Origin of the sequence: Stenotrophomonas sp. (genome assembly GCF_032066555.1) — a bacterium.
In the GTDB taxonomy this organism is placed as follows: domain Bacteria; phylum Pseudomonadota; class Gammaproteobacteria; order Xanthomonadales; family Xanthomonadaceae; genus Stenotrophomonas.
The window spans coordinates 115,344-213,938 of record NZ_DAMBKV010000005.1; the positions used below are offsets into that span (position 1 = coordinate 115,344).

Sequence of the window (98,595 nt, forward strand, 5' to 3'; positions counted from 1 at the left end):
TTCTCGAAATCGCCGCGGTATTTGGTGCCGGCCACCAGTGCGCCAAGATCCAGTGAATAGATCACCGCATCGGCGAGCACGTCCGGCACCTCGCCATCGACGATGCGCTTGGCCAGGCCTTCAGCGATGGCGGTCTTGCCCACGCCGGCTTCACCGACATACAGCGGATTGTTCTTGCGACGACGGCACAGTACCTGGATGGTGCGCTCGATCTCATCGCGACGCCCCACCAGCGGATCAATCTTGCCGGCCTTGGCCTGCTCGTTGAGGTTGCTGGCGAACTCGGTCAGCGAATCGCCCTTGCCCTCGCCGTCGCCGCCCTCGACGCGACCCTCACCTTCAAGTGGGGAGGACATCTCCGGATCGTCGCCACCCTTGCCCACGCCATGCGACAGGTAATTGACCACATCCAGGCGGGTGACATCCTGCTGGTTGAGGTAATAGACCGCATGCGACTCCTTTTCGCCGAAGATCGCCACCAGTACGTTGGCACCGGTAACCTCCTTCTTGCCGGAGGACTGCACGTGGTACACCGCCCGCTGCAGCACGCGCTGGAAGCCAAGGGTCGGCTGGGTGTCACGCCCATCGTCTTCGGCCAGCAGCGAGACCGAGGCATTGATTGCCTTTTCAAGCTCGCGCCCCAGTCGCTCCAGATCCGCGCCACACGCCTTCAGTACCGCTTGTGCCGAGGCATTCTCCAACAACGCCAACAATAGATGTTCAACCGTCATGTACTCATGACGGGCTTCTCGGGCGCGCTTGTAGCACTGACCAATGGTCTGCTCGAGGTCTTTACTGAACATAAGGCACTCCGGTTGCGGTTGGAGACAATATGCGGCCTGGCAACGATTTTTCCAGCACCCTAGCGACGAAGATGTAGACGCCGTGTCAGCAAGCCCGGCAAATCGCCCCTGGCCATGAATCCTGCATTCAGTTTCAACGTAAGAACAGTGCCGACGCTGCTGCCGTAGCTATCAGGGCGCAACGCACCGTTCCGCTTTTCGCAGACCGTGCAGCTTTCCACTACCGGGGTTTTACACTGCCTGCACCGTTCGTGCGGCGCTGGCGCTGATAACCATGTCGCATGGTCAGCAGGGCGCGCGCAGACGCCCTGGCGCTGGCTCAGGCCCGCTCCATCGTGCACAGCAACGGGTGCTGGTTCATCCGCGAGAACTCGTTGACCTGGGCCACCTTGGTTTCGGCAACCTCACGGGTATACACCCCGCAGATGCCGCGGCCGCGCGTATGTACATGCAGCATCACCTGGGTTGCCTTGTCCATGTCCATGGAAAAGAAACTCTGCAGGACGGTCACCACGAAATCCATCGGGGTGTAATCGTCGTTCAGCAGCATCACCTGGTACTGCGGCGGGGGCGCAACCTCGGGTTTGCCGGGGGCAACCAGCAGGCCGTGTTCGCTGTCATGTTGGGTCTTTTGGGACATGTGTCGATTATAGCCGTTCCAGGTGGCCGTCTTTTGACCATTGGACGGCGGGCCCCCTGCCCCCGCACAATTTACAGGCTAACCATCCATTCCTTGGGGAAAACATGAAGAAATCCGTACTCAGCATCGCCTTGCTGGCCCTGGCTGGCGCCACCGCCGGGAGCGCGTTCGCCGGTGAACCCGACCGTGCGGTCGGCCGCCTGCTCGACACCTTGAAGTACAAGTACGAGGTGGACGCCGATGGTGACTACCAGCTGGTCTTCGAAATGGACGACGACCGCACCCAGCTTGTATTCGTGCGTTCCAATGTCGAGACCTATGGCAGCCATCATGTCCGTGAAATCTGGTCGCCGGGTTACAAGTCCTCCGGCCCGCAGTTCCCGGCGCTGGTTGCCAACCGTCTGCTGGAGGATTCCAACGACTCCAAGCTGGGCGGCTGGGTAAAGCAGGGTGAGGTTGCCATGTTCGTGGTCAAGATCGATGCCGATGCCAGCTCCGAGGTGTTGTCCGACGCCATCGACGCTGCCGCCAAGAGCGCCGATGCGATCGAACTGGAAATGACGTCCAAGGACGAGTACTGAGCGTGAATGCATTGCAGTCCCAGCGATGGGCGCCACATGTAACCGTGGCCACCGTGGTCTCCCGCGCAGGGCAACTGCTGCTGGTAGAGGAAGAAAAGAACGGCCGGCGGGTATTGAACCAGCCGGCTGGCCACCTCGAGCCGGGTGAGAGCCTGCTCGAGGCGGCTGTACGCGAAACCCGCGAGGAGACCGGCTGGGACGTGCGCCTGACCGGTTTCATTGGCAGTTACCAATGGACGGCGGCTGACGGCACGCCGTTCCTGCGCTTTGCCTTTGCCGCCGAGCCACAGCAGCACCACCCGCTGCAGGCGCTGGACACCGGCATCGTGCAGGCACTGTGGATGAGCCCGGTGGCCCTGCAGGCCGAGATGGCAAGGCTGCGCAGCCCGCTGGTCTGGCATACGATTTCCGATTGGCTGGCTGGCCAGCGCTACCCGCTTTCGATCGTGCGACAGGTGGCACCGTGACTACTCCAAAGATCGTGGTCGGCGTTTCCGGCGGCGTGGATTCGTCGGTGGCCGCGCTCACCCTGGTCCAGCAAGGCCTGGATGTGGCCGGTCTGTTCATGCAGAACTGGGCCGACGATGGCAGCGGCCATTGCCGTGCCGAGGATGATCGCCGTGATGCGGTCGCGGTCTGCGGCAGGCTGGACATTCCGTTCCATTTCCGCGATTTCTCCAGCGAATACTGGCAAGGGGTGTTCGAGCACTTCCTCGCCGAATATGCTGCCGGCCGCACACCCAACCCGGACGTGCTGTGCAACCGCGAAGTGAAGTTCAAGCACTTCCTGGACGCGGCCCGTGAGCTGGGCGCCGAGCGTATCGCTACCGGCCACTATGCCCAGGTCGACCACTCCGGCGGCCGCTGGCGGCTGCTGCGCGGCGCCGACCGCGGCAAGGACCAGAGCTACTTCCTGCACCAGCTGGGCCAGACCCAGCTGGCAGCGACATTGTTCCCGATCGGGCACATGGAAAAGAGCGAGCTGCGGCATATTGCCCGCGAGGCGGGACTGCCCACGCATGCCAAGAAGGATTCCACTGGCATCTGCTTCATTGGTGAGCGTGACTTCCGTGAGTTCCTGGGCCAGTACCTGCCCGCCCGCGAGGGCGAAATCCACGACCCCGATGGGCAGGTCATCGCCCGCCATCCCGGCGTGTTCTATTTCACCCTGGGCCAGCGCGAGGGCCTGAACATCGGCGGCGTACGTGGGCGCCCGGCCGCGCCGTGGTTCGTGGTTGGCAAGGACGTGGCACGCAACATCCTGTACGTTGACCAGGGGCATGACAGCCCCTGGTTGCAGTCCAACTGGCTGCGCAGCGAGACCATGCACTGGATCGCCGGTACCCCGCCCGCCCGGGAATTCGCCTGCACCGCGCAGACCCGCTACCGCCAACCGGACGAAGCCTGCACCGTAAAGGTGCGCGATGACGGCACGTTGGATGTGCATTTCGCGCGCCCGCAACGCGCCGTCACCCCCGGCCAATCGCTGGTGCTTTACGACGGCATGGAGTGCCTGGGTGGTGCAGTGATCGCTGCGACCGATGCACCTTTGGAGCGCCGCCTGGGCGCCCCTGTTTCCCCTTGAGAGATGACCATGACCTTTTCCATCGATGACCGTGTACTTGCCCTGGCTGGCATCGCCCAGGCCTTGCAGCAGGTACGCCGCATCGCAGAAACCGGCCATTCGGAGAGCGCCGTGGTGCGCACCGCGATGGACAGCGTAATGCGTATTGATGCCAGCTCGCCTGCCGCGGTCTATGGCAGTGCAACCCAGGTCGAGCCCGGCCTGCGCCTGCTGCGTGACTACTTCCGCAACCAGGGCAAGGACGACCTGCTGCCGCGGCTTGCCCTGTCGGTGATGCAGCTGGAACGCCGTTTCGTGCGCGAAGGCGCGACGATCGACAAGGTGGAGGCCGGCATCGAGCGTGCTGCCGGCATCGCCCGTGAGCGCGGCGACAGCTGCCACCCGGACGTGCTCAATGCGATGGGCGCGCTGTATGCGGAGACCATCAGCCAGCTCAAGCCCAAGATCATGGTGCAGGGCAACCCGCACTACCTGGGCCAGGCGATGGTGGTGTCGGAGATCCGTGCGCTGCTGCTGGCAGCGGTGCGTTCGGCGGTGCTGTGGCGGCAGCTGGGTGGCGCGTACTGGGATTTCCTGTTCTCACGCAAGGCCATGCTCGAAGCCATCGAGCGCCGCCTGCGCTGAATGGCGACGCCCGCAGCCGCCGTGGTTGCGGGCTACGTCGCAAAACCTCCGGGGATTCGCGCCAGCAGGGCTAAAGACCCCCTGCCCACTGCCGATACTGCATTCGTGACTCTCCCGAGAACGTCCATGTATTCACGTATTGCAATCCGTTTGGCAGCCCCACTGGTCCTCACCCTTCTGGTCGTGGTTGCTGCTGCCCTGTCCTGGCCCTCGGCGGCCCTGTGGGCGATCCTGACCACCATGGTGTTGAGCTGGCTGGTGTTTGCCTGGTGGAGCGTGCATTCGCAAGCCCAGCGCTCGCCCGAGCATGCCAAGGTGCTGAAAGAGCAGGACCAGTTGCTCAACGAGCTGCGCAACTTCGTCAGCAACGAGATCGACGGCTCGCGCAGCGAGATCGAGCGCGCCCGCGAGCTGATCCGGCAGGCGGTCGGCGGCCTGGGCGGCAGCTTTGATGCGATGAGCCGCAAGTCGCGCCAGCAGAGCCAGGCGCTGGCCCGCATCGTTGACCGTGCCGGCGATGAAGGTGGCGGCGGTGTCGATGTTGCCCGCTTCGCCCAGAACGCCAGCCACCAGATGGAACAGCTGGTGGAAGCACTTGAGCAGGTCAGCGGCCAGAGCAGCAATACCGTGCAGCACATCGACCAGATGGCACAGCACCTGGACGGCATTTTTGCCCTGCTCGAAGACGTCAAGTCGATTGCCGACCAGACCAACCTGCTGGCCCTGAATGCGGCCATCGAAGCGGCGCGTGCCGGTGAGGCCGGTCGTGGCTTTGCGGTGGTGGCCGACGAGGTGCGCAACCTCTCCGAACGTTCCACCACCTTCAACGAGCAGATCCGCAAGCTGGCCCACAGTTCCAAGGACGCGATCGCCAAGGTGCGTGAAACCGTCACCCATATGGCGTCGCGCGACATGGACCGCTCCCGTGAGGCGCGCCTGGAAGCCGCCTCGATGCTGGACAGCGTGGCCGCCATCAATGCCTCGCTGGGCGATGGCATGCGTGAGATCTCCGAGTGCGGCCGCGCCATCGACGGCAGTGTCGCCGAAGCCGTGCGCGCCCTGCAGTTCGAAGACATCGCCACCCAGGCGCTGGGCGGCGTGCATACCCACCTGGACCGCCTGGGCGCGATCAACCGTGAAGCGGTCGCCCTGCAGGAGCTGCTGCACCGCAATGGCGGCGTGTTCGACGGCGAGATGGTCAGTGCGCTGCAGCGTACCGGCAGCCGTCTGCGCGAGATGCGCGTGGAATGGGAGCGTCCGCCGCACAAGCCGGTTTCCCAGCAGAGCATGGGCGCAGGCACGGTGGAATTGTTCTGATTCCAGCCTGCTCCCGTTTTGCATGCAAGCCCCGGTCTTCGACCGGGGCTTTGCTGTTGCCTCGTCCACATTGATAGATGCTCAACCAGCGCCCCCCTGCCGACACGAATCCGGAGCCAGCATCGCAGCTGGCCGCCACCATGCCGCCAGTCGCCCCGGTCAGCGGCCCGGCGCTGAACCGCCGCGCGCAACTCGCTCAGCTCGAGGACAGCGCGCAGCAGGAAATAGTGGCCTTGCGTGCACGCCGCGATGGCGAGGGAAATCCTGCGGGTGCAGAAACAGCCGACTGGCTGACATCCAGCATCGATTGGGACCTGTCTGTCCCCTGAAACACCCCCCCCAGCCGGTCAACATGCGTGCAAGCACAATGCCTTTCTTGTGGGAGCGGCGTAAGCCGCGAAGCACGCACATCATCAGATCAAGGCCTCCCAGCAACACCAGTTTCGCGGCTTACGCCGCTCCCACATCCAATGAGCAACCTGGCTCGGTGAGGGCAGAAGCAGCCGAGAGTTGATGTTGTGCAGCCGCTATTGGGTCACATGTCCTCGCACAGCGCAGCTGTTTTGCAGGAGCAGCGAAAACAGCGACGCACGGACATCACCAGAACAAGGTCTGTGAGAACACCAGCGTCGCGGCTTGCGCCGCGCCCCCAGGACGAAAAAAGCCCGGCTGCGGATCAGGCAGCCGGGCTTGTATTCGTTCTTGCCGTCGGTCAGTGGGTTGCGCTGATCGTCGTCATCGCGGTGATGTTCGGCAGTTCAAGCAGTTCGGTGGGGCCGCTGCGCAGCCATTGCACCATTTCACGCGGCCGCAACGGCCGCGAGAACAGATAGCCTTGCAGCTCATCACAGCCCTGCTGGATCAGCATGGCCGCCTCTGCCGGGGTCTCGACACCTTCAGCAACCACACGCATGCCCAAGGCATGGCCCAGATGCACGATGGCCTGGGTAACCTCGGCAGTGCCTGCGTCGTGCAGCATGCCTTGCACGAAGCTGCGGTCGATCTTCAGCCGCTGCACCGGAAACCGATTGAGGTAATGAAGGTTGGAGAAGCCCGTGCCGAAGTCATCCACCGCGAGCGGGATGCCATGTTGCTCGAAAACATCGAAGCACTGCCTCAGCGCATCGGTGTCGCGGATCAGCGCCGACTCGGTCAGCTCCAGTTCGAGGCGCTGCGCTGGCCAGCCTGATTGCTGGCAGATACTGACCACACGTTCGGCGAAACCACGGTCCCGCAGCTGCAATGCCGAGACATTGACCGCGATACGCTCGAACTTCAGCCCTGCCTGCTGCCATACCGCAGCCTGCCGGCAGACTTCCTGCAGCACCCAGTCGCCGATATGGATGATTTCGCCACATTTCTCGGCAATTGGAATGAACTCGGCCGGGCTGCAGGAACCGATCTTGCCACTGTTCCAGCGCAACAAGGCCTCGATCGAAGGCGTGGCATCGCCATTGGCATGCACCAGTGGCTGATAGACCAGGCTGAACTCGTCGCGCTCGACCGCACCATGCAGGGCATGTTCAATTTCAACCCGACGCTGGGTACGGGCCAGTGCGTCCTGGCTGTAGTACTGGTAGGTGTTGCGCCCCGCCTCCTTGGCGGCATGCATGGCGGCATCGGCAGCACGCAGCAGGCTGTCGAAGTCGTTGCGACCCTCATCGAGCAGGGCGATACCCACGCTGGCACCGACCTTCAAGGTGACGTCCTCGCGGTATAGCGGCTCGGCCAGCGAGGCAATCAGCTTGCGGGCCACATGCCCTGCATCGTCCGGTTCCACCAGGTTGCGCAGGATCACGATGAACTCGTCGCCATTGAAGCGGGCGAACAGGTCCGCTGTGCGCAGATTCTGGTGCAGGCGTGCCGCAGCGGCCTTCAGCAACATATCGCCGGTAGCGTGACCGAAGGTGTCGTTGATGCTCTTGAAACCATCCAGGTCGATGAACAGCATTGCCAGGACGGCACCGCGCTCACGCGCCTCGATGATCGCCTCGGAACCTTGCTCACGCAGCAACATGCGATTGGGCAGGCCCGTCAGCAGGTCGTAGTGTGCAAGCAGTTCCAGGCGTTCATCGGCCTCGCGTTCGCGGGTGATGTCGCGGAACAACACCACGTAGCGTTCCGGCAGGCCGTCGCGCTGATCCAATTCGATCAGGACCTGCACCCACACCCGTTGCCCGGAGGGGCGGTAAAAGCACAGGTCCAGCTGTTCCGGAAGCCCACCCTCGGCGATGCGCGACAACGCGGCTTCAAAGCTGTCACGCGAATCTGGAATGTACAGATCCAGCGCCTGGTCCAGGGTTACCGGCTCCTTGCGCAGGCCATGGATGCGGTAACACTCCTCGGTCCATTGCATGGCACGGGTGCTGACCTCGATCTCGCAGCCGCCGATGCGGCCCAGCGCCGACACCCGGTTCAACAACTCGGTGCGCCAGCGGATCAGCGCGTCTGTACGACGCTGATTGCTGATGTTCTGCACCTGACCCAGCACCCTGTGCAGGGCGCCGGTAGCGTCGTAATCCAGCTCCACCCAGATGCGCAGCTGTTGCTGGGTGACCGGGTCACGGCCCCAGGTGATGTCAAAGCTGCCGCCCTTGGCCTCATCCAGCAGGCGCCGCCAACTGCAGAACAGATGCGTGCGGGCATCGCTGGACAGGTTGCGCAACCATTGCCGCCCGCTCGGCAACGTGGTGTTGCTCCAGCCGATGGCGGCGGCGAATTCCTCGGACCACTGCACGCGATTGCGCTGCGGCTCCCACACCCAACTGCCCATGCCGGCGACGCGTTGTGCCCGTCGCAGCAGGGCCTGCTGCGAGCGCAGTTCGTCCTCCAGCGATTTCTGCTGCTGGATGTCGGTATAGGTGCCGACCATCCGCAACGGTTGGCCGTCGGCCGCGCGTGCAATCACCTGCCCCCGATCCAGTACCCAATGCCAACTGCCATCGGTCTGGCGCAGGCGGAACTGACACGCAAACGGGGTCTGTGGATCGTGCAGATGTGCGGCAATCGCCTGGCGCAGCTGCAGCTGATCTTCCGGATGAACTTCGTCCAATAGTCCGATGTCGGGCGGATCTACGTTGCCACCCGGGGTGGCACTGGTACGGATGACGGCATCGCTGACGATGTCCCAGTCCCATAAACTGTGACCTGCCGATTCCATCGCCATCGCCCAACGTGCATTGCGCGCCTCGGTGTCACTGGCCACCGAATACAGATAGCCCAGGGGAGCCGCCGAAGGCGATTGCACCGCGCTGAGCCAGCCCTCGAGTCGATGGCCGTCCCCGGGCAGCGGGCAGGCGACCGCGTCCTGTTCGGCCAGTCGCTGGCGGATGCCAGCCAACTGCGGGCAGTAACGTGACAGACGTTCGGGCAGGCCCAGCTCCCTGGCCATGCCATTGGCGGCCAAGGGTTGCCCGTCCGTGTCCAACAGCACGACGGCCGCATTCAACGGATGACGAAGCAGGCTAGCTATGACGCCGCGATCCACGCGTTCTATCTCCAAGCCCGACAAACCGGGTACCCATTCGATAACGGCACCAACTCGGCAGAATTGAGCACTTCGTCGCCCGCCATGTGCACAAGCCGTTAAACTTGGGCGACGCTTGTCCGAAACCTTCTCCCAGCATGCGAGCCGATCCGGCAACTTCCGTTCCCTCCGTGTCCGTCGCATCCCTGCGGCGACGCGCTGGCACGTTCTGGTTGCAGGCACTGGCGGGTTTGCTGGCGATAGCCCTGCTGGCCTTGCTTGTAATTGCGGGTGATTTTTCCAGTTGGCAGGGAAAAAGTGTGATGGCCATCGCTATCGCGCTTTGCGGGACGCTTGCTCTGCTGTGCTGGCACCTTCGCGCGACGCGATCATTGACAGAGGCCCGGCAGCGGCTGCCTGACGGTTTACAGCAACTGGCGGAACTACTCCCGGATGGGGTGATGATTGCCGAAGACAACACCGTTCTATATGCCAATGCCGCAGCAAGCAGCATCCTGGGCATCGCTGATGGCCGCAGCGACACGGCGGCACAACTGCTGATCAGTCTGCGCACGCACGCACCGCCTACGCACAATGGCGAGTTGCCGGTCCAGCTGCGTCGATCGGGGGGCGAGCCCTTCCATGCCATGGTGATCACCCAGCAGCTGCGGCACGCCGGCAAGACATGTCAACTTTTCGTCATCCGCGACCTGAGCGAGCTGGAGCATGGCCGGGCTGCGCTGGCCGCAAGCAACAGCGAGTTGCAGGCCATGGCAGGCCGCCTGTTCTCCTTGCAGGAAGATGAGCGGCGCTCGATCTCGCGTGATCTGCACGATGATATCGGCCAGGCCATCACCGCGATGAAACTGGCGGCCTGTGCCGCACGCGACGAAGACAGCAAGCCACGGCGGCAGGACGATATCGACCAGATCATCGAACTGGCGGACAGTACGGTGATCAAGCTGCGCAACCTCTCGATGCTGCTGCGCCCCCCACAACTGGACGCGCTGGGCCTGGAGGCTGCCTTGCGCTGGCAGGCCGGCCTGCTGTTCCGCTCCACCGAGGTCGAGCTGTTGCTGGATGTGGACGCCCTCCCCCGCCGGCCCAGCAACGAAGTGGAACAGGCCTGCTTCCGGATTGCCCAGGAAAGCCTGACCAACGCGCTGCGCCACGCCAGTGCCAGCCAGGTGTCACTGTCGCTGCGCGACGGCAGCAACGGCGACCTTCACCTGCAGGTGGTGGACGATGGCGAGGGCTTTGATCCCGCCGGCCCGCGTGGACTGGGCATGATCGTGATGCGCGAACGTGCACAGAGTGCCGGCGGCAGCCTGCACATCGAGACCGCGCCGGGAGCAGGCACCCGTATTGACCTGCGTCTACCCTACGCAATGGCCGCACAGTGACCCCGCAAGGACCCCGCCCGATGTGGAATGCCACTCCCTCTTCGCTTGGTGATCGCGGCGACGCGCGCCCAGCCCGCCTGGGTGCCGGCAACCCGGAACTGGCCACCCTGGTGGATGCCGCCAATCGCACCGGCACCTCGCTGATGCTGTTGCATCTGGATATCGACCACTTTGCCTCGGTCAACGAGAACATGAGCGCCGAGGTCGGTGACCAGGCATTGGTACTGATTGCCGAACGCCTGCGGGGCTTCCTCGGCGATCGCGGCAGGCTATGGCGGCACGGCAGCGACGAGTTCCTGATCGCGGTGCCCCGCAGCACCCAGACGCCTTCGCCCGAAGACCTGGCAGAACAGATCCGCCAGCAGATCGAGCTTCCGCTCTCGGTACTGCCCTACACCCTGTTCCTGACTGCCAAGATCGGCGTCAGCCTTTGCCCGGAACACGCCAACACGGCCACCGGTGTGCTGGATCTTGCCGAGGACGCACTGCACCAGGCCGGCCGCGAAGGGGGAAACTCGGTGCATGTGCATGTGCTGCACAAGCCCAGCAGCGCCCACAGCGAAAGCATCATCTCGCGCCAGTTGGTGGATGCCATCGACAACGGCGAGCTGCGCCTGCGCTACCAGCCGCTGGTCAGCGCCCGCGATGGCCACGTGATGGGCATGGAGGCGCTGTTGCGCTGGCAATCGCCCACCCTGGGCATGCTGGTGCCGGAACGCTTCATGCGCACCGCCGAGCGCCTGGGCATCATCGTGCAGATTGGCGCCTGGGTGCTGGAAATGACCTTGCGCCAGGCCAAGGTGTGGCGCGACCAGGGATTCGAGGACTTCAACGTCGCGGTCAATGTATCGACCCTGCAGCTGTTGCGCCCGAACTTCTTCACCGAAGTGATGGCCATGCTGCAGTCGATTGGCGTCCCTGCGCGGATGTTGACGCTGGAAATCAACGAAAGCGCCCTGACCAACAACGTCAACTTCGTCCATGAGACGTTGGCCAACCTGCGTAACGAAGGCATCAGCCTGTGCCTGGACAACTTCGGCACCGGTGACTCCAGCCTCAGCGCATTGGTTCGCTACCCGGTGGACAAGCTCAAGATCGACCGCAGCTTCATCAAGAGCGCGCCGGCCGCCAACCGCGAGGCGGCCATCAGCCGCGCCATCATCGCCATGGGCCATCAGCTGGGCATGACGGTGATCGCCAATGGCGTGGAATCGCAGGCACAGCTGGGCTTCCTGCGGCGCAATGACTGCGATGTCTTCCAGGGGTATCTGTTCGGCGAGCCGATGTCGGCCGATGCTGCCGGCATGACCTTGCGCCGGCGCTACCTGCGCCCGGAGGCGTTTGCCGAAACCCGTCCGGATCGCACCTTGTTGCTGCTCGACGACGAGGAGAACGTGCTGCGCTCGCTGGTGCGCCTGTTCCGTCGCGACGGCTATCGGATCCTGGCCGCCGGCAATGTGCGTGATGCCTTCGATCTGCTGGCGATCAATGACGTGCAGGTGATCCTGTCCGACCAGCGCATGAGCGACATGAGCGGCACTGAATTCCTGGGCCGGGTGAAGATGTTGTACCCGGATACGATCCGCTTGGTGCTGTCCGGCTATACCGACCTGAACACGGTCACCGACGCGATCAACCGTGGCGCGATCTATCGCTTCCTGACCAAACCCTGGAACGACGACGACCTGCGTGAACACATCCGTCAGGCCTTCCGCACCCATGATGAGAAACAGGGTGTGGGCGCTTCGTAGGGTTGAGCCAGGTCGTTGCAGCTTTTGTGGGAGCGGCGTAAGCCGCGAGGCCGCTGATGGCCAAACCCCTATGCACTGGTTGCAACTGCACGATGCACTTCTGCGTTCGCAGATAGGCGAGGACTGACACGGCATCAGCTTCGCGGCTTACGTCGCTCCCACAATCCTGCAATCCAACACTTCGGCGGCGCCCATCCGCCTATTTCGGCTGGCGGATCGGCAGCACGATGCGGAAGCAGGAACCCTCGCCTACGGTGCTGTCCAGGTCGATGCGACCGTGATGCTTGTTGATGATGCCGTAGGAGATCGACAGGCCCAGCCCGGTGCCGCTGCCCACCGGCTTGGTGGTAAAGAACGGATCGAAGATGCGCTGGCGCAGTTCCGGCGAGATGCCTGCACCGTTGTCCTTGAACTCGACCCAGACCTCGTCGCCACTGACGCCGGTGCTGACCACGATGTTGCCGCGTTCGGCGATGGCATGGCCGGCGTTGAGCAGCAGGTTCATATAGACCTGGTTGAGCTCGGAGGGCAGGCATTCGATCATCGGCAGTTCGCCATAACGGCGTTCCAGCGTGACCTTGTACTTGAGCTCGTTCCAGATGATGTTGATGGTCGATTCGAGGCCGGCGTGCAGATCGACCAGCTTCCACGATTCATCGCGGCCGGAGTACGAGAAGTCCTTGAGGTCGCGCACGATGCGGGTGACCCGCTCGATACCCTCGCGTGATTCGGCCATCAGCTGCGGCAGGTCGCGGCTGATGAAATCGATATCCAGACGATCACGGATGTCGTCGATCTCAGGGATCAATGCCTTCGGGTCGGGCGCGCGCAAGGCACGCTCGTAAGCCTCGATCACGGTGAACAGGCTGCGCAGGTACTCCTGCAGGCTGCCCAGGTTGGAGTGGACGTAGCCGATCGGGTTGTTGATCTCGTGCGCGACGCCCGCAGCGAGCTGGCCGATGGAGGCCATCTTTTCCGACTGCAGCAGTTTTTCCTGGGTGCCATTCAGCCGCAGATAGGCCTGGCGCAGCTCGGCGTGGCGCTGCTGCAATTCACGCTCGTAGTCTTCCGGGCCGTCGATATGCTGGAACAACGCCAGGAAGGCTTCGCCAGCGGCATCGCTGTGATGATGCAGATGCAGGGTGATGACGCGCTCGCCGATCGGCAGGCTGCCGATCCAGCTACCCGAATCGCGGGCCTGCGACAGCGCGAACGGCGGCAACAAGGCCTCGAGCTGGCGGCCAAGGTCGGCACTGCCTGCTCCATCCACGCCAAACAATTCACGTACCAGGCCGTTGGCGATGCTGACTTCAAACTTGCCGCTGAACACCAGCATCCCGTGCTGGACGCGTTCGCCCAGGGCTCGCAAGGTGGACGCCGAGGGCGGTGGCGTGAGGAGGCTGCTATCGGTCTGGGTCACGGCGGTCGGTGCAAACGAGGACAGACCGCCACTATAGCCGGATGTGGGTATCCCATCGCGCCCCCAAGGCGCGATACCTGCTGGGTCAGGCGACGGCGAGTGGCCGCCGTGCGTGTACGGTCTGCGCCTGCCCCTTGGCGTCGTAAGCGGGCGCGCTCTCGCTGCGGCCCAGCTGTCGCAGGGCCCAGTTGACCTCGCGCCGGCGTCGCGCCAGCAATACCCCGTTGGCGTGGTTGCGTTCGGCCAGCTCCTTGAGCTTTTCGGCCTCATGCAGCGGCGGCTGCCGCTCCAGTTCGCGCAGGGCGTCCAGCTTCCTGCCGGTGGCGGCAACCAGGGCCGCCACATCGTGCTCGGCCAAGGCGCGCTGTTCGCGGTCCAGCGCTTCGCTCAAACGCTGCAACGGGTCGCCCATGGTGAGGTTCATCCCTGCAACTGCCGGTCCAGGCCCAGCATGCGCGTCGCGATGGCGTCGGGGTTGATCTTGTAACTGCCGTTCTCCAGCGCCTCGCGCACGGCTTGTACGCGTGCCTGGTCAATGGCCGGAGCGGCGCTCAGCTCGCGCTGTACCGCCTGCAGCTGGGTGGCCTCTCCGGTCAGGCGCACGCTGTCGGCTGCCTCAACCGGCTTGGGCTTGGCATCGCCTGCTGCGGCCACTTTGGTGTTGACGGCCACACTGCGCAGTTGCGCTGCGGCTGCAATACCACCGTCGATTTTCTGGCTCATGTGATGGAGTCCTGATTCGGTTCAAAAACGATAACGGCCGCTTCGGGCAGTTCTTTAGCAATTTATCGGCTTACCAGCACATCGCCGCCGGGGGTGGCGACACCTTGCATTACCCGGCGTGAAGACAGGTTCTCGACGGAGACCCGCTCGCCTTCACCGGCGTCCCCCAGCGCCTTGCCGGCCATCCGCACCTCGACCCCGCCGCGACGGGACACCAGGGCGACATTGTCGCCACGACGCACCGTGCGCGGTGCCACCAGATCAGTCGCCGACAGCAGGCTGCCCGCGCTCAATGCGCGTCGGGCCACCCTGCCCACTGCTGCCTCCGGCTTCAACAGTACCGCACCGGCCAAGCGCGCCGTATCGCGTTTGACCGTACTTATATCGGCAGCCGCCAGCGTTTCTCCAGCGGCCACGCCACGGGCCAGCACCAGCACCTGCTGTTCACGCCGCACCTTCACCGGTACGAACAGGCGCCAGCCACCGGCTTGCGGACAGGCCACTTCCACCGTGGTGTTGGCGGTGACCCTGGCCTGCAGCGCCTGCGTGCAGGCGGGCAGGCGCAGGTTCGCGTCGAGATTGGCCTCGCCACTCTCCCCTTCCCCCAAGGTAGCCAGGGCAGCTGCACGGATGGACTCCACCGACTGGAAAGTGGTGGCTCCGGCCAGTGACGGCAACAACAGGCAGATATAAAGGAGTAAGCGCATCGGCAGCGGCCGCCCGGTCCAGGATTGATTCGACAGGCTTCGGTGCAAGTGCCGTGCCAACTCCCGTCAAGACCGGCGCTCAAGTTGTCATACCTTGCCGCCGATACAGCACACATGTCACAAGACCTGCTCAACCGAATTGACCAGCGCACCCGGCTGGCCGGCCACAACCGCCTCGCACTGCTGCTGTTCCGCCTCGGCGGCCGTCAGCTTTTTGGCGTGAATGTCTTCAAGGTGCAGGAGGTGCTGCGGCGCCCGGCATTGTTCCAGGTGCCAGGCTTGCCAACCCAGTTTGCCGGTGTCGCCGACGTCCGTGGCCGCTCGGTGCCGGTGCTGGACCTTGGCCTGGCCATTGGCCACCCCGAACGCGAGCCTGAGGCAGACACCTCGCCAGGCTATCTGGTGGTAACCGAGTTCAACCGTTCGGTGCAGGGATTTCTGGTCAGCGGGGTTGAGCGCATCGTTAACATTGCGGTGGAAGATATCCACCCACCGCCGGAGTTGGGCGCCGAATCGACGTATTTGACCGCCGTTACGCGCTTCCAGGGTGAGCTGATCCAGGTCATCGACGTGGAAAGCGTACTGGCCGATATTGCCCAGGTACGCAGCGAGGCGGTGCTGGATCCGTCGATGGCGCTGCCTGCCGATGCCCCGGCGATGCAGGTCCTGGTGGTCGATGACTCGCGGGTGGCGCGGCAGCAGATCCGCAGCGTACTGGACCAGTTGGGCGTCAGCGCCACCCTGCTCTCCGACGGCAAGCAGGCATTGGAACACCTGCTGCAGATCCATGCCTCGGGTGAGAACCCGGCTGAGCGCTATGCCATGGTCATTTCCGACATCGAGATGCCGGCGATGGATGGCTACACCTTGACGACGGAAATCCGCCGCCATGCAGGGTTGGCGGGCCTGTATGTGCTGCTGCATACGTCCTTGTCGGGCGTGTTCAACAACGCCATGGTGGAACGCGTGGGCGCCAATGCCTTCGTGGCCAAGTACAGCCCGCATGAATTGGCGGATTTCGTCCTGCAGCGCCTGCGCCATGTGGCTCAGACCCAATACGCGTATAACTGAGCCGGCTCCACGGTAGTGCCGATCCATGCTCGGCAGGGGCTTTACCGGTAGAGCCCCTGCCGAGCATGGCTCGGCACTACCGCCCCCCTCTCTCTGGCATAGCCAAAAGGAGGGCTGGGGAGGGGTAGCTCTTTGCGCGCTGCCGCAGCAATGACTTCGCGGCTTGCGCCGCTCCTGCGGCTTTGCCGGTAACGCCCCCGCCAGGCATGGCGCGGCATCGCATGTCCTTTGGCACAGGTTTTGCAGCTTCCCCGGCAACGTTCCGTGGGAGGTTCCACATGGCCAACCTGATTTCCAACTATCTCGGCATCCACGCCCAGGCGATGCCTTTGCGCGAACAGCGCATGAAGCTGATCGCCAGCAACCTGAGCAATGCCGACACGCCCGGCTACAAGGCCCGCGATCTCGATTTCGACGCTGCCCTGCGCAATGCCCAGGGCGCAAGCAGCGGCAACGGCTTGTTGAACACCACCGCCGAGCAGCACTACGCCATTGGCGGCACCGGTGGACTCAACCCGTTCCAGATCCTGCGCGAAGGCGTGCAGCCCAGCCTGGACGGCAACACCGTTGATCCGGATACCGAGCGTGCCGCCTACGGCCGCGCCGCACTGGAATATCGCGCCTCGCTGAGCTTCGTCGAGTCCAAGGTGAAGACCATGCTTACCGCCATCACTGGCCAATAAGGAAGCGCGCCATGAGCAACCTGCCCATCTTTGATATTGCCGGCTCCGCCTTGCAGGCGCAGTCGGTGCGCATGAGCACCATCGCCTCCAACCTGTCCAATGCCGACTCGATCGCCGGCTCGCCACAGGCGGTGTACAAGCCGCTGGAGCCTGTTTTCCAGGCTGTCACCAGCCGCAACGATCCCAACCTGACCGGCGTGCAGGTCAAGGAAATCGCACAGAGCGACGCGGCGCCGATCAAGCGCTACGAACCCAATCATCCACTGGCCGATGGCGAGGGCTACGTGTACTCGCCCGACGTCGATCCGGTCGCGCAGATGGTCAACCTCATCTCCACCTCGCGCAACTACCAGGCCGGCGTGGAAATGCTCAGCACCGCCAAGGAACTTGCCTTGGCCACACTGACGATGGGCCGCTGAGCCCCCCTCCCCCAGGAACCTGCCGACATGAGCACCAGCGTCAACTCCGATCTTTACAGCTCGCTCGGGCTTACCGCACCAAACAAAACAGCCACCACCAAGAACAAAAGCACGCTCGACCAGGCGGATTTCCTGAAGCTGATGACGACCCAGCTGCAGCACCAGGACCCCACCAAGCCGATGGACAACAGCCAGATGGTTGCGCAGATGGCGCAGCTGTCCACCGTGCAGGGCATCACCGACCTGAACACCTCGGTGAAGGGCTTCCAGCAATCGATGGCCAGTGACCAGGTGCTGCGCGGCGCAGCGTTGGTAGGCCATGAGGTGATGGTGCCTTCAACCAAGGTCGCACTCGAGGCCGAGGGCGGCGCCAGTGGCACGGTAGCCGCGCCGTCGGCCGGTTCGGTAACCGTCGATATCACCGATGCCAATGGCCTGAAGGTCAATCAATTGACCGTGCCCGCCAACGCCGCCGGCGAGGTCGCCTTCCAGTGGGATGGCACCAACGCCGATGGCAAGCGCATGCCGGCCGGCAGCTACACGATCACCGCAAGCCATACCGACAGCGCAGGCGCGCAGAGCAAGCTCAACACCTATGTGCAGGCAGCAGTGGAAAGCGTGACGGTGGGTTCCGACGGCCTGTACCTGAACCTCAAGGGGCTGGGCACTGCCCCGCTCGACTACGTGCTCCGCGTCAGCTGAGCCCCCTCTTCGATTTCCCAGGAGTATCGCCATGGGTTTCAACGTTTCCCTGTCGGGCATCAACGCGGCCAACGCGGACCTGAATGTCACCGCCAACAATATCGCCAACGTCAACACCACCGGCTTCAAGGAGTCACGCGCCGAGTTTGCCGATCTGTTCAATGCCACCAGTTATGGGCTGTCGCGCAACGCCATCGGTTCCGGCGTGCGACTGAGCAACGTGGCGCAGCAGTTCTCCCAGGGCAATATCAACCAGACCGGGCGCAGCCTGGACCTGGCCGTGGCCGGCGAAGGTTTCTTCACCATGAACATGAACGGCGCACGTGTGTATTCGCGCGCCGGCAATTTCCAGACCGACAACAATGGCTATGTGGTGAACCCGCAAGGTGCGCGCCTGCAGGTGTTTGCTCCCAGTGCCGACGGCACGCGCTTCGATGGCCAGCTGACCGACCTGCAGCTGCTCACCACCGATAGCCCGCCCAAGCAGAGCACCCTGGTCAACATGGCCTTTACCCTGCCCGGCAATGCCCCGCAGCCGACCGTGGCCACATTTGATCCGGCCGACTCCAATACCTACAACCACTCCACCGGCGGCATCACCGTCTACGACTCGCTGGGTGTCAGCCATACCCAGACCTCGTACTTCGTGAAGACGGGTAATGCCAATGAGTGGCAGGTGCACAACTATATCGACGGCCAGCCCGCCGGTGCACCGTCGCTGCTGCAGTTCTCCAATGCCGGTGCCCTGACCAACCCTGCCAATGGCGACATCACCCTGGCGCCGTTTACGCCTGCGACCGGCGCAGGCGTGGTCAACCTGACCCTGAACGTTTCCGGCGCCACCCAGTACGGCGAAAAGTTCGCCATGCGCGACACGCGCCAGGACGGTTACGCGGCAGGCAAGCTCAATGAGATCAGCATCTCCGAGGAAGGCGTGGTGTATGCACGTTATTCCAACGGTGACGACAAGGCCCTGGGCCAGGTCGCGCTGACCACCTTCAACAATCCGCAGGGCCTGCAGAACCAGGGCAACAACCTGTGGGTGGAGACCTTCGCCTCGGGCAACCCGCGTACCGGCGCACCTGACACCTCCGACCTGGGCCAGATCCAGGCCGGATCGCTGGAGGCCTCGACGGTGGATCTCACCGAACAGCTGGTCAACATGATCGTCGCCCAGCGCAACTTCCAGGCCAATGCGCAGATGGTGTCCACCCAGGACCAGATCACCCAGACCATCATCAATATCCGCTGACAGCGGTACTGGGGAATCGGGATAGGACATGGACCAGCATCTGGTCGACCCCTGACCCGATTCCGTTGTCGCACTTCAATTGTCCTGCTGTTTGATGCGAGCGGCAGAGGCGCTGCACGTCACCTGTTCCCGCACCGCCGCTGCTTTCGCTCCCGCGTTCCTCTCCCCGATCCCAACTGCCGAATCCCCGCCTTATGGACAAAGCCCTCTACGTTGCCATGACCGGTGCCCGCGCCTCGCTGCAGGCACAGGCCACCGTGTCGCACAACCTGGCCAACTCGGATACACCGGGCTTCAAGGAAGCACTGGCCAATACCGAGGCATTCCGCATCCAGGGGCCCGGGTTTCCGTCGCGGGTGGATGCCGTGCACGTGGATGCCGGTTTCAACCGTCGCGTTGGCGCGCAACAGATCACTGGCAATTCACTGGATCTGTCCTTGCAGCCAGGCAGCTGGCTGGCGGTGCAATCCAGCGACGGCACTGAGGCCTATACCCGCAGCGGTGCCCTGTCATTGACCCCGAACGGACAGTTGGTGACGGCCGAAGGCAACGCGGTTCTCGATGACAACGGCAATCCGATTGCCGTGCCACCCCATCAGGCCATGGAGATCGGCCACGACGGCACCTTGTCCATCATTCCGTTGGGCGAAGGCCCGCAGACGATGGCGATGATTGGCAGGTTGCGCGTCGTCGATGCACCCAACGAACGCCTGGAACGACGCCTCGATGGCTTGATGCGCAATACCGACCCCCAGCAACCCTTCGTGCAGCGCCAGGGCAAGGCACTGGATAGCGGCATGTTGGAATCGAGCAATGTGGATGCCGCCGGTGCACTGGTGCAGATGATCCAATTGCAGCGGCAGTTCGAGATGCAGGTGAAGGTCATCAAGCACGGCGATGAGAACGCCCGCAGTGCCAACAGCCTGTTGCGGCTGAACGGCTGATAGCAGGCACCCGCGCGTACGCAAGGTACGCGCCCTCACCTGCATCGACGAACGGCGGTGAGCTTCCCGCCCCTCCCCGACGCAGGATCCAACCCCTGCCTGCTCCTGTCGGTGCCCGCTGAGCGGGTCCCGGCGCACACCCATTTTCGCGATTGCAGTCGCGGCTACATCGCCGGCAGCAACCGCAACTCACCACCAACCGCACCGCGCCGACATTCCGTCGTCGCTTTTTGGCACAGCCCATGCATTGACACAGGCAAGGGCCAATCGGCCGGTAACAGTCACCAAGGAATCGCACCATGAATCAGGCATTGTGGGTCGCCAAGACCGGTTTGGATGCGCAACAGACACGCATGTCGGTTGTCTCCAACAACCTGGCCAACACCAATACCACCGGATTCAAACGTGATCGCGCCAGCTTCGAGGACCTGTTGTACCAACAGGTCCGTCAGCCCGGCGGCTCCTCCTCGGCACAGACGCAGCTTCCTACCGGTCTGCAGCTGGGTACCGGCGTACGCGTTGTCGCCACCTCGAAACACTTCGAACAAGGTAGTCAGCAGCAGACCGGTCGCGCGTTGGACGTGATGGCCAATGGCCGTGGCTTCTTCGAAGTGATGATGCCCGATGGCACCTCGGCCTATACCCGCGACGGCAGCTTCCAGATCAACGCCCAGGGTGAACTGGTAACCAACAGCGGCTACCCGGTGCAGCCCGGCATCCAGATTCCAGAGGGCGCGCAATCGTTGACCATCGGCACCGACGGCACCATCAGCGTGAAGATGGCTGGTGAAGCCGCCTCGGTGGAAATCGGCTCGTTGACGCTCACCGATTTCATCAACCCGGCAGGCCTGCAGGCCAAGGGCGAGAACCTGTACCTGGAAACCACCGCTTCGGGTCCCGCACAGAACGGCACGCCCGGCCTCAACGGTCTGGGCACGGTCGTGCAGGGCGCATTGGAAGGCAGCAACGTCAACGTGGTCGAAGAGCTGGTGTCGATGATCGAAACCCAGCGCGCCTACGAAATGAACGCCAAGGCCATCTCCACCACCGACTCGATGCTCGGCTACCTCAACAACAACGTCTGATTGGTCGCCAAGGGATACCGTCATGAGCAGCACCCTACTCCTGCGCCAACTTTCCATCGCCTTGTGCGCTGCCTTGATCGGCGGCTGCACGCTGGCCGGCGACGTGCGCCCCTATGCACCGATGGCGCCAATCCAGCCCATCGTCGTGCAGGCCGCCGCGCCAACCGCTGGTGCGATCTACGCCGCCGGCCCGGGCTTGAACCTATATGGCGACAGGCGCGCACGCGACGTCGGTGACCTGCTGACCATCACCCTGGTCGAGAACACCATGGCCACCACCACCGCCAGTACTGCGATCAGCAAGAAATCCAGCGTTGATGTCGGAACGCCAACCCTGTTTGGCGCACCGGTCACGCTGGGTGGGAAAGACATTCTTGGCGCCTCGGCATCGGCCGACCGTGATTTCGGCGGCAAGGGCAACAGCGCGCAGAGCAACCGCCTGCAGGGCAGCGTCACGGTCACCGTCATCCAGCGTCTGCCCAATGGCAACCTGGTGGTGCAGGGACAGAAAAACCTGCGCCTGAACCAGGGCGATGAGCTGGTACAGATCCAGGGTGTGGTGCGCGCAGCGGATATCGCGCCGGACAACACCATCGCCTCCAGCAAGGTCGCTGATGCGCGTATCGCCTATGGCGGTCGTGGCGCGGTAGCGCAGTCCAACGCGATGGGCTGGCTGGGCCGCTTCTTCAATTCAGCATTCGCGCTGTTCTGAGCACCGTGATGAAGACTTTCTCTTTCATGCGTCCTGTTGTGCTGGCAGCACTGCTGCTTGCCGCCGCCCTGCCCGCCCAGGCCGAGCGTATCAAGGACCTGGCGCAGGTGGGTGGTGTCCGCGGCAACGCCTTGGTGGGTTATGGCCTGGTTGTCGGTCTGGATGGCAGCGGTGACCGTACCAGCCAAGCCCCGTTCACCGTGCAGAGCCTGAAGAACCTGTTGGGCGAGTTGGGCGTCAATGTTCCGGCCAACGTCAACCCACAGTTGAAGAACGTTGCGGCGGTGGCGATCCACGCCGAGCTGCCGCCGTTCGCCAAGCCGGGCCAGACCATCGACATCACCGTGTCCTCGATCGGCAACGCCGTCTCCTTGCGCGGCGGCTCCTTGCTGATGGCCCCGTTGAAAGGCATCGACGGCCAGGTCTATGCCATCGCCCAGGGCAATCTGATCGTTGGCGGCTTTGGTGCCCAGGGCAAGGACGGCTCACGCGTCTCGGTGAACATTCCCAGCGCTGGCCGCATTCCCAACGGCGCCACGGTTGAACGTGCCCTGCCTGACGTCTTCGCTGGTGGTGGTGACATCACCTTGAACCTGCACCAGAACGACTTCACCACGGTCTCGCGAATGGTCAATGCGCTCAATGCCACCTTCGGCGAAGGTGCAGCGCGTGCAGTCGATGGTGGCACGGTTTCCGTACAGACACCGACTGATCCGGGCGCACGCATCGGCATGCTGGCACGCATCGAGAACGTCGAGTTGTCGCCAGGCGCGGCACCGGCGCGCATCGTGGTCAACTCGCGTACCGGCACCGTCGTCATCGGCGCGCAGGTGCGGGTCAGCCCGGCGGCGATCTCGCACGGTTCCTTGACGGTGACCGTCAGCGAATCGACCCAGGTCAGCCAACCCAATGCCTTCGGCGGCGGACAGACCGTCGCTACCCCACAGTCCACCATCACGGCCAGCAATGAAGGCAGCCGCATGTTCCGCTTCGACGGCGGTGCCACCCTGGATGAGATCGTGCGCGCGGTGAACGAAGTTGGCGCCGCGCCTGGTGATCTGATCGCCATCCTCGAGGCCCTCAAGCAGGCCGGCGCATTGACCGCCGACCTCGAGGTGATCTGACATGCGTATCGCCGCGCCCGCGCTGGAACTCAATCCCGTCATCGCCAATGACCCGGCGAAGATCGACAAGGTTGCACGCCAGCTGGAAGGCCAGTTCGCGCAGATGCTGGTCAAGAGCATGCGCGATGCCAGCTTTGGCGACTCGCTGTTTCCCGGCGAGAACCAGATGTTCCGCGAAATGTACGACCAGCGCATTGCCGAAGCGATGACGCGTGGCCGCGGACTGGGTTTGTCGGCAATGATCGCGCGGCAACTGGGAGGCACCGAGGGTACGACAGCGCCAACGGTTGATCCCAGCATCAAACCAGCGGCGGCCGTGCGCGCCTACCAGTTGGCCACTCCTGCTGCCAGCGGCCTGCCGCTTGGCGAGGATCCGTTGTCATCGCTGGATCTGCGTGATCAGTCCACCTATATGGCGCCACAGACGCAGGCACTGGATCTGATCGCCGGGCGCGACAGCAGCAGCTTCCACGCCTCCTTGAACAGCGCCAACCCCTATCAGGATGCCGCATCCGTCGAACCGTCCGCGGATTGGGCAATGGCCAATGACCGCTGGAGCAAGGTGTCGGCGGCGGAACGCGGCGATGCGATCAACACCGCCAGTGCCAATGTCGCCGCCGACAAGCTGGGCAAGCACACGCCGGAAGGTTTCGTCGCCAGCATCTGGCCCCACGCCGAGCGCGCCGCGCGCGAACTGGGCGTGGATCCGCGTGCATTGGTCGCCCAGGCGGCGCTGGAGACCGGCTGGGGCAAGCGTCACATCAAGCGCGACAACGGTGACAGCAGCCACAACCTGTTCGGCATCAAGGCCAATGGCTGGAGTGGCGAGCGCGCCACCACCGGCACCCACGAGTACGTCAATGGCCAGCGTCGCAACGAGGTCGCCAGCTTCCGTGCCTATGGGTCGATGGCGGAGAGCTTTGGCGATTACGTGCGCATGTTGAAGACCAGCCCTCGCTACCAGGCCGCGCTCAGCGCCGGCAGCGATGTGCGCAGTTTCGCCCAAGGCCTGCAGCGCGCCGGTTATGCCACCGATCCCTCGTATGCGGCCAAGATCGCCGCTATCGCCGCCGGCCCGACCATCCAACGCGCTGTCGCCGCCATCGGCAGCGCCAGCGCCGGTCTGAGCCAGACCTTTGCCAGCAACGCCGGTACCACCGGCATCACCCGACGTTGAGATAGCCGTCCATGTCTAATGTTCTTTCCACCGGCACCAGCGCGCTGATCGCCTTCCAACGGGCGCTGGCGACTGTCAGCCACAACGTCGCCAACATCAAGACTGACGGCTATAGCCGGCAGAAGGTGGACTTCGCCACGCGTGAACCCAGCGACGTGGGTTACGGCGATGTTGGCAACGGCACCAAGATCACCGACATCCGCCGCGTTGCCGACCAGTTGGCCATCTCACGGCTGCTCGACAGCAACGGCGAGCTGGCACGGCTGCAGCAGCTGTCCGGCATGGCCGACCGTGTAGATGCCCTGTTCTCGGACGCCGCCACCAACGTCACCGGCGTGTGGTCCAACTTCTTCGACGCGGTCAATGGCCTTGCGTCCAATGCGTCCGGTACCGCGGACCGCCGCGACGTGCTCGATAACGCCAGCACCCTGGTAAACCGCTTCAAGCAACTCAATGCCAACCTCGACGGCTTGAACAGCGAGGTCAACAACGGCTTGATCTCCGCCGCCACCGAAGTAAACCGGCTTGCGTCGGAGATCGCGCAGATCAATGGCGCCATCGGCAGCAACGCCGCTGCGGCCGCGCCGGACCTGCTGGATCGCCGTGACCAGCTGATCTCCAAGCTGGTTGCCTACACCGGCGGTACTGCGGTGATCCAGGACGGCGGGGTGATGAACGTCTATTCGGCGGGCGGCCAGGCCTTGGTCGTCGGCACCACGGCCTCGCAGATCACCACCGCCGCCGACCCGTATCAGCCCGAACGTCTGCGCCTCGCCATCAAGACCCAGGGCATGACCGTCAGCCTGGACAGCAAGGCGCTTGGCGGGCAGATCGGGGGCCTGCTGGAGTTCCGTGAGACCGTGCTGACCCCGGCACAAGCCGAACTCGGCCGCATCGCGGTCGGCATGGCGCAGTCCTTCAACCAGGCCCATGCCGAAGGCATGGATCTGTATGGCGACATGGGGGGCAACTTCTTCAATCTCGGAGCTCCGAAGATTTCCGCGCACAGCGGCAATACCGGCGGCGCCACCCTCACTGCAAGTTATGGTGACCTGGCGGCGCTGGACGGACAGAACCTGCTGCTGAAGTTCGACGGTACCAACTGGCAGGCCAGCCGCGCCGATACCGGCGTATCCGTGCCCATGACCGGTACCGGCACCGCCGCCGACCCGTTCGTGGTCAATGGCGTTCAGTTCGTCGTGGGCGGCACACCCGCGACCAATGACCGCTTCCTGCTGCAACCCACCGCAGGTGCCACCAATGACCTGTCGGTGGCGATCACCGATCCTTCGCGCATTGCCGCTGCCAACCCGGTCAAGGGCACCGCCGTGCTCGCCAACACCGGTACCGGCGTGCTCGGCAAATTGGATGTTCTGGATGCAGGCAACCCTGCCCTGCTCAATCCGGCGGCGATCGAGTTCATCGACGCCAACAACTACACCATCGATGGCGCCGGCCCGTTTGCCTATACGCCCGGCCAGACCATCAGCGCCAACGGCTGGAGTGTCGTGCTCGATGGCAAGCCGGCCGCCGGCGACCGCTTCGATATCGGCAAGACCGCTGCCGGCTCCAGTGACAACGGCAACGCCTCGCGGCTCGCCAATGTCGAAGAAGCCAAGGCTTTCAACGGTGGCACCGTCACCTTGAACGGCGCGCTGGGTGGGCTGACCACGCAGATCGGCTCCGCAGCCCGTGCCGCCGACTACTCGCTGCAGGCACAGCAGGTGATCAACGACAACGCCAAGGCCTCACGCGACTCGATCTCGGGCGTGAACCTTGATGAGGAAGCGGCGGACATGCTCCGGCTGCAGCAGGCCTATCAGGCCGCGTCGCAGCTGATATCCACCGCCGACACCATGTTCCAGACGATTTTGAAGGCGGTGGGCTGATGAGCAACCGAATTTCCAGCAACATGATGTACGACCAATCGGTCGCGCTGATGCTGTCCAAGCAGAGCAAGATGAATCATCTTGAGCAGCAGCTGGCCACCGGCAAGAAGATCGTCACCGCCAAGGATGATCCCGTTGCTTCCGGTACGGCCGTGGGCCTGGATCGCGTTCTTGCCGAGCTCGAACAGCTCGGCAAGAACGCCAACGGCGCGCAGAACCGGCTGGGCCTGCAGGAAAACACCTTGGCGCAGGCCAACGAGCTGCTGGCACGGGTATCGGAATTGACCGTGCAGGCCAACAATGCCGCGCTGTCGGCGGAGGACCGCAAGACGGTTTCGGCCGAACTGCAATCGATCAAGGACCAGATGCTGGCCTTGGCCAATACCACCGACGGCAACGGTCGCTATCTGTTTGGCGGCGCTGCCGACGGCGCCGCGCCGTTCACCCTGGCCAATGGCACGGTCACCTATAACGGCGATCAGATCCAGCGCCAGGTCGAAGTTGCGCCAGGCATGTTCGTCAAGGACGCCCTGCCTGGCAGCGAGGTGTTCCTGCGCATCCGCACCGGTGATGGCACGGTCGACGCGGCGGCGGTCGCCGGCAATACCGGCAAGGCAGTCCTGACCGACATCAGCCGCGATGGTTCCGGCAGCTGGAACGGGGACAGCTACACGTTGCGCTTCACCGCCGCAGACACCTATGAAGTGGTGGATGCCAGCAACACCGTGGTCGGCACCGGCACCTACAAGACCGGCGAGGACATCGTCTTCCAGGGGCTGCGGGTGCGCATTGAAGGCACCCCCGCCGCCGGTGACGCGTTCAGCGCCGGACAGGCCGGCACCCGCGATGTCTTCAGCACGATCGACCAACTGGTGCAGACGCTGCAGATGGACACCTCCACCGAAGCCGGCCGAACCGCGCAACAGAACGCCCTGCAGGCCAGCATGCGTGATGTTGCACGCGCATCGGGCAGCCTGATCGACGCGCGTGCAGCCGGTGGTGCACAACTGAAATCCATCGACGATGCGGCATCGCTGCGCGAGGCCAGCAGCATCACCCTGGAAAGCTCACTGTCGCATTTACGCGACCTCAACTATGCCGAAGCCATCGGGCAGTACCAGCTCGAAGGCGCGGCTTTGCAGGCGGCACAGACCATCTTCACCCAGATGCAGTCCATGTCGTTGTTCAACATGATCCGCTGATTCCGCAACCCGCACCGCTTCCGCCTCCTCACACGCAGTACGTCACCGAACACAACGGAGAAGTCCCATGGCACAAGTCATCAACACCAACATCATGTCGCTGAACGCTCAGCGCAACTTGAACACCAGCGGCAGCAGCCTGGCGACATCCATCCAGCGCCTGTCTTCGGGCCTGCGCATCAACAGCGCCAAGGACGATGCCGCCGGCCTGGCCATTTCCGAGCGTTTCAGCACCCAGATCCGTGGCCTGGACGTCGCCGTCCGCAACGCCAACGACGGCATCTCGCTGGCCCAGACCGCCGAAGGCGCAATGGTCGAGATCGGCAACAACCTGCAGCGCATCCGCGAACTGGCCGTGCAATCGTCCAACGCCACCAACTCGCCCAGCGACCGTGAAGCGCTGAACGCCGAAGTCGACCAGCTGCTGTCGGAGATCGACCGCGTCGCCAACCAGACCGGCTTCAACGGCACCAAGCTGCTCGACGGCAGCTTCACCGGCGCCCTGTTCCAGGTCGGTGCCAACTCGGGCCAGACCATCGGCATCAACGCCATCGTCGATGCCAACATCGACACCCTGGGCAAGGCAGGCTTCGCCGACAACGTGAGCGGCGCCGGCATTGGCGGCACCGCGGCGACCGCCTCCGGCTCGATCAGCGGCATCACCGTCAGTGTCACCCCGGCCGGTGCCGCCGCCGCAAGCCAGATCAAGCTGGATGACATCAAGATCGAAGTCGGCGACGACGCTGCCGCCGTGCAGAAGAAGGTTGCCCAGGCATTCAACAACAAGCTGGACCAGACCGGCGTGTACGCCACCATCGAAGCCGGTGAACTGAAGCTCACCTCGGTGAAGGCTGGCCAGGACTTCGGCGGCGTCACCAACGGCACCCTGACGGGCGGCACCGGCATCACCGTCTCGCTGGCAGCGGATCTGGGCGCGACCACGGCCGCGGCAGGCGTGGCAGCCAACGGCGGCGGCACCCGTCACATGGAAGACCTGGACATCTCCGATTTCGCTGGTTCGCAGCGGGCAATTGAAATCGTCGACAAGGCACTGACGGCCGTCAGCAGCTCGCGTGCGGAGATGGGTGCCATCCAGAACCGCTTCACCTCCACCATCGCCAACCTGGCCACCACCTCGGAAAACCTGTCGGCTTCCCGCAGCCGTATCCGTGATGCGGACTACGCCAAGGAAACCGCCGAGATGACCCGTACCCAGATCCTGCAGCAGGCCGGTACGGCCATGCTGGCCCAGGCCAACCAGGTGCCGCAGAACGTGCTCAGCCTGCTGAAGTAAGCCAGCGCCACGTGGTCAAACAAAAACCCCGGCTTGCCGGGGTTTTTTATTCCTGATTTTTGTGGGAGCGGCGTAAGCCACGATCCCCGAACATCATCGGTTCGCAAATCCCGCCGGCCTTCGATACCACCTGCTCCGCTACTCCCGCCGTTCCCATAAACGGGTTCTGACTGCCTCCAGCGTTGGAGAGCGATATTTGTCAATCAGATCTTACGGAAGCCCTAAAGCGCAGGAGGGTGCTGCCGTTATTGATATCAGCAGCGGTACTGCGGCCCCTACGGCACTTCCCACTGCACCCAGTACCGGTCAGGTTGAGCTGCCGGATCAAACGACAAAAAGGAATCCGAAATCATGGCACAAGTCATCAACACCAACATCATGTCGCTCAATGCTCAGCGCAACCTGAACACGAGCGGCAGCAGCCTGGCCACCTCGATCCAGCGCCTGTCTTCGGGCCTGCGCATCAACAGCGCCAAGGACGATGCCGCAGGTCTGGCCATTTCCGAGCGCTTCACCACCCAGATCCGCGGTCTGGACGTTGCCACCCGCAACGCCAACGACGGTATCTCGCTGGCCCAGACCGCCGAAGGCGCGATGGTCGAAATCGGCAACAACCTGCAGCGTATCCGCGAGCTGGCCGTGCAGTCGTCCAACGCCACCAACTCCCCGACCGACCGTGAAGCGCTGAACTCGGAAGTCAACCAGCTGCTGAAGGAAATCGACCGCGTTTCCAACCAGACCAACTTCAACGGCACCAAGCTGCTGGACGGCAGCTTCTCCGGCGCCCTGTTCCAGGTCGGCGCTGATTCGGGCCAGACCATCGGCATCAACAGCATCGTCGATGCCAAGACCACCAGCCTGGGCACGATGAACTTCGCTGTCGACACCACGGCCGTCAACGTTGTTGCTTCCGGCGCCGCTGCGACCGCTGCCGGCAATGTCAGCGGTATCACCATCTCGGTGACCGGCACCGGCGCAGGCGCCTCTGCCAAGACCGTCAACATTGACACCGTCAAGTACGAATCCGGTGATTCGACCCTGTCGATCAACAAGAAGATCGCCTCGGCCATCAACGACAAGATGGACCAGACCGGTGTTTACGCCAAGATCGACGACACCAACGGTGCGATCACGCTGCAGTCGGTCAAGGGCAACCAGTTCACCTCGGCCATGAGCCTGGGCACCATCAGCGGTGGCGGCCTGACTGCCGGCACGGCGTTCACTGCCCAAACCGCAGCCAACGTCAATGACGCCAAGAACGCCAGCAAGCTGGATATCTCGAGCTTCGCCGGTTCGCAGAAGGCCCTGGAAATCGTCGACAAGGCACTGACCGCGGTCAACAGCTCGCGTGCCGACATGGGTGCGATCCAGAACCGCTTCAGCTCCACCATCTCCAACCTGTCGACCACCTCGGAAAACCTGTCCGCCTCGCGCAGCCGCATCCGTGATGCCGACTACGCCAAGGAAACCGCCGAGCTGACCCGCAACCAGATCCTGCAGCAGGCCGGTACCGCCATGCTGTCGCAGGCCAACAGCTCCACCCAGAACGTGCTGAGCCTGCTGGGCTAAGCAACCTGCAGGGCCGGTGGACCGGCTCCAGAGGTGACGTTTCCAGAACCCCCGCTCTCAGGCGGGGGTTCTGCGTTTGCTGTAATTGCCGGCCGCGACCGGGCAGTTTCGGCACACCGCTTGCATGGTCAGCACGGCAACCATCGCCGACTGCCTAAAGTTGCTGGGCAGGCGTGCCGATACAAGGGATAGCTGCACAGGCGTCCCACAGCCTAGACCAAGGAAACACATGGCCACCTCCTCTCTCGCTGCTGTTGGCTCCGGCCTCGACATCCCCACCATCGTCGCCAAGCTGGTGGCTGCCGAGCGCAAACCTGCCGACAACCGCATCAACTCCCAGGGTACGGCGGCCACCGCCAAGCTGTCGGCGTTGGGCAACATCAAGAGCTCGTTGAGCGGCTTGCAGTCCTCACTGGAGGCCATGGTCAAGAGTGCCGATATCCGCGCCTACAAGGCCACGGTACCGGAGGGTGCAGGCTTCAGCACCAACATCATCACCGATCCAAGCACCGGCAAGACCCTGGCGACAGCGGGCACCTACAATGTCGAAGTACTCAGCCTGGCAACCACCCAGAAGCTGAGCTCCGGCGCGTTTGCTGCCGATGCGCCGGTGGGCGACGGAAAGCTGACGTTTGCGTGGGACGACCAGACCCTCGACGTGGATATTGCCGAGGGGGCGACGCTGACCGAGATCGCCGCCGCCATCAACTCGGCCGCAAACGGCAAGGGCGTCAACGCCACCATCATTACCGCAAGCGATGGCCAGCATCTGGTGATGAATGCGGTCAATGCCGGCACCGAGGGTGCGCTGAAGGTCAGCGCCAGCGGCGGCAATGGCGGTCTGTCGGCGTTGACCTGGGATGGCAGTGCCGGTGGCATGGCCCAGACCACCGCCGCCACCAATGCCAAGGTCCGCGTGGATGGCTTCGAGCGGGAATCCAGCAGCAATTCCATTACCGACATCATTCCCGGCGTCACCCTCAACCTGAGCAAGGCTGAGGTCGGCACCACCCGCACGCTGACTGTGGCGCAGGACAACTCGCCGCTGAAGATCAACCTGCAGGCGTTCATCAGCGCCTACAACGCAACCACCAGCCTGCTGAAAAGCTCGACCAGTTACGACGCCACCAACAACAAGGCGTCCACGCTGACCGGCGATTCCATGATCCGCGGACTGCAGCAGCAGATGCGCAGCCAACTCAGCGCAAATGTTGTTGATCTGAAGGCACTTGGGGTGGCGATCAACAAGGACGGCACGCTCAGCTTCAGCAGCACCACCTTCGACAAGACCGTGGCGGAGAATCCGGGCGCCGCGCAGGCCCTGCTGGGCAGCAAGGGCAGCCTGTCCAGCGGCGTGACCAGCATGCTCAAGAGCAATCTGGACAGCCAGGGCACCCTTACCCTGCGTACCGACTCGCTGAACAAGCAGATCAAGAAGCTTGAATCGGACCTGGATGCGCTCGATGCGCGCATGGAGAAGGTAGCTGAGCGTTACACCAAGCAGTTCACTGCAATGGACACCCTGGTTGCACAGATGCAGAGCACCAGCAACTACCTTGCGCAGCAGCTGGCAGCCAAGTCCAAGTAATCGCGATACCGCGACAATCACCCACCCCGGCCGCCATGCCCAACGCACATGGCGACCGACAACAAGGAGTCCCATCCACATGTACGGTGCCAACCGCCACTATGCCGAGCAATACCGCAAGGTCGGCGTTTCCAGCCGTGTCGTCGATGCGGACCCCCATCGCCTGGTCGCCCTGCTGCTCGAGGGCGCCGGTGAGCGCATCCGCCGCGCGGAGGCCTGCCTGGCCAGCGGTGACCAGGCCTTGAAGGGCAAGGCCATCGGCGAAGCCTGTGCCATCATTGGTCACCTCAACGGCTCCCTGGACCATGAGGCCGGTGGCGATGTCGCCAGCAATCTGTCGGCACTGTACGAGTACGTATTGCACCGCTTGACCGAAGGCAATCTGAACAATGACGCCAACGCCCTGCAGGAGTCCTTGGCACTCATGAGTGAGATCGAATCCGCCTGGAACGCGATCCCGTCCGAACAACGCGCCATGCCGGCGGCCACGGGAGCGCGCTGATGACCGATACCGCCAGCCAGATGCTTCAGGCCCTGCATGCGGATCTGGACGCACTGAAGAACGCCATCAACGCCGAGGATCATGCTGCCGCCGAACAGATCGTCGCCACCCACGATCAGCGCCTGCGCAGTTACATCCAGGACAACGGTGCAGCCGGCAGTGCCGATGCGCTGCAGGCGCTGCTGGCACAACAGCATGCAGTGGCTGACAGGATGCGCGAGCTGCGTGACGAGGCTGCCCTGCACCTGCGCGCCGAACGTCAATCCACGCGTGCCGCCAGCGCGTATCTCCAGGCCGGAACGCTGGCATGAACACCCCCGGCATCACTCATCCTGCAGAAACCGAGCTGTTCGACGACACGCTCAGTTGTGAGCTGTCGCTGCCAGTGATGTTTGAAGCCAATGCCCGGATCACCCGCCCGGGCAGCGCCGAGATGCTCCTGCGCAGCGTCGCGCTGGTGGAAGATGCGCGAAATCTGGATGACAGCGACGAGCGTGGCGACAACAGCCAGCAACTGCAGCGGCTGGAGGCACGCCTGGACCTGACCCTGGTTCTGTTGGGGCGCCTGCTGCAACGCGAACTGCCGTCCGTGACCGCCAGCCAGCTGCGCTGGTCACGCCTGGGCCTGCGGCTGCAGCGTGACCAACTGGGCGGCTTCGCCCCGGGTACCGAGGGCGTGGTCAGCCTGCAGCCTGCTGAATGGCTGCCCGACACCATCGAACTACCGGTTCTTGTCGTGGCCGAGGCACAGACGGCGCAAGGTGTGCAGTTGTGGCTGCGCCTGCATACGCAGAATGATGCGTTGCTGGCAGCGGTTGAACGTCACCTGTTCCGCCTGCATCGCAAGCAGATTGCAGATAGTCGCCGCAACCGATGACCTCGTTGCGACTTTGTGCTCTGGCGCCAGGGTCGCCGCTCCGCTAAGGTGCAGCCTTCTGATATGACCCGGGGTCCTGTGCGCCTTCTTATTGTCGACGACCACACCCTGGTCCGTGCCGGGCTCACCCGCCTGCTGCAGACATTCGACGGGATCCAGGTGGTGGCCGAGGCCAGCAATGCCGAGCAGGCGCTGGAAATGGCATTGTTCCACGTTCCGGACCTGATCCTGCTGGACCTGTCCCTGCCCGGTCGTTCGGGTCTCGAAGCGCTGAGCGATATCCGCCAGCGGCTGCCGCACGCGCGCGCGGTGATGATGTCCATGCACGACGATGCGGCACATGTGCGCGATGCGCTGGACCGTGGTGCGGTTGGCTTTCTGGTCAAGGATGCTGCGCCGGCTGAACTGGAACTGGCGCTGCGCGCGGCCCACGCCGGCCAGGTTTTCCTGAGCCCGCAGATTTCGGCGAAGATGCTTGCGCCCTTGATGGGCAAGGAGCGCGCGACCGGCATCGGCAGCTTGTCGCCACGGCAGAAGCAGATCCTGCGCCGTCTTGGCACCGGCCAGACCACCAAGGAAATCGCGGCCGATCTTGGCATCAGCATCAAGACGGTGGAAACCCATCGGGCACGAATGATGGAATCGCTGGGCTGTCGGCGCGCCAACGACCTGCTCCTGCTCGCATTGCGCCACGAAAATGACCTTACCTGACGCCACAGCCGCGCTAAAAGCCCGACTGCGTCACGAAATCGGAAATCCGTCGCCTTACGCACGGATTCAATTAAAATCAATGGCTTACATAATTCTCGTGCAAAAGGCGCGTCAATAAATCGGCACAATGTAGGGGTATCACCTACAGCACGTAGGGCGGCCATCGACAGCTATAGGGTCAGCACCTATTACCGCCCCGACATGAAGCACGCAAGATGCGTTCCACAACGCGCCCATCGACCGGGGCGCACCGGGGAAACGCATGAAAGCCGCACTGTCTGCCCAGCTGGGCCAGCAACTCCATCTCACGCCCGCACTGCTGCAATCGATTCGACTGCTGCAGCTCAACGGCATGCAGTTGGAACAAGAAGTCCGCCAGGCCCTGGAGAGCAACCCACTGCTGGAGCTGCAGGAGCAGGCGGAAGACGCGCCGGTAGCGACCGACACCGACGCTGCGCAGACCGAGATCGCGGCGTTTGACGAACTCCCCGAAAGTACGCTTTGGGATGTGCCGGGCGCCAGCTGGAATGCCGATGACGAAGACCGCATGGCCCGCGTTGCCGCCGGCGAGTCCAGCGATCCGCAGCTGCGTATCCTCAATGCCCTCGCCTACGAGTTGAACGATGCCGATCTGGCCGTTGTCAGCTTCTGGCTGGAGCATTGCGATGAAGCCGGCTACCTGCAGGCACCACTGGCCCAGTTGACGCAGCTGGCCAGTGCCCGCCTGGACCGTACGAGCACCGATGTTGAACGCCTGCGCCAGCGCTTGCTGCAGGGCGAACCGGCCGGCATGGCAGCGGTGGACCTGCGCGAATGCCTGCAGGCCCAGCTCTCCGCCCTGCCCGGCCGGGTTGCGGCCCGCCATCTGGCGCAGCGCCTGCTCGACGCCGATATGCAGCTGCTGGCAAGTCACGACTACCCTGCCCTGGCCCGCGCCCTGGATGTCGATGTTGCCGACGTCCATGAAGCGTTCCGCCTGGTGTTGTCGCTGCAGCCCCGTCCCGGCGACTGCCTGCTGCCGCAGCAGGAGCTGGCGGTGATCCCGGATGTGGTCGCCTGGCACGCCGATGGCCAATGGCGCGTCGCGTTGAACCCTGCAACCACGCCGCGGTTGGCGATCAACAGCAGCTACGAACGCGTGGTCGCCGACAGCAATGGCGAGGCAGCCCAGCCGCTGCGCGAAATGCTGCAGGAAGCACGCTGGCTGACCCGCGGCCTGTCGATGCGCTATGACACCCTGCTGCGCACCGCACGGGTCATCATCGAGCGCCAGGCCGCGTTCCTGGTCAACGGCGACGAGTCGATGGCGCCACTGACCCTGAAGGAAGTGGCCGACCTGATCGGCATGCACGAATCCACCGTTTCGCGCATCACCTCGGGCAAGTACCTGCAGACACCGCGCGGCACGTTTGAACTGAAGCATTTCTTCGCGGTGCGCCTGGAAGGCGCCAGCGTCTCCGGCCAGGCGGTCAAGGCCATGGTCAAGCGCCTGATCGACGCCGAACCGGCCGCCCGCCCGCTTGCCGACGAGGCCATTGCCGGCCTGTTGTCGCGACAAGGAGTGAACATCGCACGCCGGACCGTCGCAAAATACCGCGAACAGCTTGATATCGCCCCCGCCCGCGAACGTCGCCGGCAGAGCAGCAAGCCCCAGCTGGCCCGTGTGGGCTGAGACCAAGGATCCCCATGAACAAGCTCACCGTAGTGCTGGTCGACGACCACGAAGGCTTCATCAACGCCGCCATGCGTCACTTCCGCAAGATCGACTGGCTGGAAGTGGTAGGCAGCGCCGCCAACGGCCTGGAAGCCATTGAACGTTCCGAGACACTGCGCCCACAAGTGGTGCTGATGGATCTGGCGATGCCGGAAATGGGCGGCCTGCAGGCCACGCGACTGATCAAGACCCAGGACCAGCCGCCCTACATCGTGATCGCCAGTCACTTCGACGACGCCGAACACCGTGAACATGCACTGCGCGCCGGTGCCGATAACTTTGTCAGCAAACTGTCCTACATCCAGGAAGTCATGCCGATCCTGGAAGGGCTGAAGGTACAAGAAGATGAGTGAGTCCCGCATCCTGGTGATCGATGCCGACGGCATGCGCGCCGAGCGCACCTTGGCCCTGCTGGAGTTCATGGACTTCAACCCGCGCTGGGTCAGCGAGGCACAGGACATCGACGTCAGCCGGCACCGCAGCAATGACTGGATGGCCGTGGTGGTTGGCACGCTTGAAGATGCCGACCGCGCCGCCGGCTTCTTCACCTGGCTGGCCGGCACATCGCTGCCACCGCCGATCCTGCTGGCCGAAGGCGATCCGTTGGCGTTCTCCCGTCACTACGGCCTGCACGAAGCCAACGTCTGGCCGCTGGAACAGCCGATGCGCCATGCGCAGATGGAAGCGCTGCTGCGCCGCGCCAGCCTGAAGCGACTGGATGCCGAACACCAGGCCGACAATGCCGGCGACAACGGTCCGACCGGGCACAGCCCGGCCGTCACCGAGCTGCGCCAGCTGATCGAGCAGGTCTCCAATTTCGATACCACCGTACTGGTGCTGGGCGAATCCGGCACCGGCAAGGAAGTCGTGTCACGTGCCATCCACCAGCGCTCGCCGCGCCGCGACGGTCCGTTCATTGCCATCAACTGTGGTGCGATTCCACCGGATCTGCTCGAGAGCGAATTGTTCGGCCATGAGAAGGGTGCCTTCACCGGTGCGCTGAGCGCACGCAAGGGGCGCTTTGAAATGGCCGAAGGCGGCACGCTGCTGCTGGACGAAATAGGCGACATGAGCCTGCCTATGCAGGTAAAGCTGCTGCGCGTGCTGCAGGAACGCAGCTTCGAGCGCGTCGGCGGCAACCAGACCATCCGCTGCAACGTCCGCGTCATTGCCGCGACCCATCGTGATCTCGAGTCCCGTATCACCGATGGCAAGTTCCGCGAGGATCTGTTCTACCGCCTCAACGTGTTCCCGATCGAAGTCCCCGCGCTGCGGGAGCGCGCCAGCGATCTGCCGATGCTGGTGGAAACCATCGCCACCCAGCTCGCCCGCACCGGCCGTGGCGAGGTTCGCTTCGCTCAGGAGGCCTTGCAGGCGCTTGCCAGCTACAACTGGCCGGGCAACGTGCGTGAGCTGACCAACCTGGTTGAACGCCTGGCTGTACTGCATCCGGGTGGAATCGTTCGCGTGCAGGACCTGCCCAGTCGCTATCGCGGCGACCAGGCCAATCTTGCAACGGCTGCGAACCATGATGACGAACGTCCGATGCTGCTTGGAAAGGCAGCGGCAGCCCCCGCACAACCGGCCAATGCGGCCACCGGCCTCATCAACAAGATCGCCGCGGCCGACAACGGCAACCAGTTGCCCAGCGAAGGCCTGGACCTGCGCGACCATATGGCCAGCATCGAGCTGACCCTGATCAACGAAGCGCTTGAGCGCACCCAGGGCGTGGTTGCCCATGCCGCCCAACTGCTTGGCCTGCGCCGGACCACGCTGGTGGAAAAGCTGCGCAAGTACGGTATCGAGCGTGATTCGGTCGAAGCCACCGGCCACTAGGTAAACGCAGCCGGCGAAGCCCTCGCCGGCCCACCACTCCGCCGCGCGAAGCGATGCACTCTTACGTGCGTCGGTGATGCTGGCTGCCTCTTCCACGGCACGAATCTTGCACCTTCCGCCCTGTCACTCATCGCCGCGCCCGCACATGAAGCCTGCCGTTACTGGAATGAAAGCCGTCATCCTTGCCGGAGGCCTGGGTACCCGCATCAGCGAGGAATCCCACCTGCGTCCCAAGCCGATGATCGAGATCGGTGGCAAGCCGATCATCTGGCACATCATGAAGCTCTACACCCACTTCGGCATCACCGATTTCGTGGTGTGCCTTGGCTACAAGGGCTATGTGATCAAGGAGTACTTCGCCAACTACTTCCTGCACATGTCCGATGTCACCTTCGACATGGCCGAGAACCGCATGCAGATCCACAACCGCCACGCCGAGCCCTGGCGGGTGACGCTGGTCGATACCGGTGACAGTACCGCTACCGGCGGACGTTTGAAGCGCGCACGCGACTACCTTGGCGACGACACGTTCTGCCTTACCTACGGCGACGGCGTCGCCGACATCGATCTTGCCGCTCTGGTCGATTTCCATCGCGGTCACGGCCGCCTGGCAACGGTGACCGCGGTACAGCCTCCCGGTCGCTTTGGTGCCTTGGCCATCAACGGTACGCAGGTCGGCGGCTTCAAGGAAAAGCCATTGGGCGATGGCGCCTGGATCAATGGGGGCTTCTTCGTGCTGGAGCCGGGTGTGTTCGACTATATCCAGGGCGATGCGACCACATGGGAACAGGAGCCGATGCGGCAGTTGGCCGAGGACAGCCAGCTGATGTCTTTCCTGCATCATGGTTTCTGGCAGCCGATGGATACCTTGCGTGACAAGACCCTGCTGGAGGAGCGCTGGTCGCAGGGCAAGGCGGAGTGGAAGCTGTGGCAGTAACCCCGGAGTTCTGGCGCGGCCGCCGCGTACTGCTCACCGGTCACACCGGCTTCAAGGGTGGCTGGCTGGCACTGTGGCTGCAGCATATGGGGGCGCAGGTGCAGGGCTATGCCCTGCCCGCCCCGCGCGGTGATTCATTGTGGCAAGCAGCCCGCCTTGACCAACTGATCACTGGCGAGCTGGCTGACATCCGTGATCCGCAGCGCCTGGCTGCAGCACTGCACGCACAGCAGCCGGAGCTGATCCTGCACCTTGCCGCGCAGCCTCTGGTGCGCGAATCCTACCGCGCGCCGGTGGATACCTGGTCGACCAATGTCACCGGCACGCTCAATCTGCTGGAAGCCGTGCGTCAATGCGACAGCGTCCGCGCCGTCGTGGTGGTCACCACCGACAAGTGCTATGACAACCGCGAATGGGTCTGGCCCTACCGTGAGCAGGATCCGCTGGGCGGCCACGACCCCTACAGCAGCAGCAAGGCGGCCGTCGAGCTGCTGTGTGCTTCCTGGCGCGCGTCCTATCTGAAGGCCCAAGGGGTCGCGTTGGCCACCGCCCGCGCTGGAAACGTCATCGGCGGCGGCGACTGGTCGCCAGAACGCCTGTTGCCCGATGTCCTGCGCCAATGGCAGCAACAGCAACCTGTCACCCTGCGCTACCCCGGTGCAACCCGTCCCTGGCAGCACGTGCTTGAACCCCTGCACGGCTATCTGTTGTTGGCCCAGGCCTTGCTGCAGCACCGGGAAGGTGCGGATTCGGCGTGGAACTTCGGCCCGGATGCGGCGGATGTCGCCAGTGTCGGCACGGTCGTGGAGCAACTGGCCCAGCTCTGGCCCGGCGAAGCGCGCTGGCAGCTTGAGGCCGCGGCACAACCGCACGAAGCCGGCTTGCTGGCGCTGGATTCGGCCAAGGCACGGCACTTGCTTGCATGGAAGCCAACCTGGTCGTTGTCGCAGGCCCTGGCGCAGACCGTGCGCTGGCATCAGGCATGGCAGGCCGGCGAAGGCATGCAGCGCCATACCCTCACCCAGATCGAAGATTTCCAGAACAGCACGCGATGAACCACGACGAACTCCAGCTACGCCATCAGATTGCCGAACTGGTCGGGCAATACGCCGACCGCTACCTTGCGCCTTCGCCGTTTGTCCCCGGCAGCAGCACGGTTGCACCGTCGGGCAAGGTGATCGGTGGTACCGAGCTGAAGTCGATGATGGAGGCGGTGCTGGATGGCTGGTTGACCACCGGCCGCTTCAACGACGCTTTCGAGAAGAAGCTGGCGCGCTACCTCGGCATGCGCAATGTGCTGACCACCAACTCGGGTTCCTCGGCCAACCTGCTGGCATTCTCGACATTGACATCACCGCGCCTGGGCGAGCGCGCCATTGGCAAGGGCGATGAAGTCATCGGCGTTGCCGCCGGCTTCCCGACCACGGTAAACCCGATCCTCCAGTGCGGCGCGGTGCCGGTGTTCGTGGACGTCGAGCTGGGCACCTACAACGTCAATGCCGAGCTGATCGAAGCGGCGATCACCCCGCGTACCCGCGCGATCATGCTTGCCCACACCCTGGGCAATCCGTTCAACCTGGGCGTGGTGCGCGAGCTGTGCGACCGCCATGGTCTGTGGTTGATCGAAGACTGCTGCGACGCGCTCGGCTCCACCTACAACGGCAAACTGGTTGGCAGCTTTGGCGACATCGGCACGCTGAGCTTCTACCCGGCCCACCACATCACCATGGGCGAGGGTGGCGCAGTGTTCACCAGCTCGCCGCGGCTGAAGCGCATCATCGAATCATTCCGCGACTGGGGCCGCGACTGCTACTGCGCGCCGGGCACCGACAACACCTGCGGGCAGCGCTTTGACTGGCAGCTAGGCGGGCTGCCTGAAGGCTACGACCACAAGTACACCTACTCACACCTCGGCTACAACCTGAAGATCACCGATATGCAGGCCGCCTGTGCGTTGGCACAGATGGACCGCCTGGAAGGCTTCATCGCCGCGCGCAGGCGCAACTTCGGCTGGCTGCATCAGCGCCTGTCCGGCAGCACCGAGCAGCTGATTCTTCCGCACGCTACGCCCGGCAGCGACCCATCGTGGTTCGGCTTCCCGATCACCCTGCGTGATGGCAGCGGCGTAGTGCGCGAAGACCTGTTGCGTCACCTGGACAGCCACAAGATCGGCACCCGCCTGCTGTTTGCCGGCAACCTGACCCGCCAGCCTTACATGCAGGGCCAGAACTACCGGGTCAGCGGCGAGCTGCCGGTGACCGACAAGGTGATGAAGGACACCTTCTGGATCGGCCTGTGGCCGGGGCTGAGCGAAGACCAGCTTGAGCACGCCGCCAGCTGCATCGAGAGCGGTCTGGCCGGCGCGGCCATCCCGACGCGTGCCAGGGTATCGGCGTGAGCTGCGTCGCCCCTATCCCCGCGAGCAGCATTCCGCGCGAACAGATCCGCCAAGCGGGCACCGTCGTGGTCATGGGTGCAGGCAACATGCTGCAGATGGTCGAGCCCTGGCTTGTTGCCAATTTCGCGCCTGCCCATATCACCGACAACCGTCCCGAAGCCGCGCAGCGATACCCCCGCTACCAGTACGTGGCGCCGCATCTGCTGCGCACGCTGGATCGCCCCTTCGTCATTGTCACCACCTCTCGTACCTTCTATCCGGAGATAAGCGCGCAACTGACCGCACTTGGCGTTGCGCATTGCCTGCTGGACGACATCCGTGGCGTGCACGCGGATATCTACCCGGTCATCGATGTGGCCTCGTTGGCAGCGCCCTACTCGGACGCGTATGGCAACAGCATCACCTGGGACGGCGAGATTCCGCCCAGGCTGAGCGTCCGCTTCGGACGCGATGGCAAGGATGGACGGCAGCCATTGATGGCACGCGACAACAGCCTGCGAATCGGCGCAGGCTGCCATTTCAACGGCAGCAACAAGATCACCTTCCTGGGTGATGGCTCCCGCGTTGCCTTGGGGGCGGGAACCTGGATGGCCGGCGGCTTCAGCTTGACCGCCAGCAACAACGCGCGCTTCCAGAGCGGTGCGCGCTGCACCTTCGAAGCCCTGAACGCCGATGTCCATGAAGGCGAAATCACGCTGGGCGACGACTGCATGGTCTCGGTACAGGTGCACCTCCAGCAGACTGACTCGCACCCGATCTTTGACGCCCGCAACGGCGAACGCATCAATCGAGGCAAGCACATCCGGATCGGCAATCACGTCTGGATTGGCTACCAGGCCTTCCTGCTCGGCGGCTGCCAGATCGGCGACGACTGCATCGTTGGCGCACGCGCGGTGAGCGCGGGCAAGTTCAGCCGGGGCACGGTTCTTGCTGGCAATCCCGCAAGGGTGATCCGTGACAACGTCACCTGGCGCAAAGACGAGTTGACCTGCTCTCCGGCCCTGCACCACCTGTCGGACTGCAGACCAGGCCCGACACCCGAGAACCAGTCATCCGCAGGAATATCCATGGACATCGTTGGAGCAGCCCCCACCTCACTTCACGTCGACATCAGCAACACGCTGGTCAACGCGCACGCCCAGCTGGACGTGCAGCCATGAATGGTGCGCAGAAGCCCACGGTGTCCATGCAGGTTGCCGACTGGTTGGCAGATCAGGGCGTGGAGCAGGTGTTCGCTGTCACCGGCGGTGGTGCCATGTTCCTGAACCAGGCACTGGGAACAAATCCGCGGCTGCGCTGCGCATACATGCACCATGAACAGGCCTGTGCGATGGCAGCCGAGGGCTATGCACGCGTTGCGGGCAAGCCCGCCGTGGTCAACGTGACCACCGGGCCTGGCGGCATCAATGCACTGAATGGCGTGTTTGGCGCGTTCACCGATTCCATTCCCATGCTGGTCCTGTCTGGCCAGGTAAAGCGCGAAACGGCCTTGGATCACCGGCCGATCGCAGGCCTGCGCCAGCTGGGCGACCAGGAGGCGCCGATCGTGGCGATGGCCTCGCCTGTCTGCAAACGCGCCGTGGCCATCGGCGACCTCGCCGAGCTCGAGACGGAACTGCCGCATGCATTCGCGCTCGCCAGCCAGGGTCGGCCTGGCCCGGTCTGGCTGGACATCCCGCTGGACCTGCAAGGTACGGTCGCTGACCTGACCTTCCCGGCAATCGCCAATGACGGTGCAGCACTGCCGTCCGCCCAGCTACGCGACGACTGCAGGCACATTGCCGAACGCCTGCTCGCCGCGCACCGCCCGCTCATTCTGGCGGGCACCGGCGTAAGGCTCGGTGCCGCCGAAGCCGCGTTGCTTGCCTTCGCCGAACGCCATGGCATCCCCGTGGCCACCGCATGGACCCACGACCTTATTGCCAGCGACCACCCCTTGTTCGCCGGACGGCCCGGCACCATCGGCACCCGTCCCGGCAACTTCGCGGTGCAGAACGCAGACCTGGTGATCACCATCGGCTCACGTTTGAACATCCGCCAGACCAGCTACAACTGGGAGGCGTTCGCTGCTCGCGCCTATACCGTGCATGTCGACATCGACCAGGCCGAACTGGACAAGCCCAGCCTGCGCACGGACCTGCGCGTCAAAACCGACGCAGGCACCTTCCTGTCCACCCTGCAGGCCGAACTTGAAGCCACCGTATTGCCGGACTATGCACCGTGGGCCAGCTGGCTGCGCGGCCTGCGCTCGCGCTTCCCTGCAATCACCCCTGCCCAGCAGCAGTCGCCTTCGATCAATCCCTACGCCTTGGTCGAGCGCATCTTCCAGCAGCTACGTGCCGACGACATCGTGGTCTGTGGCAACGCCTCGGCCTGCATCCTGCCCTTCCAGGTAGGCAAGCTGCAGGCGCAGCAACGCATGTTCAGCAATTCCGGCTCGGCTTCGATGGGCTATGACCTACCGGCCGCAATCGGCGCCGCACTGGCGGCACCCGAGCGCCGGGTGATCTGCTTCGCTGGCGACGGTAGCCTGCAGATGAACGTGCAGGAACTGCAGACCCTGCGCACGCTGGGCCTGAATGTGGTGATCGTCGTGCTCGACAACCAGGGCTATCTGTCGATCCGTCAGACCCACGAGAACTTCTTCGGCACCGTGGTGGGCGCCACCGCGCAGAGCGGCGTCGAGTTTCCCGACTACACACGCCTCGCTGCCGCCTACGGCATCCGTACGATGGCAGTACATGAACCCGAGCAACTGCCGGTACTGGATTCCGCGCTCGTCGACGACGGCCCCATGCTCCTGCACGTGCATGTTGACCCAAGGCAGGAGTTCGAACCGCGGATCAAATCGCGTCGCGACGCCAGCGGCGCTTTCCACACACCGGAGCTTGACGACATGTTCCCGTTCCTGGACGTGGAGCAACTGCAGGAGATCCGTGCACAAGCCGCCGCAATCCGCCAGGCAGCGCAACCATGAACCCGCAGGCTTCAACGCTCCCGCCCGCGGACCAGGCCGCGCTCGCACACGCGCAGCGCGACGGCATCGTCATCATGGGCACCGGCGGCATGGCCAGCCAGCTCCATGAGGCGTGCCAGCAACTGGGTGTAAGCGTACATGCGTTCATCAGCAGCAACGTTGCAGCGAGCCAGCACCGCGGACTGCCCGTGCATGTACTTGCGCAACTCCCGCAAGCGTTGCTGGCTCACGAGGTCTGGATTGGCATTTTCAACCACGGCGACGATTCGGATCTCGTCAAGTTGCGTCGTCAATGCATGTCCGCCGGCTTCAGTCGCGTCCTGGTTCCGCAGCAGTACTACGCCCTGGTAGAAGCGCAGATGGGTTGGCGCTACTGGCTTGCGCCGTTGCACGCCTATGCGGCGCAGCAAGACGCCATTGCGCACGGACGCAAACTGTTGGCCGATACCGAAAGCACCATGGTATTCGATGCCATCCTGGATTTCAGGCGCGCCAATGAGCTGGATCAGGCGCTTCCACGTTCCGCCGGCCCGCAATACTTCCCTGCCGACCTGCAGCTCGTGCTGCCGCAGAATACCGGCATCTATCTCGACGGCGGCGCGTTTGATGGCGATACCGTCAGCCTGGCGGTGCAGCATCTTTCGCCGCGGCAGGTTCTTGCGTTCGAGCCGGACCCTGAAAACTTCCAGAAGCTCGCCGCGCGTGTTGCTGCCATCGACGTCGCCGCAACACTGTTTCCTCTGGGAATCTCCGATGCGGTTCGCTTCCTGCGTTTCCGTTCCGACAACGGCGCGGGCTGCGCAGTGGATGGCAGCGGTGACAGCCAGATACAGGTAGTGGCTATCGACAGCATCCTTTCCAGGCAGCAGGTGGATTTCATCAAGCTGGATATCGAAGGATGCGAGATAGAAGCCTTGCACGGTGCCCGCGAGCTTGTCGCCACCTGCAAACCCTTTCTCGCAATTGCCGGCTACCACCGCTGGGACGATCTGTGGCGCATCCCAACGCTGATTCACGCAATCAATCCCGACTATACGATCAAGCTCAGACTGCATTGCGCCAACAGCTTCGATGCGGTTTTCTACGCCTACAACGCCTGAGCCCGGCAACCACCTCTCCCCTATCAGAACCTGCATCATGCAAACCACCAATAAATTCTTCGAAGATCTGTTTGTCCTGGAACTGGCAAACAACCATTGGGGCAATCTTGCGCGTGGACTTGAGATTGTCAGGCAGTTTTCCGAGGTAGTCCGTGCAGGCAATGTGCGCGCGGCAATCAAACTGCAGTTCCGCGACGTCGATGCCTTTGTGCACAAGGACTACAAAACACGCAGCGACATCCGCTACGTGAAAAAGACCATGGACACCAAGCTCTCCATACCGGAGTTCGAGATCCTGGTGGAAGCCATCAAGGCCAGCGGTTGCATCGCAATGGCCACTCCGTTTGACGAGCGTTCGGTTGAATTGTGTGAAGCACTCGATTTTCCGATCATCAAGGTCGCCAGTTCAGATCTTGGCGACCATTCGCTGATCGAACGCATCGTCAAGACCGGCCGCCCGACCATCATCTCCACCGGGGGCGCCAACGAGCAGACGATTGATCGGGTGGTGCGCCAGTTCAGCGAGCGCGGAATTCCGCTGGCCATCAATCATTGCGTATCGCTGTATCCGTCCGAGGATGGCGAACTGGAGCTTAACCAGATCGACTACCTCCGCAACCGCTACCCGGCCCATGTGATTGGCCTGTCCACCCATGAGTACCATGACTGGAGCAGCTCGATGCTCATGTCCTATGCCAAGGGCGCACGCACCTGGGAACGTCATATCGACATCGAAGCCGATGGCATTCCAGTTTCCTCCTACTGCACGCTGCCCCATCAAGCCGCCGAGTGGTTCGCGGCTTACCACAAGGCGCGTGAGATGTGCGGTGGCTCCACCGCACAGCGACGCAAGCTGCCAAACCGCGAGATCAGCTATCTCGACAATCTGGTCCGCGGCGTCTATGCCAAGCGCGAGCTTCCTGCAGGCTACGTGGTGGAACCTTCGACGTTCGACAATGACTTCTACATGGCGGTGCCGCTATTGAAAGGCCAGCTTTCGTGCAGAGAAATACTGTCCGGCCTGACCCTGGCAAAACCACTGGATGGCGATGCGGCATTGACCCTGGCAACCGTAGCGACAAGCGCGTTCAGCCGCGAGCAACACAGCCTGATTCTCGACCGCGGGCTGTAAGCGCATCCGGGTGCCGAGCCACGCTCACCCCTCCCCGCATCGGCGCAATCACCAACCATCCAGACGTTCAGATGACAGCTGCTTCGCCAATGGCTGCTTGTGCAACCGACAGTTTCGACCGCCTCCCGGTCGCGCTGTGGCCACGCCTGCATGCAGTGCTGGACGGCCAGCATCTTCTGCTTACCGGCGGAACCGGTTTCTTCGGGAAATGGCTGCTCGCTCTGCTGCGCCGTCTCAATGCTTCCGGCACCCAGGTACACGTCAGCGTGGTATCGCGCGACCCGGGACGATTCCTGGCCGCACACCCTGAGCATCTTGATCAGCCCTGGCTGCACTGGATTGCCAGCGACATCCGCGAGCTGGACGGCCAACACGACCGCCACGTGGACATGGTTCTGCATGCCGCAACGGACACATCCAGCCAGGCCCACGAGAAGCCGCTGGAGATATTCACCAGCATCGTCGATGGCACGCGGCGGGTCCTGGAGTATGCGGAAAGGAACGGCGCCCGGCGACTCCTGCTTACCGGCTCCGGTGCACAGTACGGCGCAATCCCGGAGGGGCAACCGGTCGCGGAAACCTCGCCGCTGGCATGCGAAAGCCATCTTGCACGGAACATCTACGGCGAATCAAAGCGCATGCAGGAAGCGCTGGCGGCTGTCTACATGCAACAGAGTGCGATTGACGTTGTCATGACGCGCTGCTTCGCCTTTTCCGGGCCCGGCATTGCGCTCGACGGCCATTTCGCGATCGGGAACTTCGTCCGCGACGCCCTGCGCGGTAACGGCATTACCCTCAATTCATCCGGACACGCGGTGCGCAGCTATCTGCACGGTGCTGATCTTGCCGTCTGGTTGCTGGTACTGCTCGGCGAAGGTCATGCCGGGCAGGTCTACAATGTTGGATCCGACCTTTCGCTGAGTATTGCCGAGCTCGCCGAGCTGGTACGCCGTCGGCTGGCTCCCGGCACGCCACTGCATATTCTCGGCCGCAACGATGGTCCCCGTTCCTACTATGTCCCCGCCATCGATGCGGCACGTGCGCTTGAGCTGGCGCCATGGACCCGCCTGCAAGACTCGATCGACGCGATGGCGGCCTGGGCCAGGGCGGAGGACCATCGCTTCAGTTCCGGTCCGCAAATGCCCTCGATCGCATATCGATGACAATTCCCCTTACCGTCGCCCTGCTTACCTATAACCGTCCGCACTACCTGCAGTTGGCGCTGCGCGCGATCATCGAACAGACCTACACGGACTTCGAACTGCTGGTCATGGACAATGGCAGCACGGACAACACGCCCGAGGTCGTACTCGGGTTCAAGGATGATCGATTGCGTTATGTGCGCAATGCGCCCGGACACCCTGCGAGCTTCAATGGCACCAGTGCCGTGCTCATTGCCCGTGGCAAGCGCTTGCTGATCACGCATGACGACGACATCATGGAAGCGGACATGCTGCAACGGCAAATGGCCATGTTCGATCGCAATCCTGAACTTGCCGCCATCTGGACCAACCAGAGCACGATGGACGAGAACGGCCAGCGTCTACTGGATCACCTCGCCCCACCCGGTCCGGACCGGATCTATGCGCGTGGCGAATACATCGCCAAAGCCGCCGAAGAGCGCCATTGGCACCCGCCCAGCAGTCTGATATTCACCCCCGGGCTGCTACCGCTGGCATCACTGCACAAGGTATATCGTGGGCTGCCCCTCGGCACAGGCAAGCGTGCGCCTACCGAAGGCAGTGGCGATTACATCATTCCGGCGCAGATGAACCTCAAGGCGCCGGTAGCGTTCCTCAACGCACCGCTGCTGCGTTATCGCCAGCACGGGGGTCAGGAAACCAATCATGCCGATCTGACCGGCGCCGTGTTGCATGGCTACGTCTCACTTCGCCGCTTTGTCGTACGTACCGACTACAAGCAACAGTATGTGCCCGTGTATGACGCATTGATCGCCCGCTACAAGGCACAGAGGCGGGTAACCGAGATCGCTGGCAGCACGCTGCCCATGTCAGCCCTTCGCCAGTTGCAGCGGATGTTCCGGCAAGGCAGCACAGACCTGGCCGCCAATCCACGCGCCGGTTTCCAGTTGCTGCCGCTTGCCCTTCTGCTGCACCAGCATGCCGCGGCTGGAACGGAGAGTGAGCTTGAGCAGCTGCTTCGGGTCATGCCCGCTGCCGAGCCTGCGTTGCAGACATCCATCCACCGGCTCTACCGCTGGGCGGGTATACGCCATCAAGGTGGAAACCTGTTCCGGAACTTCGCGCCGGGCTCGCGCATCGTCATTCTTGGCAGCGTCCTGTTGTCAGCCTTGCTGGTACAGGAGGCACGCCAGGCCGGTGTCCACGTCGTCTGCTGCCTCGACTCCAGTGTTACACGACAGGGCTGCAATTGGCTGGGCACCACCATCGTCCCACCCAGCTGGCTGGCCGAGAACGACGTGCCGCTCGCGGCAATCGTGCTGAGCTCCGAACGCGACCACGAGGATGAACTCATCCACATGTTGCGTCGCCACGATGCCGAGACGCTGATCGTGTCATGGAAGCAACTGGTGGAACAGTACGTGCAAGGCAGCGTCGCTGCAGTGTTGGAGATGACTCTTGATTGATTGGACAACCCTACCCGGAGGACGCGTCAGTGGCGCCCCATTGCAGGTCACCCTGCTGGGCTACTGCATCCAGAGCGGAACGTGTCATGCACTGTCAGACGAGGACCTGCGCGCACTGAATCAGGCAATACCGCTCGATGCCCTGTGCGAATACGGGATGGCGAACGGCTTGTACTTCAGTCGGCCAACGACCGAAACGCCGGCCCAGGAAATCAGAACCGCGCTGTTGTTCGCCCAGTCCCGCCCGGGTCGGGCTTCGTTCCAGCTTCAGGCCTCAACCAGCAAGTACCTTGTTCTGGCGACGGCACATGAGCGCGTACAGCTTACGGAGGAGCAGCTGTTTGCGATCATTTTCGTGCCTGGCGACCATCCTGGCCGCGCGGGAAACGTCGTCACCACCACGCACCACATCGATTTCCGTCTTCATGGTGACAGCGATAGCCAGAACATGGCCCTGGCAGCGATACCCAAGGTCAACGTCGGGGTACATGCCTACTATCACTCGGCGCCATCGTGGATCAATTGGGTCACCACGGCGATCGCCGCAGATGCAGCAGAACGGCGCGGCGAAGGCCCGTTGCTGAGCATCATCATCCCTGCCTACAACTACGGCCGGTTCCTTCGCCAATGCGTGCAGTCTGTCCTGGACCAGGGACTGGAAGACATGGAAGTCCTGGTGCTCGACAACGCATCCAGTGATGACACCGCGACAGTCATGCTGGATTTTTCGGCAGATCCGCGCGTTCGCTACATGCGCAATCCACACAATTATGGCGCCGGATTCAACTGGCTCAATGGCTTGAATCTTGCCCGGGGAACCTACTGCACGTTCCTCTCGGCCGACGACTTCTTCAATCCCGGCCACCTGCAACGACTGATGCCGGTGCTGTGCGCGAACAAGCAGGTAGTTGCCGGCTATACAGGGATCCGCTGGGTCGATGAAAGCGGCGCTACCGTAAACCAGCCCCGCCATCCCGGCTACCGGGCTGCGGACTATGTCGGCGGCCGCAACGAGGTCGCTGACCTGCTGATCCATGACTGCTACATCGCACCTTCAGCAGTGGTCTACCGTACCCGTCAGCTCCGTGACACCTGGCGTCCTTCCAGCACCCATGGCGCCGGCGACTGGGAAATGTCGATCCAGATCGCGGAGAGATTCCCCGACTTCGCCTACATCGATGTTCCTGGCGTCAGCTATCGCTTGCATACCTCGCAGCATTCGAGCCGGTTCTATGCATCCACCAATCCGCTCGAAGACCACTTGACCATTGTCGAAGGCGTCTTCAAGCGCCAAGCCCAGCAGGTGTTGCGTGGGCACGAACGGGCGGTGGCCGAGCATATTGAGCGCCGGCTTACCCTGTATCCTGATCAACGTGCCACCGAACTCGGGGCCCGTGCACGGGCACTGATCGGCCAGTTGGAGCAGCTGGCTGAAGCCAACGCGGCGCCACTCTTCAGCATCGTCCTCACTACCTGGAACCGCCCTGCCCTGCTTGTTGATGCCTTGAACAGCATCAGTGCGCAAAGCCTTCGCGACTTCGAGGTGATCCTGGTGAACGACTGTGGCGAGCCCGTCGAGCACCTGCTTGGCGAGCGTGACTTCCCACTCACCTATCTGCAACTTGGCCGCAACGGCGGGCCAGCTGCAGCGCGAAACGCGGCACATCGACTGGCACGCGGGCAATATCTGGTCTATCTCGACGATGACGATCTGTATCAGCCCCAGCACCTGCAGACACTCGCCGATGCGATCCAGCGGCACCCCGGTGAAGTGGTTTACAGCGATGCATGCTTCATTACCGAGCGGATCGAGGGAGCGCATCGTCTCGTCCTGGCCGAAGAGCACCGCTACCCGCACGGAAGCTACTCGCACGAGCGGCTTTCGATAGAGAACTATATCCCGGTCAATACCTTCGCATGGCCGCGCGCGCTTGCTGCAGGCATCGGCGGCTTTGACGAGCACCTGCAAGGACTGGAAGACTGGGATTTCCTGCTGCGTCTGGCAGCACGGGTACCCTTCAACCACGTGCGCCAGCAGACCGCGCAGGTACGGATGCGTGCGGATACCGATGAACGTCGTTCGGTACAGGCCTTCGGGCACTACCCGGCCTTGTACCGGAAGATCTATGCCCGCCATTCGGATCTTGACGCGGAAACCGTGCGCACCGGCCGAGCCGAACGACTGAAGCAGCTTGGTGTCTTGATTGCGCAGACCCCTGAGAGCGTGATTGACAACTGGCGCGCCGCGCGGGTGCCCTCGCCTGCCCAGCGCCAGCTGTGCGTGCAGCGTATCGAGCAGTCCGTGGCGCGCCCAAGGCTATGCGTGCTATTGCGGAGTGTGGACGGAAATACCGCAAGCATTCAGCGCAGTATTGCCAGCCTGCACGGCAACGAGGGCATGCCTGAAGCCTTGCGGGTGATCGTTGTCAACGAAAGTACAGTGGCGTCGATATGCCCCAGCGTGGCCTGTGACCAGGTTCAGGTGATTGATTCAACGGCAGTGACTTGGGATGCCTTCCGCAACAGCCTGCTCAATGACCATACCCTGGACTGGCTGCTGATCGCCAACGCCGGTGATGAGTTCACGCCAGGGGGGCTACTGCAACTGCGCCTGCATCTCGCCGCGCAGCCGCAATCACGCGCGGTCTTTGCCGATGGTTGGCAACGCACCAATGACGGCAGCTTGGTGCCGATGTTGCGACCTGATCTCAATCTGGACCTGTTGCTGGCAAACCCGTCGGTCCTGGCCTCGCATTGGGTGTTCAAGTGCCAGGCAGCACGCGACGTCGGCGGCTTCGACCCCGCTGCAGGCGATGCTGCAGAGCTGGGCCTGATCCTGCGCCTTGTCCATGCAGGCGGCTTCGGTGGAATCGAACATCTACCGGAACCTTTGTTGACCAGCACAGCGGGCCGCTTTGACAGCCGCGCCCAGCAACGGACCATCCTGGCCCATCTGCAGGCACGCGGCTACGCCCATGCCAGCGTGCAAGCCATCGAAGGCGGCTTGCACAGGATCGACTACGGTCATGGCCGGCAACCTTCTGTTTCGCTGGTAGTGATCGTGTCAAAGGACACGACACTCAGTGCACTGGAGCGCTGCGTTGTTTCAGTGCTTGAGAAGACCCACTACGCCAACTATCAACTGCTGATGGCAGACAACGGCGCCAACGATGAACTGCGGCGGTGGATGCAACAGGTGGAGCCATTGGCCGCCGACCGCGTGCAAGCCTTCACCTTCGATCCGCCATTGCCACACACCGCTGCCTGCAACCTTGCCGCAGCGCAGGCCAGTGCAGAGTTCCTCCTGTTCCTGCGCCCCGAGGTCGCGGCGCTACAACCGCAGTGGCTGGAGGAACTACTGAATCACGGACTGCGCACGGAGGTTGGCGTGGTCGGGGCAAAGACCGTCTCCGGCGAAGGCAAGGTCACGCATGCGGGACTGGTGCCCGGTCTTCGCGCCAGCGGCGGGCGTGCCTTCGCCGGCGAAGCAATGGACGCACCCGGCTATATGGGCCGGCTGCAGGTGGCCCAGCAGTACACCGCGGTTGCCGACAGCTGCCTGTTGATCAGCAAGGCGCTGTTCAACGAACTGGGCGGTTTCGACCACGCAGCATTCATCGACGAAGGCGCAGACGTCGATCTGTGCCTGCGAGCGCGCATGCAGGGCTATCTCACCGTATGGACACCGTATGCACTGTTGCTGCATTCGAACGAACCGGTTCCGTTGACCGAGACCGCGAACGACGCTTTGCTGGAACGCTGGTTGCCGCAGATCGCAAACGATCCCGCGTACAACCCCAGCCTGCGATTGGACGTGGTTGGTGGTTTCCGGCTTGGCGAATCCGACTTCTCGTGGAAACCCTTGCCCTGGCGGCCAATCCCCCGCGTCCTGGCGCAACCGGCAGATCCCTGGGGCAGCGGCCACTACCGCGTCATCCAGCCATTCGAGGCCCTCAAGTCCGAAGGGCGCATTGAAGGTGCCCTGTACTCAACCCTGCTCGATCCAGTCGAACAGGCACGCATCGATCCGGATGTGGTGATCCTGCAGCGGCGCGTCAGCGATGAGGACCTGCACGGTATCCAACGCATGGGCCGTTATTCGTCCGCATTGAAGATCTACGAGCTGGACGACTACCTGCCCAACCTGCCTGCCAAAAGTGCACATCGCGAGCACATGCCGCGCGATGTGCTGCGCAGCCTGCGCAAGGCGCTTGGGCTGGTGGACCGTTTCGTGGTGTCTACGCCGGCGATGGCCGAGGCGTTTGCCGGCATGCATCCGGATATCCGCATCACCCCCAACCGGCTGCCGGTGGGTTGGTGGAAGCAGCTGCCCATCGTTCGTCGCGAAAACGGTGCACGACCACGTGTGGGCTGGGCTGGCGGATTGGGCCATACCGGCGATCTGGAGATGATTGCTGATGTCGTCAGTGAATTGGCGCAGGAGGTGGATTGGGTGTTCTTCGGCATGTGCCCGGATCGCCTGCGTCCCTATGTCGCCGAGTTCCATCCAGGGGTGGATATCGCGTTCTATCCACGCGCCCTGGCGTCACTGCAGCTTGATCTGGCAATCGCACCGCTGGAAGACAATCCTTTCAACGCCTGCAAGAGCAATCTGCGCCTGTTGGAATACGGCGCCTGCGCGGTGCCGGTGGTCTGCAGCGATGTTGGTCCCTACCGGGACCCTGCCCTGCCCGTCAGCCGCGTACGTAACCGCCATCGCGAATGGGTCGGCGCCATCCGCGACCACCTCGCCGACGCCGCGGCCCGCCGCAACGCCGGTGATGCATTGAAGACCATCGTCCACCGCAACTGGATGCTGGAAGGCGCTGGTCTGGATGATTGGCGTGCAGCCTGGCTGCCTTGATCCCGAACGCATCTCCAACCTGTTCGACGGCCGCCGGTTCTCCGGCGGCCGTTTCCATTTGGGTCTCAGAACCCCCGCCCGTCCTGAAAACCCGTCGGCAGCGTCGGATTTCCGACACCCAACACGTGCAGCACGACGTATTCACGAACATCAAAGCCTTCACGGTTCCGGCACGCAACTTGCAGCTGTCCCATCAGCTCTCCCACACGTTGCCCGGAAACCCGCACGATGTCCCACTCCATCACCTCTGTTCTCTCCCAGATCCGCACGCTGCAGAACCAGGTGGGGCAAGCCGCTCCCCAGGGTGATCTGCCGCGCAGCAACGCGATCCAGGGGTTGGCCGAAGGCAATGCCGTTGCAGCCCCTTCGTTCAGCCAGACCTTGCAGGGCGCCATCCAGGGCGTCAACGAGGCCCAGCAGAAGTCCGGGCAGCTCGCCGCTGCCTTCGAGCGCGGCGATGCCAATGCCGATCTGGCCAAGGTCATGGTCGCCTCCCAACAGTCCTCGCTGGCGTTCCGCGCCACCGTGGAAGTCCGTAACCGTCTCGTCCAGGCTTACCAGGACGTGATGAACATGCCGCTGTAAGGATCCGCACGCATGGCACTCGCGCTGTCCAGAGAATCACTGAATCCGGAACGGGCTGGGGCCTGGTTCGATCGTCTGCAGAGCCTGCAGATCACCCGCCGCCTGGGCCTGATGGCGATGATCACGGTTGCCGTCGCAGCCGGTTTGTTCGTGTTCTTCTGGGCGCAGAAGCCACAGATGATGCCGCTGTATACCGGGCTTGACCAGAAGGCGACAGCCGAGGCCACCGATCTGTTGCGCTCGGCGCAGATTCCGTTCGAGCTGGACGCCGCCACTGGCGCGATCAGCGTGCCGGAGAAGAACGTGCACGATGCACGCCTGAAGCTGGCCGGCTCCGGACTGACCGAAAGCGGCCGCCTCGGCTTTGAGATGATGGAACGCGATCCCGGTTTCGGCGTCAGCCAGTTCGTCGAGAACGCACGCTACCAGCACGCATTGGAAACCGAGCTGGTACGGACCATCAGCAGCCTGCGTCCGGTCCGCGATGCGCGCGTGCACCTGGCCATCCCCAAACCCAGCGCATTCACCCGCCAACGCGACGTCGCCAGTGCCTCGGTGGTGCTGGAATTGCGTGGCGGCCAGCAGCTGGAACGCAACCAGGTAGACGCCATCGTGCATATGGTGGCCTCCAGCATCCCGGATCTGGCGCCGGAGCGCGTGACCGTAGTCGACCAGAGCGGTCGCATGCTTACCATCGCCGACCCGAACAGCGAAGCCGCACTCAACGCTGCCCAGTTCGACCAGGTGCGGCGCCTGGAGGGTTCGTACAACCAGCGCATCCGGGAACTGCTGGAGCCGATGACCGGCGCTGGCCGCGTCAACCCGGAAGTCAGCGTCGACATGGATTTCTCGGTCACCGAGGAGGCGCGCGAGCTGTACAACGCCGAGCCGCAGAAGGTCCGCAGCGAGCAGATCAGCGAGAACACCACCACCACCGCGGGCCCGCAGGGCATCCCCGGTGCCACCAGCAACACCCCGCCGGGTCCGGCCGCCGCCCCACCGGCCACCGCAGCGACGCCAACCGAAACCTCCAAGAACGCAACCCGCAACTACGAACTGGACCGCACCCTGCAGCACACCCGTCAGCCGCCGGGCCGGGTCAATCGCGTCTCGGTCGCGGTGCTGGTTGACCACGTGCCGCGTGCCGGCAGCAACGGCAAGCTCAGCGATCAGCCACTGAGCGCCGCCGAACTGACCCGCGTCGAAGCACTGGTCAAGCAGGCCGTGGGCTTCAACGCCGAGCGTGGCGACACCGTGTCGGTGATGAATGCACCGTTCGTGCGTGAATCCATCCCGGTCGAAGCCCCGAAATGGTGGGAGAACCCACAGGTGCGCGATGCACTGCGTCTGGTCCTTGGCGCCATCGTGGTGCTGGCCTTGCTGTTCGGCGTACTGCGCCCGGCCCTGCGCCAGATCACCGGCACGCCCAAGGCCCTGCCCGGCGCGGAAGATCCGCTGAGCGCCGACGTGCAGGTACTGGACGATGGCACCGAAATGCCGGCGCTTGCCGCCGACCGTCTGCACCTGGATGGCACGCCGGCGCTGGCCCTGCCAGTGGATGCATACGAGGAACGCCTGCGCATGGCCCGTGAAGCAGTGAAGACCGACTCCAAGCGGGTTGCCCAGGTAGTGAAGGGATGGGTGTCAAATGACTGATGCAATGCCGATGACCGGCGTGCAACGTGCCGCCGTACTGCTGCTGTCGCTCGGCGAGACCGATGCGGCCGAAGTACTGCGTCACATGGAACCGAAGGAAGTGCAGAAGATCGGCATCGCCATGGCCACGCTCAGCGACGTCACCCGCGAGCAGGTGCAGCAGGTGATGGATGATTTCGGCGCCGAGCTGGGCAACAAGACCTCGCTGAGCGTTGGCTCGGACGACTACATCCGCAACATGCTGGTGCAGGCGCTGGGCAATGAGAAAGCCAGCAACCTGATCGACCGCATCCTGCTCGGCCGCAACACGACCGGCCTGGATGCATTGAAGTGGATGGACCCGCGCGCGGTCGCCGATCTGGTACGCAACGAGCATCCGCAGATCATTGCCATCGTCATGGCCCACCTGGAAACCGACCAGGCCGCCGAAGCACTGAAGCTGCTGCCCGAGCGTACCCGCGTCGACGTGCTGCTGCGTATCGCGACCCTCGATGGCATTCCGCCGAATGCCTTGAACGAACTCAACGAGATCATGGAGCGCCAGTTCGCCGGCAACCAGAACCTGAAGTCGTCGAACATTGGCGGCGTGCAGTGCGCTGCCAATATCCTCAACTTCATGGACGGCGGCCAGGACCAGGCCATCCTCACCGAGATCGCCCGCATCGACTCGCCGCTGGGCAGCCGCATCCAGGACCTGATGTTCGTGTTCGATGACCTGGTGGACCTGGACGACCGCGAGATGCAGCTGGTGCTGCGCGAAGTCAGCGGCGAGCGCCTCGGTCTTGCCCTGCGCGGCGCCGATATCAAGGTGCGCGACAAGATCACCCGCAACATGTCCCAGCGTGCCGCCGAAATCCTGCTCGAGGACATGGAGGCCCGTGGACCGGTGCGCCTGTCCGATGTGGAAGGTGCACAGCGCGAAATCCTTGCCATCGTCAAGCGCATGGGCGATGAAGGCACCATCACCCTGGGCGGCGCCGCGGAGGCCATGCTGTGAACAACGCCGTGCGTTGGCACGCCCCGGATCTCAACGCCCCGATGGTTCCACCGTCGGCGGATGACATCGATCTGGATGCCCTGGAAACCATCGTTGCCGAGCCGGCGCCGCCGCCGTTGCAGCTGCCTACCCTCGAGGAGCTCCAGGCGATCCGCGACGCCGCGCAGGAAGAAGGCTTCCAGCAAGGCCACGCCGACGGATACGCACAGGGCCAGGCCGAAGTCCGGCGCCTGACCGCACAGATCGAAGGCATCCTCGACAACTTCAGCCGGCCGCTGGTGCGTTTGGAGAATGAAGTGGTCGGCGCGCTCGGGGAACTGTCGGTACGCATTGCCGGTGCCCTGATCAGCCGCGCCTACGAGGCCGATCCTTCCCTGCTGAAGGATCTGATCGACGAAGCATTGGATACGGTCAGCGGCACCAACCGTGATGTCGAGGTTCGGCTGCATCCGGACGACATCGCGGCGATCAGCAACCTGCTGAGCCTGCCTCCCGGCCAGCGCCTGGTGCCCGACCACAGCCTCAGCCGTGGCGACCTGCGCGTGCACGCCGAAGCGGTACGCGTCGATGGCACCCTGGATGCCCGCCTGCGCGCGGCATTGGCCACCGTGTTGCGTCGCGCAGGTGCTGCACAATGAATACCTCGCCTTCGCCCGCCCCCGCCGACTGGGCAGCCGCACGCAACCTGCGCTTGGCGGCACGTCTGGACGGCATCGCACTGGACGCAAGCGGCGGCCACGGTCTGGTCCGTGAAGGGATCCTGCGTCGTGCCGTTGGCCTCACCCTGGAAGCCGTCGGGTGCGAGGCACCAATGGGCGCCAGCTGCAAGGTCGAGATCATCGATGGCGGCTGGGTGGATGCCGAGGTGGTCGGCTTCTCGGGCGACCGTACCTATCTGATGCCCAGCGCCGAATTGCATGGCCTGCTGCCCAATGCGCGCGTCGTGCCCTCCTACCGCCGTGGTGGCGTTGAGGTCGGCGAAGGCCTGCTGGGCCGGGTCATCGACTCCGATGGCATCCCGCTCGACGGCAAGGGCCCAATCCGCGCCGAGGGCAATGTCAGCATGGCCGGTGTCGCAATCAACCCGCTGGCACGTGAGCCGATCACCCAGCCACTGGACGTCGGCGTGCGCGCGATCAACGCGCTGCTGCCGATTGGCCGCGGCCAGCGTGTGGGCCTGTTCGCCGGCTCCGGTGTCGGCAAGTCGACACTGCTCGGCATGATGACCCGCTTCACCGCCGCCGATGTGATCGTGGTCGGCCTGATCGGTGAACGTGGCCGCGAAGTACGCGATTTCGTCGAATCCACTCTGGGCGAGGAAGGCCTGCGCCGCGCCGTGGTCGTCGCCAGCCCGGCCGACCGACCGCCGCTGGCACGCCTGCATGGTGCCTATCGCGCCACCGCCATCGCCGAATGGTTCCGCGACCAGGGGCTGAACGTTCTGCTGCTGATGGATTCGCTGACCCGCTTCGCCCAGGCCCAGCGCGAGATCGGCCTGTCGGTCGGCGAACCGCCCACGACCCGCGGCTACCCACCGTCGGTATTCGCCAAGCTGCCTGCCCTGGTCGAACGTGCCGGCAACGGCGCCAAAGGCCGCGGTTCGATCACCGCGTTCTATACCGTACTGACCGAAGGCGACGATCCGCAGGACCCGATTGCCGACGCCGCCCGGGCGATTCTGGACGGCCACATCCTGCTGTCACGCCGTGTCGCCGACAGCGGCCTGTACCCGGCCATCGATGTCGAATCCTCGGTCAGCCGCGTGGTCCAGGACATCGCCGACGACGTCTGGCGCGCGCGCATCCGCAAGCTCAAGCAACTGGTATCGGCCTATACGGCCAACCGCGACCTGATCGCCATCGGCGCCTATCAACGCGGCAACGATCCGCTCACCGACGAAGCACTGGATCGGTGGCCGGAGATCATGGAATTCCTTGGCCAGGACGTGCACAACGCCGCCGACCTGGGCCACAGCCTGAACGCATTGCACCAACTGGTAGATAGTGAGACGCCCGCATGAGCCCTAGCCGCCGCCTGGATCCACTGCTGCGCCGCGCGCAGGACCGCGAAGATGAAGTCGCCAAAGCCTTGGCCGAACGCCAGCAGGCCTTGGACATGCATCAATCGCGCCTCTCCGAGCTGCGCCAGTACGCCGAGGAATACGCCAACGCGCAGCTGGCCACCACCAGCGCCGCACAGCTGCTCAACCGCCGTGCCTTCCTCGACCGCCTCGACAACGCGGTCGAAGCGCAGAGCAAGACCGTGGACAGCAACCAGGAACGTGTCGATGCCGAACGCGCGCGCTTGTTGTTGGCCAGTCGCGACAAGGCCGTGTTGGAACAGCTGGCTGCCAGCTACCGCGCCCAGGAGAAGCAGGTCGCCGACCGCCGCGACCAGCGCGAGATGGACGACATCGGTGCCCGTCGTGCGCGCCTGAAGAAGACCGAAGGCGAAGCCGAGGGAGAAAACCAGTGAATGTTCTTTCCTCCGCGCTCGGCGGTGCCAGCAGCATCGACAGCAGCAGCAGCGGCGCGCGCAGCAACAGCACCGACAAGTCCAGCGACAACGGCTTCGACGCAATGCTCAACAGCAAGCCAGCCACGCAGAAGCCTGCGGCCAGCAAGCCAGGCAGCACGGATACCAAGCCCGCCAATGAAGCGCGCGGCGAAGACAGTTCCAGCGGAACCACCACGGAACAGAGCGCCGCTACCGACAGCAGTACCAGCAACGACGACAAGCCCGACACGCAGACCGCCGCGGAAGACGCGCCGTGGCCGCCGTTTGGCTTGTCGGCGATCGTCACCCAAGCGGCAGAGCCGGCAGTGCAGGCACCCGTAGCCTTGGCAGCAGCAAACCAGGAGGGCATGGCGGCACCGGCAAATCCGGCAGTCACCGCCCCACCAGCCCTGCCGGCTGCTCCGGCTCAGGCTCCGGCTGCTGCCGCAGCCAAGCCAGCGACCATCAGCGCTGACGAGGCCAGCACAGAGTTGAGCCTGCCCTTGGCCGCAGCGGCGGCGAACGACGATGCCAGCACCCTCAACCTCGACGCCGATACCCCGGCGCCCACCACATTTGCGTCCTTGCTGCATAACCAGGCACTGCAGGAAGTCCGCGCAAGTGCCCCGGCCAGCAGCATCAGCGCGCCCACACCTACCCCCGACCTGAATTCTGGTGACTTTGACGAAGCCATCGGCGCCCGCGTCGGTTGGCTGGCGGAGCAGAAGATCGGCCACGCCCATATCCGCATCAATCCGGAGAACATGGGCCAGATCGACGTGAAGCTGCAACTGGACGGTGACCGTGTCCATGCCAGCTTCAGTAGTGCCCATGCCGATGTTCGTCACGCCCTGGAAAGCAGCCTGCCGCGCCTGCGCGAAATGCTTGGCGAGCAAGGCCTGCAGCTGAGTCACGCCGACGTGGGCCAGCAATCCACACCGCAGCAGGACAGCGACAAGGGCGAGGCTGGCAGCGGCTTGGCATCAGGCAGCCAGCTGGAAGGCACCGATCTCCCGGTAACCTCCAACCACAACCTGCGGATGCGCGGCCTGCTGGATGCGTATGCCTGAGGTCACTCCGTTGTGGGAGTGGTGTAAACGACGGAGCTGATGATCTGAAACGCTCGCTGCTTCGCGGTTGACGCCGCTCCCACAAGGCTGACTACTTTTGTGGGAGCGGTGTAAACCGCGAGGCTGGCAATCCATCGGACCATCTACAAACGATCACTGTGCTGACAGCACTTGGGAAGCCGCAGCGCCATCCTGCGTTGATGGCGCTTCCAGCAATCAACCCAAAGCCAGGATCCAAAACCCTCCGCACAGGCCGGATATCCCTACCCGGCCACGCATATCTGGTCACCTTCACAACGCTAGCTCGCCAGCCGCTTTTTCTGGACTTCCAACTGGCCTCGCGCATAGCTCAAGCCTTGTACCACCCTCTGCTCTGGCGTGACGCACGATTATTGACCTGGATACTGATGCCAGACCATTGGCATGGCCTGGTACAGCTGGGTGCCTGTACCACTCTCAGCTCATTGCTGCGGCGCATAAAATCCAATACGGCACGCGGCTTGCCAGAATCAATCAGCCGCCCCGTTTGGTCACCGGGTTTTCATGACCGGGCCATTCGCAAGGATCGGGACCTGAAGGCGACAGCCCGCTACATCACCATGAATCCGGTCAGGGCCGGGCTTGTGAGCTCTCCGCGCTTCTACCCGTACTGGAATGCTATATGGCTCTAAGCCCAGCTTTTGTGGGAACGGTGTAAACCGCGAAGCTGGCGATCTGTCGGATGGTCAGCTTCGCGGTTTACACCGCTCCCACAAGAACCCAACCACGCGTCAATAGACCGTCACCCCCTCCTCCGGCACAGCCCTTGCATCTGACTGGGCAGCAATCCTGAGGAGCTCCACGTGGCCGTTGCCGCAGATAAAAACCGCAAAGCTGAACCCACCAAGGAAGCGGCAAGCAAACCGAAGCGCTCGTTGTTGGTGCCCGCCCTGATCGCCGTGTTTGCTGCTGCCGCAGCCGGCGGCGGCGTCTGGTACTTCACCCAGGGCAAGGCCCAGGCCGAAGCCAGCAAGGAGGCCAAACCCAAGACCCCGGCACCGGCCCAGTACTTCGCCCTGGACCCGGCCTTCGTGGTCAACCTCAGCGGCCCGATCGACGGCCCGCGCTACCTGCAGGTTGAAGTGCAGTTGATGACCCGCGACCCGCTGGCACTGGCTGCCCTGCAGACGCATGCACCGGCGATCCGCGCCAAATTGCTGATGCTGTTCTCGCAGGTCGAGCCCACCCAGATCGCCGACCGCGCCGGCAAGGAAAAGCTGCAGGCCTCGGCGCTGGCCGAAGTACAGAAGCTGATGAAGGCCGAAACCGGCCAGAACAGCGCCGACGAATTGTTGTTCACCAGCTTTGTGACCCAGTAAGGCGCCACGATGAGCATCAACGACCTGCTGTCCCAAGACGAGATCGACGCTCTGCTGCATGGCGTCGATTCCGGCTCGGTCAATACCGCAGAGCCGGAGGCGGCGCCGGGCGAAGCGCGTTCGTACGACTTCGCCAGTCAGGACCGCATCATCCGTGGGCGCATGCCGACCCTGGAAATGGTCAACGAGCGCTTTGCACGTTTGTGGCGCATCGGCCTGTTCAACCTGATCCGGCGCTCGGCCGAGCTGTCGGTGCGCGGGATCGAACTGGTCAAGTTCGGCGACTACCTGCATTCACTGTATGTGCCGACCAACCTCAACCTGATCCGCTTCAAGCCCTTGCGTGGCACCGGCCTGATCGTGTTCGAGCCGACCCTGGTGTTCGCCATTGTCGACAACTTCTTCGGCGGTGACGGACGCTATCCGACCCGCATCGAGGGCCGCGAATTCACCGCGACCGAAATGCGCGTGATCCAGCTGATGCTCAAGCAGACCTTCACTGATCTGCGCGAGGCCTGGGGCCCGGTGATGAACGTCGATTTCGACTACATCAACTCCGAGATCAACCCGCACTTCGCCAACATCGTCAGCCCCCGCGAGTACGTGGTGGTCAGCCGCTTCCACGTTGAACTGGACAGCGGCGGTGGCGACATCCACATCACCTTGCCCTACTCGATGCTGGAACCGATCCGCGAACTGCTGGATGCCGGCATCCAGAGCGACCGCAACGACCGCGACGAAAGCTGGGCCATCATGCTGCGGGAGCAGCTGGATACCGCCGAGGTGGAGCTGTCCAGCGTGCTGGCCAAGCGCCGCATGAGCCTGCGCGAACTGACCAAGCTGAAGATCGGCGACGTGCTGCCGATCGAAATGCCCAAGCAGGTGCCGCTGTGCGTTGAAGGCATCCCGGTTTTCACCGGCGAGTTTGGTGTGTCCAACGAACGCAACGCCATCAAGATCACTGCTACCCATCCTCCCGGAAAGCGCCCCAGCGTCCCCGTGATTCAGGAAAACACCGATGAATGACAACCACTCCCCCGAAACTGAAAACGGCGCAACGCCGGCCCAGTTCAGCAACCTGCAGGCCGACAACAGCATCAACACCGATCTGGACCTGGACGTCATCCTCGACGTACCGGTGACCTTGTCGCTGGAAGTCGGTCGCGCGCGCCTGCCGATCCGCAACCTGCTGCAGCTCAACCAGGGCTCGGTGGTGGAACTGGAGCGCGGTGCCGGCGAATCGCTGGACGTATTCGTCAATGGCACGCTGATCGCGCACGGCGAAGTCGTCGTCATCAATGATCGCTTCGGCGTGCGCCTGACCGACGTGGTCAGCCCCAGCGAGCGCATCCGGAGACTGCGTTGATCGCATTGCTCGCCTATGCCGCACCGGCCGCCAAGGCGGCGACGCCGGTCGGCCAGCACGCGGCCAGCGCGCCCGGTCTGTTCGGCGCGTTCTTTACCCTGCTGCTGGTGCTGGGCCTGATCATCGGCCTGGGCTGGCTGCTCAAGCGCATGCCTGGCGGCGGGTTTCGCCCTGCCGAGGGCCTGAAAGTGGTCGCCAGCATCAATGTCGGTGCCAAGGAGCGCGTGGTGGTGGTGGATGTCAACGGCCAGCAGCTGCTGCTCGGCATCACCGCCGGCGGCATCAGCACCTTGCACCAGCTTCCCGAACCGCTGCCGCAGGCGCCTGCTCCCAGCCTGCCCAATCTCAAACAACTACCGAATTTCGCCCAGCTGCTGGCACAGAAGCTGCGCAAGGACTCCTGAACATGTCGGGCCAAGGTTTCAGTTCACGTGGTTTCAATTCCCGCCACTTCTGGCAGCTGCTGATGGTGCTGGCGATGCTGGCACTGCCGCTGTTCGCCTGGGCTGCACCTGGCCCGCAGGTGCCGGCGCTGCCGGACGTCAACGTCGGCAAGATCGGTGGCGCACCGGTCAGCCTGCCGCTGCAGACCTTGCTGCTGATGACGGCAATCACCTTGCTGCCGTCGATGCTGCTGGTGCTTACCGCCTTCACCCGCATCATCATCGTGCTCGGCCTGCTGCGGCAGGCGCTGGGCACCGGGCAGACGCCGTCCAACCAGATCCTGTTGGGCCTGGCTTTGTTCCTGACCGCGATGATCATGATGCCGGTCTGGGACAAGTCGTGGTCGACCGGCATGGCACCGTATCTTGATGGTCAGATCGACTTCCAGACCGCCTGGCAGCTGACCACCGCACCACTGCGCGCCTTCATGCTGGCGCAGGTCCGCGAGACCGATCTGATGACCTTCGCCGGCCTCGCCGGACACGGCCCCTACGCCAGCCCGGATGCGATCCCGTTCCCGGTACTCGTCGCTTCCTTCGTCACCAGCGAGCTGAAGACCGCCTTCGAAATCGGCTTCCTGATCTTCATCCCGTTCGTCATCATCGATCTGGTGGTATCCAGCGTACTGATGTCGATGGGCATGATGATGCTGTCACCGATGCTGGTCTCGGCCCCATTCAAGATCTTGCTGTTCGTTCTGGTGGACGGCTGGGTACTGGTGGTTGGCACCTTGGCAGCCAGCTTCAACGCGGTGTGATCCGGCACTGAACGCCGGACACATCGCCTGCGCTGTGCTGCGTAGGCTCAATGGAAGTCGCGGCTGCGTACATCCAGGCTGCCCAACAGCGGCGACAGATCATCCAGGCGGCGTGCGATCAGATGACGCACGCCGTTTTCGGCTTCCAGCCGTCCACTGACCTGCAGCAGCCGTGATTCCAGGAACACCTGCCGCTGGCGCTCGGCCAGCTGCCGCCAGACCACTACATTGATCTGGCCGAACTCATCTTCCAACGTGATGAAGGTGACGCCGCTGGCAGTTGCTGGCCGCTGCCGGCCGCGCACCAACCCGGCCACCAGCACATTGCCGGTACTGCGCATGCTTTCCAGCTCCCTGGAACTGCGGCAACGGCGCGCGCTCAGCTGTCGTCGCAGACGGGCCAGCGGATGCAGCTCCAGCGTGGTTCCCAGCAGAGCGTAATCCGCGTTCAGATCCTCGCCGACACTGGGCATCGGCAAGGCGACGTCAGCCTCGGCGGTCGCCGGCTGATCATCAAACAGCGGTCGCTGGTCCTCGACGCCGGCGATCGCCCAGCGCGCCCGATGGCGGTTACCGACCATGCCACGCAAGGCGCCGGCATCGGCCAGCAAGGCCCGTGCACGCGCGTCCAGATCCGCCCGCCGGCACAGGTCGGCGATATCGCTAAACACCGCCTGCGCCCTCGCCTGTTCGATCCGCAATGCGTCCTCGGCATTGAAACCGCGCACCAGGCAAAAGCCCAGGCGGATCGCCAAGCGCTCACTGTCGCGTTCCCATTCCAGCGAGCACTCCCAGCCGCTGTAACGCACATCCAGCGGCCGCGTTGCCACGCCATGGCGGCGCACGTCCTGCAGCAGCTGGTCCGGGCTATAGAAACCCATCGGCTGGCTGTTGAGCAGTGCGCAGGTGAACTCGGCTGGATGGTGGCATTTCAACCAACTGCTGGCATAGGCGATCAATGCGAAGCTGGCCGCATGGCTTTCCGGAAAACCATAGCTGCCGAAGCCCTTGATCTGCTCGAAGATGCGCTCGGCGAACGCCAGCGGATAGCCGCGCTCCAGCATGCCTTCGGTGAGCTTCAGCCGGTGTGGCTCCAGCCCACCGTGGCGCTTCCACGCCGCCATCGAACGACGCAGACCATCGGCTTCGCTGGCGTTGTAGCCCGCCGCCACCATCGCGATCTGCATCACCTGCTCCTGGAACAGCGGCACCCCCAGCGTGCGTTTAAGCACTTCCTTCAGGGCTTCGGAGGGATAGCTGACCAGTTCTTCACCGGTACGGCGACGCAGGTAGGGATGCACCATGTCGCCCTGGATAGGGCCGGGACGGACGATGGCTACTTCAACCACCAGGTCGTAGAAGGTCTGCGGCCGCAACCGCGGCAACATCGCCATCTGCGCGCGCGATTCGATCTGGAATACGCCCACCGTGTCGGCACGGCTGATCATGTCGTAGGTCGGCCCGTCCTCCTGTGGAATCGTCGCCAAGGTGAGTTGCAGTCCGCGATAGCGCTGGATCAGATCAAAACAACGACGCACGGCGGTGAGCATGCCCAGCGCCAATACGTCGACTTTCATAAGCCCCAGCGCTTCCAGGTCATCCTTGTCCCACTGGATGACGGTGCGCGCCTCCATCGCTGCGTTTTCCACCGGCACCATGCTGTGCAGGGCACGCTCGGAAATGACGAAGCCGCCTGGATGTTGTGACAGGTAATGCGGGAAATCGATGAGCTCGTTGGCCAGTACCAGGATGCGGCGCAGCAGCGGGCTGTCCGGGTCGAAGCCGTGTTCGCGCAGGCGTTCGGCATCGGGAATGCTGTCCGACCAATGGCCGACACAGGAGGTCAGCTGGGTGATCACGTCGCCGGGCATGCCGAGTACGCGCGCCACATCACGCAGGGCGCCGCGCCCACCGTACTGTGTCGCCACGGCAGCCAAGGCAGCGCGTTCACGGCCATAACGTGAGAACACGTACTGGATGACTTCCTCGCGCCGCTCATGCTCGAAGTCGACGTCGATATCCGGTGGCTCATCGCGGTCATCGGAGATGAAGCGTTCGAACAGCAGATGGCTGTGCGAAGGATCAAGTTCGGTGATGCCCAACACGAAGCACACCACCGAATTGGCCGCCGAGCCGCGGCCCTGGCAGAGGATGCCGATGCTGCGTGCATAGGCCACCAGATCATGCACGGTGAGGAAATACGAGGCGTACTTCTTCTTGGCGATCAGGCCCAGTTCTTTCTCGATCAGGGCCTGTGCCTGCGGCGGAGTACCGTCCGGCCAACGCTTGCCCGCACCACGCGTCACCAGCTCCGCCAGCCAGCGCTGCGCGGTGTAACCGGCGGGTACCACCTCGCTGGGATACAGATAGTCGACGGCTTCTTTCAGATCAAACCCGGCGCAGCGTTCGGCGATGCACAGCGTCTGCTGCAACAACTCGGCGGGATAGATCGCCTGCAACGCCTGCAGCGGACGCAGATGCCGCTCGCCATTGGCGAACAGCCGCTGCCCGGCCTCGGCAACGGTGACGCGGTGGCGGATGGCCGTCATCACATCCTGCAAAGCCCGGCGTCCACGCGCATGCATATGCACATCGCCGGCGGCCACCAAGGGCAGCTGCAGCTGCGCACCCAATGCCTGCAACTGCTGCAGACGCGCCTCATCATCGGCACCGTGGTGCAGTTCCACTGCAATCCAGCAGCGCTGCGGAAACCATTCGCGCAACTGCATGCCCTCGGCAGATTCCGGTTGTGCCGCAGGCAGCCACAAGGCCAGCAGGCCGCTGCGATCAATCGACGCTAGGTCCTCGGCCAACAGCCGGTATTCGCCCTTCTCCGCCCGCCGCCTTGCCTGTGTTATCAGCCAGCACAGCGCTTGGTAACCTGCGGCGTCTTCCACCAGCAACACCAGCTTGGCGCCGTTTTCCAGTTGAATTTCGCTGCCGACAATCAGCTGCAAGCCGGTTTCCCTGGACGCGCGCCAGGCGCGCACGATGCCGGCCAGCGTGCATTCGTCGGTGATGGCCAAGGCCTGGTAGCCATGCGCCTTGGCCCGCACGAACAATTCATCCGCGGTCGATGCACCGCGTTGGAAGCTGAAGGCAGACAGGCAATGCAGTTCGGCATAAGCGCCATTCATGCGAACCAGCCCTGCAGCATGAAGCCGCCCTCGCTGCCCACCTCACGCCAGGCCCATGCCTGCTGGCCAAAACGGGTGCTGACCCGGTAGTAATCACGACGCACATCATCGCCGTCCCACCAGCCACTCTCGATCCGTTCTGGCGCCGACAGCAATTCCGGGCTTGCCCCCGGCCAAGGCTGTGGCGTGCGCAGCAACCAACCGGGACGTACGGGTGACGGCAGGCTGTTGCTTGTTGAACCTGCAGCTGGAGCCGCCTCGCCACGCCAGGCATATTCGGGGCGATGGTCGGCATGCACGCGTAGCCCGTGCACGGATTGATCGCCCAGACGCGCGCGCAGGCGTTCGCGCAATTGTTCCCACGGCATGCTCTGCTGCGGACGGGTATCGAACAGCTCGCGGTGTTCTGGCACAAACGCCGGCAACTGATCGGCACGAAGGCCAAACTGACGCACCGGTGCCGGTATCTTTGCCTGCTCCAAACGGCTACGTGCGATCTCGAACAACAGGCTGGCATCACGCTCGGCCGCGAGCAGGCCGATCTCCAGTGTGGTGGTCGGCCGGTCCTCGTGCTCCAGCAACAGCGCAAAACGCTGCACGCTGCCGTCACGGCCGGCAAGAAACGCGGCAAGGTCCGAAGTCAGGCGTCGCAACGGGAACAGCAGGGCCTGCGAGGATTCCACTTCATAGCCCAGCTCGATGCGCAGTTCGAACACATCCGGCGGCTGATATGGCTGCAATACAAAGGCCCGCTCGCCGAGCAAGGCATCCAGCTGCCGCAGTACATCCGGCGCAAAGCGCCGGTTGATGCTGGCCCGTGGCAAGCCCTGCAATTGCTTGACAGTGCGGATGCCCATGCGCGCGAACGCCGCCGAGGCACTGCCACCAAAGCCAGCCCGCGCCACCGGCAATTGCCCGAGCAATGCCGCCAGCCCGGCCTCATCCACGCTCAGGCCATCGCGCGCATTGGCCAATGCGCGTGCAGCTACCGGATTGGGCGCCAATGCGATGCGGTGACGGAAGCCCAAGGCGTCCAACTCCTGCCGCAGGCGCGCCTCGAATTTCGGCCACGGCCCGAACAGCGCCAGGCTGTGCTCGATTTCGATGATCAGCGATTGCGCATATTGCAGGCTTACCTGCGAACTGAATTGATACGCCCAGGCCGCGAGGAAACGATGCCATTCCGACTGTGCATCCGGCTCATACGGGTGTATCTCAAATCCGGTTGCCAGTGCCTGTGCCGTTACCAGTGACTGCCCTGGCTTCAGGCCCAGCGCAGCCGCCGCCGGATTGACCGCATGCAACACCCGCCGCTGGCTGGGCCCGCTGATCAGTACACGCGCAGCCTCCGGCTCGGCGCAGCCACGCAGCACACCGTCCATGGCCAGATGCGGCAATAGAATGCAGGCCCAACGCATGGCTTACCGCTCCCGGGCGAAGGGCAACGGACGTGGCGGCACCATGCCGCCGCGACACTTCAACACTCGCAGCTGCGCTGGCTGCGCATCGATGGCGATACGCAAGGCCGCTGGCGAAGGATTCCTGGCCGCCTGCAACGGCCGGCTGGCAAAACCCAGCGTCTGCCCTGATTCGGCCGCCACCTGCAGGCGTCGCAACGCCTTGTCTTCGGCCATCTGCGGCCAGCACAACACGGCACCGCAGCTACCCGAACGCAGGCATTGCTCAGTAGCCCACAGCGCATCACGCGGATCATTGGCCTGCACCACCTGCAACTGACGCAGGTCGATACCCGCTGCCTGCCAGGCCGGTGCATACGGGATATGCGGCGGTGCCACCAGCACCACGCGCTCGCCGGCCTGGGTCAAACGCGCCAGCGAGGGCCATAGCAGCTGCAATTCACCCACGCCTTCGGCCGGCAACAGAATCTCGCTCAACGCGGACTCCGGCCAGCCACCGGTAGGCAGCACATCATCCAGTTGCGCATAACCCGTCGGCTGGCGGCTGGCCGGCAGCGGCGCAGGCCGACCACGCCAGACCCGGCGCTCGTGCAGCAGGCTGTCGAGGGCAACAACCGCGCCCATCAGCCACGCCGGACCAGACCACAGAACACGCCTTCGATGGCGAAGTCCTGATCGTGCCGCACTTCAATCGGCGCATAGGCCGGGTTGCGCGGCAGCAGCCGCAGCTGGGTGCCGCTGCGTGAGAGCCGCTTGATGGTCAGCTCACCGTCCAACCGCGCCACCACCGTCTGTCCGTTGCGCGCATCGCTGCTGCGCCTGACCCCGACCAGATCGCCATCGAGAATACCGTCGTCGATCATCGAATCGCCCTGCACGCGCAGCAGGTAATCCGGGCTGAGCGAGAACAGGCGTTCATCCAGCACCAGGGTATCGACCAGTTCGGCATCGGCACCGATCGGCGCGCCAGCGGCGACCCGTCCAAGGATGGGCACCTGCAACACTTCCGACGCCCGCCCCAGCTGCCCCACCGGGCGGATGCCCCGCGCCTGCCCGGCAGCCACCTCGATCAGGCCGGCCTCGCTCAAGGCCAACACGTGTTTACGCGCCGCGCCGCGTGACGCCAGCCCGCAGGCAGCAGCAATTTCCGCCAATGAAGGCGCCTGCCCGTGCCCATTCACCTGGTCACGGATATAGCGAAGGATGGCAGCACGACGGGGACTCAGTGGGCTCATGGAGTACATTTGTACTCCATCTGCACAAAGCCCGCCAGCGGCTAAGCACCGCTATTCAGGTGAATGCGCAAAACACATTGTCGCTGCTATCTTTCGCGCCATATGGACCGCAACGTCCCCGCGAAACCGCCCCCCTCCTTACCGCAGGCATTGCGCAGTGTGCCGCTGCGCACCATCGCCCCGGTGACGACCCTGGCACTGCTCTTTTTCGGGGTTTGGCTGTGGTTTGACGGGCATCGTCCTGCGGCGGCGGCGAGCGGTCTGCTGTCGGCACTGGCCTTGCTGGCCAGCATCTGGATCCATCAGCGCAAGCCACGGCTGGAAATCGGTGGTGTGCTGCTGTGCCTGGCCACGGTTGGCGGCAGCCTGCTGTCCGCCTGGCAACTGGGCAGCGATGCGCTGCCTTGGACCTACCTGACGCTGATGTCCAATTTCTTCATTGTCCGCAACCAGATTGCGACCCCGCTCAATCTGATGCTGGTCGCGGGCCTGCTGCTGATACCGGACGTGCTGCTGGGCCAACCGGCCCGGTTGCAGGCATTGACCGTGATCGTGCTGGTGTTCGGTTTTGGCTACCACTTCTCCCGTCGCCTGCAGGGCGACCGCATCCGCCTGGAGATGCTGGTATCGCTGGATGCTTTGACCGGCGTGCCAAACCGGCGGGCGTTGGAAAGGTCATTGCAGGCGCATATCAACGGCGTACGCAACGAGCGCTTCCGGCAGGGCCTGGTGGTGATCGACATCGACAATTTCAAAGAGGTCAATGATCACTATGGGCACGGTGCCGGTGATACCGCCCTGTCCGACCTGGCGGCAATCCTGCGCTTTGAACTTCGTGAGAACGATCAGGTATTTCGCTTTGGTGGCGAGGAATTCGTGGTTCTTGCCGATACCGGCAGTCGCGAAGCGCTGGCCCGTTTTACCGAACGCCTGCGCAAGGCGGTCCATGAATCGCTGCGCGGACCAGGCGGCCGCATCACCATTTCGGTAGGGGCAGCAATGTATGCCGGCGAGCAGCGTTGGCAGGACTGGTTCGCGCGCGCCGATGCCGCGCTGTATGAGGCCAAGGGCAAGGGACGCAACAGCGTGGTAGTCGCGGAGTAGCTTTGGCTTTGGCTTTGGTTTTAGCTTTAGCTTTAGCTTTAGCTTTGGCTTTAGCTTGAGCTTTGGCTTTGGCTCAGCCCCCTCCCTTGCGCCGCAGGCGTAGGGGAGGGTTGGGGAGGGGTAGCTTTCGCTTTGCTTTTGCCCTTGCTTCCGCAGTGCGCGCACTGGACTTTCCGCGAGCCAAAGCCACAGCAAAAGCAAAAGCAAAAGCAAAAGCCCCCTCATCCGGTGCTGCGCACCACCTTCTCCCGCAAGCGGGAGAAGGGAATAAAGGCAGCAGCCAGAGCAAGCGCAAAGCCACAGCAAAGCCACAGCAAAGCCACAGCAAAGCCAAAGCAAAGCCAAAGCCAAAGCAAAGCCACGGCAAAGCCACGGCAAAGCCAAAGCCAAAGCAACAACAGCCGCAGCAGCCGCAGCAGCCGCAGCAGCCAAGATGAAAGTCAAAGCGACAGCCAAAACTAAGGCAACAGCTGGAGCAACAGCCGGAGCAATAGCAACAGCCAAAACAACAGCCAAAACTGCCCTTCCCCCGCCCTCCCCTACGCCTGCGGCGCAAGGGAGGGAGTAAAAAGGGCCGCTTGCGCGGCCCTTCGTTTACATCATCAAGTGATTGCTGCGATCACGAACGCAGCGGGATCACCCGGATCTCGACGCGGCGATTCTGCGCGCGGCCAGCGTCGGTGCTGTTGTCGGCAATCGGGTAAGCCTTGCCTGCACCAAGGGTTTCAATACGCTCACGCTGCACACCCTGTGCGGCAAGATAAGCGGCCACTGCATCGGCGCGCTCCTTGGAAATACGGTTGTTCACCGCATCGGTACCGATGCTGTCGGTGTGGCCGACCACCTCGATCATGGTCTGGTTGTACTCGCTCAAGGTGCTGGCAACACCGTTGAGCGCGCCATAGAATTGCGGCTTCAGCGTGGTCTTGTTGAAATCGAAGGTAATGCCGTCCGGCAGGTTCAAGGTGATGTTGTCGCCCTCGCGCTGCACGTCGATACCGGTATTGGCAGTACGCTCACGCAGTGCGCGCTCCTGACGGTCCTGGTAGTTGCCGATCGCTGCACCGCCAAGCGCGCCGATGCCGGCACCGACCATTGCACGCTGGCGACGCTCGGTGGCATCACCACCGCTGAGCAGACCTGCCGCCACGCCAATGGCCGTACCGATCAGCGCGCCCTTGCCGGTCTTGTTCTGCTGCTGGGTCTGATTACCGTACTGGTCCTGCTGCACATACGAGCCACCGGTAGCGCAGGCCGAGAGGACGGCTGCCGCCACCAAGCCAATGGAAAGATTGCGAACAACAGTAAGGGTGGTCATCTGAGTCTCCTGATAGGCCGGACTGGCCAGCGTGGATTTGCCGGGCAAGCATAAACACCGCGAAGCATTACCTGCGTGAGCCCATACCTTGCTCAAGGGTATCCATTCATCTAACTGTCTTCAGCGTTAAGCCCGTGTCAGCGACAGCGCTGGTAGGCCGCCAACGCCGCGTCGCGGCCCTGCGCCAGATCCACCAACGGCTGCGTCGGATAGCCCGGCGCGTGTTCGGCCAGCAGTTGCGGGAACTGCCACGGGGCGAACCGTGCCTTGAGTGGCAGCGCGGCCAGCTCGGGCAGCCAACGGCTGATATAGCGTGCCTGCGGATCGAATTTCTGCGCCTGCGTCACCGGATTGAAGATACGGAAATACGGCGCCGCATCCGCCCCGGTTCCGCCGATCCACTGCCACCCCATGCTGTTGTTGGCCAGGTCGGCATCGACCAAGGTGTCCCAGAACCAGCGTGCGCCCTCCTTCCAATGCATGCGCATGTGCTTGCACAGGTAGCTGCCCACCAGCATCCGTACCCGGTTGTGCATGTAACCGGTCGCCCACAGCTCGCGCATGCCGGCATCGATGATGGGAATCCCGGTACGTCCCTGCTGCCAGGCCGCCAGCATTTCCGGCTGCGCCGGCGCCCAGGCGAAGCGCTCGAAGCGCGGATTGAGGTTGACGTCACTGGTCTGTGGGAAGTGATGCAGCAGATGCCAGGAAAACTCACGCCACCCCAGCTGCCGGATGTAGCCATCGATGTCCCCATCGCGGCCGGCGCTACGCATTCCTTCCAGGGTACGGGCGATGCGCCACGGTGCAATCTCGCCGAAATGCAGGTGCGGTGACAACAACGAAGTGCCGGTGCGATCCGGCAGGTCGCGCTGCTCGCGGTAGCCATTGAGCGCACCCTCGGCAAAAACCTCCAGCGCTTCCTGTGCGCCCGCCTCACCCGGTTGCCAATGCTCCCAGAAACCCGCATCCCAGCCCAGACGCGGCTTCAGGCCCAGCGCCTGCAAGGGCAGGCCCGACAACGCCGGCGTGCTCAACGTGCGTGGTGCTTCGGACAGTTCAGCCAGCCGCCAACGGGTCAGCGCATTGCGCCAGAACGGGGTGAACACCTTGTACGGGCCGCCCTGCAGCGTGGCCAGCTCCCAGGGCTCGAACAGCAGGTAGCCGTTATGGCTTTCCACCTGCACACCTTGCCCGCGCAGGCCACGCTTGATCCCCGCATCACGCGGCTGCGTGGCGGGCTCGTACTTGCGGTTCCAATAGACTGCCTCGGCGCCGCTTTCGGCAATCAGGGCCTGCAGCTGGGCCATGCTGTCGCCGCTGCGTAGCAGCAGCGCCGAGCCGATGGCGCGCAGCTGTGCATCGAGCTGCTGCAGCGAATGATGCAACCAGGCGTCGGAGGCTGCGCCTGGTGCCCATGCGCCCTCCTCGTGCGGCGCATGGATGTAGACCGGGATGACATCGTGGCCCGCTTCAATCGCGGCCTGCAACGCCGGGTTGTCACGCAGTCGCAGGTCGCGGCGGAACCAGACAATGGCGGTGGACATGCAGCTGCTCCCGCTTATTCGAACGAACCCACCGAATCGTGGCTCAGGTTGTCAAAGCGGGTGTACTCACCGAAGAATTTCAGCTTGCATGAACCGGTGGGACCACCACGGTGCTTGCCGATGATGATCTCGGCCAGGCCTTTGTCCGGCGAATTTTCCTTGTTGTAGTAATCATCGCGGTAGATGAAGACGATCATGTCCGCATCCTGCTCGATAGCGCCGGATTCGCGAAGGTCAGCCATCACCGGGCGCTTGTCGGTACGGGTTTCCAGGGAGCGGTTGAGCTGCGACAGCGCGATCACTGGCACGTGCAGTTCCTTGGCCAGCCCCTTGAGCGAACGCGAGATTTCCGAGATTTCGGTCGCGCGGTTCTCACTGTTGCCCGGCACGCTCATCAGCTGCAGGTAGTCGATCACGATCAGACCAAGATCGTGCTCGCGCTTGAGCCGGCGGCACTTGGAACGCAGCACTTCGGGCGACACGCCAGGCGTATCGTCGATGAATATCTTGGTTTCCTTCAGCATGCGGATGGCGCCGGTCACGCGGCTCCAGTCTTCGTCCTCAAGCTGACCGGTACGCAGGCGCTGCGCATTGATGCGGCCGTTGGACGAGATCAGGCGCATCGCCAGCTGCGATGCGGACATTTCCATCGAGAACACCGCCACACCCTTCTTCGACTTGATCGCCGCGTACTCGGCGATGTTCAAGGCGAAGGTGGTCTTGCCCATGGCCGGACGCGCGGCCAGGATGATCAGATCGGTCGGCTGCAAGCCGGCGGTCATCGCATCGAAATCGTTGTAACCGGTCGGCAGACCGGTGATGTTGCCGCCGTTCTCGAAGCGGTTGCGCAGTTCTTCGAAGGCGTCCTTCAGTGCGCCCGGCATCGCCACGAAGTCGGTGCGCCCGCGCGCGCCTTGTTCGGCGATTGCGAAGACCGATTTCTCGGCGGTCTGCAGCAGCTCCGAGCTGTCACGCCCTTCCGGCTGGAAGCCATCATTGACGATGTCGGTACCGACCTGGATCAGCTGCCGCAACACCGCCTTGTCGCGCACGATCTCGGCGTAGGCGCCGATATTGGCGGCCGACGGCGTGGTACTGGCCAGTTCGATCAGATAGGCGCCGTCGCCCACCATGTCCAGCTTGCCCTGTGATTCGAACCATTCGCCCAGGGTCACCGCATCGAAAGGGCGATCGCGCTCGGACAACTCGCGGATCGCGCGGTAGATCAACTGGTGATCGCGCCGGTAGAAATCCTTGTCAGTCAGTGCCTCGTTGACCCGGTCATAGGCCTCGGGTGCCAGCATCAGGCCACCCAGCACGGCCTGCTCGGCTTCTACTGAATGAGGGGGCACGCGCAAGGCGTCGATGCGCTGCTCGCTGCGATCGGAGCGGTCATTGCGGTCACCGCGGTCGCGGTCGGAACGGAAACCAGTACGGGCGGACATGAAAAGCGTTATTCCTGCAATAAGGCCGTGTGGCCATGGTAGGTGGGCATTGCCCACCGGGATACGTACAAGTCTGTGGATAACCTGTCCACAACCCAAGTCCATGGGAGCTCAGGGTTCGGCTGGCATACAGAAACAGGCACCCGGCGCCGTTGCAGCACCGGATGCGGATTATCGCATGTGTAGCTCCCGCCTCGCGGGGCCTCAGGCCTGGCGTTGGCGCTCGATCCAGGCCAGGAACTTGTCGACAAAGCCCTGCAGGAACTGGCGGGTGCCGTCGTTGCTGATGCTGCCATCGGCCTCGATCAAACCTTCCTTGAAGTGCAGGAAAGCCTCCGGCTGCGGCATCACCGCCAGGTCGACGAATACCAGCACATTGCGCAGATGCTGCTGGGCCAGCGCACTGCCGATGGCACCAATGGAGGCGCCGACCACCGCCGCCGGTTTGCCGGCAAAGGCGTTGTCACCGTACGGGCGCGAGGCAGTATCGATGGCGTTCTTCAGCACGCCGGGAATCGAACGGTTGTATTCAGGAGTGACGAACAGCACCGCATCGGCGGCACGCACCTGGTTCTTCATGCGCGTACCCTGCGCCGGGAACTGGCTATCGTGATCCTGGTTGTACAGCGGTATGTCACCGATCTGTATGTAGTCGAACTTGACGCGGTCGCCGGCCAGCTTCTCCAACGCAAGTGCCAGCCGCCGATTGATGGATTCCTTGCGCAGACTGCCGACGAAAACCGCGATCTTGTACTGGCTCATGACCACCTCGCTCCGTAGGAAGGACACAGGCTAGCCAGAATGGGCTTCGCAACAGGTGAAGGCAACGCCCTGACAGACTACCCGCGCAGGGAAGGCAGCATCAAAGACGCAGGCGGCCGGTAATCCCGCCGTAGGCCAGCCTCACGGTATCGAAACCATACTTCGACTCCAGCCGCTTGATGATGAAATGTCCGCGGGCCATGTCCTGGTAGTAAGCAGTGAACATGGTGTTCAAGGTGGCACCAGCCACCGCGCCGATCACCGGCACTGCTTGGGCAACAAATTTCTCCGAGACCACCACACCGAAGCGGGCGGCGATCTTCTCCACGATCCTGGCCAGCCACTTGCCGGCCTCCTTCGGGCCCAGGCCCAGCAGTACACCGTGACTGCCACTGATCGCGGTACCAGCCAACTCCGCCGAAAGATGACGCATCACCTCGGTGGTGAAGCCGCGTGCCAGGTAATAGCCGGTCTCGCTGGCATCGTCCTGGCCGGAGTTGCCACCCAACGCGAACACTTCCAGACAGGCCTGGCGGGTCGCCATCTCGCTCAGATCAAAACCTTCACTGCGGGCAACATCGGCGACCGCGCGCATGATGATGGTGGTCGACAGCGGCAGTTCGATCGCCAGCGCGGGCAGCCCACCTGCCCCGCCCAGCGCACCGGACGCAGCCGCCGCCAGCTTGTGCAGGCGCGGCGAGGCCGGCTTGCCGGGCTGCTTGTTGTCCATGGTCCACAACGCCGTCTGCGCAGCCTTGTACAGGGCCGCCTCGGTGACGCCCTGGATCCGCGAGGACACCGCTGTCGGCAGCTTGCGCACGGCAAATTCCAGTGGTCCACCAATCAGGTTGGCCATCCTGGCGGTGAGCGTGGGCGACTCCAGCAAGCCCACGGCACGTTCCAGATCGGCCAGATCCTGCGCGTTGTCTTGCAGACGCAGAGCAAGCCCGGTCATCTGATTCAGCCTGCTTCCGGCAAGCCCGCCAGTACGCCCATGAACTGCCGGTAATGGCGCAGCTCGGCGATGGAGTCCTGCACATCACTGCGCGCGGTATGGCTGGAAGTCTTGCTCACCCCTGCGGCTACGGCCGGCGACCAGCGCTTGGCCAGCTCCTTGATCGTGGACACGTCCAGGTTGCGGTAATGGAAATACTTCTCCAACCGCGGCATCTGCCGGTGCAGGAAGCGGCGATCCTGACAGATCGAGTTGCCGCACATCGGCGAGGCACCGGCCTTGATCCAGTCCTGCAGGAAGGCAATGGTCCTGGCTTCGGCCTGGCCCATGCTGGTGCTACTGTCCAGCACCCGCTGCCACAAGCCTGAACGCTGGTGCTGGTTGCGGTTCCACTCGTCCATCGCTTCCAGCGTGGCCAGGGAATGGTTGATGGCGAACTCGGGGCCCTCGGCCAGCACATTGAGTTGACCATCGGTGACGACGGTGGCGATCTCGATGATGGAATCGTTGTCCGTATCCAGACCGGTCATTTCCAGGTCAATCCAGATCAACCGATCGTTGCCTGCGCTGTTGTCCGCCATGTGCTGCCTCATGCTTGGGGCCGACGGTCAATCGCCGAACGGCCGGAATATCGAAGCGCACATGATACCCCTGCCCAAGGTAGGGGTTGCGTCAAAGGTCGTCGGGTGTCAGCAACGGGCGTCCACGCTTGGCCCGGAAGTAATTGCTCAGTCGCAGGCTGGCCTCCTGTGCCAGCACCCCACCCTGCACCTGCACGCGGTGGTTATGGCGCGGATCGGTAAGCAGATCGAACACACTGCCACAGGCACCGGTCTTGGGATCGGTGGCGGCATACACCACCCGCGCGATGCGTGCGTGCACCAGCGCCATCGCGCACATCGCGCAGGGCTCCAGCGTCACGTACAAGGTGCTGCCGACCAGCCGATGGTTTCCCAGGGCCTTGCCGGCCTGGCGCATGGCCACGATCTCGGCATGGGCGCTGGGATCATGGTGGGCGATATTGAGGTTCCAGCCCTCACCCAGCAGCGCGCCATCGGCGCCGACCAGAACCGCACCCACCGGAATCTCATCGAACTCGCGCTGCGCGCGGTCAGCCAAGGCCAAGGCTTGGCGCATCCAATGCGTGTCGACTGCCGCTTCGGTATCTGCGTTGGCGGGACCTTCCGTCATTGCCGGCTACCGGAGACAACCCACCCGCGCCCGGGACAGGCCTGCGCCAGCACCTGTACCGCAGCAGACACGCTGCACGCCTCAGAAAACATGGATACAACTCCGACAACCAGGGCCAAGCCCGACCCGGTCATTTTACGTCAAGCCACGCTCGCCACGTCCTGCAGCCGCCCGCACCCTGATCGGGAACGGGGTGGCCCCCGCCTTACTGCGCGGTTGCCGCAGTTCCCTCGGGCATGCCGGTGGCCGCATCCGCGGCAAGCGAGTAGACATAGCTTTCGTCATAAAGCCGCACTTCCAGCTTGTCACGCCCGCGCCGCTCGACCGCATAGATGCTGCCCTCCCAGTTGCCGCCCAGGGCGGTCATGGGATCGATCTCCCCCAGCCTGCTGGCATCGATGCGCAACACCACCTTGTCCTTTTCATAGGACGGCAGTACCGAACAGAAAAACGTCGCGTGCTGGCCAGAGGTTATAGCCCCATACGAACTGGAGCTCGGGTGCGCCACGAGGAAGGCGAAGCTCTTGCTGAAATCGATGCCGGACAGATCAATCGGCGCTTCATCCCTGCGTCCTGCTGGATACGCGCGCATCGCCTCGACTGCATCCGCGCTTGCAATAGGAAAGAACTCGATGTCGCTGTAGCCCGGCAGCGAAGCCTGGCCTTCGGCGGCAAAGCCCGTGCCCTGCAGCAGGGTCGACAGCGCCTGGGTACTGCTCAGCATCGGCCGCGTACTCACCTGGAACTTGCTGCTGGCCTCCAGCTCTGCCGCCTTGCCGGTGAGTGACAGATTTCCCTCCTGGCCACAGCCAGCCAGCAGCAGCGAGAAAATGCCGGCTACGATCAAACCAAGAAAAGACCTTTGCATGCGGTACGTCCTGTACGAAGCTGCTGCTCTCGCAGCGGGTCTGCAATCATGCAAGCAGTTCTCTTGCTTGTATGTAGGTAAACACCTACCGGCAGCCTTGACGCCATCTGCGTCGAGTCGCAGATGACGCAGACCGCGCCCGCCGGGTCAGACGTGGAAGCGGGCACCCGCCTCGCGCTGATGCACCGAGACCCGATTCCTGCCGCCACGCTTGGATGCATACAGCATCTCATCGGCCGCCTTGAGCACCGCTTCGATTTCGAAACTGCTCTGTGGCCAGTTGGCCACACCCAGTGAGATCGTGATCGTACCCACCCTGGCGATCTGCATTTCCGCAACCGCCACACGCAGCCGTTCGGCGACCTGCGCTGCCGTTGCCAGCGTGGTGGATGGCAGCAGGATCAGGAACTCCTCGCCACCGACGCGCAACGGCACGTCGTAGGCGCGACAGGCTTCGCGCATGCGCTGGGCGAGCTGCTGCAACACGACGTCGCCTGCATCATGGCCATGGGTGTCGTTGATCAACTTGAAGTGATCAATATCGATCGAGATGACCGAGAACGTGCTGGCCTGGCTCTCGAAGTTCGCCAACGCCTCATCCAGTCGGCGCCGGTTGCCGAGCTTGGTCAAGGGGTCCGTGGTGGTGTCCTCGCGCAGCTTGCTGAAGCTCTTGTGGATCGCGTCAATGCCGATCAACAGGGCCTTCTTGAGTTCACGCGACTCGAAGTACCAGGACTTGACCGAGCGGATGTCCTTGGCCGAAGACGGATCCTCCATCTTGCGGGCGCCATCGGCCAGCAAGCGCAGCGGGCGCGAGATCAACCGCGCACTCCACAATATCAGTATCAAGGTCAGGATCGTTGCCGGCAACGCACGGTACAAGGTGCCCTGCATCAGCTGGGTCAACGGCGCAAGCGTGGCCGCCTCGGGACGTTGGGCAACGATGCCCCACCCCGTCGATGCAACCGGCGCGTAGCCGGCCAGCATTTTCACGCCTTGCGAATTGACCGTGGGCCCCTTCCCCGCCACGCCAGTGGCGACGCGGTCGACGACGACGTTCTTCTCCACGAAGTCACCGATCCGGTCCGGATTCGGGTGATAGATGATGCGCTTCTGCTGGTCGACCACGAACAGGTAGGAGCCATCAACATAGAAATGCTGGCCGAGCAGGCGGTCGAGGATGTTTTCCTTCTGCAGGTAGATCGCGCCGCCCACCGCGCCGAGATAGCGGCCCGATGCGGAAATTATCGGGTGGTTGATGAAAACGATGAAGTTGCCGGTTGCCGATTGGTAGGGCGCGCTGATCAGCGGCCGCTTCTCGCGCAATGCAGTCTTCACCGCTTCGCTGCCCAATACCCGACCCTGCAGCCCCAGGGTTTCGGGCGAGGTTGCCAATACCTTGCCACCTGCGTCGAAGATGGTGATGGAGTTGAAGCTCTTGCTCATCATGCGCAGGCGCGCGGCTTCCTCTTCCAGCTTGGATACATCGTCCATTTTCAGCGCGAGCAGTTGCGCGGTATAGGCCAGCTGCAACTGCGACGCCTGCAGGAAGTCTTCCGTGCTCTTGGCCAGCTTGTTGGCGTAGGCATAGTTGCCATCCAGGGTGGTGTCCACCAATTGCTGGCGCTGCACCGTATAGCTGGCATAGAACGTATTGGCGAACGGCACCAGTGCTCCGATCAAGGTGAGCACCAGAATGAGTTTTCGTAAATCCATGGATCTAGACGCGGACGCTGGAAGGTAGTGCCGCGACAAGCCCATGCATGCCCGGGCGCGCAGCTCCCCCAAGCCGTGTCCATTTTACCAGCGGAACTGTCCTGGATGTCCGCCACCGGTGTCATCGCAGCGCGGATGCCCGCGCCGTATCCGCCACTCATAAACGCAGAGAAGCCGCTGTTTCCAGCGGCTTCTCCACATGTCTGGCGGGCAAAGTGGGATTCGAACCCACGGAAGGTTTGACCCTTCGCCGGTTTTCAAGACCGGTGCCTTAAACCGCTCGGCCATCTGCCCGTAACGTGCAACTACCCCGGATAGCATCCCGGGGCGGGCATTCTCGCATGCTTGCGGGCTTTTTTGTTCAACCGGCTTCGATTGCCAACGATCCCGCCATCGAAGCGCGGATCTTCTCCTTGGCCCGCTCGCAGGCGCCCCCACAATGCAGGCGCGAGGCCTCCAGTTCGGTCGGCAGGTGCTCTGCAAGGAAGTCGATGAATACCCGCACCGCCGGCAACAATCCGCGCCGCGAGGCAAACACCGCGTGGCAGATGCCTTGCGGCAGTGACCAGTCCGGCAGCACCACTTCCAGTTCACCGTTGCGTACGGCCTCTGCGCAGACGGTTTCCGGCAGCATCGTGATACCGAAGCCGTCCTTGACCATCGCCTGCAGCAGCGGGAAGTCAAACCCGGCCACTCGCGGCTGCAGTTCGACCCGGCGCACTTCCCCGCCCGGCCCATGCAGCTCCCAGCGCTGGCGGGCCTCGTCCTCGCTGATGCTCAGGGTGACGTGATTGCCCAGGTCTTCCGGCGAGGCCGGGCGCCCTGCCCGATCCAGATACGCCGGGCTGGCCACCAGCAACTCCTGTACCTGGCCAAAGCTGCGCATGACCAGGCTGCCGTCATCATCCAGGCGCGAACGTACCCGCAAGGCCACGTCATAGCCTTCGTTGATGATGTCCACGCGACGGTTGCTGATGTTCAGCTGCAGCCGCACTTTCGGGTACTGCTCGAGGAACTTCGGCAACAGCTTGGGTAGCTGCATCTGTGCCAGCGACACCGGCACGCTGGCGCGCACCAGCCCACGCGGCTCGGCACTGAGCCGGTCCACCACTTCGCGCGCGGCCTGGGCCTCGGCCAACATCGTCTGCGCATGCCGATGCACGCTCATGCCCACGTCGGTGACCGCGAAACGGCGCGTCGAGCGCTGCAGCAGGCGCACACCGAGGTCTGTCTCAAGCTGGCTGATGCGCCGGCTGAGACGTGATTTCGGTATGCCCAGCGCACGCTCGGCAGCAGCAAAACCGCCGTGGTCGACCACCATGGCGAAGTAGTAGAGGTCGTTGAGGTCCTGCATGGATTGATCCCACTATTGGAACGAACCGCTAAATTTAATCACCTTTGTCCTGTATTTACAAATCAGACCCCAAACAGTCCTGATTTAGGTTTCAGAATGCCGGGGGCGAAGCACTGCAGACGCCCATTCATGTTTAGAGGGCGCAGCGTCAAGGAACGGCGCGCTTTTGTAGGAGCGGCGTCAGCCGCGAAGCTGGCAAGCCTTGCGGCCCGGATATGCCTCGCCATTCAAGTGTTCCCGGCTTTGCGGTTTACACCGCTCCCACAAGGACCTGAAAACCCTGTCGGCACGGCCGCTGAAGCGTTATCGGGCAGGCATCTGCCGAGCATGGCTCGGCACTACCCAATGCCAGGCTGCCTGCCTTTGTGGGAGCGGCGTGCGCGGCAAAGCCCGGAATCCTTGTGATCGCGGGCATTTCTGCAATTCCGGCCTATCGAGCTTCGCGGTCTACACAGCTCACACAAGGATCAAAGACTTTGTGCGAGCCGGCGCCGAAGCGTTGTCGGACAGGCATCTGCCGAGCATGGCTCGGCACTACCAAATTCGGGGCCGCTTGTTTTTGTGGGAGCGGCGTCCGCCGCGAAGCTCACAATCGTTGCGATTGCCGACCGTTTTGCAAATTCAACGAACCCGGCTTCGCGGTTTACACCGCTCCCACACCGATCAAAGACCGTGTGGGCACGGGCGCCGAAGCTTTATCGGGCAGGCCGCTGCCGAGCATGGCTCGGCACTACCGTCTGGGATCAGGCAATGGTTTCGGCACCGCCCATGTAGGGGCGCAGTACTTCCGGGATCGTGATCGAGCCATCGGCGTTCTGGTAGTTCTCCATCACCGCGATCATCGCCCGGCCTACCGCCACGCCCGAACCATTGAGGGTGTGCACCAGCTCCGGCTTGCCGGCGGGATTGCGCCAGCGCGCCTGCATCCGACGCGCCTGGAAATCACCGCAATTCGAGCAGGACGAGATCTCGCGGTAGGTCTGCTGCGACGGCAGCCAAACCTCCAGGTCATAGGTCTTGATCGCCGAAAAGCCCATGTCGCCGGTGCACAGCAGCACCTTGCGGTAAGGCAGGCCCAGCTTCTGCAGCACGGCTTCGGCGCACGCGGTCATGCGCTCATGCTCGGCAGCGCTGTCCTCGGCAGCACACACGCTGACCAGCTCAACCTTCTCGAACTGATGCTGGCGAATCATGCCGCGCACGTCGCGGCCACCGCTGCCGGCCTCGGAGCGGAAGCACATCGAATGCGCGGTCATGCGCAGCGGCAGACGCTCGGCGTCGATGATCTCGTCGCGGACGATATTGGTCAGCGGCACTTCCGAAGTCGGGATCAGATAGCGGGTGGATTCGCCCAACGCGGTCTTGAACAGGTCTTCCTCGAACTTGGGCAACTGACCGGTGCCGCGCAGCGAGTCGGCGTTGACCAGCACCGGCACATTGGTTTCCTCGTAACCGTGCTCGTTGCTGTGCAGATTGAGCATGAACTGGCCCAGGGCACGGTGCAGACGCGCGATCGAGCCGCGCAACACGGTGAAACGTGCGCCGGACAGCTTGGCGGCGGTTTCCGCGTCCAGGCCATTGTTGCGGGCCCCCAGCTCCACGTGGTCGAGCACCGGGAAGTCGAATTCGCGCGGGGTACCCCAGCGCAGCTGCTCGACATTGTCATTCTCGTCCTTGCCGGCCGGAACATCGGCGGCAGGCAGGTTCGGGATGCCCATCGACAGGGTTTCGATCTGCTCGCGCAGTACATCGAGCTGGGCCTCGGAGCTCTTCAGCTCATCGGCGAAGGCAGCCACTTCGGCCATGATCGCCGACACGTCCTCGCCCTTGGCCTTGGCATGGCCAATCGACTTGGAACGGCTGTTGCGCAGGCTCTGCAGTTCCTGGGTGCGCACCTGGATGCGCTTGCGGTCAGCCTCCAGCGACTCGAAGGCGGCCACATCCAGAACGTAACCGCGCGTACTGCGCAGGCGTTCGGCAAGTTCGGCGGGCTGCTGGCGAAGAAGGGCTGGATCAAGCATGGCTGGGCACTGTGTACGGGTGTGGATATTGGATTATCGCGCGAACTGCAGCTTTCTGCCGCGCGATTCACCTTTCCTGTGCAAGAATCGGCCGGTTCCATACGGTCAAGGCCATGTCCGCTCCAAGCTCCCGCTCCGACCAGAACTTCACGTTTCACCTGCCCCGCAGCAGCCTGAAGATCGCTGGCATCGCCTTTGGCGTCGGTGTTCTGCTGTTCCTGGTGGTCTGGCTCAATGCCCGTCGCCACAACGAGTTCTATCGCGCCGATCCGGCCCAGCCACAGGCCAGCAACGCCGTGTTGGCGCCCTTGCCGGCACCCTTGCCCGCAGGTGCCGGCGCCAGCGACATGCCCGATGCGCGCCCGGAAACGGTGGAGGAAACCCCGGAGCTGGTCGAGGCCGCGCCCGCCCCACCACCGCAGCCCATCGCTGAGACTGCGCCGGTCGATCCGGCACCGGCCGCGCCAGTCGCGCCCGCGCCCAGTGACCAGCCAGTGCCACTGCCTGGCCAAAGCCCGGCGCCGGACTATCCGCCGGCAGCCCTGCGCCGCGGCGAAAGCGGTACGGTAATTGTTCACGTGGACGTGGACGCCAATGGCGTGCCCCTGGATGTCCGCGTGATCCAGCGCAGCGGCTCGCGCGACCTTGACCGGGCTGCCCAGGAAGCCGTGCGCAACTGGCGTTTCCAGCCGGCACAGAGCAATGGCCAGCCAATGCAGGGCAGCCTGGAAATCCCCTTCGATTTCAAACCGGCGCCGTAAGCTGAACCCCGGCTCCCCAAGGGGGCCGGTTTCCGCCCAAAGTCATTCGCCGTTTGGGAGTGCGGGACCAGACTTGTTGCGTAGTCGCTACGCAGAGCCCACATGTCGATGTCCAGCATCCCCCATCAACACAGCACGAGCCACCCTCATACACCGGCACGCCCGCACGGCATGGCTGTGGCATGGCTGTGGGGCCTGCTGGCGCTGCTGGTGGTGACTGTCTTTGCCGTGCTCGGGTACCGCCACCTGCAGACTCCAGTGGCTGCCAGCCCGGTTTCCATCACCACTGCTGATACCACTTCGGTGGTCAGCATCGCGGGCAATCGTGATGCCGAACCGCTGGCCAACAATCCGACCCCGGATTATCCGGCCGCCGCGCTCAGTGCCGACATCGAAGGCGATGTGATCGTACGTCTGCAGGTGGATGCCGACGGCCGGGTCAGCCAAGCCACCGTGATCGGACATGAAGGCGGCATTGACCCCGCCCTGGATCAGGCCGCCATTGCCGCGCTACAGCAATGGCGCTTCCAGCCCGCGATGCGGGATGGCCGCGCCATCAACAGCGTCGTGCAGGTCCCTGTGGAGTTCAGGACCGGACGCTGAGCCCGAAGCCGGCGCCACTGGCCAGGCTGTCAAAGCCCGGGAACGATGTCGCCACGTTGGCGACATCATTGATGCGTACTTCACCGGTGCTGAGCTGGCCGGCAATGGCAAAAGCCATCGAGATACGGTGATCGCCGTGGCTCTCGATGGTGCCGCTGCCCAGCGGACCACCGAAGATGGTCGCACCATCATCGGTCTCGTCCACGCGCAGGCCCAGGTCACGCAGGCCCGTGGCCATCGCCGCGAGACGGTCTGACTCCTTCACCCGCAGCTCGGCTGCGCCGCGCACCACGGTCTGGCCTTCGGCGGCGGCGGCGGCGACGAACAGTGCCGGAAACTCGTCGATCATGTCCGGCACCAGCGCCTCCGGAATCTCCGCGCCCTTGAGCTGGGCATAGCGCACGACCAGATCTGCGACCTGCTCGCCACCGTGCTCGGCATGGTTCTCCTCGGTGATGTCCGCGCCCATCAGGCGCAGTGCAGCCAGCAGGCCGGTGCGGCGCGGATTCAGGCCGACCGAACGCAAACGCACTTCCGAGCCGGGAATGATGCTGGCGGCAACGATGAAGAACGCCGAGGACGAGAAGTCCGCCGGTACCGAAATATCGGTCGCACGCAGGCGCTGGCCGCCGCGCAGGCGTGCCTTGCCCGGTTCGAACTCGATCTCCACGCCGAATGCGCGCAGCATGCGCTCGGTGTAATCGCGGGTTGGATGCGGCTCGACCACTGATGTCTCGCCTTGCGCATACAGGCCAGCCAGCAGCACCGCCGACTTGACCTGCGCACTGGCCACCGGCAATTCGTAATCGATGCCGTGCAGTGTCTGCCCGCCGTGGATGTGCAGCGGCGGCGTGCCATCGTCCTGGGTATCGATGCGCGCGCCCATCTGTGCCAACGGCCCGGTCACCCGGCGCATCGGCCGCTTGGACAAGGACGCATCACCAACCAGCGTCGTGTCGAAGGGCTGCGCGGCCAGCAGGCCAGCCAGCAGACGCATGCCGGTGCCGGCGTTACCGCAATCCAGCTCGTCGGTTGGTGCCTTCAGGCCATCCACGCCAACGCCATGGACGATCCGCTGCGAGGCTGACGGGGTTTCGAATCGCACGCCCATCTGTTCGAAAATGTGGGCGGTGGCGCGGGTGTCCTCGCCTTCCAGAAAACCATCGATATGCGAAACGCCATCGGCCAGCGCGGCGAACATCACCGAGCGGTGCGATACCGACTTGTCGCCGGGAATGGCGAGCGTGCCCTGCAGGGCGGAACCTTTGCGTGCAATCCAGTAGGGCTGGGAACTCATGCGGTCTCTCTAGTATTCAGTGCGCCAGGGGCGCGTCAGCAAACCCTTCTCCCTCCGGGAGAAGGTGCCCGAAGGGCAGATGAGGGTAAGGGAGCACATGGCTGCAGCGAATTGAAGAATGTCGGCAACCCTGCCCTCACCCCAACCCCTCTCCCGCGGGGAGAGGGGCTTTGGAATTCACGGCACGGCGACCGGGTAGGAACCGAGCACCTTGATCTGCGCCGAGTGCGACTTCAGCTCGGCCAATGCGGCCTGCATCGATTCGTCTTCGATATGACCTGCCAGATCGATGAAGAAACCGTATTCCCACTTGGCCTGGTGCGAGGGTCGCGACTCGATGCGGTTCATGCTGATGCCGTGGCGTGCGAACGGGCTGAGTACGTCGAACAGCGCGCCGGGCTTGTCGTGGATGAAGACCAAAACCGAGGTACGGTCGTGGCCCGACGACGGGAACAGCTGGCGACCGATCACCAGGAAGCGCGTGGTGTTGTCGGCGTCGTTCTGGATCGGCTTGGTCACCACCTTCTTCAAGCCATACACATGCCCTGCACTCTCGCCGCCGATGGCCGCAGCGTCTTCCGCATTGCGGGCGCGTCGGGCACCTTCGGAGTTGCTGGACACCGGCACTTTTTCGGTCTTGGGCAGGTTGGCACGCAGCCATGCCGAGGTCTGCATGAAGGCCTGCGGATGCGCGTAGATGCGCTCGATGTCCTCGATGCGGCCGGTGCGCGAGAGCAGGTACTGCTGCACGCGCAGCTCGACTTCGCCGCAGATCTTGAGATTGGAGGTCAGGAACATGTCCAGGGTGATCTGGATTGTGCCCTGCCCGGAGTTCTCCACCGGCACGACGCCGAAATCGGCGTTGCCGTTTTCCACTTCCTGGAAAATCTCTTCGATATTGGCCAAAGGCAGGCCCAGCGCCGAACGACCAAAGTGCTTGTGCGCGGCCTGCTGGGTGAACGAGCCTTCCGGGCCGAGGTAGCCGATCTTCAGCGGCTCCTGCTGGGCCAGACAGGCCGACATGATCTCGCGGTAGACATGCACCAGCACTTCGTCACTGAGCGGGCCTTCGTTGCGGTCCACCACCATGCGCAGCACCTGTGCTTCGCGCTCCGGGCGGTAGTAGTCAACGGCTGCCGCCAGCTTGCCCTTGGCCTTGCCGACCTGGTGGGCGAAGTTCGCCCGCTCGGCAATCAGGGCCTGGATGCTGCGGTCGATCTGGTCGATCTTGGCGCGCACATCCGACAGCACCGGCTTGGCGACGGTGAGGGTGTCGGCGGCGGCTTTCTTGCTGGCGGCAGTCTTCTTCACCGCAGCCTGCCTGGTCGGTGCTTTCTTGGCGGCAGGTTGGGCTTTACTGGCGGTCTTGCTTGGCTTGGTCGCCATGGAATCGTCTACCTGTTACTGGCCGGCGCGGCGCGCACGGCGGGATTGGTTCAACCGTTGCGCTGCTGGAAATCACGCATGAATGCTGCCAGCGCCTGTGCGCCTTCCAGCGGCATGGCGTTGTACAGCGAGGCGCGGATGCCGCCGACTGCCTTGTGGCCCTTCAGCGCCAGCAAGCCGGCTGCCTTGGACTCGCTGACAAAACGCGCATTGAGTTCTTCGCTGGGCAGGAAGAACGGGATGTTCATCCGCGAACGTACGGCCGCAGCTACTTCGTTGCGGTAAAAGCCCCCGGAACCGTCAATGGCCTCATAGACCGCCGACGACTTGGCAAGGCTGAGCCTGGCGAAGGCTTCGACACCACCCTGGGCCAGCATCCACTTGAACATCAGCCCGGCAAGGTACCAGTTCCAGGTCGGCGGCGTGTTCAACATCGAGTCGCGCGCGACATGCGAACGGTAATCGAAGATATCCGCGCGCGGCTGGCCGGCGCGTTCCAGCAGGTCGCGGCGGATGATGACCACGGCGATGCCCACCGGGCCAAGGTTCTTCTGCGCACCTGCGTAGATCACGCCATAGCGCGACACGTCAATCGGCTCGGAGGCAATGGACGAGCTGAAATCGGCGATCAGCGGCACCCCGCCCACATCCGGCACATCACGGAACTCGATGCCGTGGATGGTTTCGTTGGCGGTGATATGCACATAGGCCGCATCGTCAGATAGCTGCCACTGCGAACGCGCCGGGATATCCCGATAACCACTGGCCTCACCGCTGGCGGCGATGTTGACGTCGACATAGGGCTGGGCCTGCTTGACCGCAGTCTTGCCCCAGTGGCCACTGACCACATAGTCCACGCGTTGGCCCGGGCTGGCGAAGTTCAGCGGCAGCAGCGCCTGCTGGGTGGTGGCACCGCCCCCCAGGAACAGCGCCGCGTAATCGTCAGGAATGCCGATCAGGCGCCGCAGGTCGGCTTCGGCCTCGGCGGCCACGGCCATGAAGTCGGCACTGCGGTGGCTTATCTCGACAATGGACGCGCCTACGCCATTCCATTCCAACATCTCCGCCTGCGCCTGGCGCAGGACCGATTCCGGCAATGTCGCAGGGCCGGCACTGAAATTGAATGCGCGCGTCATGTCACACCTGTTGAGCAGAATCCCTAGTATGCCGCAGCGCAACAGCCTTGGGCCAGTTGGGAAAAGTTGCATCTGCACCCATTCTGCGCGTGCAGCTTCCCCGGCCCATGCGTGAGATTTCAGTACGACAGGTGCCGCTAGTCAGCGGGCGCCGAACAGCAACAACGCGCTGATCGCCGCCCCCAGCAACAAGGCGCTGAGCAACAGCCAGGGCCAACGCCGGGGCAAACGGGGTTTTGCCGGCGCCAACGTGGAGGGTTTGACCGCCACCGGCTCTTCATCATCTTCGACCGCGATGGCCGCATTGGCGGCAACCGGGCCCAGCGGAATTTCCAGCACAAAGCGGTGGTTACCTTCGAAAACCACCTGGTCACCCGCCTGCAACCAGCAATGCCGGGCATTTACGCCATTGACCAGGCTACCTTCGGCCGACCCCAGGTCACGCAGCAGGACCTTGTCGCCATGCCGCTCGAATCGGGCATGCCGTTCGGCGAAGGCCGGCTCGTCGATCAGGATGTCACTCGCCGGATCGCTACCAACCAGGCGCGGCTTGTCCAGGGTGAAGCTGCGCCCGTGGTGGCGCCCCCCCACCCCGCGCAGCAGCGCCCGCAGATCTTCGCCGCCATCGCCGGGCGCCTCGGGCGGATGCGGGACCTGCTCGCATTCCCCGCGCAGCAGCATCTCCGTACCGTCGGCGTAGACCGAATCACCGGCGCGCAGCAATGCCATCCGCCGCACCGGCCGGCCATTGACGTGAATGCCGCGGCCACCGCTGGCAACCTGGAGCCAGACGCCGCGCTGATCGGTGCAGAACTGCGCCAACAGCAAGGGGCCGACGCTGCCATCACCGAGCCGGATTTGACCCGACGCGTGGCGCACGATGCGCTGGACCCCCGGCATCAATGACTGATCCGGCTGCTGACGATTGCTGAAATGGACTTGCAGAGTGCGCACCGGCAGCAGACTAGCAGGTCATCCGGTCATGCAGAAGGTGTACGTGAGACTTGGACTACGCCGCTCAGGTCCGCACAATGGCGCATCTTTCCCACATACAGCAGTACAGGCCGCACGCCATGTCCACCATTGATATCCAGCACGCCCACTCCCTGTCCGACGACAAGGCCCGCACCGCCATTGCCGAAGTCGCCGAAAAGCTGCAGGAACGCTTCGACGTGGTTACCCGCTGGGACGGCCCGGTGCTGCACTTCAACCGTTCCGGCGTGGACGGTGCCATCGAGCTGTTGCCGGGTGCTGTGCGGGTCAAGGCCGAACTGGGCTTCCTGCTCTCGGCAATGAAAGGCATGGTGGAATCCGAAATTCAACGCGTGCTGACTGACAAGCTCGGCTGAGCCGGCGCCGTCACACAACTCAGGCCGCCAAGCCGTTACGGTGTGGCTGAACTCTTCAACCCCGCATAGGAGCATCGTCATGACCACCTACGAGCAACGCCCGGAAGACGAAGACGACAGCGCCGGCACGCAAGGCCAGGCCGAGCGTTTGACCAGGAAGGTGACCGAATCGGCACAGCAGGTGTGGCTGGCCGGCCTGGGCGCACTGTCGCGGGCGCAGGCCGAGGGCAGCAAACTGTTCGACACCCTGGTCAAGGAAGGCCAGGACAGCGAAGCCCGTTCCCGCGAACAGTCGCGCAACGGCGAAAGCCTGCGCGACACCGTCGAGAACACCCTGGGGCAGGCCCGGGAGCGCGCCGCCGATACCTGGGACAAGGTCGAAAAGTCGTTTGAAGACCGCGTACACAGCGTGCTGCGACGCATGGACATCCCCTCGCGTTCCGATATCGAGGCCCTGAACGACCGCCTGGACGCCCTCAACCGCCGTCTTACCCGGGCTGAGAGCCGCGCCGCACACGACGGGCAGCAAGCTGAAGATCAGTGATGTTGCAAAGCAACATTGCTTGCGCAAGAATCAACTCACCCGCCAGCAGTACCGCGCCGTAAGTCTCCCTCCCCTCACGGCATCGGATGGCGGGTTTTTCATGCCTGCGATTCGTCACGGCAGCCAGATTCCGGGGCCAGGCACCGCCAGCAAGCGATAATCTGTGGCTTACCGCTCCGCCCGCGCAGCATCGGGCGGTGGCCGCAATCGCTGGAGTCAAGCATGCAAACCCCGCGCCCCGACACGGCCCCCGGCAGCACCGTCGGCACCCAGACCCGTCACGCCCTGCACGGCCGCTACCCGCGTGCCGAAAGCGTGGATGACTTCCGCCATAATCTTGCCTTGGTCCGCGAGCGGATGGCCGTGGCCTGCCAGCGCGTGGGCCGGGCCGCGGACAGCGTACGCCTGCTGCCGGTCAGCAAAACCATCGACGAAGCCCATATCCGCCTGGCCTATCAGGCCGGCTGCCGCATGCTTGGCGAAAACAAGGTGCAGGAAGCCCATCACAAATGGGAGGCGATGCAGGACCTGACCGATCTGCACTGGTCGGTCATCGGCCACCTGCAGACCAACAAGGCCAAACTGGTGGCCCGTTTTGCCGACGAATTCCAGGCCTTGGACAGCCTGCGCCTCGCCGAAACGCTGGACCGCCGCCTGCAGGCAGAAGGCCGTTCATTGGACGTCTTCGTGCAGGTAAACACGTCCAATGAGGCCAGCAAGTATGGATTGCTGCCCGAGGCGGTTGCCGGGTTCCTGCAGGCCCTGCCGCGCTCGGGCGCATTGCGCGTGCGTGGCCTGATGACCTTGGCCATGTTCTCCGCCGAACCGCAGCAGGTGCGCGCCTGCTTTGTGCGCCTGCGGGAACTGCGTGAACGCCTGCGCCAGGACGCCCCGGCCGGCATCGGCCTGGATGAGCTGTCGATGGGCATGTCAGGAGACTTCGAGATCGCCATCGAGGAAGGCGCGACCGTGGTTCGAGTCGGCCAGGCCATCTTTGGCGCACGCGCGGTGCCCGACAGCCATTATTGGCCGGCCCCTCGGTCCACGGACTGATTCGGCAACAGCGTACAAAAAAGGCGAAGTCAGCCAGCTCTTACGGTCGTCAGGGAAGATAGACTGGGCCCCTTCTCTAGGCTTTCGGGTATGTCGATGTTCTCGTGGATTCTGGCCCTGTTGCTTGCATTGCTCTTGTGGGGCCTGGCGTCGGCATACCTGTGGTTGGTCGCCCGCCGTCAAACCGAGCGCCAGCATGGCCTGGCCGCACTGGCTGGCATGCGCTGGCGTGAGTTTTCGCGCATCGTGCACCAGGCCATGGCCGAACAGCGCAACCTGCATCCACTGACCGATGACGACGAGAACGATCGTGGCACCAGCAGCGACTTCCTGCTGCAACGGGACGGCCAGCGCTGGCTGGTGTCATGCAAGCATGGCCGCGCTTACCGCTTCGATGCCAGTGCGATCCATGAGTTGGCGTCGGCCATCAGCCTTACCGGCGCCGTGGGTGGCCTGCTGATCACCGAAGGCCATGTTGAACGCGACGGTCTGGTCGAAGCGGAGAAGCAATCGATCGAGGTCATCGACGCGCGGCAGTTGTGGCCACTGCTCAAGCCCTATATGCCGGCCGAGGCACGCGAGACCGTGACCGGCATCGCGCGACGCGAAGCGGTTCGCCACACCGGCATAGCGGGCCTGGCGGCGATCACCCTGGGCCTGCTGGTCGGCATGGGGTATATGACCCTGCGCGGCGACAGCCCTGCGCCCGAATCCATCGCTGCCGCTCCCCGCCCTGCCCGCGACACCACACCCGATCCCGTCAGCGCGCCTGTGACCCCGGCCACCAGCGAAAAAGCCGAAGCCAGCAAGCCAGCAGCACCGGCACCGGCACCGGCAAACACTTCCAACCCCAGCGATCTCGTGCAGGACCCGGATGCCGCCACGCTGCTGCGTTATCAGCAATCCGTGTCCAAGGCCCTGGCCAGTACGGCGGGCGTGGTCAGTGGCATCTGGTTGACCCGTTCCACCCTGTCGGTTGAGCGCAGCGGCGACGATGCCCAGGTATGGCCCCTGATCTGCCAGCAGCTGCAGCGCTACCCGGCCTTGCGCACCACCCGCGTGCAGCTCAATCCGCGCCCAGGCGTGGACGAGCCGGTACGCTGGCGGCAGTGCAGCACCATCTAGATCTGGAGTTCAGCAGCGTCCAGCCAGGCCATCGACCTGGCTGGAGATTGCATCGAACGGATTGAATCAGCGTGCGCCCGGCGCGAAGCGGGCAATCAGGTCGTAGGCATCGCCAAGGAACATCTGCCGCACCCAGGTGATCGGCAGCTCGCCGCGCCAGGTCTGGCGGTCGATGACCAGGCAGGCCGTGCCCACCGGTACTTTCAGCAATGCAGCTTCGTCGGCGGTCGCGGCCACCGCGCTGATACGGTGCTGGCCGCGTGTCCATGACACGTTCTGCAGCAGCCAGCTGCCCGGCGCGTGGATGGTGAAATCCACCTTCAGGGTTTCCGGCACGGCTTCGGGATTGATCAACCTGCGCTCCAACGCCAGCGGCTTGCCGTCGGCCAGGTGCAGGCAGCGCATCGCCAGCAACTTGCCGTCACCTACCAGCTGCAGCTCTTCGGCCGAGTTTTCCCTGGCCTTGCGGTGCGCGCGTTCAAGCAGCTGGAAGCCGTATTCGTGGCCGCGGTCAGTGACCGCCACCTCGATGTCGGGGATCTCCAGCGCCACCTGTTCCAGATGGGGCGGCTGCCGCGCCACGAAGGAGCCGGCGCGTCGGCGGCGTTCGATCATGCCGCTCTCGGCCAGCGCGGTCAGCACCTTGTTCACCGTCATCCGCGAGCAGCCGTACTGTTCCATCAGCTCGTGTTCGAACGGGATACGGAAGCCAGGCTCCCATTCGCCGCTGAGGATGCGGCCTCCGATGTCACTGCGGATGCGGTGATTGAGGGTGGGAGCTTTCTTGCCCTTCACTCGGGTTTCCTGAAAGAAGCGGTGCCTGGCCGATAACCGACCTTAGCCCAGTATCCGTGCGAGCGCGGCACGGTAACGCGCGCTGATCGCATCGCGGTTCACGTGGCGGCCATCGCGGACCAAGGCCCGACCATTGCGCCAGACGCTGCGAAGGGCGCCATTACGTGCGGCGAACAGCCAACTGTCAAGCAAGGCGTCGCCCTTGCGGCCCAGCAAGGCCGGGTGCTCGTCGTCCAGTTCCAGCAGATCGGCAGCGGCGCCCACCTCCAGTCCGAACGGCACGCCCAGGGCCTGCGCCCCGCCCTCGCCCGCCTGCTGGTACAGCCAGCGGCCACTGGACAGATCGCCGGGGGAGAGCACGTTGCGGCCGCGCAGCTGCAGGCGCTGGCCATATTCAAGCAGGCGCAGCTCTTCTGCCGCGTCGATCAGCACGTTGGAGTCGGAGCCAACGCCGAAGCGTCCGCCAAGCTGTATGAAGTCACGCATCGGGAACAGGCCATCGCCCAGGTTGGCTTCGGTTATCGGGCACAGCCCAACCACCGCACCGCTGTCCGCCATCAACCGCACTTCATCGCTGTTGACGTGGGTCGCGTGCACCAGACACCACCGCGCATCCACCGCTGCGTTGGCGTACAGCCATTCGACCGGCCGTTGCCCACTCCAGGCCAGACAGGCATCCACCTCGCGGGTCTGCTCGGCGATATGGATATGGATTGGGCCCGGCGCCAATGCAACCAGCGCCTGCAGTTGCTGCGGAGTGCTGGCGCGCAGGCTGTGCGGTGCCAGCCCCAGAACCGCATCGGGCGTGTCTGCCAATGCCCGTTTGCAGCCATCCAGCAAGTCCGCAAAGCCGTCGATGTCGTGCAGAAAGCGTCGCTGTGCCGGGGTCGGCGCGGCACCGCCAAAATCGCTGTGTGCGTAGAACACCGGCAGCAGGGTCAGACCCAGCCCGGTGTCGTCGGCTGCTGCGGCAACGCGTACCGACATTTCGGCATGGTCGGCGTAGCGGCTGCCGGTCTCGGTGTGATGCAAGTAGTGGAACTCACCGACCCGGGTGAAACCGCTTTCCAGCATTTCCATATAGGCCTGCGCAGCGATGGCCTGGAAGGTATCCGGATCCAGGCGATCCAGGAACCGGTACATCAGCTCACGCCAGCTCCAGAAACTGTCGCCCGAACGTCCGCCCACCTCGGTGAGCCCGGCCATCGCGCGCTGGAACGCGTGGCTATGCAGATTACCCAGGCCCGGCACCACCACGCCCAGCCGTTGCGACTGGCCATCCCAGGGCGCACCCGCAGCCACCGCGGTGATGCGGCCAGCGCTGCAGTCGATGCGCACATTCTGCGCCCACCCCTGCGGCAACAAGGCCTGGGCAGCATGGAAGCGGACAGATGGGGTCGGCTTGATCGTTGTCACTGGACACTCTCCGATGGTCGCCGTTATTGTATATACAAATAGGCATGGAGAGGGACAATGCGCTGCGACACGCTCTGGCACAACGCCAACCTGATGACCCTGGACGACGCCTCGGGCGGACTGGGCAGCATCCGCGACGGCGTGGTCGCCGCCCGCGATGGTCGCATCCTGCATGTCGGACCTGCCGCGGAAGCACCCGCATTTGAGGCCGATAACCGCGTCGACTGCAACGGCCGCTGGATCAGCCCCGGCCTGATCGACTGCCATACCCACCTGGTCTATGCCGGCAACCGCGCCGGTGAGTTCGAGCAGCGCCTGCAGGGCGTGAGCTATGCGCAGATCGCCAAGGCCGGTGGTGGCATCGTTTCCACGGTCAGCGCCACCCGCCAGGCAGATGACGCGGCGTTGATCAGCGCCAGCCTGCCCCGGTTGGATGCAATGCTGGCCGAAGGCATCACCACCATCGAGATCAAATCCGGCTATGGCCTGACCCTGGCCGACGAACGCAAGCAGCTGCGGGTGGCGCGCGAACTGGGAACACTGCGCAAGGTGGAGATCGTGCCGACCTTCCTGGGTGCGCATGCAGTGCCGCCGGGCCACGAGGCACAGGCCTATATCAACGAAGTCTGCGCAGTGATGATTCCGGCCATCGCCGCCGAAAGTCTGGCCGAAGCGGTCGATATCTTCTGCGAGAACATCGCGTTCTCGCCGGCGCAGGCACAACAGGTGTTCGAGGCGGCCAAGCAGCACGGTCTGGCAATCAAGATCCACGCCGAGCAGCTGTCCAACCAACACGGTGCAGAGCTGGCAGCGCACAACGGCGCATTGTCCGCCGACCATATCGAACACCTGGACGAAGCCGGCATCGCCGCGATGCGCGCGGCAGGCACCGTTGCCGTACTGCTGCCTGGCGCCTATTACTTCACCCGCGAGACGGTGCTGCCGCCGATCCAGGGCCTGCGTGACGCCGGCGTACCGATGGCGTTGGCAACCGACTGCAATCCCGGCACCTCACCACTGACCAGTCCACTGCTGACGATGAACATGGGCGCCACCTTGTTCCGCATGACCGTGGACGAGTGCATCGCCGGCTTCACCCGTGAAGCCGCACGCGCACTGGGCCGCGCCAACCGCGTCGGCAAGCTGGCCGCCGGCATGGACTGCGACCTCGCCATCTGGGACATCGATGCACCCGCCGACCTGGTTTACCGGATCGGCTTCAATCCTTTGCATGCCCGCGTCTGGCGCGGGCAGATCGTCTGAACCTCGCACCTTGAACCTCGCACTGCTGGAGCACGCATGAGCACTACCTTGACCCTCCTCCCCGGCCACGTCCCGCTGGCGCAATGGCGGCAGATCTATCGCGGCGCCAACGTGCGTCTGGACGAATCCGCCCAGGCCGCAGTGCTGCGCAGCGCGCAGGTGGTGGACGCCATCGTCGCCAAGGGCGAGCCGGTGTATGGCATCAACACCGGCTTCGGCAAGCTGGCCAGCGTTCGCATCGAACGCGAAGACCTGGAAACCCTGCAGCGCAATATCGTGCTGTCGCACGCCGCCGGTGTAGGCGAGCCGATGCCGGTCGATGTCGTGCGGCTGATGATGGCGCTGAAGCTGACCAGTCTTGCGCAAGGCGCCTCGGGTATCCGCCCGCAGACCTTGGCGCTGCTGGAAGCAATGCTGCAGAAGGACGTGGTGCCGGTTGTGCCCTGCCAGGGTTCGGTTGGCGCCTCTGGCGATCTGGCACCGTTGTCGCATCTGGCCAGCGTGATGATTGGTGTCGGTGAAGCGTTTGTCGGCGGTGCTCGCATGTCGGCCGAGGCAGCCTTCAAGCAGGCCGGTCTGCAGCCGTTGGTACTTGGCGCGAAGGAAGGTCTTGCGCTGCTCAATGGCACCCAGTACTCGACCGCTTACGCACTGGCCGGCCTGTTCGAGATCGAAGTGGTTTTCCAGGCCGCGCTGGTTACCGGTGCGTTGTCGGTGGAAGCCGCCAAGGGCTCGGATACCCCGTTTGACCCGCGCATCCACAGCATCCGTGGCCAGCGCGGCCAGATCGCCACTGCCGCGGTTTTGCGCGAGTTGATGCAAGGTTCGGCGATCCGCGAATCGCATCGCGACAACGACGTGCGCGTGCAGGACCCTTACTGCCTGCGCTGCCAGCCGCAGGTAATGGGCGCGGCGTTGGACGTGATGCGCCAGGCGGCAGCCACCCTGGAAATCGAGGCCAATGGTGTCTCCGACAACCCGCTGGTGTTCACCGACACCGGTGAAGCACTGAGCGGCGGCAACTTCCACGCCGAGCCAGTGGCATTCGCAGCGGACATGCTGGCGATGGCGATCTGCGAGATCGGCTCGATCAGCGAACGTCGCACCGCCATGCTGGTGGACCCGGCACTGTCCGGCCTGCCGGCCTTCCTGACCCCGAAGCCGGGCCTGAACTCGGGCTTCATGATCCCGCAGGTGACCGCGGCAGCATTGGTCTCGGAGAACAAGCAGCGCGCCTACCCGGCCAGTGTCGACTCGATCCCGACCTCGGCCAACCAGGAAGATCATGTATCGATGGCGGCGCATGGTGCGCGTCGTTTGATCGCCATGGCCGAGAACGCCGCCAACGTCATTGGTATCGAACTGCTTGCCGCAGGCCAGGGCTGTGATTTCCATGCGCCGCTGCGTTCGAGTCCGGCGTTGGAGCGGGTGCGTTCGACCTTGCGCGCGCAGGTACCGACCTTGGTGGACGACCGTTACTTCCACCCGGACATGGTTGCTGCGACTGCATTGGTGCGCGCTGCTGCGTTGACGGCTGGCTTGGGTGTGCAGTTGCCGGGTGTTGATGTGACTGACAAGGCCTGATTGAAGCGCATGCAGAGCTGGCCGAAAGCCGTGTTGCCATTCCTTCTCCCGCCTGCGGGCGAAGGTGGCGCGCAGTGCCGGATGAGGGGAGCTTTT

At 63.7% G+C, this 98,595-nt stretch carries 90 protein-coding genes, 1 tRNA gene and 1 pseudogene (1 of these 92 cut by a window edge); 62 read left to right on the forward strand and 30 right to left on the reverse strand.

Annotation, left to right across the window (positions count from 1 at the left end; all coding sequences use genetic code 11):
• Window positions 1–803: the beginning of an ATP-dependent Clp protease ATP-binding subunit ClpA gene (gene clpA / locus RT131_RS08700; protein ID WP_313172053.1), read on the reverse strand. Its footprint begins 1,477 nt before the window's first position; only the first 803 of its 2,280 coding nucleotides appear in the window; the start codon lies at window positions 801–803; its stop codon lies beyond the left edge, outside the window.
• Window positions 804–1,122: 319 nt separating this feature from the next.
• Complete coding sequence (gene clpS / locus RT131_RS08705; RefSeq protein WP_313172055.1) at window positions 1,123–1,443, reverse strand: ATP-dependent Clp protease adapter ClpS; 321 nt, start codon at window positions 1,441–1,443, stop codon at window positions 1,123–1,125.
• Window positions 1,444–1,547: 104 nt separating this feature from the next.
• Between clpS and RT131_RS08710 the strand changes: the two genes are divergently transcribed.
• From RT131_RS08710 to RT131_RS08735, 6 genes are all read left to right on the forward strand, one after another.
• The gene (locus RT131_RS08710; RefSeq protein ID WP_313172057.1) at window positions 1,548–2,024 is read left to right on the forward strand and encodes a hypothetical protein; all 477 of its coding nucleotides are present in this window, start codon (window positions 1,548–1,550) and stop codon (window positions 2,022–2,024) included.
• A 2-nt stretch (window positions 2,025–2,026) separates the two neighbouring features.
• Window positions 2,027–2,491 (forward strand): NUDIX hydrolase, encoded by a 465-nt coding sequence (locus RT131_RS08715; RefSeq protein WP_313172059.1) that lies wholly within the window; start codon window positions 2,027–2,029, stop codon window positions 2,489–2,491.
• A complete protein-coding gene (gene mnmA, locus RT131_RS08720; RefSeq protein ID WP_313172061.1) occupies window positions 2,488–3,609 on the forward strand; it encodes a tRNA 2-thiouridine(34) synthase MnmA in 1,122 nt (373 codons plus the stop codon). The genes RT131_RS08715 and mnmA overlap by 4 nt, the downstream gene beginning before the upstream one ends.
• A gap of 9 nt (window positions 3,610–3,618) precedes the next feature.
• Window positions 3,619–4,233 (forward strand): high frequency lysogenization protein HflD, encoded by a 615-nt coding sequence (hflD, locus tag RT131_RS08725; RefSeq protein WP_313172063.1) that lies wholly within the window; start codon window positions 3,619–3,621, stop codon window positions 4,231–4,233.
• 126 nt (window positions 4,234–4,359) lie between these two features.
• The gene (locus RT131_RS08730; RefSeq protein WP_313172065.1) at window positions 4,360–5,550 is read left to right on the forward strand and encodes a methyl-accepting chemotaxis protein; all 1,191 of its coding nucleotides are present in this window, start codon (window positions 4,360–4,362) and stop codon (window positions 5,548–5,550) included.
• 140 nt (window positions 5,551–5,690) lie between these two features.
• Complete coding sequence (locus RT131_RS08735) at window positions 5,691–5,879, forward strand: hypothetical protein (RefSeq protein ID WP_313172067.1); 189 nt, start codon at window positions 5,691–5,693, stop codon at window positions 5,877–5,879.
• Window positions 5,880–6,262: 383 nt separating this feature from the next.
• Here the strand turns inward: RT131_RS08735 and RT131_RS08740 are convergent, their stop codons facing one another.
• Complete coding sequence (locus RT131_RS08740; RefSeq protein WP_313172291.1) at window positions 6,263–9,037, reverse strand: EAL domain-containing protein; 2,775 nt, start codon at window positions 9,035–9,037, stop codon at window positions 6,263–6,265.
• A gap of 407 nt (window positions 9,038–9,444) precedes the next feature.
• Between RT131_RS08740 and RT131_RS08745 the strand changes: the two are divergent.
• Both RT131_RS08745 and RT131_RS08750 read left to right on the forward strand, forming a co-directional pair.
• Window positions 9,445–10,419, forward strand: a pseudogene (locus RT131_RS08745) (ATP-binding protein); the annotation flags it as partial.
• A gap of 20 nt (window positions 10,420–10,439) precedes the next feature.
• Window positions 10,440–12,170 carry an EAL domain-containing protein gene (locus RT131_RS08750; RefSeq protein WP_313172069.1) on the forward strand — a complete coding sequence of 577 codons (1,731 nt, stop codon included), beginning with the start codon at window positions 10,440–10,442 and terminating at the stop codon, window positions 12,168–12,170.
• Between the two features lie 199 nt (window positions 12,171–12,369).
• Here the strand turns inward: RT131_RS08750 and RT131_RS08755 are convergent, their stop codons facing one another.
• From RT131_RS08755 to flgA, 4 genes are all read right to left on the reverse strand, one after another.
• Window positions 12,370–13,506: an ATP-binding protein gene (locus RT131_RS08755; RefSeq protein ID WP_313172293.1), complete on the reverse strand. Its 1,137-nt coding sequence runs from the start codon at window positions 13,504–13,506 to the stop codon at window positions 12,370–12,372.
• A 169-nt stretch (window positions 13,507–13,675) separates the two neighbouring features.
• The gene (locus RT131_RS08760; RefSeq protein WP_313172071.1) at window positions 13,676–14,014 is read right to left on the reverse strand and encodes a flagellar protein FlgN; all 339 of its coding nucleotides are present in this window, start codon (window positions 14,012–14,014) and stop codon (window positions 13,676–13,678) included.
• Window positions 14,011–14,313 (reverse strand): flagellar biosynthesis anti-sigma factor FlgM, encoded by a 303-nt coding sequence (gene flgM / locus RT131_RS08765; RefSeq protein WP_313172073.1) that lies wholly within the window; start codon window positions 14,311–14,313, stop codon window positions 14,011–14,013. Before flgM ends, RT131_RS08760 begins: the two co-directional genes overlap by 4 nt.
• A 62-nt stretch (window positions 14,314–14,375) precedes the next feature.
• Window positions 14,376–15,020, reverse strand: coding sequence for a flagellar basal body P-ring formation chaperone FlgA (flgA, locus tag RT131_RS08770; protein WP_313172075.1), 645 nt, complete (start codon window positions 15,018–15,020; stop codon window positions 14,376–14,378).
• A gap of 114 nt (window positions 15,021–15,134) precedes the next feature.
• On the opposite strand from flgA, the gene RT131_RS08775 reads away from it, so the two are divergent.
• The 32 genes from RT131_RS08775 to RT131_RS08930 all read left to right on the forward strand — a co-directional run bounded on the left by RT131_RS08775 (window position 15,135) and on the right by RT131_RS08930 (window position 53,387).
• Window positions 15,135–16,091, forward strand: coding sequence for a chemotaxis protein (locus RT131_RS08775; protein WP_313172077.1), 957 nt, complete (start codon window positions 15,135–15,137; stop codon window positions 16,089–16,091).
• A gap of 278 nt (window positions 16,092–16,369) precedes the next feature.
• Window positions 16,370–16,774 (forward strand): flagellar basal body rod protein FlgB, encoded by a 405-nt coding sequence (gene flgB / locus RT131_RS08780; RefSeq protein WP_313172079.1) that lies wholly within the window; start codon window positions 16,370–16,372, stop codon window positions 16,772–16,774.
• Window positions 16,775–16,785: 11 nt separating this feature from the next.
• Window positions 16,786–17,193, forward strand: a complete 408-nt coding sequence (gene flgC / locus RT131_RS08785; RefSeq protein ID WP_313172080.1) for a flagellar basal body rod protein FlgC — start codon at window positions 16,786–16,788, stop codon at window positions 17,191–17,193.
• Window positions 17,194–17,220: 27 nt separating this feature from the next.
• Entirely contained in the window at window positions 17,221–17,895 is a 675-nt protein-coding gene (locus RT131_RS08790; protein WP_313172082.1) for a flagellar hook capping FlgD N-terminal domain-containing protein, read from the forward strand.
• A gap of 31 nt (window positions 17,896–17,926) precedes the next feature.
• The gene (gene flgE / locus RT131_RS08795) at window positions 17,927–19,147 is read left to right on the forward strand and encodes a flagellar hook protein FlgE (RefSeq protein ID WP_313172083.1); all 1,221 of its coding nucleotides are present in this window, start codon (window positions 17,927–17,929) and stop codon (window positions 19,145–19,147) included.
• Between the two features lie 194 nt (window positions 19,148–19,341).
• Window positions 19,342–20,091 (forward strand): flagellar basal body rod protein FlgF, encoded by a 750-nt coding sequence (locus RT131_RS08800; protein WP_313172085.1) that lies wholly within the window; start codon window positions 19,342–19,344, stop codon window positions 20,089–20,091.
• Window positions 20,092–20,390: 299 nt separating this feature from the next.
• The gene (flgG, locus tag RT131_RS08805; RefSeq protein WP_303746374.1) at window positions 20,391–21,176 is read left to right on the forward strand and encodes a flagellar basal-body rod protein FlgG; all 786 of its coding nucleotides are present in this window, start codon (window positions 20,391–20,393) and stop codon (window positions 21,174–21,176) included.
• Between the two features lie 22 nt (window positions 21,177–21,198).
• Window positions 21,199–21,888, forward strand: coding sequence for a flagellar basal body L-ring protein FlgH (gene flgH, locus RT131_RS08810; RefSeq protein WP_313172087.1), 690 nt, complete (start codon window positions 21,199–21,201; stop codon window positions 21,886–21,888).
• 26 nt (window positions 21,889–21,914) lie between these two features.
• Window positions 21,915–23,012, forward strand: coding sequence for a flagellar basal body P-ring protein FlgI (locus RT131_RS08815; protein ID WP_313172294.1), 1,098 nt, complete (start codon window positions 21,915–21,917; stop codon window positions 23,010–23,012).
• 1 nt (window position 23,013) lies between these two features.
• Window positions 23,014–24,189, forward strand: coding sequence for a flagellar assembly peptidoglycan hydrolase FlgJ (gene flgJ, locus RT131_RS08820; protein ID WP_313172089.1), 1,176 nt, complete (start codon window positions 23,014–23,016; stop codon window positions 24,187–24,189).
• Window positions 24,190–24,200: 11 nt separating this feature from the next.
• Entirely contained in the window at window positions 24,201–26,078 is a 1,878-nt protein-coding gene (gene flgK, locus RT131_RS08825) for a flagellar hook-associated protein FlgK (protein WP_313172091.1), read from the forward strand.
• On the forward strand, window positions 26,078–27,280 hold the full coding sequence (gene flgL / locus RT131_RS08830; protein WP_313172093.1) for a flagellar hook-associated protein FlgL: 1,203 nt from the start codon (window positions 26,078–26,080) through the stop codon (window positions 27,278–27,280). Before flgK ends, flgL begins: the two co-directional genes overlap by 1 nt.
• A 67-nt stretch (window positions 27,281–27,347) precedes the next feature.
• Complete coding sequence (locus RT131_RS08835; RefSeq protein ID WP_313172095.1) at window positions 27,348–28,574, forward strand: flagellin; 1,227 nt, start codon at window positions 27,348–27,350, stop codon at window positions 28,572–28,574.
• Between the two features lie 351 nt (window positions 28,575–28,925).
• Window positions 28,926–30,143, forward strand: coding sequence for a flagellin (locus RT131_RS08840; protein ID WP_313172097.1), 1,218 nt, complete (start codon window positions 28,926–28,928; stop codon window positions 30,141–30,143).
• Window positions 30,144–30,372: 229 nt separating this feature from the next.
• On the forward strand, window positions 30,373–31,731 hold the full coding sequence (gene fliD, locus RT131_RS08845) for a flagellar filament capping protein FliD (protein WP_313172099.1): 1,359 nt from the start codon (window positions 30,373–30,375) through the stop codon (window positions 31,729–31,731).
• A 79-nt stretch (window positions 31,732–31,810) separates the two neighbouring features.
• Window positions 31,811–32,233 carry a flagellar export chaperone FliS gene (gene fliS / locus RT131_RS08850; RefSeq protein WP_313172101.1) on the forward strand — a complete coding sequence of 141 codons (423 nt, stop codon included), beginning with the start codon at window positions 31,811–31,813 and terminating at the stop codon, window positions 32,231–32,233.
• Window positions 32,233–32,544 carry a hypothetical protein gene (locus RT131_RS08855; RefSeq protein ID WP_313172103.1) on the forward strand — a complete coding sequence of 104 codons (312 nt, stop codon included), beginning with the start codon at window positions 32,233–32,235 and terminating at the stop codon, window positions 32,542–32,544. The genes fliS and RT131_RS08855 overlap by 1 nt, the downstream gene beginning before the upstream one ends.
• Window positions 32,541–33,110 (forward strand): PilZ domain-containing protein, encoded by a 570-nt coding sequence (locus tag RT131_RS08860; protein ID WP_313172105.1) that lies wholly within the window; start codon window positions 32,541–32,543, stop codon window positions 33,108–33,110. The genes RT131_RS08855 and RT131_RS08860 overlap by 4 nt, the downstream gene beginning before the upstream one ends.
• 78 nt (window positions 33,111–33,188) lie before the next feature.
• Window positions 33,189–33,821, forward strand: coding sequence for a response regulator transcription factor (locus tag RT131_RS08865; protein WP_313172296.1), 633 nt, complete (start codon window positions 33,189–33,191; stop codon window positions 33,819–33,821).
• 262 nt (window positions 33,822–34,083) lie between these two features.
• Entirely contained in the window at window positions 34,084–35,493 is a 1,410-nt protein-coding gene (gene rpoN, locus RT131_RS08870; RefSeq protein WP_313172107.1) for an RNA polymerase factor sigma-54, read from the forward strand.
• Window positions 35,494–35,507: 14 nt separating this feature from the next.
• On the forward strand, window positions 35,508–35,888 hold the full coding sequence (locus RT131_RS08875) for a response regulator transcription factor (RefSeq protein WP_313172108.1): 381 nt from the start codon (window positions 35,508–35,510) through the stop codon (window positions 35,886–35,888).
• Window positions 35,881–37,371: a sigma-54 dependent transcriptional regulator gene (locus tag RT131_RS08880; RefSeq protein WP_313172110.1), complete on the forward strand. Its 1,491-nt coding sequence runs from the start codon at window positions 35,881–35,883 to the stop codon at window positions 37,369–37,371. Before RT131_RS08875 ends, RT131_RS08880 begins: the two co-directional genes overlap by 8 nt.
• 166 nt (window positions 37,372–37,537) lie before the next feature.
• Complete coding sequence (rfbF, locus tag RT131_RS08885) at window positions 37,538–38,308, forward strand: glucose-1-phosphate cytidylyltransferase (protein WP_313172112.1); 771 nt, start codon at window positions 37,538–37,540, stop codon at window positions 38,306–38,308.
• Window positions 38,299–39,363 (forward strand): CDP-glucose 4,6-dehydratase, encoded by a 1,065-nt coding sequence (gene rfbG / locus RT131_RS08890; protein WP_313172114.1) that lies wholly within the window; start codon window positions 38,299–38,301, stop codon window positions 39,361–39,363. The genes rfbF and rfbG overlap by 10 nt, the downstream gene beginning before the upstream one ends.
• Window positions 39,360–40,706 (forward strand): lipopolysaccharide biosynthesis protein RfbH, encoded by a 1,347-nt coding sequence (gene rfbH / locus RT131_RS08895; protein WP_313172116.1) that lies wholly within the window; start codon window positions 39,360–39,362, stop codon window positions 40,704–40,706. The genes rfbG and rfbH overlap by 4 nt, the downstream gene beginning before the upstream one ends.
• The gene (locus tag RT131_RS08900) at window positions 40,703–41,866 is read left to right on the forward strand and encodes an acyltransferase (protein WP_313172118.1); all 1,164 of its coding nucleotides are present in this window, start codon (window positions 40,703–40,705) and stop codon (window positions 41,864–41,866) included. The genes rfbH and RT131_RS08900 overlap by 4 nt, the downstream gene beginning before the upstream one ends.
• Complete coding sequence (locus tag RT131_RS08905; RefSeq protein WP_313172120.1) at window positions 41,863–43,683, forward strand: thiamine pyrophosphate-binding protein; 1,821 nt, start codon at window positions 41,863–41,865, stop codon at window positions 43,681–43,683. Before RT131_RS08900 ends, RT131_RS08905 begins: the two co-directional genes overlap by 4 nt.
• On the forward strand, window positions 43,680–44,783 hold the full coding sequence (locus RT131_RS08910) for an FkbM family methyltransferase (protein ID WP_313172122.1): 1,104 nt from the start codon (window positions 43,680–43,682) through the stop codon (window positions 44,781–44,783). The genes RT131_RS08905 and RT131_RS08910 overlap by 4 nt, the downstream gene beginning before the upstream one ends.
• Window positions 44,784–44,820: 37 nt before the next feature.
• Window positions 44,821–45,915, forward strand: coding sequence for an N-acetylneuraminate synthase family protein (locus RT131_RS08915; protein WP_313172124.1), 1,095 nt, complete (start codon window positions 44,821–44,823; stop codon window positions 45,913–45,915).
• Between the two features lie 71 nt (window positions 45,916–45,986).
• Window positions 45,987–47,078 carry an NAD(P)-dependent oxidoreductase gene (locus RT131_RS08920; RefSeq protein ID WP_313172125.1) on the forward strand — a complete coding sequence of 364 codons (1,092 nt, stop codon included), beginning with the start codon at window positions 45,987–45,989 and terminating at the stop codon, window positions 47,076–47,078.
• Entirely contained in the window at window positions 47,075–48,523 is a 1,449-nt protein-coding gene (locus RT131_RS08925; protein WP_313172127.1) for a glycosyltransferase family A protein, read from the forward strand. The genes RT131_RS08920 and RT131_RS08925 overlap by 4 nt, the downstream gene beginning before the upstream one ends.
• Window positions 48,516–53,387: a glycosyltransferase gene (locus RT131_RS08930; protein WP_313172129.1), complete on the forward strand. Its 4,872-nt coding sequence runs from the start codon at window positions 48,516–48,518 to the stop codon at window positions 53,385–53,387. Before RT131_RS08925 ends, RT131_RS08930 begins: the two co-directional genes overlap by 8 nt.
• A gap of 65 nt (window positions 53,388–53,452) precedes the next feature.
• Here RT131_RS08930 and RT131_RS08935 read toward each other — a convergent pair whose 3' ends face one another.
• Window positions 53,453–53,629, reverse strand: a complete 177-nt coding sequence (locus RT131_RS08935; RefSeq protein WP_313172131.1) for a hypothetical protein — start codon at window positions 53,627–53,629, stop codon at window positions 53,453–53,455.
• Here RT131_RS08935 and fliE point away from each other — a divergent pair.
• From fliE to fliP, 12 genes are all read left to right on the forward strand, one after another.
• Window positions 53,616–53,972: a flagellar hook-basal body complex protein FliE gene (gene fliE / locus RT131_RS08940; protein ID WP_313172133.1), complete on the forward strand. Its 357-nt coding sequence runs from the start codon at window positions 53,616–53,618 to the stop codon at window positions 53,970–53,972. The genes RT131_RS08935 and fliE overlap by 14 nt on opposite strands.
• 12 nt (window positions 53,973–53,984) lie before the next feature.
• A complete protein-coding gene (gene fliF, locus RT131_RS08945; RefSeq protein WP_313172135.1) occupies window positions 53,985–55,628 on the forward strand; it encodes a flagellar basal-body MS-ring/collar protein FliF in 1,644 nt (547 codons plus the stop codon).
• Window positions 55,629–55,638: 10 nt separating this feature from the next.
• Window positions 55,639–56,625, forward strand: coding sequence for a flagellar motor switch protein FliG (gene fliG, locus RT131_RS08950; protein WP_062171551.1), 987 nt, complete (start codon window positions 55,639–55,641; stop codon window positions 56,623–56,625).
• Complete coding sequence (locus RT131_RS08955; RefSeq protein WP_313172137.1) at window positions 56,622–57,263, forward strand: FliH/SctL family protein; 642 nt, start codon at window positions 56,622–56,624, stop codon at window positions 57,261–57,263. Before fliG ends, RT131_RS08955 begins: the two co-directional genes overlap by 4 nt.
• On the forward strand, window positions 57,260–58,645 hold the full coding sequence (gene fliI / locus RT131_RS08960) for a flagellar protein export ATPase FliI (RefSeq protein ID WP_313172138.1): 1,386 nt from the start codon (window positions 57,260–57,262) through the stop codon (window positions 58,643–58,645). Before RT131_RS08955 ends, fliI begins: the two co-directional genes overlap by 4 nt.
• Window positions 58,642–59,100, forward strand: a complete 459-nt coding sequence (gene fliJ, locus RT131_RS08965; RefSeq protein ID WP_313172140.1) for a flagellar export protein FliJ — start codon at window positions 58,642–58,644, stop codon at window positions 59,098–59,100. The genes fliI and fliJ overlap by 4 nt, the downstream gene beginning before the upstream one ends.
• Window positions 59,097–60,191 carry a flagellar hook-length control protein FliK gene (locus RT131_RS08970; protein ID WP_313172142.1) on the forward strand — a complete coding sequence of 365 codons (1,095 nt, stop codon included), beginning with the start codon at window positions 59,097–59,099 and terminating at the stop codon, window positions 60,189–60,191. Before fliJ ends, RT131_RS08970 begins: the two co-directional genes overlap by 4 nt.
• An 842-nt stretch (window positions 60,192–61,033) precedes the next feature.
• Complete coding sequence (locus RT131_RS08975; RefSeq protein WP_313172144.1) at window positions 61,034–61,549, forward strand: flagellar basal body-associated FliL family protein; 516 nt, start codon at window positions 61,034–61,036, stop codon at window positions 61,547–61,549.
• 9 nt (window positions 61,550–61,558) lie between these two features.
• Window positions 61,559–62,575 (forward strand): flagellar motor switch protein FliM, encoded by a 1,017-nt coding sequence (gene fliM, locus RT131_RS08980; RefSeq protein WP_313172146.1) that lies wholly within the window; start codon window positions 61,559–61,561, stop codon window positions 62,573–62,575.
• Window positions 62,568–62,915, forward strand: coding sequence for a flagellar motor switch protein FliN (gene fliN, locus RT131_RS08985; protein WP_313172148.1), 348 nt, complete (start codon window positions 62,568–62,570; stop codon window positions 62,913–62,915). Before fliM ends, fliN begins: the two co-directional genes overlap by 8 nt.
• Window positions 62,912–63,319 carry a flagellar biosynthetic protein FliO gene (fliO, locus tag RT131_RS08990; RefSeq protein WP_313172150.1) on the forward strand — a complete coding sequence of 136 codons (408 nt, stop codon included), beginning with the start codon at window positions 62,912–62,914 and terminating at the stop codon, window positions 63,317–63,319. The genes fliN and fliO overlap by 4 nt, the downstream gene beginning before the upstream one ends.
• A 2-nt stretch (window positions 63,320–63,321) precedes the next feature.
• Window positions 63,322–64,116 (forward strand): flagellar type III secretion system pore protein FliP, encoded by a 795-nt coding sequence (gene fliP, locus RT131_RS08995; RefSeq protein ID WP_313172152.1) that lies wholly within the window; start codon window positions 63,322–63,324, stop codon window positions 64,114–64,116.
• A 47-nt stretch (window positions 64,117–64,163) separates the two neighbouring features.
• Here fliP and RT131_RS09000 read toward each other — a convergent pair whose 3' ends face one another.
• Genes RT131_RS09000 through lexA form a run of 4 tightly spaced genes read right to left on the reverse strand, consistent with a single transcriptional unit; the run spans window position 64,164 to window position 69,906 of the window.
• Entirely contained in the window at window positions 64,164–67,253 is a 3,090-nt protein-coding gene (locus tag RT131_RS09000; RefSeq protein ID WP_313172154.1) for an error-prone DNA polymerase, read from the reverse strand.
• Window positions 67,250–68,671, reverse strand: coding sequence for a DNA polymerase Y family protein (locus RT131_RS09005; protein ID WP_313172156.1), 1,422 nt, complete (start codon window positions 68,669–68,671; stop codon window positions 67,250–67,252). The genes RT131_RS09000 and RT131_RS09005 overlap by 4 nt, the downstream gene beginning before the upstream one ends.
• A 3-nt stretch (window positions 68,672–68,674) precedes the next feature.
• Window positions 68,675–69,295 (reverse strand): translesion DNA synthesis-associated protein ImuA, encoded by a 621-nt coding sequence (gene imuA, locus RT131_RS09010; RefSeq protein WP_313172158.1) that lies wholly within the window; start codon window positions 69,293–69,295, stop codon window positions 68,675–68,677.
• Entirely contained in the window at window positions 69,295–69,906 is a 612-nt protein-coding gene (lexA, locus tag RT131_RS09015) for a transcriptional repressor LexA (protein ID WP_313172160.1), read from the reverse strand. The genes imuA and lexA overlap by 1 nt, the downstream gene beginning before the upstream one ends.
• Before the next feature lie 159 nt (window positions 69,907–70,065).
• Between lexA and RT131_RS09020 the strand changes: the two genes are divergently transcribed.
• Together RT131_RS09020 and RT131_RS09025 are read left to right on the forward strand one after the other, a co-directional pair.
• Window positions 70,066–71,010, forward strand: coding sequence for a GGDEF domain-containing protein (locus RT131_RS09020; protein WP_313172162.1), 945 nt, complete (start codon window positions 70,066–70,068; stop codon window positions 71,008–71,010).
• Window positions 71,011–71,165: 155 nt separating this feature from the next.
• Window positions 71,166–71,447, forward strand: coding sequence for a hypothetical protein (locus RT131_RS09025; protein ID WP_313172164.1), 282 nt, complete (start codon window positions 71,166–71,168; stop codon window positions 71,445–71,447).
• 182 nt (window positions 71,448–71,629) lie between these two features.
• Here the strand turns inward: RT131_RS09025 and RT131_RS09030 are convergent, their stop codons facing one another.
• The 12 genes from RT131_RS09030 to serS form a co-directional block, all read right to left on the reverse strand.
• Window positions 71,630–72,328: an OmpA family protein gene (locus RT131_RS09030; protein ID WP_313172166.1), complete on the reverse strand. Its 699-nt coding sequence runs from the start codon at window positions 72,326–72,328 to the stop codon at window positions 71,630–71,632.
• Window positions 72,329–72,465: 137 nt separating this feature from the next.
• Complete coding sequence (locus RT131_RS09035; protein WP_313172168.1) at window positions 72,466–73,875, reverse strand: deoxyribodipyrimidine photo-lyase; 1,410 nt, start codon at window positions 73,873–73,875, stop codon at window positions 72,466–72,468.
• Window positions 73,876–73,889: 14 nt separating this feature from the next.
• A complete protein-coding gene (locus tag RT131_RS09040) occupies window positions 73,890–75,320 on the reverse strand; it encodes a replicative DNA helicase (RefSeq protein ID WP_303749900.1) in 1,431 nt (476 codons plus the stop codon).
• Between the two features lie 204 nt (window positions 75,321–75,524).
• A complete protein-coding gene (locus RT131_RS09045) occupies window positions 75,525–76,082 on the reverse strand; it encodes an NAD(P)H-dependent oxidoreductase (RefSeq protein ID WP_313172170.1) in 558 nt (185 codons plus the stop codon).
• Window positions 76,083–76,182: 100 nt separating this feature from the next.
• A complete protein-coding gene (locus RT131_RS09050) occupies window positions 76,183–77,037 on the reverse strand; it encodes an EcsC family protein (protein ID WP_313172173.1) in 855 nt (284 codons plus the stop codon).
• Between the two features lie 5 nt (window positions 77,038–77,042).
• Entirely contained in the window at window positions 77,043–77,618 is a 576-nt protein-coding gene (gene orn / locus RT131_RS09055) for an oligoribonuclease (protein WP_313172175.1), read from the reverse strand.
• A 91-nt stretch (window positions 77,619–77,709) separates the two neighbouring features.
• Window positions 77,710–78,228, reverse strand: coding sequence for a tRNA adenosine(34) deaminase TadA (tadA, locus tag RT131_RS09060; RefSeq protein ID WP_313172177.1), 519 nt, complete (start codon window positions 78,226–78,228; stop codon window positions 77,710–77,712).
• A 205-nt stretch (window positions 78,229–78,433) separates the two neighbouring features.
• Complete coding sequence (locus RT131_RS09065) at window positions 78,434–79,096, reverse strand: hypothetical protein (protein ID WP_313172180.1); 663 nt, start codon at window positions 79,094–79,096, stop codon at window positions 78,434–78,436.
• Window positions 79,097–79,243: 147 nt separating this feature from the next.
• Window positions 79,244–80,779, reverse strand: a complete 1,536-nt coding sequence (locus RT131_RS09070; RefSeq protein ID WP_313172182.1) for a sensor domain-containing diguanylate cyclase — start codon at window positions 80,777–80,779, stop codon at window positions 79,244–79,246.
• Window positions 80,780–81,016: 237 nt separating this feature from the next.
• Window positions 81,017–81,106, reverse strand: a tRNA-Ser gene (locus tag RT131_RS09075).
• A 67-nt stretch (window positions 81,107–81,173) separates the two neighbouring features.
• A complete protein-coding gene (locus RT131_RS09080) occupies window positions 81,174–82,166 on the reverse strand; it encodes a LysR family transcriptional regulator (RefSeq protein ID WP_282267030.1) in 993 nt (330 codons plus the stop codon).
• 743 nt (window positions 82,167–82,909) lie between these two features.
• A complete protein-coding gene (gene serS, locus RT131_RS09085; RefSeq protein ID WP_313172186.1) occupies window positions 82,910–84,187 on the reverse strand; it encodes a serine--tRNA ligase in 1,278 nt (425 codons plus the stop codon).
• A 113-nt stretch (window positions 84,188–84,300) separates the two neighbouring features.
• On the opposite strand from serS, the gene RT131_RS09090 reads away from it, so the two are divergent.
• Together RT131_RS09090 and RT131_RS09095 are read left to right on the forward strand one after the other, a co-directional pair.
• Window positions 84,301–84,948 (forward strand): energy transducer TonB, encoded by a 648-nt coding sequence (locus tag RT131_RS09090; RefSeq protein WP_313172188.1) that lies wholly within the window; start codon window positions 84,301–84,303, stop codon window positions 84,946–84,948.
• A 171-nt stretch (window positions 84,949–85,119) separates the two neighbouring features.
• The gene (locus RT131_RS09095; RefSeq protein ID WP_313172191.1) at window positions 85,120–85,551 is read left to right on the forward strand and encodes an energy transducer TonB; all 432 of its coding nucleotides are present in this window, start codon (window positions 85,120–85,122) and stop codon (window positions 85,549–85,551) included.
• Here RT131_RS09095 and aroA read toward each other — a convergent pair.
• From aroA to RT131_RS09115, 4 genes are all read right to left on the reverse strand, one after another.
• Entirely contained in the window at window positions 85,535–86,848 is a 1,314-nt protein-coding gene (gene aroA / locus RT131_RS09100; protein ID WP_313172194.1) for a 3-phosphoshikimate 1-carboxyvinyltransferase, read from the reverse strand. The genes RT131_RS09095 and aroA overlap by 17 nt on opposite strands.
• Window positions 86,849–87,025: 177 nt before the next feature.
• The gene (gene pheA, locus RT131_RS09105; RefSeq protein ID WP_313172195.1) at window positions 87,026–88,234 is read right to left on the reverse strand and encodes a prephenate dehydratase; all 1,209 of its coding nucleotides are present in this window, start codon (window positions 88,232–88,234) and stop codon (window positions 87,026–87,028) included.
• Window positions 88,235–88,284: 50 nt separating this feature from the next.
• Window positions 88,285–89,370 carry a 3-phosphoserine/phosphohydroxythreonine transaminase gene (gene serC / locus RT131_RS09110; protein WP_313172198.1) on the reverse strand — a complete coding sequence of 362 codons (1,086 nt, stop codon included), beginning with the start codon at window positions 89,368–89,370 and terminating at the stop codon, window positions 88,285–88,287.
• Window positions 89,371–89,511: 141 nt separating this feature from the next.
• Window positions 89,512–90,324, reverse strand: a complete 813-nt coding sequence (locus RT131_RS09115) for an FHA domain-containing protein (protein ID WP_313172200.1) — start codon at window positions 90,322–90,324, stop codon at window positions 89,512–89,514.
• 119 nt (window positions 90,325–90,443) lie between these two features.
• Between RT131_RS09115 and RT131_RS09120 the strand changes: the two genes are divergently transcribed.
• The 4 genes from RT131_RS09120 to RT131_RS09135 all read left to right on the forward strand — a co-directional run bounded on the left by RT131_RS09120 (window position 90,444) and on the right by RT131_RS09135 (window position 93,441).
• A complete protein-coding gene (locus RT131_RS09120; RefSeq protein ID WP_303749885.1) occupies window positions 90,444–90,719 on the forward strand; it encodes a polyhydroxyalkanoic acid system family protein in 276 nt (91 codons plus the stop codon).
• A 79-nt stretch (window positions 90,720–90,798) separates the two neighbouring features.
• Window positions 90,799–91,263: a phasin family protein gene (locus RT131_RS09125; protein ID WP_313172203.1), complete on the forward strand. Its 465-nt coding sequence runs from the start codon at window positions 90,799–90,801 to the stop codon at window positions 91,261–91,263.
• A 222-nt stretch (window positions 91,264–91,485) separates the two neighbouring features.
• On the forward strand, window positions 91,486–92,316 hold the full coding sequence (locus RT131_RS09130; RefSeq protein ID WP_313172205.1) for a YggS family pyridoxal phosphate-dependent enzyme: 831 nt from the start codon (window positions 91,486–91,488) through the stop codon (window positions 92,314–92,316).
• A gap of 96 nt (window positions 92,317–92,412) precedes the next feature.
• A complete protein-coding gene (locus RT131_RS09135) occupies window positions 92,413–93,441 on the forward strand; it encodes a restriction endonuclease (RefSeq protein WP_313172207.1) in 1,029 nt (342 codons plus the stop codon).
• Window positions 93,442–93,507: 66 nt separating this feature from the next.
• Here the strand turns inward: RT131_RS09135 and hutC are convergent, their stop codons facing one another.
• Both hutC and RT131_RS09145 read right to left on the reverse strand, forming a co-directional pair.
• Window positions 93,508–94,236, reverse strand: coding sequence for a histidine utilization repressor (hutC, locus tag RT131_RS09140; RefSeq protein ID WP_313172210.1), 729 nt, complete (start codon window positions 94,234–94,236; stop codon window positions 93,508–93,510).
• 42 nt (window positions 94,237–94,278) lie between these two features.
• Window positions 94,279–95,643, reverse strand: a complete 1,365-nt coding sequence (locus tag RT131_RS09145; RefSeq protein WP_313172298.1) for a formimidoylglutamate deiminase — start codon at window positions 95,641–95,643, stop codon at window positions 94,279–94,281.
• 66 nt (window positions 95,644–95,709) lie between these two features.
• On the opposite strand from RT131_RS09145, the gene hutI reads away from it, so the two are divergent.
• Both hutI and hutH read left to right on the forward strand, forming a co-directional pair.
• Window positions 95,710–96,915, forward strand: coding sequence for an imidazolonepropionase (hutI, locus tag RT131_RS09150; protein WP_313172212.1), 1,206 nt, complete (start codon window positions 95,710–95,712; stop codon window positions 96,913–96,915).
• A 36-nt stretch (window positions 96,916–96,951) separates the two neighbouring features.
• A complete protein-coding gene (hutH, locus tag RT131_RS09155; protein WP_313172214.1) occupies window positions 96,952–98,499 on the forward strand; it encodes a histidine ammonia-lyase in 1,548 nt (515 codons plus the stop codon).
• Window positions 98,500–98,595 lie beyond the last annotated feature (96 nt).

Coding starts and splice junctions, on each gene's coding strand:
- clpS (WP_313172055.1), bottom strand. CDS start 1,443: ATGTCCCAAAAGACCCAACATGACAGCGAACACGGCCTGCTGGTTGCC.
- RT131_RS08710 (WP_313172057.1), top strand. CDS start 1,548: ATGAAGAAATCCGTACTCAGCATCGCCTTGCTGGCCCTGGCTGGCGCC.
- hflD (WP_313172063.1), top strand. CDS start 3,619: ATGACCTTTTCCATCGATGACCGTGTACTTGCCCTGGCTGGCATCGCC.
- RT131_RS08730 (WP_313172065.1), top strand. CDS start 4,360: ATGTATTCACGTATTGCAATCCGTTTGGCAGCCCCACTGGTCCTCACC.
- RT131_RS08735 (WP_313172067.1), top strand. CDS start 5,691: ATGCCGCCAGTCGCCCCGGTCAGCGGCCCGGCGCTGAACCGCCGCGCG.
- RT131_RS08750 (WP_313172069.1), top strand. CDS start 10,440: ATGTGGAATGCCACTCCCTCTTCGCTTGGTGATCGCGGCGACGCGCGC.
- RT131_RS08755 (WP_313172293.1), bottom strand. CDS start 13,506: ATGCTGGTGTTCAGCGGCAAGTTTGAAGTCAGCATCGCCAACGGCCTG.
- RT131_RS08760 (WP_313172071.1), bottom strand. CDS start 14,014: ATGAACCTCACCATGGGCGACCCGTTGCAGCGTTTGAGCGAAGCGCTG.
- flgM (WP_313172073.1), bottom strand. CDS start 14,313: ATGAGCCAGAAAATCGACGGTGGTATTGCAGCCGCAGCGCAACTGCGC.
- flgA (WP_313172075.1), bottom strand. CDS start 15,020: ATGCGCTTACTCCTTTATATCTGCCTGTTGTTGCCGTCACTGGCCGGA.
- RT131_RS08775 (WP_313172077.1), top strand. CDS start 15,135: ATGTCACAAGACCTGCTCAACCGAATTGACCAGCGCACCCGGCTGGCC.
- flgB (WP_313172079.1), top strand. CDS start 16,370: ATGGCCAACCTGATTTCCAACTATCTCGGCATCCACGCCCAGGCGATG.
- flgC (WP_313172080.1), top strand. CDS start 16,786: ATGAGCAACCTGCCCATCTTTGATATTGCCGGCTCCGCCTTGCAGGCG.
- RT131_RS08790 (WP_313172082.1), top strand. CDS start 17,221: ATGAGCACCAGCGTCAACTCCGATCTTTACAGCTCGCTCGGGCTTACC.
- flgE (WP_313172083.1), top strand. CDS start 17,927: ATGGGTTTCAACGTTTCCCTGTCGGGCATCAACGCGGCCAACGCGGAC.
- RT131_RS08800 (WP_313172085.1), top strand. CDS start 19,342: ATGGACAAAGCCCTCTACGTTGCCATGACCGGTGCCCGCGCCTCGCTG.
- flgG (WP_303746374.1), top strand. CDS start 20,391: ATGAATCAGGCATTGTGGGTCGCCAAGACCGGTTTGGATGCGCAACAG.
- flgH (WP_313172087.1), top strand. CDS start 21,199: ATGAGCAGCACCCTACTCCTGCGCCAACTTTCCATCGCCTTGTGCGCT.
- RT131_RS08815 (WP_313172294.1), top strand. CDS start 21,915: ATGCGTCCTGTTGTGCTGGCAGCACTGCTGCTTGCCGCCGCCCTGCCC.
- flgJ (WP_313172089.1), top strand. CDS start 23,014: ATGCGTATCGCCGCGCCCGCGCTGGAACTCAATCCCGTCATCGCCAAT.
- flgK (WP_313172091.1), top strand. CDS start 24,201: ATGTCTAATGTTCTTTCCACCGGCACCAGCGCGCTGATCGCCTTCCAA.
- flgL (WP_313172093.1), top strand. CDS start 26,078: ATGAGCAACCGAATTTCCAGCAACATGATGTACGACCAATCGGTCGCG.
- RT131_RS08835 (WP_313172095.1), top strand. CDS start 27,348: ATGGCACAAGTCATCAACACCAACATCATGTCGCTGAACGCTCAGCGC.
- RT131_RS08840 (WP_313172097.1), top strand. CDS start 28,926: ATGGCACAAGTCATCAACACCAACATCATGTCGCTCAATGCTCAGCGC.
- fliD (WP_313172099.1), top strand. CDS start 30,373: ATGGCCACCTCCTCTCTCGCTGCTGTTGGCTCCGGCCTCGACATCCCC.
- fliS (WP_313172101.1), top strand. CDS start 31,811: ATGTACGGTGCCAACCGCCACTATGCCGAGCAATACCGCAAGGTCGGC.
- RT131_RS08855 (WP_313172103.1), top strand. CDS start 32,233: ATGACCGATACCGCCAGCCAGATGCTTCAGGCCCTGCATGCGGATCTG.
- RT131_RS08860 (WP_313172105.1), top strand. CDS start 32,541: ATGAACACCCCCGGCATCACTCATCCTGCAGAAACCGAGCTGTTCGAC.
- rpoN (WP_313172107.1), top strand. CDS start 34,084: ATGAAAGCCGCACTGTCTGCCCAGCTGGGCCAGCAACTCCATCTCACG.
- RT131_RS08875 (WP_313172108.1), top strand. CDS start 35,508: ATGAACAAGCTCACCGTAGTGCTGGTCGACGACCACGAAGGCTTCATC.
- RT131_RS08880 (WP_313172110.1), top strand. CDS start 35,881: ATGAGTGAGTCCCGCATCCTGGTGATCGATGCCGACGGCATGCGCGCC.
- rfbF (WP_313172112.1), top strand. CDS start 37,538: ATGAAAGCCGTCATCCTTGCCGGAGGCCTGGGTACCCGCATCAGCGAG.
- rfbH (WP_313172116.1), top strand. CDS start 39,360: ATGAACCACGACGAACTCCAGCTACGCCATCAGATTGCCGAACTGGTC.
- RT131_RS08905 (WP_313172120.1), top strand. CDS start 41,863: ATGAATGGTGCGCAGAAGCCCACGGTGTCCATGCAGGTTGCCGACTGG.
- RT131_RS08910 (WP_313172122.1), top strand. CDS start 43,680: ATGAACCCGCAGGCTTCAACGCTCCCGCCCGCGGACCAGGCCGCGCTC.
- RT131_RS08915 (WP_313172124.1), top strand. CDS start 44,821: ATGCAAACCACCAATAAATTCTTCGAAGATCTGTTTGTCCTGGAACTG.
- RT131_RS08920 (WP_313172125.1), top strand. CDS start 45,987: ATGACAGCTGCTTCGCCAATGGCTGCTTGTGCAACCGACAGTTTCGAC.
- RT131_RS08925 (WP_313172127.1), top strand. CDS start 47,075: ATGACAATTCCCCTTACCGTCGCCCTGCTTACCTATAACCGTCCGCAC.
- fliE (WP_313172133.1), top strand. CDS start 53,616: ATGTCCCACTCCATCACCTCTGTTCTCTCCCAGATCCGCACGCTGCAG.
- RT131_RS08935 (WP_313172131.1), bottom strand. CDS start 53,629: ATGGAGTGGGACATCGTGCGGGTTTCCGGGCAACGTGTGGGAGAGCTG.
- fliF (WP_313172135.1), top strand. CDS start 53,985: ATGGCACTCGCGCTGTCCAGAGAATCACTGAATCCGGAACGGGCTGGG.
- fliG (WP_062171551.1), top strand. CDS start 55,639: ATGACCGGCGTGCAACGTGCCGCCGTACTGCTGCTGTCGCTCGGCGAG.
- fliI (WP_313172138.1), top strand. CDS start 57,260: ATGAATACCTCGCCTTCGCCCGCCCCCGCCGACTGGGCAGCCGCACGC.
- fliJ (WP_313172140.1), top strand. CDS start 58,642: ATGAGCCCTAGCCGCCGCCTGGATCCACTGCTGCGCCGCGCGCAGGAC.
- fliM (WP_313172146.1), top strand. CDS start 61,559: ATGAGCATCAACGACCTGCTGTCCCAAGACGAGATCGACGCTCTGCTG.
- fliN (WP_313172148.1), top strand. CDS start 62,568: ATGAATGACAACCACTCCCCCGAAACTGAAAACGGCGCAACGCCGGCC.
- fliP (WP_313172152.1), top strand. CDS start 63,322: ATGTCGGGCCAAGGTTTCAGTTCACGTGGTTTCAATTCCCGCCACTTC.
- RT131_RS09000 (WP_313172154.1), bottom strand. CDS start 67,253: ATGAATGGCGCTTATGCCGAACTGCATTGCCTGTCTGCCTTCAGCTTC.
- RT131_RS09005 (WP_313172156.1), bottom strand. CDS start 68,671: ATGCGTTGGGCCTGCATTCTATTGCCGCATCTGGCCATGGACGGTGTG.
- imuA (WP_313172158.1), bottom strand. CDS start 69,295: ATGGGCGCGGTTGTTGCCCTCGACAGCCTGCTGCACGAGCGCCGGGTC.
- lexA (WP_313172160.1), bottom strand. CDS start 69,906: ATGAGCCCACTGAGTCCCCGTCGTGCTGCCATCCTTCGCTATATCCGT.
- RT131_RS09030 (WP_313172166.1), bottom strand. CDS start 72,328: ATGACCACCCTTACTGTTGTTCGCAATCTTTCCATTGGCTTGGTGGCG.
- RT131_RS09035 (WP_313172168.1), bottom strand. CDS start 73,875: ATGTCCACCGCCATTGTCTGGTTCCGCCGCGACCTGCGACTGCGTGAC.
- RT131_RS09040 (WP_303749900.1), bottom strand. CDS start 75,320: ATGTCCGCCCGTACTGGTTTCCGTTCCGACCGCGACCGCGGTGACCGC.
- RT131_RS09045 (WP_313172170.1), bottom strand. CDS start 76,082: ATGAGCCAGTACAAGATCGCGGTTTTCGTCGGCAGTCTGCGCAAGGAA.
- RT131_RS09050 (WP_313172173.1), bottom strand. CDS start 77,037: ATGACCGGGCTTGCTCTGCGTCTGCAAGACAACGCGCAGGATCTGGCC.
- orn (WP_313172175.1), bottom strand. CDS start 77,618: ATGGCGGACAACAGCGCAGGCAACGATCGGTTGATCTGGATTGACCTG.
- tadA (WP_313172177.1), bottom strand. CDS start 78,228: ATGACGGAAGGTCCCGCCAACGCAGATACCGAAGCGGCAGTCGACACG.
- RT131_RS09065 (WP_313172180.1), bottom strand. CDS start 79,096: ATGCAAAGGTCTTTTCTTGGTTTGATCGTAGCCGGCATTTTCTCGCTG.
- RT131_RS09080 (WP_282267030.1), bottom strand. CDS start 82,166: ATGCAGGACCTCAACGACCTCTACTACTTCGCCATGGTGGTCGACCAC.
- serS (WP_313172186.1), bottom strand. CDS start 84,187: ATGCTTGATCCAGCCCTTCTTCGCCAGCAGCCCGCCGAACTTGCCGAA.
- RT131_RS09090 (WP_313172188.1), top strand. CDS start 84,301: ATGTCCGCTCCAAGCTCCCGCTCCGACCAGAACTTCACGTTTCACCTG.
- RT131_RS09095 (WP_313172191.1), top strand. CDS start 85,120: ATGGCTGTGGCATGGCTGTGGGGCCTGCTGGCGCTGCTGGTGGTGACT.
- aroA (WP_313172194.1), bottom strand. CDS start 86,848: ATGAGTTCCCAGCCCTACTGGATTGCACGCAAAGGTTCCGCCCTGCAG.
- pheA (WP_313172195.1), bottom strand. CDS start 88,234: ATGGCGACCAAGCCAAGCAAGACCGCCAGTAAAGCCCAACCTGCCGCC.
- serC (WP_313172198.1), bottom strand. CDS start 89,370: ATGACGCGCGCATTCAATTTCAGTGCCGGCCCTGCGACATTGCCGGAA.
- RT131_RS09120 (WP_303749885.1), top strand. CDS start 90,444: ATGTCCACCATTGATATCCAGCACGCCCACTCCCTGTCCGACGACAAG.
- RT131_RS09125 (WP_313172203.1), top strand. CDS start 90,799: ATGACCACCTACGAGCAACGCCCGGAAGACGAAGACGACAGCGCCGGC.
- RT131_RS09130 (WP_313172205.1), top strand. CDS start 91,486: ATGCAAACCCCGCGCCCCGACACGGCCCCCGGCAGCACCGTCGGCACC.
- RT131_RS09135 (WP_313172207.1), top strand. CDS start 92,413: ATGTTCTCGTGGATTCTGGCCCTGTTGCTTGCATTGCTCTTGTGGGGC.
- hutI (WP_313172212.1), top strand. CDS start 95,710: ATGCGCTGCGACACGCTCTGGCACAACGCCAACCTGATGACCCTGGAC.
- hutH (WP_313172214.1), top strand. CDS start 96,952: ATGAGCACTACCTTGACCCTCCTCCCCGGCCACGTCCCGCTGGCGCAA.